Origin of the sequence: Streptomyces sp. 2P-4 (assembly GCF_030167965.1) — a bacterium.
In the GTDB taxonomy this organism is placed as follows: Bacteria; Actinomycetota; Actinomycetes; order Streptomycetales; family Streptomycetaceae; genus Streptomyces; species Streptomyces globosus_A.
Genome location: NZ_CP095011.1, coordinates 6,806,550 through 6,921,892, shown reverse-complemented (window position 1 = coordinate 6,921,892; position 115,343 = coordinate 6,806,550). Strand labels below are relative to the sequence as shown.

Here is a 115,343-nt window from a genome sequence, read left to right as displayed (position 1 = left end):
TCCACGCGGTCACCAGGGCAGACATCAGCCGGCTCGCGCTGATCCGCGGCATCGACATCAACGAAACGGCGACCGCCGTCAAAGTCCACGACAGCACAACCCACCGCCGATGCCGGCTCCACGCCCTCCCCACCTGGGCGCGCCGCCTCGTACGCGCCGCCGGCATCCACGGACAGCTCAAGGGCCGTGCACCGGACAGTCCGCTCTTCCCCCTCATCACGGCCCAGGACGGCCAACAACTCCGCCTCACCGCAACGGGAATCCGCTACAGCCTGAAACCCACACCGTAGAAGGCGACACTGGCGGCCCCATCCCCACCGCCGGCACCCAGCCACAGCCACAGCTACCCTGACCACCCGATGCTGTACCGACCGGCAACCGATTGACCCGCATCATCAGCAACAACGTCAGCACCGGATCGGCATTTATGTCATCGCTCGAACCACTCACCGCGACGAGCTGAACAGCAAGGACAGCGCGCCAACGGACTGACATCACGATGCCGAACCACCACCGACAAAAACCCGCAGATCATCAGGTGGACGGCCGGCTGATTGATGAGCTGGTGTCCCGTGCCCAGGCCGAGGGCGTGCAGCTGACCGGTGAGGGCGGGCTGCTGCAGCAGTTGACGAAGCGGCTGCTGGAGTCTGCCCTGGAGGGTGGGATCACCGACCATCTTGGCTATGACAAGCACGACCCGGCAGGGAAGAACGGCGGCAACTCCCGCAACGGCACCCGCGCGAAGACCGTCCTGACCGAGGTCGGGCCGGTGGAGATATCCGTGCCCCGCGATCGCGACGGCTCGTTCGAGCCGAAGATCGTCAAGAAGCGGCAGAAGCGCCTGTCCGGCGTGGACGAGATGGTCATCTCCCTGTCCGCGAAGGGCCTGACGACCGGTGAGGTCCAGGCCCACCTGGCCGAGGTCTATGGCGCCGAGGTCTCTCGCCAGACGATCTCGACGATCACCGACAAGGTCCTCGAGGGCATGGCCGAATGGCAGAGCCGGCCCTTGGACGGCGTCTATCCGGTGGTGTTCATCGATGCGGTCCACGTGAAGATCCGTGACGGAGCCGTCGCCAACCGGCCTGTCTGCGTCGCCCTGGCCGTCACCGTCGAAGGCCGCCGCGACATCCTGGGCTGTGGGCCGGCGACGGCGGCGCGGGCGCCGAGCACTGGATGCACATCCTCACCGAGATCAAGAACCGCGGCGTGAACGATGTCCTCATGCTCGTCTGCGACGGCCTGAAGGGCCTGCCCGACGCGGTCGAGACCGTCTGGCCGAGGACGATCGTGCAGACCTGCGTGGTCCACCTGCTGCGGAACTCCTTCCGCTATGCGGCCCGCCAGGACTGGGACAAGATCGCCAAGCTCCTCAAGCCGGTCTGCACCGCCGCGACCGAAGAGGCCGCACTCGAGCGGTTTGCGGAGTTCGCCGACGCCTGGGGCAGGAAGTATCCGGCGATCGTCCGGCTCTGGGAGAACGCCTGGGAGGAGTTCACCCCGTTCCTGCGGTTCGAAACCGAGATCCGCCGCATCGTCTGCACCACGAACGCGATCGAGTCCGTGAACGCCAGGATCCGGCGAGCGGTCAAGGCCCGCGGACACTTCCCGAACGAGCAGGCCGCCCTGAAATGCGTCTACATGGCGATCACGTCCCTCGACCCCACCGGGAAGGGCCAGGCCCGCTGGACCATGCGTTGGAAGACCGCTCTGAACGCCTTCGACATCACCTTCGACGGCTGGCTTTCCGCAGTCCGTCACTAACCCCACCCACCGCCGTTACACCGTTCGATTGACAGACCCGGGCCGGCGGCCCCTCACGGTCTGAGCACGACGAGGCCCCGCACCGTACGCGACGGTGCGGGGCCTCGGCCAGCTCTTCGGCAGGGCCTGACCTACGCGGTGCTCACCACGTGCCGGGCAGGGTCTGCCAGCTCAGGAAGCCGTTCTCGAACCCGCCGTCGGGCCGGCTCTTGAACGTGAACGCGCCGGTGGCGCCGCTGTGGTAGTTGTACATGCTCATCACGTCGTCGCGGCCGTCACCGTCCGCGTCGCCCGAGACCGGCATGCCGGCGCTGGAGGCGTACCAGTACTTCTCCGGCGTGTCCCAGCTGCGCACGGCGGTGCCCACCGTGCCGTCCGGCTGGGCGAGCAGCGTGGACAGCGAGGCGTGGCCGTCGCCGTGGTCGTACATCAGGGCGGCGTCGTCGCGGCCGTCCCCGTTGTAGTCGCCGACCGTGAACTTCGTCCGCGCGTAGTCCCACTGCTCCTTGGTCTGGGTCCAGGACTTGACCGGTGCCGCGAAACCGCCGTTCGCCTGGGCCGGGAAGGTGAACATCGCCACGCCGCCGGCCGTGTAGCCGTACAGCGCGAGGATGTCGTCGCGGCCGTCGCCGTTGGTGTCACCGGCGCGGAACGTGGCGTGGAAGATCCACCAGTTGCCGGCGGCGACCTTCCAGCTGGCGACGGCGGAGTTGAAGGTGCCGTCACCCTTCGAGGTCCACGTGTGCAGCCCGGCCGCGCCGCCGCCGTAGTCGTAGACCATGGCGATGTCGGCCTTCTTGTCGCCGTTGAAGTCACCGGCGAGGTAGATGCCCTTGGACCAGTCGAAGTTGCCCTTCGCGGCCGTCAGGCCCTTGACCGGGGTGAAGGTGCCCGTCGCGTTCGACACGAACGTCCACAGCGCGTTGGAGCCGTCGGCGTAGCCGTACACCGCCGCGATGTCCGTGCGCCCGTCGCCGTTGAAGTCACCGGTCACCCACTTGGCGCGGGCGTACGAGAAGCTGCCCTTGCCGCTGGTCCAGCGGACGGTCGGCTCCTCGAAGCCGCCGTCGGCGCGGGCGTCGAGCACCCACAGGGCCGTGGTGTTGTCACCGTAGTCGTAGACGGTGGCCATGTCCGTGCGGCCGTCGCCGTTGAAGTCGCCCGACAGGTCGGTGCGCAGGTGCGCCGTGCGGTCGCCGGGCTGGTGCTCGACGGCCGCGCCCGTCGTCCGGTTCCAGCGGATGTACCCCTTCTGGAAGTCCTCGCGCAGGCCGCCCGCGACATCGTACTCGTCGGAGGTCGGGTACCCGAGGGCGCCCCGCTCGGCGTCCAGCGCGAGCCACTTGCTGCGGATCCCGCCGTGCACCGACCAGGCGCCGGTGGCCCTGGTCCAGAAGATGGAACCGGTCTCGCCCGTCTCGGAACGCTGACGGAAGTGGTTGTAGCGGCCCACCTTGTCCGCCGCGACCCGCTCGTCGGTGACCGGGTAGCCGAGGTAGCCGGCCGGGCCGCCGAGGGACATGTACTTGGCGAAGACGGCCCCGTGGACCTCGAAGGAACCGGTGTCCTTCGAGTAGAAGATGCCGCCCTTGCCCCCGGTGGGAGAGGAGAAGGTGTTGAACCGGCCGCCGTCAAAGGTCGGCGACTCGTCCGAGGTCGGGTAGCCGAGGATGCCCTTCTCCGCGCCGAGGGCGAGCCACTTGGCGCGGATCGAACCCCATACCACCCAGGCCCCGGTACTCGGGTGCCAGTAGATGGAGCCGTTGTCCGCCGTCTGGCCGATGCCGCGAATGTTGATGTAGCGGCCGACCCCGTCGGGGGCGACGAGCACGTCGGTCGAGGGGAAGCCGAGCTTGGCGGTGCCGCCCTTGGCCAGGAACTTGGCCAGGATCGGACCGCACAGGCTGTGCTTGCCGGTGCCGGTGGAGCTGAACTCCCGGCACTCGGACCACGAGGTGCCGCCGAGGACCAGCTGGCGGCCGGCGCCGAAGGCGGAGCCGCCGGCGGGGGCGCGGCCCGGGAACTCGGTGATCCGGCCGTCGCCGTCGCGTGACCACAGGTCCGCGAAGCCGTCGCGCTCGAAGTCGCCGTTGCTCGTCAGGTGCGCGTACGCCGCGCCGGTGAAGCCGCTGCCGAGGGAGGTGGCGCGCACCGCCGGGTCGGCGTAGAGCGTCAGGTCCACGGCCGTCGGCGAGGCCGGGTCGGTGGCCGGACGGCTGGTGTACTGGTGGATTCTGCCGGACACGGTGTCCCGGGCCCAGATCTCGGGGAGCCCGTCGCCGTTGAGGTCGCCCGGCGCCATCAGCGTCATGTTCTTCCAGTCGGCGTTGCCGAGCAGGATGGGCTCGCTGATCGCGTCGAGGAAGCCGACCGGGGAGCCGAGGTACAGCCACAGCTGGTCCCCGGACTTCACCAGCAGGTCGGGCTGGTCCGCCTTCTTCGGGTCGCCGGCCTTCTCGACCTCGACGACCTGGCCGTCACTGTTGTCGTCGTTGACGCTGCCGATCGCCAGGACCTGCTCGGCATTGGCCCAGTGGTCGTCGGCGTCGGGGTTGCCGACCTGGAGCTCCATGCGCTCCGCGTCGGCCTCCTCGATGTCGCCGTTGCCGCGGCCGGGGTAGACATAGAGGTTCTTGCGCGAGTTGTCCGGGCTCGGCTGCAGGGTGACGAGGTCCTCGTAGTAGTCCTCGTTCCAGCTGCCGCGGTGGGTCAGCGAGGTGACGTCCGCGAAGGAGCCGCGGTCGAGCTGCCGGGACAAGCCGAACGTGCCGTCGCCCTTGCCGGGGTGCATCCACAGCTCGCCGGAGCCCGGGTCCACGCTCCACATGTCGACGTTGCCGTCGCCGTTGAGGTCGCCCGGCTTGTCACGCGTCGGGAAGCGCTTGGCGTAGAACAGGTACTCCTTGAGGTCCGACGGGTTGCCCGAGCCGTCGACGCTGCGCACGAACAGGCGCTGCGGGCCGGCTGTGGTCGGCTCGTAGGGGATCTCGACGGAGCCGCCCGCGGCGGCCGCCCGCTTCTCCTCGACCTTGGGGTTGGAGTCGGTCCAGTAGCGGTAGGCGACGACGTCCTTGACGCCGTTGGCGCCCAGCGTGAAGGTGCCCTTGGTCCGGACGAACGGGACCTTCTCCGGGTCGTCGGTGTTCTCGGGGAACTGCGCCGACGTCACGCTCGGCCGCTTGTCGGGCCGGGTGCGGTCGAAGGTGAAGGTGCACTGGCCGGCCCACGGGCCGGTGGTGACGCCGTCCAGGGTGCGCACGTCCCAGCGGTAGGTGCCGTCGAGCTTGGCGGCCGGGATGGGCAGCTGGGCGATGTTGCCGTTGGTGACCTTGACCTTGGTCTTGACCGGGCCGTCCCCCACCTTCCAGTAGTGGAACTCGGCGTAGAGGGAGTTGTCCTCCTTGTCCGTGATCCGGGCGCGCAGGACCACCTGGTCGGTGATGCCGATCACGCCGCCGGTGCACGGCACGGACGGGTCCGTGGAGCGCTCCTTGGGGGCCGGGGGCGGGGTGTTGAACTTGGTCGAGATCCGGGCGCTGTTCGGGTCGAGCTTGCGCCAGGAGACGTCGACGGTGTCCTTGGCGGCCTTCAGGCCGAAGGTCCAGCTGCCCCAGTGCTTCTTCGCGGCCTCCGCCACGGCGGACTTGACGTTCAGCTCGATCAGGTCGCCGTCGCCGGGGCAGTTGCGCCCGCCGTAGGACTGACCGGTGGCGTCCACGAGCCGCTGCCAGTCGGGCTGGTTGTTCCAGGTCGTGGACTTGGAGATGGTGCCGGTGTCCCAGACCTGGATGTCACCGGACTTGCAGCTCCAGGAGCCGGCCGACTTCTGCTTGATGCGCAGTGTGGACTCCAGGATCTGCTTGTCCCAGTAGTCCTTCATGCCGACCTGGAAGAAGGTCTTGGCGCAGATGACGGCGTTGCCGTTCCGGGCGTCCTTGGCGCAGCCGACGCGGGCGTCCTTGCTGAGCGTGCCGCCGTTCCAGTAGTTGGTGCCGGCCGAGGACGGGAAGGCGTTGTGCTTGTACGCGATCGTCCACGCCGTCTTCCACGCGTCCCAGGTCGGGTCGATGACCACCGGGTACGTCGTGCCGGCCGCGTCCAGCAGTTGCCTGTCGGGCGTCAGCGTGAGCTTCTCGCCCTTGAGCTCGACCCCCAGGTCGGCCTGCTTGGTGCCGTTCGTGATGCCCTGGGGCGCGGCGGCGGCCGGGCCGAAGGCTCCGGGGGCCGAGCGCAGGAACTTCGTCCCCGGCGCGGCCGGTACGGCGCCCGCCTGCGGGTTCTCGCCGCCGGCGTCCCACATCTGCGGCTTGGCCGAGCCGAAGACGGTCTGGCCGGCCGGGTCCACCGCGTGCAGCTGGCCGTCGGCCTCGGCCCGTATGCTCAGGCCCTCGCCCTTGAGGGTGAAGTCGAGCCGCGACAGGGCCGGGTTGGCGGCGGCCTCGCGGGACTTGACGATCAGGGCGTGCGCGAAGCTGTCCACGTGCGCCGTGACGCGCAGGTCCACGCCCGGGAGCACCTCGGGGTAGAGGGCGGTGTTGCCCTCGACCGTGGGAGCGGGGAGCGGCTTCGGCCAGGAAAGAGAAACGTTCCTTCCGTTTTTCGACATCACGGCGAGGGGCGCGTCACCGCCGCCGGAAAAGGCCAGCCCGATGTCCGCCGCCTTCGGCGTCAGCGTGCCGTTCTTTCCCCGTTCGAGGGTGGCGTCCGCCGGAATCAGCTTTCCCGCCTTGCGGACCCGTACGGGTACGAGGGCGCGTTCGGCCGTGAAGGTCCCGTCCGGATTCGCCCAGACCTCGTCCGTCTCGGTGCGCTGCCCGACGATCTCGACCGGCTTGCCGGTCCGCTTGGCCTCGACCGCCGCCTTGTTTCCCTCGCCCGCGGCCGCCGCGCCTTCCGTCCCGGTGGTCTTTCCGGTCTCCCCGGCCGCGGCGGCCACGGGGGCGACCCCGATCAGGCCCACGGTCAGCGCAAGCGTCGTGACCAGCGCCGACACCTTCCAGCGGGGTGGCGGATCGGTGGCGCGCAGGCGCGCCAGAGGTGGTCTCACGAATGTTCCTCAATGTCGATCCGTGCGTCCGGGAGAACGGCTCGGGCGCACGTGTGTTTTTGCGGTCGCCCGAGCTTCTCATGGGATGCGCGTGGGGATTAGTATTCGGAATTCCACCCTCCGTTTCACCCTACACGTATGCCCGTTTTGGCCACTTCTGCGGGCCGGAATAAATGATTCCGGCTGGTGGTGGTCCGGGGCCCCGACAGCTGCTGTTACGTTCTCGGGAGTTGTTCGAAAGCGTGTATATTCTGATTCACGCGCGACCTGTCACGGGATATAATTTGCGTAATCCCTATCGGTACGCTAGCGATGCGCGGCGCAGACGCGCATGGCGCTGGCCCATTCCACTTCTCGGTATCTCACTCCTCGTCACGGGCCTGAGCGCTCCGGCGGCAACCGCCGCCGACGCGCCGAAGCGGCCCGGCCTCCAGCGCCTCACCAAGGTCTCGGGCGCGCCGGTCACCGGCAAGCCCGCACCCGCCCCCGGTGAGTCCCAGCGCAACAAGTGGACCGCGCCGCCCAAGGTGGCCTGGCCCGCGGCCGGGACGGCCGAGGTCGCCGTGCCCGCGACCACGCCAGCCGCCCCGGTGGGCCGGATGTTCGCCGCGCCGTCCGCGGACGGTCCGCTCGCCCCGGCCGTCACCCAGACGCGCGCCGGATCGCTGCCGGTGCGGGTCTCGGCGGGCAACGCCGTGGCCCAGCGCGAGCAGGCCAGGGCCCAGGGCCGGTCCGCGCTGAGCGCGGCCCCCTCCGCCGAGCCGCAGCCGGCCTCCGACGTCAAGGTCAAGGTCGACCTCCACGACCGCGCCGCGGCGAGCAAGGCCGGTGTGCCCGGCGGCCTGCTGCTGTCGGTCAAGCGGACCGACACCGGCAAGGCCGGCGCCCCGGTCTCGGTCGAACTCGACTACAACGCCTTCAAGAACGCCTACGGCGGCAGCTGGGGTTCCCGGCTGCGCTTCACCGCGCTGCCCGCCTGCGCGCTGACCACGCCCGAGCGGGCGGAGTGCCGTACCGGCACTCCGGTGACCGCCACGAACGACCCGTACACGGGCACCCTGACGGCCACCTTCGACGCGCCCGCCGCCGCGCCCTCGCCCAGCGCCAAGTCCGGCGCGGCCGCGATGGCCGCCGCGCCCGCCGCCGCCCCGGCGACGGTGCTGGCCGCCGCTCCGAGCGCGGACGGCGCCAACGGCACGTTCAAGGCCACCTCGCTGAGCCCGACAGGCTCCTGGCAGGCCGGCGGCTCGGCCGGCGACTTCTCCTGGTCCTACCCGCTGGAGATCCCGGCCTCGCTCGGCGGCCCGAGCCCCTCGCTGGCGCTCGGCTACTCCAGCGCCGCGATCGACGGCCGCACCTCCGCCTCCTCGCAGCAGACCTCCTGGGTCGGCGACGGCTGGGACCTGGGGTCGAACTACATCGAGCGATCCTTCACCCCCTGCAGCCAGGACAAGAAGGAAGGCTCGGGGTTCAACAACCCCAAGGACGACACCGGTGACCTCTGCCACGGCGTGAACATGGTCACCATGTCCCTCAACGGGGGCTCCACGGTCCTCGTGCGGGATGACAAGAGCGGCCAGTGGCGCCCGGCAACCGACGACGGCTCCCGCGTGGAGCTGCTGACCGGCGCCGACAACGGTGACAAGAAGGGCGAGCACTGGCGGGTCACCACCGCCCAGGGCATCCAGTTCCACTTCGGCCTGAACAAGGTGCCGGGCTGGACCGCGGGCAAGCCTGTCACCAACTCCGCCCTCCTGGTCCCCGTCTACGGCAACCACCGCGGCGAGGACTGCTTCAAGCAGGGCGACTTCGCCGGCTCCGTGTGCGACCAGGTCTACCGCTGGAACCTCGACTACGTCGTGGACCCGCGCGGCAACGCCATGACCTACTGGTACAAAAAGGAGGTCAACCACTACGGGTCGAACTACAAGATCGCTGGTGGTTCCACCAACCGCGCCTACGACCGTGCCGGCTGGCTCGACCACATCTCGTACGGCCTGCGCAAGGACAACCTCTTCGCCCCGGCCCCGGCCCAGGTCGATTTCACCGTCGCCGAACGCTGCCTGAAGACCAAGGCCTTCGACTGCGCCGAGGCGAAGCTGAAGCCGGAGGTCGACTGGAACATCGCCAAGATGTGGCCGGACACCCCCGGTGACCAGCTGTGCGCCGCCAAGGAGGAGTGCAAGGGCCGGTTCACCCCGACCTTCTTCTCCCGCAAGCGCCTGACGGAGATCACCACCAAGGTCTGGGACGGCACCGCCCACAAGGCCGTCGACACCTGGAAACTGACCCAGGACTTCCCGCAGACCGGTGACGGCACCGACTACCCGCTGTGGCTCGCCGCCATCCAGCACATCGGCAAGAACGACAAGAGCGGCAAGGAGATCGCGCTCCCGCCGGTCACCTTCCGCGGCAAGCAGCTGCCCAACCGCGTCGACGGCATGGGCGACGGCAAGCCGCCGTACTACCGCTACCGCATCGAGGCGATCGACACCGAGACCGGTTCGACCGTCAACGTGCAGTTCAAGGAGCCGGAGTGCCGGGCCGCGAACCCGCGGGTCGTCCCGGACGCTCCCGAGTCCAACACGCTGCGCTGCTTCCCGGTCATCACCGAGATACCGGACCCGAACGACCCCAAGCGCGAGAAGAAGCTCTACGTCACCGACTGGTTCCACAAGCACGTCGTCGGCCGCGTCCAGGAGGAGGACCGCAACGGCAACTCGCCGACGCGCGTCACCGAATACCAGTACCTGGGCAAGCCCGCGTGGGCGTACGACGACGAGACCGAGATGATGCGGCCGGGCACCCGCACGTGGTCGCAGTGGCGCGGCTACGAGCGCGTACGCACCCTCATCGGCGCGGCACCCGACAAGCGCTCCCAGACCGAGACCCTCTTCTTCCGCGGCCTCGACGGCGACCGCGCGACGCCCGCGGGCGGCAAGCGCTCCGTCAAGGTCAAGGACTCCGAGGGCAAGGAGATGACCGACCACCGGCTCTTCTCGGGCCAGACCCGCGAGGTCCTCGCCTACAACGGCGAAGGCGGACAGCTGGAGGCGGCCACCACCTACACCCCGTGGATCCACGGCCCGACCGCGACGCGCGTGCGTCCGGGGATCGAGCCGCTGGAGGCGTACGTCCGGGGCACCACCGACGTGGGCTCGCGCATCCTGCTGTCGGACAACCGCGGCTGGCGCCGTACGGCCCAGCACACGGAGTTCGACGACCGCGGCCTGCCCAAGTGGGTCTCGGACCTCGGCGACGTCGCCGACACCAAGGACGACAGCTGCACCCGCTTCGAGTACGACTCGGACGAGGCGCAGTGGATCATCGGCCGGGAGAAGCGGGTCGAGACGGTCGGCAAGGCGTGTGACGCGAAGGACGTCAAACGCCCGGACGACCTCGTCTCCGACGCCCGGATGTTCTACGACGCCGCGGGCAACCTGTCGCGCACGGAGTCGCTGTCCGGTTACGCGAACGGCCGGCCGCAGTACACCACCGACGGCTCGGTCACCTTCGACGCGTATGGCCGTCCGAAGACCATGACCGACGTCTTCGGCAAGGTCACGAAGATCGACTACTCGCCGGCCGCCGACCAGCTCGTCACCAAGACGGTCACCACCAACCCCCTCGGTCACACCGAGACGGTGGAGACCGACCGCGGCCGCGGCTCGGTCCTGGTCAAGAAAAACACCAACAACCGGCGCGAGGTCCTGCAGTACGACCCGCTGGGCCGCCTGGTCAAGGCGTGGTCCCCGAACCGCGACCCCGACACCAAGTCGCCGGACGCCGAGTTCTCCTACGACGTCCGCCCCGACAAGCCGGTGGTCATCTCCACCAAGAGCCTCCTGGACGACGGCACCTACCGCAGCAGCTACGAGATTTTCGACAGCAGCCTGCGCATCCGCCAGACCCAGATGGAGGCCCTCGGCGGCGGCCGGGTCATCAGCGACACCTTCTACAACAGCCTCGGCCAGGTCTGGAAGTCCAACGGCGCCTACTACACCGCTGGCACCGCCTCCGGTGAGCAGTTCGCCCCGAAGGACAAAGAGGTCCCTGCCTCGACCCTGACCCAGTACGACGGATCCGGCCGTCCGACGGCGCAGATCTCCCGCAAGTTCGGCGAGGAGACGTCCCGCACGACCACCGTGTACGGCGGCGACAACATCACCGTCGACCCCCCGACCGGCGAGACGCCCACCCGGGCCTTCCTCGACGGCCAGGGCCGCAAGACCGAGCTGCGCCACTACCGCTCGGACTCGCCGACGGGCGCGTACGACACGACGCGGTACTCGTACGACATCCGCGGCGAGCTGGAGTCGGTCGTCAACGAGGCCGGCGACACCTGGTCCTGGGAGTACGACCTCCGCGGGCGCCAGGTCACGATGAAGGACCCCGACAAGGGCACGTCGAGGATGGCCTACGGCAAGGGTGACCGGCTGGAGTCGATCACCGACGCCCGAGGCAAGACGGTGGCCTTCGCCTATGACGTGCTGGGCCGGACCACGGCCACACACAACGGCTCGCTGGCCGGTCCCAAGCTCACCGAGACCGTGTACGACACGCTGCCCGGCGCCGTCGGGCTGCCCGTGTCCTCGACGCGCTACGTCAACGGCAACGCGTACACCCAGTCGATCAACGGCTACGACGAGGAATACCGGCCCACCGGTACCTCGGTGACGATCCCGCAGTCCGAGGGTGCGCTGGCCGGCACGTACACGTTCAACGTCGGCTACCGGCCCAACACCGGTCTGACGGCATGGACGCAACAGCCCGCGATCGGCGGACTGCCCGCCGAGCGCATGACCATGACCTACAACCACTTCGAACTCCCCACGGTCATGGGTGTCGCGGGGAAGACGTTCGTGGGCAAGGTCGACTACTCGCCGATGGGCGACGTCCTGCGGACGGAGGCGGGGCCCGCCGGGTCCCAGGTGTACTCGACCAGCTTCTACGACGAGCAGACCCGCCGGCTGACCCGGCAGGTCTACGACCGTGAGAAGGCCCCGGGCCGGATCAGCGACACGTCGTACGAGTACGACACCATCGGCAACATCCTCAAGATCACTGACAAGGAGGGGCCGGAAGCCTCCGGCACCACCGACACGCAGTGCTTCGCCTACGACTACATGCGCCGCATGAGCGACGCGTGGACGGCAACCGACGACTGCGCGGCCAAGCCGGGCGCCGCCGGACCGGGTTCGAAGCCCAAGGTGGGCGGCCCCAACCCGTACTGGTCGTCCTACAGCTTCGACGCGGCCGGCAACCGCATCAAGGAGGTGCAGCACTCGCCCACCGGCGGGACCGCCAAGGACGTCACGCGCGACTACAAGTACGGCACGCCCGGCAAGGCGGCGGCCAACCGCCTGCAGCAGCTCGGCACCACCGGGCCGCAGGGCGTCCGGTCCGACTCGTTCACCTACGACGAGGCCGGCAACACCGACAAGCGCACCATCCAGGGCAACACCCAGGACTTCGACTGGGACACCGAGGGCCGCCTGGCCAAGGTCACCGAAGGCTCCAAGACCACGGAGTACGTCTACGACGTCGGTGGCAACCGGCTGATCAAGCGCGACCCGTCCGGCACCACGCTGTACCTGCCGGGCACCGAGGTGAAGCTCACCCCCGGCGGCAAGGTCGAGGGCACGCGGTACTACGCCCACCCGGCCGGCCCCGTCATGGTGCGCACCGCCAAGGACGGCGCGGTCTCCACCTCGTACCTGCTCCAGGACCACAACGGCACGGCGAACACGAGCGTCGACCAGGCGACCCAGGAGGTCTCCAGGCGCAAGTTCACTCCGTTCGGCGAGGTCCGGGGCACCGCCCCCTCCATCTGGCCCGACAAGAAGGGCTTCATCGGCGGGGAGGTGGACGACTCCACGGGGCTGGTCCACCTGGGGGCGCGTGAATTCGACCCGATGACAGGGCGGTTCATCTCCGTCGACCCGGTGATCGACTTCAACGAGCCCAAGCAGCAGAACCCCTACGCCTACGCGAACAACTCGCCGGTCACCTTCAGTGACCCCAGCGGCCTGTCGATCGCGCCGCCGGTGATGCCGGTCAAGGACTTCACCGACGCCGAGCTGGCGTGGGCGAACTGGGCGAAGGGCCGCAGCGCCCTCGACGTCGCGCTCGACGTCGCCGTCGGCATCCTCAAGGACGCCTCCGGCTACAACGACATCAAGGCGTGCCTGGGCGGTGACTGGGGTGCCTGCGGCATGCTCGCGTTCGAGGCGGCACTTCCCTTCGCGGGCAAGGCCAAGCGCATCCTGCAGGCCCTCGACCGGGCCTGGGACGCCTACAACAGCTGGATGGGCAAGCTGCAGCTCGCCCGGGACATCATCGCGCGCGCCCAGCGCTACCAGCAGGCGATGGCGAAGTACGCCGAGGACCTCGCGGAGTGGAAGCGCCAAGTCCAGGAGGCCGCCGAACGGGCCAAGAAACTGGAGGAGGAAGCGGCCGCGGCCAGGCGGGCCGCACAGGAACAGGCGGCAGCGGCGGCCAAGAAGGCCGCGGAAGCGAAGGCGACAGCAGCCCGGCAGGCGAAGGAAGCCGCGGCCAAGGCCAAGAAGGCGGACAAGGACGGCAAGGCCACCAAGTCCAAGGAGACCAGGAAGGCCGCCAAGAAGGACGCCGATGACGAGCCGGGCGAGTGCAACAGCTTCGTGCCCGGCACGAAGGTGCTGCTCGCCGACGGTTCCACCAAGGCGATCGAGGACGTCCGGATCGGTGACGAGGTCGCCGCGACCGACGCCGAAACCGGCAGCACGTCGGCAGAGCAGGTCGTCTCGCTGATCGTCGGTGAAGGCCGGAAAAAGCTGGTCGAGGTAACCGTCGACACCGACGGCGACCGGGGAGAGGCGACCGAGACCGTCACCGCGACGGACGGCCACCCCTTCTGGCTGCCGACGCTGCGCGAGTGGGTCAAGGCCGCCGAGCTGCGACCCGGCCAGTGGCTCCAGACGGACACGGGGACCTGGATCCAGGTCACCGCGGTCAAGGCGTGGACCGAGCAGAAGCGGGTCCACAACCTCACCGTCGCCAAGCACCACACGTACTACGTGGTGGCCGGAGTCACTCCGCTCCTCGTCCACAACTGCAACAAGACGGTCACGGCCTACCACTACACGACCAAGGAGAACTACCAGAAGATCATGAGTGGTGGCAGCAAGCAGGGAATCACCATCAAGGCGTCGGCGCCCTCCAAGGGGAATCCGAAGGGCGCGTACGTCACGGGAATGAGCCCGGCGGACCTTGCCAAGAAGCCTGGCGGATTCAAGTCGTTCCTCGGACTGACGCGAGAGAAGTCCGAGTACGTCATCCAATTCGAAGTGTGTGCCTGCAAGGTCGCCGGACGCCTCCGAGGAGGACGCGAACACGTCTGGTTCAGTCCGGAGGATCTGGACATCTCCAAGGCCAAGATCCTTTATCATGGCGCGACCAAGGGGCTGAGATGACCAGGAACGATGACCAGAACGGTGACGGATAGCCGTGGACTTCTCCGGATACGCGACGGATCTCGTCCTGGGCGGTTCGCCCGGTGACCTGTTCCGCCGCTTCTCGTCGAAGCTCGCCGAGAGGTGGCCGGCGTACCTGCAGAACGGGGCCGACCACCGTTCCTTCGACTTCGGCGCGATCGTCCTCGACCCCGAAGGCGATCGCGGTGAGTCGGAGGTCGCGACCTTCAGTCGCGACCTCGCCATGGAGGACTTCTGGGAGGAACAGGGGTACGCCCTGGGGGCGGACGGAGAAGGCCCGTTCGCGGTCTTCTACAAGCCGTTCCGCCAGTTCTCGGTCAAGGTCGACCGGGGAGTGGAAGTCGGCACCGGAGCGGACTGGCACGACTCGTTCATCCTGGTTCCGGAAGGGTTCCACGTATCCCTCGTGACGCCTGAGGACCCGTCCTCGGACCCGTTCTCCGGCTGGGTGCGCGACGTGCTCATCCAGTCGGTCTGGTAGGAGCAGCACAGCTCGAAGCCCTGCCGAGGCGACATGCCTCGGCAGGGCTTCGCCATATCCGGAAGCTGTGGGTCAGAAGCGGTCGGTCGGGACCGGGAACGGCGGGGCCGGCTTCGGGCCCGTCAGGCGCTCGCCCTCACGCGGGGGTGTGGTGCAGGTGATGTCCTCGTCGGTGTTGCCGCACACCACGGCCCAGAAGACCGCCGTGCCGTTGTCCGAGGCGGGCTCGGCGGCGCGGCGGAACCGGCCCGGAGGCGGTTTCGGGGACGTCCGGCCCTCCGCGGCCGCCTTGAGGGCCTGCACGAACTGCGCCGCCTCCTTCGGGTAGAAGAACACCGGCCGGGCCGAGCGTATGTCGTCACCGGTGGTCTTCTGGCCGTCGATGACGATCGGGCCCTTGTCGGCGCGCGCCACCGACGGTCGCATCAGCTCGGTCGGCGAGCCGCAGACGGGCGGGTAACGGTAGGCACGCCGACGGACCCTCCCTCGGCTCTGCCGAGCCGCCCGCGAAGCAGCACCGCCACTGATCGCAGGCGCCGTACGCATGGCAGCGCCGCCCGGAGCCGTGATTCCGCGTGGTATATGGGCACGTGATGAGACATGCGTTGATCGATTGAGACGGTGCCGTCTCATCCGAAGGGACTACTCGGATATCGGTCTTCGCGGCGATTCGCTGCCCAGGGCTTCGGGCGAACGATGAGAAGGACCTGAAGAAGGGTGGTGGCACCATGCCGCACCGAGAACTCGATCTTCTGTTGGAGGACCTGACGCGCTTGGCGGCGCTCCCGCTGGAGCGTGGCGAGACGCTTCCGGCACGGGCCTACACCAGCGAGGACTTCTACCGCCTGGAGAGGGACCGCGTCTTCCGCGCTGACTGGCTGTGCGCCGGCCACGTGAACCAGGTCGCCGAACCGGGCGACTACCTGCGCACCGACGTCCTGGGCGAACCCGTGGTCATCACGCGCGACGAGGACGGCTCTCTCCACGCGTTGTCCCGGGTGTGCCGGCACCGCTTCATGGACGTGCTTCCGCCGGAAACCACGCCCGAGCAGGGGTCCCTGAAGCGGCTGACGTGCCCGTACCACACGTGGACCTACCGGCTGAACGGCGAGTACGCCGGGCAGCTGGCCGGGGCGCCCCTGATGAACAAGGTCGATTTCGACCGTGCGGCATGCCGGCTGCCCGGCTACCGCCTGGAGGTCTGGAACGGGCTGATCATGATCTGCGCCGATGCCGACGCTCCGGCGCTCGGCCCGCAGCTCGATGAGCTGACGGCCAAGCTCGCCTGCTACCGGCTGCCGGACCTCGTCGTGGCGTACAGCGCCGTATGGCAGGGGGTGGCGGCGAACTGGAAGGTGGCGCTGGAGAACGGCTCGGAGAACTACCACCACATGGGGAGCCACGCGGCGACCCTCGATCCGGTGCTGCCGGGCAGGGACACCGTCGTCGACGACTGCGACGGACGCTGGTTCACCATGTACACCCCCTTCGCAGCTGACGGCCTGCAGACGGCGGACGGCGCAGCAGGGACGGCCAGTGCCCTGATCCCCGGGCTCGGGGAGCGGGAACTGTCGGGGATGACGATCGCGGGTGTCTTCCCCCATCTGGTGCTGGCCCTCCTGCCGGACAGCGTGACGTTCGCGCGGTGGATTCCCACCGGCCCCGAAACCCACGACGCCCACTTCACGGTGCTCGTGCCGCCCGAAGCCCGGACGAAGCCGGGATTCGACGCCTACGTCGACGCCTCGCGTCAGCAGCTGGAGACCATCCAGAGTGAGGACACCGTGGCCATCCGCGGGGTGCAGCGGGGGCTCGCCACCAATCCTGGGCCGTCTGGCGGGCGCTTCTCACACCTGGAGCGCCCCCTGTGGCAGTTCCAGCGCTACCTCGCCGACTGCCTCGCCCACCGCAGCCGCCTGCCCTGACGCTTCACCGCCCGCAACGGACGATCCGCACGCCGCGCGCCTGCGGGTACACGGAACGCTGCTCGTGGAACGCATCCGGCCCTCGCGGCCTGGGCGGGCCGCCTGCTGCCGGCGCCGCGAGCTGCACCCGTGGGAGTGGTCGTGGAGCGCGAGCGGGGCAGCGACAGCCGAGATGCGGGGCGTCGGGGAACCGAGGCCCGGACGAAGCGGTTCCGCGGGCAGTCTGCGCGGCTTGTCCATCGACTTCCGAGAACGGATCAGCAGCGGGCCGGACGCCTTCGGAAGTGGACGCTCGACGAGCGTCCTGGCTGCCGGGCCCCCACACGCCCTCGGACACCCGCAGCGCAACCAGTGACGGCCGAGGGGCCGACTACCGCGCTCAGACCATTACTCCTCTCAGCGCGGTGCATGGGTAGGCCCCGGAGCCCTACGTCCTCACCGGGCTGGGGGCCAAAAAGGTGAAAGTGAACCTTCCTGCCGGCAGAAATGCAACCGGGCCGTCCCGACCGAGGGAAAGGACGCCTGCAGCACGTTCTTCCCTACAGTGAGGATCAACCCATGCGCTTGCGCAGCACCCTGGCCGCTGCCCTCGGCGGTCTCCTGCTCTCCGTGGCCCTGCCGGCGTCGCCCGCTGCAGCCGCCAACGGCGACTTCACGTACTCGTACGTCGGCCTCAACGGCCTGAACCTGCGCGGTGTGCTCGCCGACCCGGACAGCAGCGTGTGCATCAACATTCCCGAAACGGTCGGCTCCGCCCTGCCCGCCCTCGCCCCGAGCAACTTCACGGACTCCACCGCCACCGTGTTCCTCGACTCGGACTGCGACGGCGACACCTTCTACGTGATGGCCCCGGGCAAGAGGCTCGGTGAACGCCTGCGGCTGCGCTCGGTCGTCTTCAGCTGACACCACACCCCGCACCGCGCGAGACGCCCGGCCCCATTCGCAAACGGGCCCGGCCCTGCGAGGTACACACGCCCGTGGGGCGAGGCGGCGGCCGTCTGGGCACTGGTCCAGGTTTCGCCCCGGCCGAGCCCGGCGGGCGGCGGGCTGCTCGAAACCACGGCGCGGGTCGCGTGAGGCAGGGCGGGAAGTGGTTGGCGGGCGCAGGGCCCCGGCCAGCCGTGTCGAGCCCGGGGGCCAGGAGCAGCACGTGGTGTCCCGCGGCTCCGTCGTGGTCGGCGGGCCGGCCACGTCGCCCTCCTGTGCCTGCTGCGGATCGTCCGTTGGCTTGTCGCCGCTCACTGGCTTCCGCTCGCGATTCACTCCGACCTCAAGAGCCGCGAGAAGACCTACCCCGTCCTCACGGCCCTGGCCCAGACCGGCGAACAGCAGGAACGTCTCGCCGACCGGCTCTCGGCCGCCCGCCTCGCCGGCGAGGAGATCGAACCACGCGACCCCATCGAGACCGAAGCAGCCCGCCGCCTCGCCGACGGCCTCAAGAACCAGTGATCATCCGATCACCAGCACTTTCTCAGGGGGGAGCGTCACGGCGGACGTCTCCTGTCAGGTGCGCTTGGCCGCGGAACGCTGGGACTTGGCGGTGTTGGCCGGCCTGGCGGACTTCGCGGCCGTCGTGGACTTCCGGGCGCGCGCCGGCCTCGTCGACGTCCTGGCCGGGGCGGCGGGCGTATCCGGGGCCGCCTGGGCGGCGGCCGACTCCGCATCCCGCTCCGCGGCGGCCTTCGGGGCGGAGCCGGAGGCCGTACGGGACCGGCCGGTGTTCCACTTCAGCTCGATCTCCAGCTCGATCTCGTCACCGGCCACCTCGATCTCCACCTCACTGCGGAGCTCGTCGGGCACGCGCAGGCTCAGCACCCCCGCACCAAGCTCGACCTCGGCCTCACCGCCCTCCCGGAGGGCTTCGGCGAGCGCGGCGAGCAGGTCCGCGGCCTCGGTACGGGACAGCGAGCGCTTCTGCTCGAACTTGAGGTCCTTCACGGACGCCTCCAGGGCAAGGGGCCGGGCGCGACGCGGCCGGACGGACGCGACATCGACATGCTCCATCACGCACCGGCGTCCCGCACGACCCGGACGGCCCACAGGGTGACACGCTGCCCGAGTGGCGGCCCCGCCACCGGCGGCGTCTACGGGCCGCGGCCCGGTGAGCACCGTGCGACGGTGCAGCTCCGGGAGGCACGACGGACGACGAGGGGCCGATGATCGTAAGGACGACTTGTTCGAGGACCGGCGCCCCGAGCAGGTCTACCGCCTCGCCATCGTGTCCGTGGTCTTCCTGCCGCTGTCGTTCATCACCGGCTTCTTCGGGATGAACTTCACCTTCCTGACGGACAGTCTGCAAAGCAGGGACGAGTTCTGGCTGCTCGCGGTGGGCCTGCAGGTCCTCGTCCTGTCCATCTCCCTGTACGTGCTGCACCGCACCCGGATCTGGCGCCGGCTGCGCGAGGACGACTGGTGAGGCCCGGCAGGCCCAGGTGACTGGGCCTACGGGCGTTCGAAGTACGGGAGCACGCCGCCCGTGAAGCGCCCAAGAACCCAACGGCCGCCCACGCAGGACGCTCGGCTGGGATACTCCAGCCGAGCGTCCATCCGCCTGGACGAACCGCTGCCCACCGAATGGCGCGGCGGCGGGCCGGCCGTCTGGAGTCCGGAGACCGACGGGGCCTGAGCACAGCCGTGCGGGCCGCCACCTGCCGCTACGGCACTGTGACCGTTGCGGCCATATGCATGTGGCTTCGTGCATGAGCCGTCAGACGGAACCCAGCCGGTCCCTGGTATGTCTCGCCGGGTGCCCGGGGGCATACCCGGCGCTACGCGTCGATGATGACCTCGAACGCCTCGCCCTGCATGATGCGGTCGGAGGTCACCGCCCTCGCGAACTCGCGGCCCGCAGCGGAGTTGTCCGCCTCGTCGACATGGGCCCGGATACAGGGCGCGTTGGGCGGGGTGCCCCGGTCGACAGTCACGTTCGCCACGTCCCATACCCCGCCGACCTCGCGCGGGGTGATGTCGATACACAGGGCACCGTCGTTCCCTCCCTGCATCGACTTGGCGAACGGGTACTCGTCACAGGAGTCGTTGGGGATGCCCGTGGCGCCCCGGGGGAACTTGTACGGCCCACGGTCGCAGGTCAGGGCACGCCTGCCCTTGGCCTCCGGGTCAAGCGGGTCGACATACCACCGGTTCAGCAGGTGCCCAGGGGTGCCGAACTTGCCCGTGAGGTTCTTCTGCGCCCACTCATAGGCGACGGCCGCCCCCTTGTAGAGCGACCGGTGGAGTGTCACGTTGGCCGTGTGCCCGTCGACTATGCATCCGGGCGGCGATCCGTCCTTCGGTGAGATCTTGTCGTCACAGCGCACCTTGGGGCCGGGCCAGTCCAGGCGGGTGTTCACGGGCCGCCCACCGCCCGTGACGGTCTTGATGGTCCCGATCACGTGGTAGGAGGGCTGGACGATCGTGTCGAAGCCCTTGCCGACGGACGAGCTGTAGGAGAGGGCGCCGTCCTCCCGGCTCTGGCCGTTCTTCAGGAGCACGGGTGCGCCGCCCCAGGCGGGTGCCCCCGCCGTGCACTGGCCGCTGCACGTGGCGCCCAGAGCCATCGTCACAGCGGCGATATTGGACGTCATGTCGGTGACCTGGATCACGATGTCCTCCTTCCACTGTGCAGCGGGCAGGGAGTTCATGGCCGCTGCGGCGAAGACCAGGACATGGGCTTTTCCGTTCACCTTGCTGTCCTCGCCAAGGGTCACGTACTCGGCCAGGTACCGCGTGCAGTACGCCTTGCGGGTTGAGGGGATGGGGTCGAACGGCTTGTCCGGGTCGTCCTTGAGGCAGAGGTCCGCCCCCGGGTTGGCGCGGGCCGCCCGGGGGGCTGCGGCGGGCAGAGCGGCGAGGGCGGAGGCGGTGGCCTGTCCCGTCTTGATGCAGGTCCAGGCCATCCCCTCGCGCCGGAGGTCGGGCCCGGTTTCCGTACAGTCGCCGTGGCCCTGGGGGACTGTACGGCTCGTGGACGGTTGGGCGGCGGCCGGTTGGGTGCCCGCGGCGCACAGGGCTGCAGTGAGGGCGAGCGAGGCTACCGCTGCCAGACCGCGTCTGATGTGTTTCAAAGGTGGTCCCTTCCTCCGGCGGCCCCGTGGCGGGCACACCGACGTTATGGAACCGGGTAACTCTTGTTCATATCACTCGGGAACGCGACAGTTTTTGACCCCATTTGGCCAGTTGTGGCATAGACCTGCTGTTTCTGGCGGCGCTAGTTTCACTCACACTCACCTCACAGACCACGCTCAGCAGAGGAAAGGCAACGATGCGCCGCACGACAACCCGCCTGGGCAGAGGGCTCGGAGCGCTCCTGGCCACCGCGGCGGCCTCCGTGGGCCTGGCCGCCACACCGGCCGCCGCCACCCCGGCCGCTTCCGGGCAGGCAGTCCAGCCCGGCCAAGCCTGCACCGCGGCCGATCTCGGTACCCGCCACCCGGTCATCAAGACGACCGAAGTCACCCCGACCATCACCCACTTCAAGGGCTGGTACGTCACCCAGGGCTCCACCGGCAGCCATACCGTCACCACCAGCACCCAGACCACCATCTCGGTGTCTGTCGGCCTCAACGGCTCCGTTCAGGGAAGCTTCGCCGTCCAGGCCCTGGGCAGCGTCGGCGCGAGCCTGGGCTTGAACGTGCAGGTCAACTACGCCTCCACCAGCAGCGAGTCGAACTCCGTCTCCTGGAACTTCTTCGAGCCCGGCTACTACGGCCTCTACAAGGGCACCAAGAAGGTCACCGGCACCTACGGCAGCCTCAACTGCAACCGCATCCAACAGGGCGACGGCAGTTGGGCCCTGAAGTGGACCGAGGGCCCCGACAGCGGCAGCTACACCACCTACACCGCCCTCGAAGAAGGCGCGGTGCGCTGCGAGGACAAGGTGCCGGCCAACAGCATCATGGCCAAGGCCCAGGACTTGCTGGACTGCGGCTCCCCCGCCGCCACCGCGAAGCACCCGGCGGGTCCCGTCCCCTCGGCCAAGGCCGACCAGGCCAAGCGCGACGCCGACAACGCCGCAACAGCGGCCGAGGCCGCCCGGAGCATGAAAGCCCTCCAGGCCGCCAAGCCCGCGCCCCGCGCCGCCCTGGACTGCCAACCCGGCGTCTACAAGATCGACGTCCCCGGCAAGCCCCTGAACTGGAGCGCACCCCTCCTGGCCAACGACGGCATCCGCCTGCGCGTATCCACATTCTTCAGCGCCCACCTGGACAACTGGCGCCTGTGCAACGTGACGGAGAACAACGGAGTCCTCGAGGCGTCCCTGTGGAACTGGGGCAACGGCGGATGCGCGACCATCCCGACGGACATCGCCAACCAGGAGCGTGCCCACCTGACGACGGCTGCCTGCGGGGAGGACGACCTCCAGCGGTTCTACATCTACCGCGACGTACCCGGCAGCACGAAGATCGGCCTGCAGAACAAGTACACCGGCTCCATGATGGGATACGACCGCTACGCTGACGGGGAGCTGATCCGCCAGTACTCCAGCGGCAGGCAGGACGGCACGGGTACGTACACCCTGACCGCGGTCTGACGACCCCAAACGGTCTCCGGCTGGCTGGGAAGCGATCTTCAACCGCCCCTGTCCCGCCTGGCCAGGCGCACGGGTGAACACCCTGATACAGACGCCTTGAGAAAGGACATGGACGCACCCCGGCAAGCGGTTGGCTGGTGTCCTGGTGTGCTGCTCGACTGAGTGTCGGACCGATCCGTCAGGGAACGACGGCGGGCCATCGGCCGGTCAGAGCCTCCTCCACGCTGGCGCACAGCTCCAAGAGTTCGGCCCGCTCGCCGGGGTGGAGGTCTTGGGCGGCGACGGTCGAGCGAACGCGAGCGAGGTTCGCGACGATGGGGTGGTGCTGCCCGGGTGCGGTGTGCCAGGCCAGTTCCCGTAGCAGCATCAGGATCCGGGCCAGGACCGAGGGGTCCGCGGCTCCGTACCGCAGTGGCTGGGCCACCACGAGGTGCAGGAGTTCCGCGAGCGTCGGGCGGCGAAGCACGACGCGGACGTCGCCGTGGCCGTCATGCAGGAGCCGGGGGGACAGGTCACGCTTCGCCAACCCACACAGCAGGGCGGAGCAGTGGGAGAGCGCGTGAACGGCGGTGGTGGGGTCGTTGACACCGGGAGAGAGCGCCTTGGTGGCGACGTCTGTGAGCTGGCGGAGTCCGAACCCGACATCCTGCTCATGGGTGCGTTCAGCCCCGGTGGTGAGGGCGTCGGCGCTCCGCCCCACCAGGATGCGGAGTGTGTCCGGCGTGAAGGGGCGGCCGGTGCGGGTCCAGGCCGCTCCGGCAGGGGTGCCGGCGACGAGTGAGCTCCCGGGGTTGCGGTCGATGAGGATGACGGCATCCGCTTCTACCGCAGCCGCGAGGAGAGCCTCCTCGTCGGCGGCGGTCAGGAATCCCGAGGTTCCGGCGGGAAGGGGCACCGCGTGGACCGGTGGCTCGGGTGGCGTGACGTAATCCGCGGGAGCGGGTCCGGATTCGGGGAGGACCCGGCGGATGGTGTCCTCGGTGTCGGTGTGGACGTCCCGCAGCATCGTTTCCACCCGGATCTTGCCGGCCAAGTGGGAGAGGAAGGCGACGAGGGCGAGCACGCTGGCCAGGGCGAGGAGGAAGGCCACGGTTACTGACAGCTGCGGCACGAACAGCGGCTGCCCGGTGCCCTCCGTCCGCACCGTGCGCAGCACGGTCAGCGTGTACGTGAACGTCGCCAGGAAGAGGGCCAGTGTGCGTTGGACGTACCGGTCCCGGTTGAACGTCCGCAGCAGACGCGGGGAGAACTGGCTGCTCGCGAGCTGCAGTGTCACGACGGTGAGCGAGAATGTCAACGCCGTGACGGTGATCATGGAGCCGGCGATCGATTCCAGCACGGTTCGGGCTGCTCCGGGCCCGCCGCCGAACAGGTAGGTGCTCAGGTAGGGCGGTAGGTGCTGCTGGATCCGCGCGTCCAGCCGGGGCAGTCCCACGCCTGCGGCGGCGGCGAGTACGACGCCGAGGGCCGGCAGCGGCCACAGCTGGGCACGGAGGGCGTCACGTGACACCGGAAACGAGACCACGTGGCGTCTCCTCAGGTCGTGCGGTGTGGATCAGCGTTGCCGCAAGCCTTGCCGGGAAGCGGCGCAGACACGGCCGGCTGGGCTGTGGCAACCGGAAGATCCCCCGAACGGCGCCCGTGCCCGGTCTCCTCGCGGGGGAACCCGGACTGGGCTGCTGCTCGGTCACGCCGACCCTTCCCACGGCCCGTGGCACCACGCCCAGGGCACCCGCTCCGACGTCACGGAACGCCGCTGGCGAGAGAGGGGAGTAAGGAGCGGCTCACGCCGTTGTGAGCAGCAAGGAGACCCGGCCGGCGAAGGCGGCGCGCTTCCGCACGCTTGTGCTCGCCACGCTGCTGGGAGCCACCGCGGTCGCCGTCACGACTCGCGGCCGCGGTCCTGCCGTTGGTCTTTCTGCCGGTCTGGTCATCGCCGGCGACCGGCAATACTCCGGCGGGCGGGTCAACGGCCGCCTGGGCAACAGCTGAGGCGGACATCCGGTCAGGGGCGGTAGCGGAGCAGCAGCATCGCCGCGTCGTCCCCGAGCGGCCCACCGACGTGCGCAGCGATGTCGCTGTGGAGCGCTTCCAGGGCGAGTTCCGGGCTGTCGGCCCTCAGCAGGTGCAGCCGGGAGGCGAGCGGATAGAACTCGCCCCGCCCGTCACGGGCTTCGCTGACCCCGTCCGTGTACAGCAGGAGCTGGTCCCCCGGGTGGAACGCTGCGAGAAGCGTCTCGGGGCGCTCCGTCCCGGGGAACCCCAGGCCGAGTGGAGGTGCAGGCTGCCGCGGGGTGAGAAAGCGCGGTGTGCCGGCGGCAGCGAGAAACAGGGGGGATGGGTGGCCGTAGTTGAGGAGGGCTACGGTCCGGTCCTTCCGGATCTCGGCGATGACCGCTGTGACGAAGCGCTCGCCGCTCAGGGTCCGGTTCATCGTCCTCTCCAGCCGGCTGCTCACCCCCGCGAGATCGAGCTCGTCGTGGGCCGCTTCCCGGAAGGCCCCGAGCACGTCCGCGGCCGTCTCCACGGCATCCAGTCCCTTGCCCTGCACATCGCCGACGATCACCCGGATGCCGCCGGGGGACGTCACCACCTCGTACAGGTCCCCTCCGATGTGGGCCTCCGCGACGGCGGCCGTGTACGAGACGGCGACACTCAGCTCGCCCGCGGTCCGGGGGACCGGGCGGAGCAGAACCCGTTGGGCGACCTCGGCGATCGAGCGGACACTGGCCAGTTCCGCCTCACGCCGCCGACGCATGGTCGCGGCGAGCAGGCCGGCGGCGGTGACGGCGGCCACCGAGACCAGCGCTGTGGTACCGCGCCGCCCCGGAAACAGCCTGTCGTACCAGCCGAGAGCCAGGCAGAGGCTCAACGCCAGCACACCGATCACAGCGGTGCGGCGTGGCCCGCCGGCGAGTCCCGCGAACGCAGGCCCCGTCGCCATCAGGGGCAGCAGCCCGACCGTGGGACCGACGGCAACGTCTGCGACGGTGACGACCGCCATGACGACATAGGGCAGGGACAGCAAGACGCGGTTCACAGCGAGTTGCTGGTCGGACAAGGTGCTCCTCCGGGCTCCGCTGTAGCTCGCCTGGACACTCAGCCTGTGCAACGGACTGCGCTGGAGTGGGTCTGCCCCTCCACGCGGTTGCCGAACCGCCGGCGTGCACTCCGGGCAGCTCCATGCCGTCGGCGGCCGAGTGCACGCTTCGCTTGTGGTGCGGCCACCACCGACCCCACAGCAGTGTCGCAGGCCAAACACCAGCCGATCGCGTCACCACCATCGAGACCGGGCCGAATGCGGGCGCCTCTGCAGTCTCCGGCCCCTTCCGTGTCCGGTGACTGGTTCGATTGCGGTGGGCGCTCGGGGGTCCGCGTGGCCGGCGGTCTGTCCCGGACCGGGTGCAGCATTGCTCTGACTGCCCCGGCGATCGCTGTGTGCATTCCTGGGCATGGGTTCGGGGCTCGCGCGTTCTCCTGCGCGATGCCTCGCTGAGCAGCAACGGAAGACTCGGAGGGAGCAGGCGGCTGGGCTTGCCTTGCCCTTGGCCCCGGCGTGGCTCCGGCAGGAAGACGGAGTGAGGGTGAAGAAATGGTTCACGTAGCTGCCCGGTGCCCTGTCGGCTGGAGATCGCGATGCGTGTGATGCTGGTTCACCCGAGCGCCTTGATGTACTCGGAGATCTTCCTGCGACTCGAGCCCCTGGGGCTGGAACGGGTGGCCGCGGCGGCGCGGGATGCCGGGCATGAGGTGCGCGTCGTCGACCTGCAGGTGCTCAAGCGCGGCTTGCTCGACCGGGAGCTCGCGTCGTTCGCACCGGAGGCCCTCGGCATCTCACTGAACTACCTGGCCAACATCCCCGAGGCGATCGAGATCGCCCACCACGCCAAGGCTGCCTCGCCGGGGTGCTTCGTCTTCCTGGGGGGCCACAGCATCTCGTTCATCGCCGAGCACGTCCTGGAGCAGGCAGAGGGGGCGGTCGACGCGATCGTACGCGGCGAAGGAGAGCCGGCCGTCGAGCCGCTGCTGACGGCGGTGCGCGACGGAGGTCTCAAGGACGTCCCCGGCATCGTGTGCGCGGAGGGCCGGGGGCCGACCCCGAAGCTCCTGGACAGTTTGGACCGCCCCCGGCCCGCCCGCGACCTGATGCGCAGGCGCAACCGGTACTTCATCGGGGAGCTGGATCCGTGCGCGTCGATCGAGTTCACCCGGGGCTGTCCATGGGACTGCTCCTTCTGCTCCGCCTGGACCTTCTACGGACGCAGTTACCGCAAGACGTCCCCGGAGGCGGCCGCGGACGAGATGGCGTCCATCCGGGAGCCGAACGTCTTCATCGTCGACGATGTGGCCTTCATCCGCCCCGAGCAGGGCGACGGCATCGCCGCCGAGCTGGAACGCCGTCGCATCCGCAAGCAGTACTACCTGGAGACCCGCAGCGACGTCCTGCTGCGCAACGAGGAGGTCTTCGCGCGTTGGACGCGACTCGGCCTGCGCTACATGTTTCTCGGCATGGAGGCGCTGGACGCCGAGGGGCTGGACCTCTACCGCAAGCGGGTGAGCCCGGACGACAATTTCAAGGCCCTGGAGACGGCCCGGCGGCTGGGGATCATGGTGGCCATCAACCTCATCGTCGACCCGGCATGGGACGCGGAACGCTTCCGTCTCGTGCGCGAGTTCGCCCTGTCCGTTCCGGAGATCGTGCACCTGACCGTGATGACGCCGTACCCGGGCACCGAGATCTGGCACACCGAGGCCCGTCAGCTGACCACCCGCGACTACCGCCTCTTCGACATCCAGCACGCCGTCGTGCCGACCGCACTCCCGCTGGAGGAGTTCTACCGCGAGCTGGTACGCACCCAGGCCGTCCTCAACCGCAAGCACCTGGGGCTGCGCAACGCCGTCGGCGCCATGAGCGTGCTGGGCCGCAACCTCGTGCGCGGCCAGACGAACTTTGCGCGCATGCTGTGGAAGTTCGGCAGCGTCTACAACGTGGAGCGGCAGATGGCCGAGCACCGCAGGCACGTACGGTACGAGCTGCCGCTACCCAGGCGCAGCGCCACTCCCCCCGGCCGCCAGGACCTGTACATCCACACCCGGGCCGCATCCCACGCCCGCCCGCAGCCCGGCCCTGAGCCGGACGGAGTATGAGGTGCCCGCCTTCCGTCGCCGCTGTGCGCCTCGGATCGCGCGCGGTGTGTGCGGATCGTCGACCAGCAGGCCGCGCCACGGGCGGCCCGGACGGCTGCCGCCTACATACTCATCCGGGGAACCGGCGGGGATCGTCACCGTACGTGTACTCCGTGCGAATGCGTCCGTCGCGGCCGTGAACGACAACCTGGGCCGGCTTGTGGTCCTCCGCCTGCCGGCGGGCCGCATCGATCGCCTCCTTCTGGGTGCGGTGCGGCTCGCTGACCTCACGGCGGCCTTCCCTGCGCTCCACCTGCCACGGCATGTCGGCGTCTCCCCCTGCCGGCGTGATGTGGTAGACCGTGCGCTTCGCTGCCCTGCCTGCCATGGCTCCTCCTGCGGGGCGGGGTGGTCGCACGCCGCTCCCGAACGGCGGGGTCGACGGCGAGTGCGCTGCCCTCGACGACGGCAGCATCCTTCGGGCACCCTCCACGCCCCCGGCACGCCGAGCCACATGGAGGCAGTGCGGCGATGGAACACCAGTATCCGTCCAGGCTCGACCGGCTGCACACGAGAGGACCCTGCGAGGCGCCGCTGCCACCCTCCTGTACGGCCGCCGATCACGGATACCACATGCGGCAGACGACAGTCAGGAATCCCAGGCCGGTCATGAGAACGGCCAGGACGAAGGCGGCGAAGCCATGCCGGGATCGGTCGCGCACCAGGACGCAGACGAACAGGCGTACGAACGGGGAGTCGAGGGCGGTCGCGGCCTGACCCGGGGCGCTCGGGCAGCGATCGCTGCCCTTCCTCCTGTCCGCCGAGGCATTCCTCCGGCCTGTGCGAAGCGGTGTTGTGGAGTGGAACCCCTGACCCACGGAACGGCGTCCCCTGCGAGCCCCTCTCGCCCCGACCGATGCCCTCGACATCCAGCGCACCGCCGGGAACACGGCGCTGGTCCAGCTCCTGCGCCAGGCGGGTCACCCGTGGGCCCAGGAGCAGCACCGGCACGCGGCCGGCTGCGGCCACCGGCAGAACGCGCCGGCCGGACCAGCCCGCCGTGCAGCGCTCGGCCGTCCACGACGTGCTGCGCACCTCTGGACGTCCCCTCAAGGACGTACTCGCGGAGGAGCCGGAGCAGGAGGCCTGACGGCTGAGGGTCGAACGTTACGTGGCAGGACGCCGACTCGGAGTCGGTCAGGGCACACCGCACTTGGCTGCCCTTGGACCGCCGGCTGTGCACGGCCGGGAGGCCGCTCCAGCCGCCCAAGGCCGAGGCGGACGGTGTGGAATGGCCCGCGCGAGGACGGTGGTGCACCGTGCCCGCCGACCGGATCGAGGCGGTGTGGGGCGCGCCTCTCGCCGGGGTCGGAGCAGGCACCGTGCAGCAGGACAGCGTCCGCGCCGGAAACCGGCGGGTGGCGGGGCAGCAGGGCCTCGATCCGGAGCAAGCAGCCGCTCTGGCCCGTCCGAAGGCCGCAGGCCAGAAGCGGTGGCACCACACAGGGCGCCTACCGGTCGGCTGACCACGCCTCCACGGGTGGATGCGGTAAGTGGGCGCCGTGGCCGCCGACGGCAAGGGGCACCGCCAGTAGGCGGGCGGGGCAGGCCCCGCGGTGCGCGGGACGGCGAGGCTGTGCCGGGCCGGCGTCCCGGCAGTGCCGAGAGTGGTGAACGTGTCCCGGGGGTACTGCATTTCGCGCCTCCTGACAGGGTGTCGGTGCGTACGAGACAGCGCGGGCGGGGTGTGGTCCCGTGGCTTTGCCAGGGCTTTACCGAGGTCGTGTCAGGGCAGGTCCGGGGCGGTGGGGCCGGTTGCCTACAGGCCCTGGGAGCGTGCACACTTGCGCGAATTCCGGCCGGGCGCAGCGTCGCACCCCACCCCCTGCCCGTCTGCCCGGCATCAGCCGTGCCGGCCATCAGCAAGCAACAGGAGCAAGGTTGAGCACTTCGGGAACTGCCCGTCGGCAGGACCTCAACGCCCTGAGCGATGCGCAGCTCTGCGCGCTGCTGCGGGAGCGCGATCCGGAGTCGGACGCCGGTCTCGGCGACGTGATGGGCGAGGTGTTCGCCCGTCACCACGACGCCGTACTCGCCTACGCCCGCACCTGCTGCCGGGACCTGGCCACCGCCAGTGACCTCGCGGCCGAGGCGTTCGCCCGCACCTACCGGGCGGTCGCCTGGGGGGCCGGCCCCGAGTACGCGTGGCGGCCGTACCTGCTGACCTGCGTGCGCCGGGTGGCGACCGACTGGGCACGCAGCGGGGCCCGCACTCAGCTGTCGGACGACTTCGACGCGTGGGCGGGAGGCCTGCCGGGCGATCAGGACGTCGAGGGCGCCGCGCTGTCGGCGGAGGAGGGATCGCTGGTCCTGCGGGCGTACCGGTCGCTGCCTGAGCGCTGGCAAGCAGTGCTGTGGCACGTGGTCGTCGAAGGTGAGCCCTCGGCCGAGACCGCCCGGCGCCTCGGGATTTCGGCAGGGGGCGTCGGTTCCCTGGCGGCACGCGCCCGGGAGGGCCTGCGCGAGGCGTATCTGCGCGCTCACCTGGACCAGAGCGCAAGCGACGAGTGTCGGCACTACGGCGGCCTGCTCGCCGCCGCCCTCCGCAGACCCGGCAAGCGCGTCACCCGTGACCTGGGGCGGCACCTGCGGGCGTGCGACGCCTGTCGCCGGGCCGAGCGTGACCTACGAGCCGTCAACAGCCGGCTGGGCGCGCTGCTGCCGGCCGGCATCCTGCTGTGGCACCCCGCTTCCTGGGCGCTGTCCGGCGGCGCGCACGGCGGGCACGGCCTGGCGGCGGGCAAGATGCTCGGGTTCGAGCCTGCGGCGCGGTTCGGAGCTGCGAAGTGGACGGCGGCGGCCGTCGCGGGCACGGCGCTGGCCGCGTTCGTCCTGCTGCCGGCCGACGGCCGGCCCGAGGGAGCCGCATCGCCGCCCGCGGAAGGGATCCAGCACCGGGGCGAGGAGCCGGACCCCCACCCGCTTCCGCCCCGGGCTGACGCGGAGTCGTCGATCCTGTCCATCGGCGTCCCCCTGTCGGCCGTGGCCCCGTCGGCCTCCGCCAGCCCGAGGCCGTCCTCCGCGCCGCCCTCGCCGAGCCCCGCCCCCGGCCTGCCCCTGGTCCATGCCGGCTCGGGGCTGTGCGTCGGCTTGGCAGGCACCGGCCACGAGGGACCGCTGCAGCTCCAGCCGTGCACCGGTGACGCCTCCCAGCGGTGGCAGCGCCTCCCGGCCGGCCGGGACACGTACCGGTTCCGGAACACCGGCGCCGGCACCTGCCTCGACGGAACCACCGCCGGCGGGAACGTCGTCGATGTCACCCTGCGCCCCTGCTGCTCCGGCACCGGCGGTGCAACGCAGCTCTGGAAGCCCGAGCCTGCCGGAGGTTCCGGCGCCTTCCGGCTCTGGCTGGTGCCGCCGGTACCGCAGAGCGACTACGCGGCCCACCTGCTGGGCCCGCAGAACTGGCCGAAGGGAGATCCTCCGCGCCGTGGCTCGGCACTGGTACAGCTCCCCAACTACTACAACTCGGCGAACTTCCTCTTCACCCTGGGCTGAGCCGGAGCGGCGCTCGCAGCGAGATGTCCCAGGACTCGGACGTGGATCGGACGAGTCCCCAGCCCGCTGCGGGCTCGCGCTGCCGGCGGCGCGTCGCCGCGCCCGTCTCGTGCGCGGCGACCCCATGCCGCCGCGGGGGCGGGCGTCAGGGCTTCGGGACGGTGTTCACGTAGGTGGTGCCCGTGTTGTAGAAGCCGTCCACCGTCTTCTGGACGTCCGCGTGCGGGACGGCCTCGTCGGCCTTGTAGTAGACCCAGTTGACCTTCATGTCCCAGGTGCGCGGGGCCCCGGTGAAAGGCAGGTCGATGAACCAGCTGCTGAAGTGGATGTCCATCTTCTCGCGCGGGACGTACTTGCCGGAGCTGGTGAACAGCTCCTTGCCGTCCATGGAGTAGGTGACCTTCCCGTTCATTGCGGTGACCATCAGGGTGTGCCAGCCCTCGATGCGCTGCTTGAGGGTGTGGCTGACCCGGTCCGGCGGGTCGGCCTTGTGCCAGCTGACGTTGTCGAGTCGGGGGCCGGCCGAACCCCAGCCGCCGTTCGGCAGGTACTCGAAGTCGAGTTCGCTGTAGTTGTCCGAGGCGTCCGAGGGGGAGATCGGGAAGAAGGTCTGGACGACGTGGTCACCGTTGCGGCCGCTCGTCGGCTTGTCACTGAAGTGGACCCGGGCGGCGAAGGTTCCCGTGAAGAGGTTCTTGCCCGTGCCCTGGATCTCGACCTGGCGGGTGCCCTGCTCGGTGCCGTCGGTGGAGGACTGCAGCCGCAGTGCCCTGCCTCCCTGGGCGGTCGCGTCGGAGGGGAAGGCGACGCCGGCGGTGGACCAGGTGCCCTTGATGCCGGGGCCGCCGCCGCCGGTACGGACCTCCCAGCCGTGGGCTGCGAGAGCGGGGTCGTCGGGGCCGCTGTAGTGGAAGGTGTCGAACAGGGTCCCCGGCGGTCCGGACGGGGTCGGCGAGGCGCTCGCGGCGGGTGCGGCGGCGTCGTCGCCGGGGCCGCCGGAACACGCGGCGAGCATGCACAGGAGAGCGGGCAGCACGAGCGCCCTCCGCACACGGCGGCGATGGGTGCGGCGGGACTGGCTCACACGGGCTCCTCGGGGCGTGGGAAGAGGCGGTACCTGGACACGCCCTCTGCGTAGGGATCAGCTGTCGATCCTCCGAGGCGTCATCCTACGGCGCGCAGCCACGCTAACCGGTACGACGAATTCCGTTTCGATACGGTCACGGCCCGTGGATGGATCAGGGTAAATGCGGACATGCGGGTGAAGGCGGCTCGGGAGGGTGGACTAGCGTTCGCCCTGCGATCCCGCGGTCTACGTACCCTGCAATGAAAGGCCTCGCAAGGTGCGCCCAGCCATCATGCCCGTGCAATCGGCACACCTGGCGGAGCCCGGAATGCCCGAGTCGGCCTCCGGGGAGCCCGTTCCGGCACCCGTGTTCGTCGACCAGTCCGGGCTGCGCGGCCGCGTGCTGCGGGGCTTCGGCTGGCCGGTGTCCATCGTCGGCGCCGTTCTGGCCGTGGCCATGGGCAGCAGCCTGATCGGTGTGCAGGCGGACGCCCCGGCGATGGTCGTACCAGTGCAGCCCTCCCGCCCGGCCGCGCCTGCGCCCGCGCCCTCCGTGACGCAGGCCCGGGCGCCCGCGCCGTCCTCGGCGGCGTCGCCACGGGCGGCCATGCGGTCCGCGACGCCGCGGGCGAGTGCCTCCGGCGCCCCGCCGAAGACCGCCGCCGCTTCGAGAACGGCCGACGCCCCGCCGAGACCGGCGAACGCCACGCCGCGCGGGGCGAAGCCTCCGGGCCGGCCGACGCAACAACCCTGATCACCCGCACCACCGTCTCCTGGAGCGCCCTTGTCCCGCCACCAGCGCCGCCGGCAGTCCCTGCTCAGGCCGCGCCGACTGGCCGCGCCGCCACTGCGCTTCGTCATGCCGCTGTCCCTGCTCGCCTGCCTCCTCGCCCTTCTCGTCCTGCGCGGCCTCGCCACGAACGAGGCGTTCCACGACTCCCGGATCGCGGTCTCGGTCGACAAGACGACCGTGCCGGACCACCTGCTCAAGGGCGGTCCGGTCATCGATGCGCGCGGCGACAGGAACGAGCACCCCGTCAGCTACCGCATTCCCGACCGCACGGCGGTCCTGAGCTTCGACGACGGCCCGTCCCCGGAGTGGACTCCGAAGATCCTCGAGGTACTCGCGGCCCGCGACGTCCGTGCGGACTTCTTCGTGACCGGTGCGATGGCCACGCGCCACCCGGAGCTGATCCGGCAGATCGTCGCGGACGGCCACGAACTCGGGGTGCACACCTTCACCCACCCCGACCTGGTGTACCAGTCCCACGCGCGGATCAGCTGGGAGCTGGCGCAGACGCAGCTGGCGCTGGCCGGCGTCGCGGGCGTCCACAGCGCGTTGTTCCGCCCGCCGTACTCCTCCGACGCCACCGCGATGGACGACTGGAACTACCCGGTGATCAAGTACGTGGGCGCGCGCGGCTACCTCACCGCGTTCATCGACCGCGACACCGACGACTGGAAGCGCCCCGGAGTCGACTCGATCGTCAAGGCGGCGATGCCGGCCAAGCCCGGTGCGGGCGCGCTGATCCTGCTGCACGACGCGGGCGGCGACCGCTCCCAGACCCTCGCCGCGCTCGTGCAGATCATCGACAGGCTCCAGGCACAGGGCTACCGCTTCACGACCGTCTCCGAGGCGCTCGGCGCCTCCAGCGCCACCGTGCCGGTGCACGGATTCCAGCTGTGGGCGGGCAAGGGATTCGTCTGGGCCACCGGGGTCGCCGTGCTCACCCTGCCGGTGCTCGTCGGGCTGCTGGCCGTCGTCGGCTTCCTCAACTTCGGGCGGTTCGCGCTGATGCTCGTCCTCGCTCCGCTCCACGCCCGCCGCTCCAGACGCGGCAACGCGTGGGGGCCGCCGGTCACCGAGCCGGTCACCGTGCTCGTCCCCGCCTACAACGAGCGCGAGTGCATAGCCAACACGCTCCGGTCCCTGGCCGCCAGTGACCATCCGATCGAGGTGATCGTCATCGACGACGGCTCCACGGACGGCACCGCGGACATCGTCGAGGAGATGGCCCTGCCGTTCGTCCGGCTGGTCCGCCAGGCCAACGGCGGCAAGTCGAGCGCGCTCAACACCGGTATCGCCGCCGCCTCGTACGATCTCGTCGTGATGATGGACGGGGACACCGTCTTCGAGCCGTCCACGGTGAGGGAGCTGGTCCAGCCCTTCGGTGACCCTGCGATCGGCGCGGTCGCGGGCAACGCCAAGGTCGGCAACCGCGACAGCCTGATCGGCGCCTGGCAGCACATCGAGTACGTCCTCGGCCACAACCTGGACCGCCGCATGTACGACATGCTGGGCGTCATCCCGACCATCCCGGGCGCGGTCGGAGCCTTCCGCAAGGAGGCGCTGCGGCGCGTCGGCGGGATGAGCGACGACACCCTCGCCGAGGACACCGACATCACCATCGCGGTGCTCTGCGACGGCTGGCGGATCGTCTACGCCGAGCGCGCCCGGGCCTGGACCGAGGCTCCGGCCAGCCTCCAGCAGCTCTGGTCCCAGCGGTACCGCTGGAGCTACGGCAGCATGCAGGCGATGTGGAAGCACCGCGGCGCGGTGACCTCCCGCGGGCCGGCGGGCCGTTTCGGCCGGCTCGGGCTGCCGCTCGTCGTGATGTTCGGTGTGGTCGCCCCGCTGCTGGCGCCGCTCGTCGACCTGTTCCTGCTGTACGGCGTGCTGTTCGGGGACGCCCCGATCACCCTCACCAGCTGGGGCGGCTTCATCCTCCTGCAGGCCGCACTGTCCTGGTACGCCTTCCGGCTCGACGGCGAGAAGCCCTGGCATCTGATCAGCCTGCCGATCCAGCAGCTGGTCTACCGGCAGCTGATGTACATCGTCCTGCTGCAGTCCGCGATCACGGCGGTGACCGGTGGCCGGCTGCGCTGGCAGAAGCTCCGGCGCACCGGCGAGGTCGCCGCACCGGTGGAGGCCTGACCGTGACCGCATCCGCCGAACTCGGCCGGACCGCAGACACCCTGCGGCTGAGGATCCCGGCCGGCCTGCGGGCCGAGCCGGAACCGCAGCCGGAGCCGGAGCCGGAGCCCCGGGTCTCGGAGGCGTCCGCGCGCACGGGTGGCCGGGACCGCTACTTCGACCTGCTGCGCGCGCTCGCGCTGGGCCGCGTCGTGCTCTACCACAACTTCGGCTGGTTCTGGCTGCCCCTCGTCTTCCCGTCGATGGGGGTCATGTTCGCCCTGGCCGGCTCGCTGATGGCCCGCTCCCTCAGCCGTCCCGCCCTCGGCGTGATCCGCGGCCGGCTGCGGCGGCTGCTGCCGCCGATGTGGCTGTTCGGCGCCGTCCTGATCGCCCTCCAGATCCACGCCGGCTGGAACCCGCAGTCCGACGGGCACCCCGCCTGGTGGTGGTCCAAGCTGGCCTTCTGGCTCCTGCCGCTGAGCACCCCGCCGTACGCGGACGAGCTGTCGGGTTTCCCGTTCGTGGAACCCACCTGGGCCGCGCAGGTCATCGTCCCGCTCTGGTACCTGCGGGCCTACCTCTGGTACGTGCTGCTCTCGCCGCTGCTGCTGCGGGCGCTGCGGCGCTTTCCGGTGGCGACGCTGTGCTCCCCCCTGGCGATGGTGACCGTCATGAACGCCTTCCTCCTCGACCAGGAGTTCCTCTACGGCCGGGTCTGGGAGAACGCCAACGACTTCGCCACCTTCGGCGCCTGCTGGATCCTCGGCATGGCCCACCGGGAGGGGCTGCTCAGGAAGATCCCGCAGTACGTGCTGCCGTCCCTCGCGCCACTGGTCATGGTGGCCGGCCTGTGGTATTTGCAGACCCGCCCGGTCGACCCGACCGTGGCCACCGACATCGAGTCCTGGCCGATCGCCCAGGCCCTGTGGTCCTTCGGCTTCGTCGCGATCCTGCTCCACGTCAGCCCCTCGTGGGAGCGGTGGCCCAGGCCGCTGGAGCGCTGGAACGGCCTCATCGGCCTGCTCAACGCACGCGCCGTCAGCTTCTACCTCTGGCACCAGGTCGCCCTGGTGGCCGCCATCCCGCTGATCGACCCGCTCTGGAGCGTGCCCTTCGTCTACGCGCACTTCCAGTGGCTGCTGTCCAGCCAGTGGTTCACGCTGCTGGTGGCGCTCCCGCTCGCCGGTCTGCTCGTGCTGGCCTTCGGCTGGGTGGAGGACCTGGCCGCCAAACGCCGGCCGCGGCTCCTGCCGTACGCGCGCCGCCCGCGGGGCAGGCGCCGGGCCGCGGGCTGACACGGGCGTGGAGCCCGCCGGGGAGTCCGGCGGGCTCTACGGCTCCCGCCGTGCCGTGACCAGGCCCGTCTCGTATGCGGCGATGACCGCCTGGGCGCGGTCGCGGACCCGGAGCTTGGCGAAGAGGGCGGTGATGTGGTTCTTCACGGTGGAGGTGCTCAGCCCGAGCCGGTCGGCTATCTCCGCGTTGTCCGAGCCGCCGGCGATCAGCCGCCACACGTCCCGTTCACGCGGCGTCAGCCCTTCGGCGGCTGACGGCACGGCGGGCGACGCCTCCCGGCGGTCGGGGGCCGTGACGTGCGTGGAGATGAGCCGGGTCAGGAGCCTCGGGGCGAGGATCGCCTCGCCGTCGCGGACCACGCGCAGGGCGGCGACGAGGTCCTCGGGCGAGATGTCCTTCGGCAGGAAGCCGCACGCGCCGGCCCGCAGTGCGCCCACGACGTGTTCGTCCATGTCGAAGGTGCTCAGGGCCAGGACCCGGCAGTCCGGCAGTTCGGCGGCGAGCCGCCCGGTGGCCGCGATGCCGTCCAGGACCGGCATGCGGATGTCCATGACGACCACGTCGGGCCGGTGCTCGTGGGCGAGGCGGACCGCCTCGGCGCCGTCCGCGGCCTCGGCGACGACCTGGAAGCCGGGCTCGGGGGCGAGCATCAGGGCGAGGCCGCGGCGGACGAGCGGCTGGTCGTCGGCGATGAGGACCTTCACGGTCGCGCTCACGCGTACGCCTCCTGACGGTCGGCGGGCAGGGGCAGACGGGCGCGGACGGCGAACCCCCCGTCCTCCGGTCCGGCCCGCAGGGTGCCGCCGTGGAGGGCGACGCGTTCGCGCATGCCCATGAGCCCGTAGCCGGATCCGCGTGCGGCGGGCCGGCCGGGGCGCGGGCCGTCGTCGGTGACGGTGACCTGCACCTCGTGGACGGCGAAGGTGAGCCGCACGTCGACGTGCGCGCCGTCGCCCGCATGCTTGCGGGCGTTGGTGAGCGCTTCCTGGACGATGCGGAAGACGGCGAGGGAGACACCCGGCGGGAGCGACCGCGGGTCGCCGTCGGTGGTGAGGGTGGTGGGCAGGCCGGCGCAGCGGCTGTCCGCGACGATGCGGTCGAGGTCGCCGATGCCGGGCTGCGGCGCGGTCGTCTCGCCGTCGTCGCTCTCGTCGCCGGCCCGCAGGACGTCGAGCAGGTGGCGCATCTCGCGCAGGGCGGTGCGGCCGGAGCCCTCCAGGGTGACGAGTGCCTCGCGGGCCGTCTCCGGGGACCGGTCGAGGTTGGCGCGGGCGCCTCCGGCGAGGAGCTGCATCGTGGTCAGGTGGTGGGCGACGATGTCGTGCAGTTCCCGGGCGATGCGGCGCCGTTCGTCGGCGACGGCCCGCTCGGCGAGCATCCGCCGCTGGGCCTGGGCGTTGCGCTGCCAGCGGCCGACCGCGGCTGCGGCACCGGCCACGAACAGCGCGGAGGCGGCGTTGGGGACGAAGTCCGCGAGGGAGGGCGCGGGCACGCCCGGGCGGGCGAAGTGGAGCACCGCGACGCAGCCGGCGGCGGCCGCGGCGCCGACCGCGGCACGGTGGTGGCGCAGGGCGGTGTAGAGGGCGACGACGGTGGCGGCCCCGTAGTGCTGGCCCACGGAACTGGACCAGGTCAGCGCCGTGTTCGCCGCGAGGACGCACGCGAGGACGGCCAGGGGCGCGCGGCGGCGCCCCAGCAGGAACAACGAGGCGGCGACCGTGATCAGGCATCCGGACAGCGGTACGTGTCCCCGGTCCATCTGGATGGTCGCGGTGAAGCCCACCAGGTCGACGGCCGCGGCGCCGACGGCGACGAGTCCGTCCTGCCGGCTCCACAGTGCCGTCCTTCCGCATCGGCTCCTCCCCGTCCCGGCCCTGCCGGGGGGCTTCCCGGCCGTGTTGTCCGGGAGCCCGGGGCCGGACGCGCCGGTGCCCGGCCGGTCCGGTGCCCGGCCGGGGCGCGTTCCGTCCGCGCGCCGTCCCATCTCCGCCTCCCCCTGTGCGTCCGCGCTTCCGCCCGGGTCGCCGTCTGCGCCCCGATGACCTGCGGTTCGTCCGCCCAGTCTCCCATGGTGCCGGTGCGGCGGGGCCGTGGCATCGGGCCCCGGAGGGAGCCGCCGCTGGGAGCAGGCTCCCAGTGGCCGGACGGTGCGGGCCCGTGCTCCCGGCGGGCTTCTCGTCCCTGGCTCCGAGGTGCGGGCCGGACACGGCTGGTGTGCTGGACACGTGCCGGAACGACCCGGCACGGGGGCCGCCCCGGACGCCAAGGGTTCCGCGGCCCCTTCGCCCCTGCCCTTCCTGGAGGACTCCCCCGTGATCCGTTCCCTGACCGGTTTCTCGACCCGCAGACCGTGGCGGGTGATCGTCGTGTGGGCGGTGCTCGGCATCTTCGCGGCGCTCGTGGGCCAGGCGCTCGTCTTCCGCGTGACGCACACCGACAGCGCGGGTTTCCTTCCCGCGGAGTACGACGCGGCCGCCGCGCTGCGGGTCGCGCGGGAGGAGTTCGGCGCGGAGCCCGACGCCGACGCGGTGACGGTGCTGGTGGCACGGCGCGACGGCAAGCCGCTGGAGGACGCGGACCGGAAGCGCGTGGGGGGCGTGGCGCGTGAACTGAACGCCACGCGCCTGGAGATGCCGTGGACGGAGAAGCAGATACGCGGGATCTCCGAGGACTACTCCCAGGTCCCCCGCGTGGCACTGATGACGACCGCTCCCGACGGGTCGTTCGCGCTGCTCGGCGCACGGCTGCGCGGCAACTCCACCGATCCCGGGATGCAGTCCGTGTACCGGGTCTTCCACGACCGCGCGGAGCAGGAGTTCGGCGCGGCGGGGCTGCGTACGGGTTTCACCGGGGGCCTGGCGGACGTGGTGGACCGCGCCGACGCCGAGGAGACCACGCAGACCGTGGTCGGTCTGCTGGTGGTCGGGCTGATCGTCCTGGTCAACGCGTGGGTGTTCCGCAGCGTCATGGCCGCGTTCATCCCGTTGTTCGCCGTGTCCGTGGTGGGGGGTGCCGCCGTCGGCACGGTCGTGGGGGCGGCCCTCCTGACCGGTTTCGAGCTCGACCCGGGCACCCCGGGCATGATCAGTACCGTGCTGATCGGGATCGGCGTCGACTACTTCCTCTTCCTGCTGTTCCGCTTCCGCGAGGAGCTGCGGCTGCGCCCGGAGGAGGACCACCGTGTGGTCGCTGCGGACGTCTCCGGGCGGGTGGGCACGGCGGTGACCTCGGCGGCGCTGACGATCGTGGCGGCGTTCGCGACGCTCGGTGTGGCGGCGTTCGGGCAGTTCCGGGTGCTCGGGCCGTCGGTGGCGGTGTCGGTGCTGGTGATGCTGGCGGCGAGTCTGACCCTGATGCCGGCGCTGCTGGCGGTGACGGGCCGGAAGATGTTCTGGCCGTCGCAGACCCTGGCGGCGGCCGGGCGGCCGGGCTCGGCGGGCCGTACCGGCGAGTTGGTGGCACGCCGCCCGGTGCTGGTGCTCGCGGCGTCGGTGGCCCTCCTCGGCGCGCTGGCCGCCGGGGTGGCGGGCGTCCGCATGGACTTCGGGACCGGCGGCACCCCCCGCGAGACGGCGGCCGCCGCGACGGCCCGGGAGATCGCCGGCGCCCTGCCGGCGGGTGTGTCCGACCCGACGACGGTGTACGTCACCGCCGACGGCGGCCGGGTCCTGGATGCCGCGGAGGTGGGAGTGGTGCAGCGGGCGCTGTCGGAGGTGGCCGGAGTGGGCGAGGTGGCCGCCCCCGTGTTCGACGGCGACCGCACCGCCGCCCGGCTGGACGCCTACCTGACGGTGGACGCCCGGTCGGAGCGCGCCCGGGACCTCGTGGCGGGCCCGGTGCGCCAAGCCGTGCGGGAGGCGACACCCGCCGGGCTCACCGCTCATGTGGGCGGTACGGCCGCCGTCTTCGCCGATGTGGCGACGGCGGTCGACCGGGACCTGCGGACCGTGTTCCCGGTGGCGGCGGCGCTGATCGCGCTGATCCTGGTGGTGCTGCTGCGCAGCCTGGCGGCGCCGGTGGTGCTGATGCTCGCGGTCGGGCTGTGCTTCGCGGCGACGTTCGGCGCGTCCGCGCTGGTGTTCCAGCACCTCGGCGGCGAGCCGGGCGTGACCTTCGTCCTGCCGCTGGTGCTGTTCCTGTTCGTGGTGGCGCTGGCCACCGACTACAACATCCTGATCAGCGACCGTCTGCGTGAGGAGATGGCCCGCGGGGGGTCGGCCCGCGCCGCCGTGGCCCGCGCCGTACGGCACACGGCGCCGGCCATCGCCACGGCCGGCGTGGTCCTCGCGGCCTCCTTCGGCAGCCTTGCGGTGAACGCGGACCCCGGCACCCGCCAGCTGGGCTTCGCGATGGCTCTGGGAATCCTGCTGTCCGCCTTCGTCGTGTCGCTCCTGCTGGTCCCGGCGGCCGCGGTCCTGATGGGCCGGGGGATGTGGTGGCCGCTGCGCACGGCACGGGGCCGGCGGGACGGCATCGGCCGCACCGCCGCGGGGCCGCAGGGACGCCGGACGCATGACCTGGAGGTGTCCGGACGGCCCTGACGGCGTCCACCGCGGGCATGCGGTGCCCCGTACGTCCGCGCCGCGCTGCTGTCGAGGCGTCTCGCCATGGCGTGAATCACACCCCCGCCGTACATCCATTGCCTGATCATCACGGTCGTGAGTAGGCAACATCAGGGGTGACGGCGGGGAAAACCGCACACCGTCACCAGGACAGCACGGAGTGACAGGGTGACGAACCGCAAGATTCTGGCCACAGCCGCCATGTGCGCCGCCGCAGCGATCGGTGTGACCGGCTGCTCGGGCGGCAAGGCCGTGCCGTCCGCCGAGCAGGCCACGGCCTCCGCCACTGCGTCGCCGGCCCCGGAGCCGTTCGCAGGTATGACCCCGGACCAGATCGCGGACAAGGCCCTGGACACCACCAAGGCGGCCGATTCGCTCAAGGCCAGGGGATCGTCGATCGAGAAGGGCGAGAAGACCCCGACCGACTTCGACGTCGCCATCGCCGCGAACGGCGACTGCGACGGCACGGCCACCATGAAGGGCGCCAACGCCAACGTACGGCAGGTGGGCACCACCGCCTACATGAAGGGCGACGCCAAGCTGTGGGAGACCGTCCTCGGCGAGGAGGGCGTGCCCAAGGCCCAGCGCGCGGCGGCGGTCGAGATCCTCAAGGGCCGCTGGGTGAAGGTGCCCGCCGAGGAGTCGGCCGAGGACGACTTCTGCGACGCCGACGACCTGACCAAGCCCGCCGAGAAGCAGAAGACGGGCCTGGCCAAGGGCGCGAACGCCGAGGTCGGCGGCAAGAAGACCGTCGTGCTGACCAAGACCACCCCGGCCGGTGAGACCATCACCTTCCATGTGGCTGCCGAGGGCGAGCCGTTCCTCCTGAAGTACAGCGTGGAGGGCGGCAAGGACCCGCGGTGGGTGGAGTTCCGCGACTTCAGCGCCCCCATCACGGTGACCGCGCCGAGCGCCGAGGAGACCACCGACCTGGACAAGCTCGGCGGCTGACGCCTCGGCCCCCGGTGGGTGCTCGTCCCGTGGGAGGAGCACCCACCGGGGGCCGGACTGCGCATCGCCTCAGCGCCTCCGGTGATGCGTTGCGTTCTTTGGGTGGCGCCGGGCTGGCGGCTCACCCTCACGCGGACCCGCTCCACTGCACCGAGCCGCACCGTCTGCCCCGTCACCACCGGCCCCCCAACGTCGACGACGTATCGAGGGTACGGAAGCGCGAGCTGTTCTGCCGCTGAGTGTCCTGTCCGTGCAGGTCGCCGGCCGACGCCGGGTGGCGTCGGGGGTCAGAGCCGGTACAGCTCGGGAACGGAGACCTTGATCGGCTCCTGAGTGGTCCGGGCGATCACGACGACCGCGGGCTCGTGGGGGTCCGGGTTCTCCTCGCGGTGCGGGACGAACGGGGGGACAAGGAAGAAGTCGCCGGGGCTGCCCGCGAGCCGTACCTCCCGCGTGCCGTCGTGGAAGACGAACACCGGGCGACCGCTCACCACGTAGATCCCGGCCTCCGACTCTCCGTGGTGGTGGTTGTCCGTCGCGCTCAGCGGCGGGTTCTCCACCAGGCCCATCCAGAGCTTCCTCGAGCCGACCGTGCCGCCGCTGATGGCGGCGGGGCCGTCCGACTCGCCGGACCGTATGTGGTGGACGCGGCTGTGCAGCGTGTGGTGACCGGAGTCCCGTGCGGTCCCGCTGTCCTCGTGGGTGGTCATCGTGCAGCCTCCGTGTTCGGTGGTCTCTGCCGGACCCCCAGGCTGCGGCCTTCACCCAAAGGGCGACAACTGTCGTTGCCGTTTTGGCAAAACGCGGTCAGCCGGCCTTTCTGCGGTCGTACAGCATGGTCGAGACAGGCACGACCAGGCCCGCCCAGAACAGGGCCTCGGGCATGCTGCGGTCGGTCCACGGGACCTGGGATATCAGCAGGGCGCAGAGCATCGTCCACGCCGCCTGTGCCACGGCGATGCGGGACCAGCGGCCGCGGCGGACGAGGGAGCGGATGTTGAGCTGCACCCCCCTGCGCATCCGGCTGTAGCGGAACAGCGCGCCGAAGCCCCAGACCGCGGCCATGACCATCAGCACCCAGACACGGTTGCCGAGCGGTACGGGCAGCTCCCGCAGGGTCGGGTCCTTGGACGTGGCGAAGAGGTCGATCATCACTCCTGCAGCTGCCAGGCAGGCGAGCGCGAGCCAGCGTGTCCCCCGCAGCAGGCGGTACGTGGCTTCGTCGAGTCCGCTGCGCAGCATCGCGGACTGGGGGGCGCCCGCGAGGCCCGCGGAGTACATCTCCGCGGCCTGGGCGGCCGTGACGTCCGGGCCGCTGGCCATCGCGTCGGTGTACATGGCCTGTGCCGTCTCGTTGGACGGGTCGAGGCGCAGCCATTCGACCAGGGCCTGCTTCGCGACGTCCTGGCGCTGCGTGCGTACGGCCGCGAAGCACAGGGCCTTGTGGGCGTCGGGCTCGTGCGGGGCGAGGCGCACGGCTTCGCGGGCCGCGTCGTACGCCTGCTCGTGATCGGCGGGCGGGGCCGTCGCATGGGCGATGAGCACGCCGGACAGCGCGTAGTGGGAGGACCACTTGTCGGGCGCCCTGCGGACGGCTTCCTCGGCGGCGGCCCGCGCCTCGGGCTGCCTGCCCAGGCAGAGCAGCACCCGCGACAGCAGGATGAGCGCGCCGACGTGCCCGGGGGAGATCCGGAGCATCTCGGTGGCCGCCCGCGCCGCGGGCTCGTACTCGCCCAGTCTCTCGTGGGCGACGGCGAGCAGTTGCCAGGCCCAGTCGTCGTCCGGCTCCCCGGCGAGGTGGGGGGCCAGCACGGCCTTGGACTCCTCGAACCGGTCCGCCGCCTGGAGCGCGCCGGCGCGCGCCAGTACCGGGTTCACGCTCACAGCTTCCGCCTCTTCTTCAGGTACGCGACCAGGTCGTCGTACATGCCGCCCTCGTTGGCGAACATCGCCACGTTCCGCGCCGCCGCGAACCACGGTTCGGTGGACGGGGCCACCGACTTCGCCGCGTCGAGGAGGTCCTTCGTTCCGATCATGCGGATCACGCCGGTGCGTGCCGAGTCGAGCAGGGCGCTCTCGGCCGCCGACTCGCACACGTGGGCCAGGTCGGCGCCCGAGAGGCCGTCCGTGGCCTTGACGAGACGTCCCAGGTCGACTGCCTCGATGGGTCGGTCGCGCAGGTGGTACCGGAGGATCGCCTCGCGGGCGGCGGCGTCGGGCGGCAGGACGAGCAGGGTGCGGTCCAGGCGTCCCGGGCGCCGGAGCGCGATGTCCACGTCCCAGGGGACGTTGGTGGCGGCGAGGACGAACACGCCCTCGTTGGCGGCGGAGTCGATGCCGTCGAGCTCGGTGAGGAGCTGGTTGACGGTGTTGCGCATGCCGCTGTGCTGCGTGCGGCTGCGCTTGGCGCCGAGCGCGTCCAGTTCGTCGAGGAAGACGACACAGGGCGCCTGGCGGCGGGCGGTCTCGAAGACCTCGTGCATGTTGCGTTCGGAGTTGCCGATCCACATGTCGAGGACGTCGTTGAGGGACACGGACAGGAAGCTCGCGCCGAGTTCGCCGGCGACGGCTCGGGCGATGAAGGTCTTGCCGCAGCCGGGCGGGCCGTAGAGGAGGAGCCCGCCGCGCAGGCTCTTGCCGTACAGCCTGCGCAGTTCGGGGTTGCGCATCGGTGCGAGGAACGCGGCTTCGAGGCGGTCCTTGACCTCCTGCATGCCGCCGACGTCCGCGAGCCGTACGGTGCCGGGAGCGGCCGCGTCCCAGGCGTCGGCGTCCCCGGGGTCGCCGCTGCCGTCGGCGGTGAGCGGTTCGACGAAGCGGGGTTCGACGATGCCGCCGACCTCCTGCTCGGCGGCCCGCCAGTCGAATCCGGTGCGGGGGGACGGGGCCTCGGGAGTGGAGGACGTGGCGGGCGCGGCCGGGGCCGGGGTGTCTGCCGGCGCCGGGGTGGTCCCCGGCGGCGGCCCTGCGGGCGCGGGCGCTTCGGCGGACGAGGCCGGTTCCGCGGGTGGGGGCGTGGCCGCGGCGGCGGGCGTAACTGCGGGCACGGGCGCAGGGGTTGCGGGCACCCCCATCGCCCGCACCATGAGCTCCCGCGCCGCTGCGTCCCCCGGCGCATGCTGCAACGCGGCCGCTGCCTCCGCCACTGCCGCGTCGTGCCGACCCGCGGCGAGCAGCATGTCGGCGAGGTGCAACCGCAGGGGCACGTCCTCGGGAGCCGCGGCCACGGCGGTGCGCAGGCTTCGTATCAGCGGGGATTCGGGAGCGGGGGACTCTGACGGCATGATCAATGATTACGTACGGCCGTCGCCGGGAGTCCAGGCAGGGGGGTGTGTGGTGGGTCACCAGGACCGGGCCGCCCCGGGCGGGGCCGGAACGGTCGGGTTCGGCTGCAAGGTGGTCAGGAGCGGGCACACTGGCGGCGGTTGCGGTGGGATGTGGCCGGCTGTTGCGCGGGATCGCCGTCCGCGAGGGCGTTGCGTGCAAGGATGGCGCCCGTGACCAGTTCGCCGTCCTCACCCGTCACCGAGGGCACAGGCACTCCGCCCCGCGGCGGCCTCGGCCCCGGCGCGGCGTTCGTGCTCGTGTTCGGGTCCTCGGCTGCCGTCCTGGTGGTCGAGATCGTCGCATTGCGGCTGCTGGCCCCGTACCTCGGCCTCACCCTGGAGACCAGCACCCTGGTGATCGGCATCGCCCTCACGGCGATCGCCGCCGGCTCCTGGCTGGGCGGGCGCCTCGCCGACCGCGTCGACCCCCGGCGGCTCGTCGGGCCGGCGCTCGGGGTGTCGGGGGCGGTCGTGGCGCTCACCCCCGCCCTGCTGCGCACCACCGCGGAACGGGCGCCTGCCGCGCTGCTGTTGACCGCCTCGCTGACCATCCTCGTGCCCGGCGCACTGCTGTCGGCCGTGACGCCGATCGTGACCAAGCTGCGTCTGACGAGCCTGGCCGAGACGGGCACGGTCGTCGGCCGACTGTCGGGCGTGGGCACGTTCGGCGCGATCGTCGGCACCGTCCTCACCGGCTTCGTCCTCGTGTCGCGCCTGCCGGTCAGCGGCATCCTGATCGGCCTCGGCACGCTGCTGGTGGCCGGCTCCGCGCTGGTGGAGTGGCGCAGGCGCGGGTGGAGCAGCACGCCTGTGCTCGCACTCGCGGTGATCGCCGGCGGCCTCGGCGTCACGGTGGCGCCCGGCGACTGCGACCAGGAGACGCGCTACCACTGCGCGCGCATCGTCGCGGACCCGGCCCGGGCCACCGGCCGCACGCTCGTCCTGGACGGCTTGCGGCACTCCTACGTCGACGTCGGCGACCCGGCCGCCCTGGAGTTCACCTACGTGCGCGCCATCGCGTCGGTGGTCGACGCCGCGTTCCCCGAGGGGCGGCCGCTCGCCGCCCACCACCTGGGCGGCGGAGGACTCACCCTCCCCCGCTACCTCGCCGCCACGCGCCCCGGAACGCGCAGCGTCGTGTCCGAGATCGACGGCGGGGTCGTCCGCATCAACCGCGACCACCTCGGACTGGGGCCGGACACCGGTATCGACGTGCGCGTCGAGGACGGCCGACTCGGCCTGCGGCGCCTGGACGCCGACAGCCGCGACCTCGTCGTCGGCGATGCCTTCGGGGGTGTCAGCGTGCCCTGGCACCTCACGACGGCGGAGGCGATGGCAGACGTACGCCGCGTGCTCAACGGGGGCGGCATGTACGTCGCCAATCTCATCGACCACGGAGACATGGCTTTCGCGCGTGCCGAAGTCGCCACGCTGAGCAGGACTTTCGCGCATGTGGCCGTCGTCGGCGAGCCCGAGGACATCGGCCTCGACCGCGCCGCCGCCCCCTCGGGCGGCAATCTCGTCGCCCTCGCCTCCGACCGGCCGCTCGACGTCCCCGCGACCCAGCGGGCGCTGGACGCCCGCGGGACCGGCTGGAGGATCGCCACCGGGGACGGCCTCACCTCATGGATCGGCGACGCCCGGCCGCTGACCGACGACTTCGCACCCGTCGACCAGCTCCTCCAGCCCTACAGCCCCCCGCGCAGCCGCTGACGCGGGCGGCGCTCTCCCGGCACGCCTGTCCGCGGCACCGGCCGCGCGGCGGGGTCGTGTCAGGCGGGGCGGGGTCGTGTCAGGCGGGGCGGGGTCGTGTCAGGCGGGGCGGGCGGCCCAGACCGTGCGCTGCGTGCGTACGGCCAAATCCTTGCGGTGCAGCAGGCTGTTCGGGCCACTGGTGTCCAGGAGTCCGTCGAGGGCCGTGACGTCCTCGGGGGTGAGCGCGGCCGCAGCGACGCTGCGGATGCGCTGGAGGCTGCCGAGGGCGTAGCGGCCGACCGCTTCGCTGCGCCCGCCGGGGATCTCGACGGTGATGGTGCGCTCGGCGTCGACGGTGAAGCCGGCGGCTGTCAGCATCGGCCCCCAGTCGGCGCCGCGGTGCGGAACGCGCTCGGCGTGCAGGCGGTCGGCCGCGGCGTGGGCGCGCTCTTCGAGACCGGGCCGGCTCTCCGGGGCGCGGGCGGGGAGGAAGCGGGGGAAGCCGGCGAGCTCGACGACGGCGAACAGGCCGTCGGGGGCGAGGAGTTCGCGGACGTGGCGCAGGGCCCGGCCGGGGTCGGCCATGTGGTGCATCGAGGCCGAGGCCCACACCAGGTCCGGCGTGCCGAGGTCGGGCCAGGGGGCGGTGTCGAGGTCGGCCTGGACGGTCCGTACGCGGCTGCCGACACCGCGGGCGCGCGCCTTCTCGCGCAGGAGGCGGAGGTGTCCGGCCGAGGTGTCGACGGCGGTGACGTGCGCGTCGGGGAAGCGGTCGAGAAGGGCGAAGGTGCCCGCGCCGGTGCCGCTGCCCAGGTCCACGATCTGGCGCGGTGCGCCGTTCAGCGGCAGCCAGGCGGTGAGGGAGGCGGTGTGCTCGGCGAGCACTTCGGCGTCCAGGTCGAGGATCTCGGCCTGGACCGCGTCGTCGGCGTGGCCGTGGCGGGAGGGGTGGTGGTGTGTTTCGGTCATGCGGCCACCGTACGGACTGATGCGCGATCGGCAAGGATGCTTGCTCCATGCGCAAGAAAGTGGGGTCCGGTGCTGCTCGCCGCGCAACGAGAAGGCTGCGGTACGGGCGTCAGCCGGCCCCGGTGTCGGTGTCCTTCCGGTGGCCGCGGCGGGCGTCGCGGTCGAAGATGCCGAGGATCTCGCAAGGGCCGCCCTCGGCGCCGAGGGCGTGCGGCATCATCGTGGGGAACTCGGCTGCCTGGTTGGTCTCGACGCGGAAGCGCCGGTGGCCGAGCACGAGGACGGCCGTGCCGGAGAGCACCACCAGCCATTCGCGGCCGGGGTGGGCGCGCATTCCTGCGGGGTTGTCGGGCGGCGGACCGGTCATGCGCCGGCGCACCACGGTCATCCCGGGTTCGCCCTTGACGGGCCAGCGCATCAGGCCGCGGGCGCCGTCGACCATCGGGCTGATGACGACGTCGTCGGCGGCGTTCTCCACGAGCTGGTCCAGGGTGGTGTCCAGCGCGCGGGCGAGGGTGACGAGCTGGTCCAGGGCGAGGCGGCGCCGGCCGTTCTCGATGCGGCTGAGGGAGGACTGGCTGAGGTTGGCGCGGGCGGCCAGCTCCTCCAGGGACCAGCCCTGTGCGACGCGCAGGGCGCGGATCCGTTTGCGTACGAGGCTGTCGAGCTCTCCGTCTTCTTGCGTCACAGGCAGCAGCGTATGCCCGCGATGCAGCGGGTGCGCCGCGCCCCCCGTCGCGGTCAGGGTGTCAAGTCCCGAGATCGAGGGGCGTGACCCGGGTGGCGTCCGCGGGGCCCAATGGAGGCACGGCCCCGGCAAGGGGCGAAACGGATCGGCCGGGCGATGGACCCGGCCGTGTCACACCTTCAGGAGACTCTTATGACCCGCACCAACCTCACCCAGCGTCTCGCCCTCCTCGGTGCCTGCGGAGCTCTCGCCGCCGGCGGAGCGCTGCTCCCCTCCACCGCCTCGGCCGCGCCCGCCGCGCCGCAGACTCCGGCCGTCCAGACGATCCAGGAGCACGTGGCGCACGAGGGCCGCACCCAAACGATCGTGAAGACCAAGATCACGGTCACGAAGCGCACCCTGAGTGACGGGCGGGTCAAGGTCACCACCGTCAAGACGGTCACCAAGATCACCAAGAACCATCACGGCAAGGTCGTCAAGAAGACCGTCACGACCACCACGACCGTGAAGATCCGTCCCGCCCCCGACCACGAGCGGGACTGAGAGCCGGCTTCCCACCGCGCGGCCGTCGGTCACCCGTCAGTCCTGTGCACCAGGGAGCCTCCCGGCCTCGTTCGCGGCCGGGGGGCTCCCCGCCGGGTCGGGGCGGGCGTGCCGGCCGGGGTGGTCCCGGTCCTGGATGCGGGCCGCCTCGGCCTGCAGGGCGGCGAGGACCGTGCGGACGGCCTTCCGGGCGGTGCGCTCGGGGCGGTGGAGGACGTCGATGTCGCGCCGGGTGTGGATGGCGCTCAGCGGTCTGAGGACGACACCGGGGTGCGGGCGGGCCGTCCAGCGCGGCATCAGCGCGAGGCCGCCGCCCGCGGCGACGACCTCGGCGACCACGGCGAATTCGTTGATCCGGTGGACGATGTCCAGGCGGCGGTTGGCGACGCAGGCGATGGCCTTGATGGTCTGCATCAGCGGGAAGCCGTCGTGGACGGTGATCCACGGCTGGTCCGCCACCTCGTGCGGCGTGAGCGTGGCGCGCGAGGCCAGGGCATGGCCCGCCGGGAGCGCGACGTCCAGGGGTTCGCGCAGGAGCGTCGTGGAGGTCACGGTGCGCGGCCACGGCGGGCCGTGGTCGAGGCGGTGGGCGAGGACGAGGTCGTAGCGCCGGGTGAGGGCGGGGAAGTCGTCCTGGGCGACGTCCTCGTCCGCGAGGGCCAGGCGGGGGCTGCCGGAGCCGGCGAGGCTGCGAAGCAGGGGCGGGAAGAAGGACGAGGCCGCGCTGTGGAAGGCGGCCACCGATACGCCGCCGTCGGCCTGCTCGGCGAAGTCGGTGACCGCGTGCCGCGCCTGGGCCAGGGCGGTCTCGACGTGGATGGCCGCCGCGGCCAGGGCCTGGCCGGCGTCGGTCAGGACCAGGCGGCGGCCGGCGCGTTCGGTGAGCGGGACGGGGAGGGAGCGCTGCAGCAGCCGCAGCTGCTGGGAGATCGCGGACGGCGTGACGTGAAGCGCCTCGGCGACCGCGCTGACGCTGCCGAGGTCCCCGAGTTCGCGCAGGATGCGCAGCTGGCGTTCGTCCACGGAGACAGTGTAGCGCTGCTACATGGTTGGTTTAGATCTTGGTCGTGGTCTTCAACGTGCTGGTGGGGCACGGTGGACGCATGCATGTCGCCCGCCGCACGGATGCGGTTCTCCTGCTGGTCGCGCTCGTCTGGGGCTCCAGCTACCTCGCCGCCAAGACGGCCACCCTCGCCCTGCCGGTCCTGGCGGTGCTCTTCGCCCGGTACGCCCTCTCCGCGGCGGCCTGCGGGGCACTGGTGGCGCTCCGGCGCCGCAAGCGGCGCTGGACGCGCGCGGAGGTGCGCGCCGGGTCGCTGCTCGGTGTGACGCAGGCCGCCGTGCTGGTGCTGGAGACGTACGGGGTGGCGCACACCAGCGCCGCGAACGCCGGGCTGATCATCAGCCTGACCATCGTGCTGACACCGCTGCTGGACCGCACCGGCGGCCGGCTTCCGGCGCGTTTCCTCCTCGCCGCCGCATGCTGCGTCGCGGCCGTCGGGCTGCTCACCGCCGGCAACGGCTTCCAGGCCCCACGGCTCGGGGACGGGCTGATGCTCGCCGCCGCGGTCGTCCGGGCCGGGCACGTCGCGCTCGTCGGACGGCTCACCGCCGGCCGGCCCGTGGATCCGCTGCATCTGACGGCCGTCCAGACCGTCGTCGGCTCGGCGCTCTTCCTGCCGCTTGCCCTGGGCCATCTGCCCGAGCTGTTCCGCAGCAGTGGCGCGACGTGGATGCAGCTCGTCTACCTGGCGCTGTTCTGCAGTGTCTTCGCGTTCCTCGCCCAGACATGGGCGGTGCAGGGCACGTCCGCGAGCCGGGCGAGCCTGCTCCTGGGCACCGAGCCGATCTGGGCCGTCGCCGTGGGGATCGGCGTCGGCGGTGAACGGCTCACCGTGTGGGCCGGCCTCGGCGCCGTACTCATGGTCGCCGGAACCTACTGGGGCCAGGCCGTCGAACGCGCACACCGCACCGGCACCGCCGCCGCGGCACGGGGCGTGTCCGGCGAGGACGACCGCCGAGGGCCGGCCAGGATGGCGGAGCCCGCACGCCCTGCCGGGTGACCGGCCTGCAGGCCGGGCGGCTCCGCGGCCCCGGGCGCGCGGGCTCGGGCGTCAGGACGGCGTGGCGGCCCGGTCGGATGCGCTGCGGAGGACGCAGAACTCGTTCCCCTCGGGGTCGGCGAGGACCGCCCAGCCGGTGCCGTCGGAACTGCGGCGGTCGGCGACGAGGGCCGCGCCGAGGCCCAGGAGGCGCTCCACCTCCTGTTCGCGCGTGGTGTCCGGGCGCAGGCACAGGTGGATCCGGTTCTTGACCGCCTTGGGCTCGGGCACCTGGTTGAAGTGCAGCAGCGGCCCCTCCTCCAGCAGCACCTGGACCTCCGGGTCGCCCGGCCTGCCCTCCGGATCGACCGGACGGCCCGTCACCCTGCTCCAGAAGCAGGCGAGTTCGTAGGCGTCCGAGCAGTCGATCGCCACGTTCTGCACAACCGAGACCATGTCGGTGGGCCTTCCTGGTGTCCGTGCCGGACGCCGCCTGTCGGGCGTCCGGCGCCTGCCGGCGGACCACCACCTCTACGGTACGGAGATCACTTGAGGCAAGCCCCTCCCCCGCCCCGGGGCCGCCGCTGCGGCCTCCCGCCACGGGGAGCCGCGTACGGACGCGCTGCGCGCCCCGTCGGCGTGCCGACGCGGTGACCGGGGGCCGCCCGCTCCGGGTGCACCCCCCAGCGCCCCGCGATAGCGTCGAAGGACGCGCGTTCCGCCCCACACGCAGCGGCCGGGCCGCGCCGGCGGCAGCCGCCGAAGTCGGCGAAGGAACGGGATCGCATGTCCAGGCACACCCTCCGTGCGGGGACGGCCACGGCCGCTCTTGCCTGCCTTGCGGCCTTCGGCCCCGCACCGGGCAGCGCCGCCTCACCGGCCGCCACGCCGAGCCCCTCGGGCCCCGCGGGCCCCCGGTTCGTACCGAGCGCCTGCCCCGAGCCGGCCGAGCCCGTCGAAGCGCCGGCGGGCGCCGAGTGCGGCTTCCTGGAGGTGCCCGAGAACCGGTCCCGGCCCGACGGCCGGACCATCAGGCTGGCGGTGGCGAGGATCCCCGCCGCCGCGGAGAAGCCCGCGGCAGACCCTGTGGTGTTCATGGCGGGTGGCCCCGGCGCCGACGCCTTCGACGACATCCCGTTCCTCGTCGACTCCGGGCTGAACAAGGACCGCGAACTCATCGTCATGGGTCAGCGCGGCAACCTGTACGACCAGCCGAACCTGGCCTGCCCCGAGGTCGACCGGTTCAACGAGAAGGCCGTCGGCCTCGGCTATGACTCCCCGCAGGCCAAGCAGCTCATGCTGGAGGCCGTGACGGACTGCCGGGCCCGGCTCGTCGCCGACGGCGTCGACCTCGACGCCTACAACACCACGGAGAACGCCGCCGACTTCGCCGATCTGCGCACGGCGCTGGGCATCCCGCGGTGGAACGTGTACGGGTACTCGTACGGCACCAACCTGGCCCTCACGTACCTGCGCCTGCACCCCGAGGGGATCCGCTCGGTGGCGATCGACTCGGTCGCCCCCTCCCAGGAGGTCACCCTCCCGTGGACCTGGAGCAGCACCGCGGAGGGCATCCGCAACATCTTCGCGGCGTGCGCGGCGCAGCCCGCCTGCAAGGAGCGCTACCCCGACCTGCCCGGCATGCTGACCGAGCAGATCCGCAAGCTGGAGGCGCAGCCGCTGACCCTCGACGTCACGCCGGAGGGCGGCGGGAAGCCGGTGAGGACCGTGCTCGACGGCGGCGCGCTGCTGAACCTGATCGTCGCGTTCACCCCGCGCCCGCACGACCTGCCGGCGGCGCTGGACGAGCTGAGCCGGGGGAACCCGGAGCGCTTCGCGCAGGCGCGGGCGGCCGGGTCGGTCCAGAAGGAGGGCCTGTTCGCCCACGGCCTGACGAACTCGATCGCGTGCGCCGAGTGGGCCCCCGGGTACACGGAGGCAGACGTGCTGGCGGCGGGCCGCAAGGAGTACCCGGACTGGCCGGACTCGGTGCTGGCGCAGGCGCCGCAGCTGCCCTTCCAGTACCCGGTGTGCGGGGTCTGGGATGTCGCGGACCGTGCGGAGATCCAGCGCGTGCCCACGGCCGGCGCGGTGCCGGCCCTCGTCGTCTCCGGCACGTTCGACGTGAAGACGGGCGCGAGCTGGGCGAAGGGCGTCGCCGCGAACCTGTCCCGCTCGACGTCCGTGGTGGTCCCCGGCATCGGCCACTGGGTGGTTCCGCAGTCTCCGTGCGCGCAGCAGGTGCTCGCGTCGTTCTTCGCCCGCCCGACCGCCCCCGACACGTCGTGCGTGGACGGTCTCAAGCCGGCCCCGTTCACGATCATCCCGAAATGACCGGGAGCGCAGATGACTCTCCACCGCACGCCCCGCAGGCGTACCGTACGGCGGCTGCAGGCCGCGTCCGCGGGTATGGCGGCCGGCCTGCTCGTCACCGGCAGCCTGCTCGCCGCGCCCGCGGCGCAGGCGCGGTCCGGCACCGACGCCAGTGCGACGCCCGGCGCGCCGCTCGGCACGGCCGCCCGCACCGTCGGCGATGCGAGCTACACCCCGGGCGCCTGCCCGAAGACTCCGGAGCCGATCGAGGAGCTCGAAGGGGCCCGCTGCGGAACCCTCACCGTCCCCGAGAACCGCTCCGAGCCGGACGGCAAGAAGATCAAGCTCGGTGTCGCGATCGTGCCCGCGCTGTCGGCCGCGCCGAAGCCCGACCCCATCGTGTGGCTCGCCGGCGGCCCCGGGGACGACGCGGTCGGCGAGGCGGAGATGGCGATCGGCGGCGGCCTGAACCGCGACCGGGACGTGGTCCTCATGTCCCAGCGCGGCACGTACTCGGCCGAGCCGAACGTGCTGTGCCCCAACATCGACGAGTTCAACGCGCGAGCCGTCGGCCTCGTCTCCGGCGCACCGTCCACCGAACGCCTGCACGTCGCGGCCACCAAGGCCTGCCGCGACCGGCTGGCGGCCCAGGGCACCGACCTCGCCGCCTACAACGACACCGAGAGCGCCGCCGACTACGAGGACCTGCGGGCGGCGCTCGGCCTCAAGCAGTGGAACCTGTACGGCATCTCCTACGGCACGCACCTCGCGCTGGTCTACATGCGGCTGCACCCCGGCGGGCTGCGCTCCGTCGCCCTCGACGGGATCCTGCCGCCGTCCATTGCGGGTTCCGCGGCGACCTGGAGCAGCGCCCGGCAGGGCTTCGACGGCGTGTTCAAGGCATGCGCGGACCAGCCGGCGTGCAACAAGCGCTACCCGAACCTGTCGGCCACCTTCGACAGGCTCGTCCGCGACCTCGAAGCGAATCCGGTCACGACGACCGTCACGCTGCCGGGCAGCGACAAGCCGGTGAAGGTCGTGCTGGACGGTGGAACGCTGGTCAACTGGATGACCTCCGCCACCCACATCGCACCCCAGGTCCCCCTCGCCATCGACGAGTTGGCGCACGGCAAGCCGCAGCGGATCGCCGCGCAGTACGCGGGCGGCAAGCTCAGCCCGGCGGCCGTGGGCCGGGTCGCGCACGGCCTCGTCTACGGCGTGTTCTGCAGCGAGTGGACGCCGTACGAGACGGAGGAGGAGGCCCTGGAGGGCGGCCGGAAGGCGTTCCCGACCTACCCCCGCCCGGTGCTGGAACAGGCGCCTCAGCTGGCCTTCCTCCGGTCGGACTGCGACGTGTGGGATGTGCCCCCGGCCGACCCCTCGATCCGGGACGCCACCCGCAGCGACATCCCGACGCTCGCCCTGTCCGGCAGCTTCGACGCCCAGACCGGCGCGGACAACGGGCCGTACGTCGCGCGGACGCTGCCCAACGCCACGGTCGTCACCGTCCCATACGAGCCGCACGTGGTGTTCGCCACCTCGAAGTGCGCGCAGCAGATCGCCGTCTCCTTCTTCGACACGCCGGACGCGCCGGACACGGCGTGCCTGAAGGGCTTGGAGGCGCCCCGGTTCGAGATCGGGGAGCCCGGTTCCACCGGATAGCCGGCCCCGGCGGCGTCAGCTGCCCTGCAGGGTCTGCTGCAGCCAGTCGAAGACGACCTCGCAGTGCAGCTGCGGCGCCATGGGAGAGCAGTGCAGTTGCGCGCCCTCCTGCGCCGTCAACCGGACGTAGTCCTTGGGCGAGGTGAGCGCGTTGTACATCTCGCGCGGCTGGCCGGGGTAGAACTGCTCGCCCTCGTAGTCGAGGACGAGGGTCGGGGCCTTGATGAGGGGGACGACGTCCGTGATCTTCAGGGCCTGGATGCGGGTCGCCGGGGTGTAGAAGTCGGTGAACAGCCGGCCCTGGCGGGCTTCGAGCATCGCGGGGATGGAGAACGGCTCGAAGCGCTTCTTCATCGTCGCGGCGGCCGCCGGGGGCAGCTCCGGAACGACCTCGTTGTTCCAGATGTCGTTCGTCTGCTGCTTGTCGGGGGTGAGGATCCGGCGGATCTCGGGAGGGAAGCCCAGCCAGGGGTCGACGCAGCCCGGCATCGTCACCAGGGCGGCGATCCGGCTTTCGAACGCGGCGGCGCGGGGCGCGAGGTCGCCCGCCATGCTGAGGCCCGTCAACGCGATCCGGTCCGGGTCCACGTCGGAGCGGGCCGTCAGCCAGTCGACGAGCGGGGTGACGACCTTCTCCCAGGTGGGCGTGAAGACGATCCTGTCGACGAACAGCAGCCGGCCCTGCCCCGGCCCGTCGTAGACGAGGGCGTTCCAGCCGCGTTCGAGGGCGGCGGGGACCCCGTACGTCCACATGTCGACGTTCTGGCCGTCGCTGCCGTTGGTCAGGATCACGGTGGGGCGCCGGGCGCCGGACGTGTCGGGGCGGAAGAACCACACCGGCAGCGGTGTCGTCCCGTACGGGACCTGCGCCTTGACCGGGGCGGGCTCGCACAGGTCGCAGAAGGCGTCCCAGGCCTTGCGCCCCGACCGGTACAGCTGCTCCTCGCTGCCCGGGGCGTCGGAGCCGAGGACGAAGAACAGTGCCTGCCCGTAGTACTGGGCGGCGCGCAGGGCGCGGAACCGCTTGGTCTGGTCGTCGGCGGGGGCGCCGGGCGGCGGCCGCAGGAGCCGGTCGCCGAGCTTGCGGAACGTCTCCACGTACGTCTGGGGGGACAGTCCGGCAGCGTTGACGGTGTTGACGGCGGTCAGGACCTCGCCGACCTCGGCGGCGCCGGCACCGGAGGCGCCCAGTGCCAGGAGTGCGCTGAAGTTGTACGCGGGGTCCTGGAACAGCGTCATCGCGCCCGGGGTGATCCCGCCCGCGCCGGCGGTCGGCGAGGCGGAGCCGGCAGCGGTGGGGGTGGGTGCCGGTGCGCCGGGAGCGGCCCCGCGGGCACAGCCCGCCATGAGCGCTGCGCCGACGCCGGCAGTCGCGGTGAGCAGGGCGCGGCGGGTGGGGTCGGTGGGACGCTCGCCCGGTGTGTGCTTCATGCCGTCGGAACCTAGCGGCGGTCCCGCGCCGCGGCATCCGCTCGGCCGCCCGCAGGCGGGTCCGCGGCGCCGGAGTCTGCTGCGGACGGCGTGCGTATCGCCAGGTCGCCGGCGTGCGGCACACCGGTCGGCCGCAGCCTCGGAGCCGGGGCGGTCGCACTGGGCCGACCGGCGGCAGCAGGGCGCCGCGGGCACCCGCCTGCGGGGGTTGCCCCTACGCCGGGGGGCGTGCTGCCCCCATGGTCCGGCTGATCTTGAACGGGCAGGCTGGAGCACGTCCGAACCCCGAGTGAAGGAAGTCTCTGTGCTCTCTCTGCATTCGGTGCGCCGCCGCGTGGCGCGCACCACGGTCGTCGGAACGCTCGTCGCCGCCGCATGCGCCACCTTGCTGGCCGGCAGCGCCGGGGCCATCGTCAACGGATCCGACGCCGGCGAACACTACCCGTTCATGGCGACGATTCCGGAGTCGGCTCCGAAGTACGGCCTGCACGACGGGAACTGCGGGGCGTCGCTGATCGATCCGCGGTGGGTGCTGACGGCGGCCCACTGCGTGCAGGGTGACGGGCTGGAGCTGGAGGGCACCGTCCGGATCGGCAGCAGGCACCGCAAGTCCGGCGGGACCGTACGGGCCATCGACCGGATCGTGGTCCACCCCGGCTACGCCAACGGTGAGGGCAAGGCCTTCAACAAGCACGACATCGCGCTGGTCCGCCTCGACCGCCCGGTGGCCGGGAAGCCGGTCCGCCTCGCGGAGGGGGCCGGCCGCCCCGGTACCCCGACCCGGATCCTGGGCTTCGGGACCACCGTGGACACGGAGCTGCGGTTCGCGGAGCGACTGCAGGAGTTGGACACCCGCATCGGCGCCGAGGCGGAATGCGCCCCCGGTTACGCGGACCGGACGCGGCTGTGCACCATCAGCAGGGTGCCCGAGGCGATGGCGTGCTTCGGCGACTCCGGCGGACCGCAGCTCCAGCGGGGCAGGCACGGGCGGTGGGAGCTGGTCGGCGTGACCTCGGGTCCCGGTGCCCCGGGGGTCGCCTGTTCGGACGGGCCCGGCCTCTACGCCGGCGTACCCGTCTACCGGGACTGGATCCGGAAGACCGTCCGGCGCGATGCCTGACCTTGCGCTCCGCCGGTCGGCAGCCGGGGGCCTCACCGGCGGCGGCAGACGGGGCGGACGTCGCCCGCCGGTCTTCCCTCCGGCGGGCCTCGGCGGCGTCGACGTTGCACGCGAGCGCCTTGTCGAAGTCTGCTGGACGGCCCGGCCGCGCGGGAGTCGTCCGTGCCGGCCGGGCTGCTGCGGCCGGCCGGCCGGCTCGTCCCGGTATACGGGGCTCCCGGGGGCCGGGCCCCGGCGCCGATGGCGGAGTCGGTGCGCGCGGCCCTGCACGGGGCGGCTTCCGTACCGCTGCGTCCGTCCGCCGGCGCCGCGGCACCGCGCTGCTGGCAATCAGCGCGGACGTTGCCCATTGCGGACAGGAGTTGGCCTAGATCCCGCTTAGTGTCGTCCGCAGAGGTGAGACGGCGGCCGAGGAGGGCGACGTGACGATTCTGGTGACCGGTGCGACAGGGACTCTGGGGCGCCTGGTGGTCGAGCGGTTGCGGCAGGGCGGCGAGAGGGTCCGCGCGCTCACGCGTACGCCGGCCGCGGCGGGTCTGCCCGACGGCGTCGAGGTGGTGGGCGGCGACCTCACCCGGCCGCAGACCCTGGCGGGCGCGTTCGACGGGGTGCGCGCCGTGCACCTGCTCGGCGCGACCGGACACGACCACACCCCGCTGGAGACGGGCCCGCAGGTCGTGGCCATGGCGGCCGAGGCCGGAGTGGAGCGGCTCACCGTGCTGTCCGCAGGCGAGGACGGGCCGTGGGAAGGGACCGTGCGGGCGAGCGGCCTGGAGTGGACGTTCGTCTGGCCGATCGACTTCATGGCCAACACGCTCGGCTGGGCCGGGGCCATCCGCACAGCGGCCGAGGTACGCGAGCCGTACGCGGGCCGCAGGACCGCCTCCGTGGACGAGGCGGACGTCGCCGACGTCATCGCCGCCGTGCTCACGCGCGGGGGCCACGCGGGCCGGCGGTTCACCGTTTCCGGGCCCGAAGCGCTCACCCCGGCCGACAAGGTGTCCGCCATCGCGGCGGCCACCAACCGGGCTCTCCGCTTCACCGGGCTGACCGACGAGCAGGCGCGCCGGCAGTGGAGGGCGGAGGGCTGGCCCGAGGAGGGCATCGCATTCATGCTGCACATGTGGGCCACCGTCCCCGACACGGTGGCCGAGGTGACGACGGCGGTCGAGGAGGTGCTGGGCCGCCCGCCCCGCACGTTCGCCCGGTGGGCCTCCGCGCACGCCGCCGCCTTCCGCCCCTGACCGGGGCGGCTCGTCACCCGTCCTGCGGCCGGCCGCCCTCCAGGCGGCGGAGGATCGCCTCGGCGAGCCGCCACAGGTCCGAGTCGCGCCGGAACCGGCGGTCCCGCTGCGCCCTGACGGCGTCGGCGAGGCGCCTGGCCTGCGCCTCATCGAGGTCGTCGGCCATGTGGGCGGCGAGCAGCAGCGCCTGGTGCTGCTCCAGTGGGCTGCGCGGGTCCTCGACGGCGGTGACCGCGGCGTCGACGTCGCGCAGGGCGCGGTCGGCCTGCATCGCGGCGAGCGCGGTGATGCGCTCCTCGGCGGTCCCCTCCCGGAACCGGCTCAGGACGTCGGCCGGTTCGTGCTCGCGCTCCTCCGCGGAGCGGCGGTCCCGGGAAGCGGCCTCCTCCGTGGCCCAGGTGCGGGGCACACCGCGGTGCGCGGTCCTGCGTACCGGCGTGCGGTCGGCGGCAGCGGGAGCTGCGCTGTCCAGCAGGACCTGCGCCTCGGCGCGGAGCCGCCGCGCCGAGGCGACGTCGCCCTGCCGCTCGGACTCCTCGGCCAGCGCCAGCCTGTCCGCGGCGGCCGCGCGGAGCCGGAGGCTGACTCCGCCGACCTCCAGGCCTTCGAGGCGGCTGCCGAACAGGGCGAGGAGCAGCAGGACTCCGCCGAAGACGAGCAGGACGGCCGTGCCGGTGCCGTTCTCCGTCACGAACACGGCGAGGACGCCCGTCCCGAACGCCGCCGCGCCGAGCAGCCCGGCGACCAGGCGCAGGGCGGGCGTGAAGTGGAAGGGTGCAGGGTCGGAATCGGCCGGCTCGCCCCTTCTCCCCGGCGACGTCAGGACGGCTCCTCGCCCGTGTCCTGGGGGGCTTGGGCGCGCTTGGCCACGACCGCGGCTGCCGCGGCGGCGCTCGCCGCGAAGGCCAGGGCGAGCATCCACCGCTGGTCGAAGGTGTGGCCGGTGGCGTGGTCGAGGGAGAGGCGGCCCGGGCCGGCGAGGCCGATGGCGGCCGCTGTGAAGCCGAGGAACGCCGGGTACTCGTACCCGCCGGCCTGGGCGAAGAACCCGGCCGGGGCGTGGACGGACACCGCTCCGGCCATGGCGCCCGCGGCGGCCGCGCCCGCTGCCGGGGTGGCGAGGCCGAGGACCAGCAGGGCCCCGCCGCCGGCCTCGCCGAGCCCGGCGGCGAGGGCGCTGCGCCGTCCGGGGGTGAAGCCCATGTGCTCCATGGCGGCGGCGGTCCGGTCGAGGCCGCCGCCGCCGAACCAGCCGAAGAGCTTCTGTGTGCCGTGCGCCATCAGCACGGCTCCGGTCCCGGCGCGGAGGGCCAGCAGAGCGAGGTCGCGTCGGTTGATCCATGTCATCGGAAGTCTCCCTGGGACGGCGGGGCACGGTGCCGGAGACATCCCTATCCCCGCACGCCGGCGCCGCCCCGCGCCCCGGGCCACGTCCGCCCGGACGGGTGCCGGTGGCACGGAGCCGCCGAACGGAAGCCGGCCGCCGTCCGGCGCGGCTTCTTCGACGGCCTCGGCGCCCGCCCGGCGCCGGTACCCTCCTGGCTTTCCGGCGCGCGGGCGGGCCCGGTGGCGGGCCTCAGCCGAGGGTGGCCGCGAGGTCGCTGCACGCCTCGGCGCACGAGCGGCAGGCCTCGGCGCAGAGGCGGCAGTGCTCGTGCTGGTCGGCGTGGGCGGCGCACTCGTCGGCGCAGGCCCGGCAGGCGACGGCGCAGGCCGTGACGAGGGCGCGGGCGATGTCGGGGTTGTAGCCGGTGTGCCGGGAGAGGACCGCGGCCGTGGCGGTGCAGATGTCGGCGCAGTCCATGTCGGTGCGGATGCACTTGGTGAGGTCGCCGACCATGCCTTCGGCCAGACAGGCGTCGGCGCAGGCCGTACAGGCCTGCGCGCAGGCGATGCATTCCTCGATGCAGCGGGCGAGCCTGTCCTGGTCGAGGTCGCCGAGGTCGGCGGGGTAGCTGTGCAGCATGTCCTTGACGGGCGCGTTCATGGCGAGGGCCCTCGCTTTCCCGCCGCCGGCCGGAGGGAGCCGCGCCTTCGGGGGAACCGTGCGGCGGCTTACCGCCAGGATCGCCCCGCGGCCCGGTTTCCGCCCGGCGGGCGGGGTGTCATTCGGGGCGGCTGAAGCGGTGGGCCGCCCAGAGCAGGGCCGCCGCGCCGGCCGCCAGGAGGACGCCCGCTTCGAGGAGCAGCGGCGGCTGCCGGCCGAACCAGTCGATGCCGCCGACGGCGGCTTGGTCGGGGACCCGCAGGGCGATGCAGCCGCGGAGCAGGTCGACGCCGTAGGCGAGCGGGTTGGCGTCGGCCAGGGCGCGGGCCCAGCCGGGCAGGTTCTGCAGCGGGAAGAAGCCGCCGGAGAGGAACATCAGCGGCATCATGACCAGGCCGAGCAGCATGTGGAACACCTCGGGCCGGTGCAGGCTCACCGCGAGGGCCAGGGACAGGGCCGTGATGGTGAAGGAGGCGAGGACCATGCCGCCGAGGAGCAGGGCCATGAGGACCGGATCGTAGGGCAGGCCGACGGCGCCGGCGAGACAGAGGAGGAGGGCGCCCTGGACCGTGGCGACCAGGGTGCCGCCGGCGCAGCTTCCCAGGAGCAGGGTGGACCGGCGCACCGGGGCCATCAGCAGCTCGCGCAGGTAGCCGCTCTGCCGGTCGGTGATCAGCCGCACGCCGACCATGATGGCGGGCGCCTGCACGGTCATCATCAGCATGCCGGGGAAGAGGTAGGCCTGGTATCCGGTGCCGAGCGAGGAGTCCGGGATGAGGGCGGCGAGTCCGCCTCCGAGGATGAAGAGGTAGAGCACCGGCTGGAACAGCACCAGGGCGGCGTGGGTGGGCTGGGCCGCCAGGCGCAGCAGGTCGCGGTGGACCAGGGCGTGCACGGCGCGCAGTTCGCGGCGCAGCCGGTCCGGCGGCGCGGCCCCGGGGCCGCGGGTGCCGTCGGGGGCGGCCGGTGTGCGGAGGGCGGGTGTGGTCACGGGGCGCTCCCGGGGGCGTCCGGCGTCAGGTCGGGCCGGGCGGCGTTGATGCTGCGGCCGGTGTGGTGGAAGAAGACGTCGTCGAGGGTGGGCGGGGCCGCGGACGCGGCGTGCACGGAGATGCCGCGGCCCGCCAGGGCGGCGCACAGGCGGGGGATCCAGGCGCTGCCGTCGGGCACGCGCAGCCAGACCCCCTCGGCGTCCGCGGTGACGGCGGGATCCGGCGATCCGGTCGCCTCGCACACGATCCTGCGGGCGGTCGCGTCGTCGCTGGTGCGCAGCACGACGCGGTCGTCGCCGATCGCTGCCTTGAGTGCGGCGGGCGCGCCCTGGGCGACCAGGCGGCCGCCGTCGATGATGGCGAGGCGGTCGCAGTGCTCGGACTCTTCCAGGTAGTGGGTGGTGACGAAGAGGGTGCTGCCCTGCCGGTCGCGGAGGGCGCGCAGGTGCTGCCAGACCTGTGCGCGGGCGTGGGGGTCGAGGCCGGTCGTCGGCTCGTCGAGGAACAGGACCTCGGGTGCGTGCAGCAGGCCGCGGGCGAGTTCCAGGCGGCGCCGCATGCCGCCGGACAGGGTACGCACCAGGGCCCGGCGCCGGTCTGCCAGGTCGACCGCCTCCAGTGTCTCGGCGGTCCGGCGGCGGGCGTCACGGCGGCTGAGCCCGAAGAGGCGGGCGTGGATGTGCAGGTTCTGCTCGGCCGTCAGGTCGGGGTCGAGGGCGCTGTGCTGGAAGAGCATTCCCACCCGCCGGCGTACCCGGTCGGGCTCGGTGAGGATGTCGGCGCCGGCCACGGTGGCCCGTCCCGAGGTGGGGCGGGCGAGGGCGCACAGCAGGGCGATGGTGGTGGACTTCCCGGCGCCGTTGGGGCCGAGGAAGGCGAAGGTCTCGCCCCGGTGCACGTCCAGGTCCAGGCCGCGCAGGGCCCGGGTGGCGGTGCCGTCGGGTCCGGGGTACGTCTTGACCAGGCCGCGGGTGCTGATGGCGTATGCCGTTCCGGCTGCGTCGTGCGCGCTGTCCGGGCTTGTGCGGGGGGCGGGCGCGGGGGCTGCCTGGGCGGGGGCGCCGGCACCGGCGTGTGGCTGCATGGGGTCGGGTCCTCGTCTACGGGTGGTCGTCCGCCGGGACGGGCTTCCGGGAGCGGTGGCGCCCCCGGAGGGGCACCACCGCTTCGGCCGGCGGCCGTGCTGGGACGGCCGCCGGCCGGAAGGGCCGGGTCAGGCGCAGCTGACGCCGACGCAGACGGTGTTGAGCAGGGTGAGCAGGCCGACGCACTGGCAGGTGTCGGCGAACGCCGCGCCGTCGGCGCCGAGCGGGTCGGTCTCCGGAAGGGCGTGCAGGTGGGCGAGCAGCTCGAAGTCGCGGTTCTCCATGACGTTCTCCTTCTCTGTGACTCAAGCGGCAGTGTTCTGCCGCTCAGACCGGCTGCTGGACCATCCAGTGCCGGGGTTCTGTGTGGCGGACCCGCAGGAGGAATGCCAGGATTCCCGCGGTTCCGTCGCTCCAGCTCGTCGAGGCCTCCCCGTACTCGTTGGGGAAGACGACGTGGCTGCCGCGCCGGGCCCGTTCGGCGACGAGGAGACGGGCCAGGTCGTCGGCCATCGCCCGGTAGGAGGACTCCCCCGTGGCGTCGGCCAGGTCGAGGAGGAAGTCGCCGTTGCCGGCGAGGCCGTGGCATTGCGTCAGGGGGGCGCGGGAGGCGCGCTGGACGACGGCGCGGGCCGCTCCGTGGGCGAGGTTGCGGAACCGGTCGTCCCCGGTCGCCTGCCACAGCCTGACCAGGAAGGATCCGATGCCGGCCGAGCCGTGGCACCAGTACGGTGCCGTGGGCAGGTCCGCGGTGTGGGCGGGCCAGTGGACCGCGTCGCCGACCCGCACGGCGCAGGCCGCGAGGTGTTCGCCCGCCGCCAGGGCGAGATCCCTGTGCTGTTGGCGTTCTGTGACGGCGGCGGCGGCGAGGAGGAAGCAGGCGATGCCTGCGGTGCCGTGGGCGAAGCCCAGGTAGCGTTTCCCGGCTTCGGCGGAGACGGCTTCCGCGGGGACCGGCCAGCTCACCGCGGCCGGCTCGCGCCGTGCGGCGGCGGCCAGCCGGTCGGCCGCGTCGGTGACGAGCCCGGCGAGGCGGGGGTCCCGGGTGCGGTACCACAGGTGGGCGGCGGCGAGTCCGCTGCCTGCCGTGCCGTGGGTGATGTCGTGGCTGGGCGTCGGATCCTGCGGGGCCAGGGCCAGGGCCAGGGCGTGGTCCACGAGGGCGCTGTCGTTGACGGCGCGGCCGGCCTCGTACAGGGCCCAGGCGGTGCCGCGGCCGCCGAAGTGCAGGCCGGGGCGGGTCGAGCGGGTGTCGGTCCGGGCCGCCGTCCACCGGCCCGCGGTGGATATCAGCCCGGGGAGCCGCGGGTCGCCGGTGAGTTCGAAGTAGCGGGTCAGGACGGCGAGGACTCCGGCCGCGCCCTGCTGGACGGTGCAGGGGTCGGCCTCGCCGGCCATCGTGGAGACGGGCCACAGCCGCCGGTCGTCCGCCGGGTCCATCGTGTCGACGAGGTGGTCGACCATGCCGGCGATGGCGGCGTCCACCTCGTCGGCGGCCGTGCCGCCCGGCTGGGGTGCGGCGGCGGGGCGTGCGGGTCGCATCAGGGCGGTCGCGCGGAGGGCGGTGAGCGCCCGGGCGGGGTCCCAGCGCTCGGCGGGGTCGTCCTTCATCAGCCCGAGGACGGTCTCCTGGAGGGCCGGCGGCAGGTCGAGCGGTGCGGTGCAGGCGGCGAGCCAGGCGGCGAGCCGCTGCTCGGCGGGCCGGCCGGCGGGTTCCTCGGGGAGCAGGTTCGGGACCTTCCCGGCCAGGACGAAGCAGATGGTGGCGCCGAGGCTGTAGTAGTCGGCCGTCGGGGAGACCGGGGCGTCGGCCAGGCGTTCGGGGGCGCTGAAGCCGGGGGTGCCGACTCGGGTCGGCAGGGCGCCGTCTTCGCGGAGGACGGCGAGTTCGAGGTCGATGAGGCGGAGTTCGCCGTCCGGGCGGACCATGACGTTGCCGGGGGTGAAGTCCCGGAGGACGCAGCCGCGGGCGTGGGCCGCCGCGACCAGCTCCGCGAGGCGTACGGCCTGGGCGAGCGCGTCGGCGCGGTACTGCTCGCTGCCGGCGTCGCGGAAGTGCTCCGCGACCCAGGTGCGCAGGGGTATGCCCGGCACCTCCTCCTGGGCAAGGAACAGATGCCCGCCGACCTCGAACATCGCGAGCGGCTCCGGTGCGAGGCCCGTTCCTCTGAGCTTCTCCAGCGTCCGTGCCTCGGCCCGGAGCCAGTCGCGGACGTCGGATCCGGACGCGTCGGCCTCGACGTGCGGCCGGGTCTCCTTGATCACCACGGGTGCGCCCGTGGTGACGTCCGTCCCCCGGTAGACGCCGCCCTTGTTGGTGTGCCGGATCGCCTCCCGTACGGAGAAGCGGCCGCCGAGGAGCACCGGGCTGGCGGCCGTCTGCTCGGTGCGCGGCGGGGCGGGGACGGACGGCGGGAAGGGGCTGACGGCCCAGGGGGGCGGGTCGTACTGGCCTGTGCGCTTGTCTTCGACGGGGTTGCCGTCGGGGTCCTCGATGTACCACACCAGCAGGCCCTCGTCCGACAGCCGCCGCCGGCCGACGAAGGCGCCGTACCGGTAGTGGACCAGGCTGTGCGCGGCGTAGGGCTGGTCGGACAGGATGCGCGGGCCGGCGAGTCCCGCCGTGGCCCGGTGCAGCTGCTGCGCTATTCGGGCCGCGTCGGCGTCGGAGGACGGGTAGACGGTGAGGAACTTGCCCGACGAACCGCGCGGCGTGGCGCGGGTGTTGAGCGCGCTGACCTGCTCCAGCGACCGGGCGAACTTGAACGCCGACTCCTCGCGCAGCAGCACGTCCAGGGACCGGGCGAGGACCTCCGGCGCGGAGGCGGCGGTTGCCGACACGTGGAGCTTCCAGCCCTGGGTGCGGGGGGTCGCGGAACCGGGCGTGAGGCGGCACCACATGTCGTCCGCGTCGACCGCCCAACGCGTTTCGGTGTCCGTGGCCTTGAGTGCGTCGTGGAGAAGGCTTTCGAGATCGGCTTCGGTTGCGTGGCTCGTCATGCGTGTCCCTCTCAACGGTGGAAACCGCTGGTGGAATGTGCCGTCGGTTTATGAACGTACAGTCCGCACCGCGCCGTCCGTCAGTGGCCGAAGGGAGCGCACGGAGTTGTTGCGGCGCCGAATGGCGTCTACCGGCGCGCGGGCAGGCGCGTTTGGCTCTGGAGGTCGGGGAGGCTCCTTGGTGCGCCTCGCGGGATCGCGACGGAGCGGCGCACGCACCTGAATTCAGGGGCGGAGCGGCAGCGGAATTCGTCGGTGCGATTCCCGCTGCGGTCGGTTCCGTGGGAGAACGTCTGCCGCGGAAGCAGGGCCGACGCTCCATCGGGTCCGGCTTCCGGCGTACAGCTTTGCCGCTGCCCGGCCCGCGGTAAAGACTGTGTTTGCGCCGTCGCGGCAACCTGCGGCGGAGCATGATCCGGTCCGGCGGCCGGACGGCGATCATGCGTCTGAACTGGGCGCGGCCGCCGCGTCACACGCGTCACAACCCCCCGGCACATGCAGGGGATTGACTCAAAACGACAACCGGAATGCTTTCGGTCGACTTGGAGGCGAAAACCCGACAGCGCCGGCATCCGTGCTTCGGGAATACTGCACCGCCTTTCCGAACTCCTGTTTCCCTGCGCTTTGGGTGCAGGCAACCGGGGTGCGGGGAGGGCGGTGGTGAGCGTGCATTCTCCGCACCGTGCCGACCGGTTGCCCGGCCGTACGGAAAGGCAGATTCGGGCGGTGCGCAGCCTCGCCCCGACGGGCGCGTGCACGGGCGGGGTCACGCGGGCTTCCTGCCCGGGGTGGCCGAGTCCTCCTGGCAGCACCCCGTCGTGCGGCGCCGGGTGCGCTCCCGCCGCGGCACCCGGCGGACCGCGTCCGGGCCCGGACCGCATCCGCGGGTCGGGCCCGGACGGAAGAGGAGAGTGGGGGCGACAGGACAGGAGGCGCTGTGGGACGTGAACCGGAGGCCCCGTTCTGGGCGCCTGCCCCCGACGGGGGCCGCGTGGAGCAGCCCGTCTGCTCCCACCTCGGGGAGGCGGTGCTCCGTCCCGTCCGCCACGTGGGGAAGGGGTGCGAGGACTGCGAGGCCGGGACGCCGCGGGTAGGCCTGCTGCGGTGTCTCACGTGCGGCCATGTCGGCTGCTGTGACAGCTCCCCGGGGCAGCACGCCCATGCCCACGCCGAGGCGTCCGCGCACCCCCTCGCCCAGTCCTGCGCGAGCGGTGCCCGGTGGGCCTGGTGCTATCCGGACGGCCTGTACCTCGTCCCGGCCGCCCCGGCGCCGCGCTGAGCACGGCCCTGTACGGGGGCGGCCGGCCGGTGGGCGGGGGCGTCGTCAGCCCCAGAGGCGGGCGGCGAAGAACGCCGCGACCATGGCGGCGCCGAGGACGACGAGCGCGAGGAAGACGCCGGGGTGTTCCCAGGGGCCTCCGTCCGCGCGTTCCCGGTGGGCCGATGCGGTGGATCCTTCGGCCGGGGGAGTCTCCCCCGGCGGAATCCTGAGGTTCGACATGATCCCTCCTCGGAGCGGGTGGTGGGCGGTGGGGCGGTTCAGGGGGCCGGGCGGGCGGGCTCCGGACGCCAGGGTGGTGCCGTGAGCGGTGTCGCGGGAGCCGCCGGGGCGAGCAGTCGGTCGAGCAGGGCCGACACCGCGGCGTCCGGGTCTGCGGGCCGGGGCAGCGGCGGTGGGCTCCCCTCGACGGCGCGGGCGGCGAACCCCGTGTCCAGGTGGGGGAATCTGGCGTCGACGACGGCGACACGCCGCTTGCGCACCTCGCGGGCGAGGACGCCGAGCCAGCCGGCGAGCGCGGCTTTGGAGGCCGCGTAGTCGGCCGTACCGGCCAGGGGGGTGTCGACGACGGCGCCGGTCACCGCGGCGAGGAAGCCGCCGTCGCCGACCACGGGGGCGGCGCCCCGCAGGACAGCCATGGGACAGAGGGCGTTCACGGTGAGCAGGTGTTCGGCGGCGGCGTCCGACACGCGCGCTGCCGGCCCGAAGGCGGCGACGCCGACGGTCACCAGGACGCCGTCCAGGCCGCCGAGGGCCTCGGCCGCCCACGGAGCCAGACCGGAGCAGCCGCGCAGGTCGTAGGCGTCGATACGGCGGGCCGGGCTGCCGGTTCCGGCGGCCAGGGCCGCCAGGCGGCGGCGGTCGCGGCCGGCCAGCGCGGTCCGGCAGTGCCTCCCGGCCAGCCCGCGGACGGCGAGGGTGCCGATCTCGCCGGTGGCGCCGACCACCAGCACCCTCGCGCCGCCGCCGGGCACGTTCACCTCCTCGGCAGCTCGGCGGGCCGGCCGGCCGCCGGGCCGAGCCGCGGGCGGCCCGCCGTCTCGCGGGCGGCCTGGTCGGGGTGGCGGCGCCGCCAGTACGGGTTGTCGTGCGGCAGGCCGCCGCTGACCCGGCCGTACATGCCGAACGTCATGATCAGCAGGCCCATCAGGAAGCTGAAGAAGACGTTGGAGAGGCCGAAGTCCAAAATGTTGCCGGGTCGCCCGATGAGGAACAGGTGCACGAACCCGCTCAGGAGGAACAGCACGCCGACCGCGATGTTGACGGACGAGGCGACGTTGCCGCCGATCAGGGCGGCGACGACCAGGAGCAGTCCGAACACGACCGAGACGGTGCTCAGCAGTCCGTTCGTGGACAGGCCGGCGATCTGCTGCCCGTCGGTGTCGAAGGCGGAGAGGCTGTCGGCGTACCCGAGGCAGCCGAAGAGGAGGAGCAGCAGGCCGCACAGGGCGGCTCCGATCCGGTAGACCTTGTTCAGGGGGTGGTCGACCGGAAGTTCGTCACGCAGGCTCATGGGTCCTCCCGTGGATGGCTGCATACAGGCCCCGAGGTCTCCAGGCTGGGGCGCGGCTGCCGGTACGGAAAGTCGCAGTGATTCTGCACCGTTTTGCCTGACTCCTCCGCACATGCCGGGGATGTGCGGTACCGCTCAGGCGGCGGGCGGACGGGCAGCGGCGTGCACGGCCCGGTGGACGGCGCGGGCCAGGCGCGCGCCCCACAGGGAGCGGGGGCCGGCAAAGGGGTGGGCGTCCTCGCCCCCGCGGGGGACGCGGGCGGCGACGCACACGGCGTCCGTCGGGGTGCCCGAGCAGTCGTATCCGGCGTCCAGCAGCGCCTGCACCTTGGCTTCGGTGGCGGTTGCCACCGCGTTGACCAGCGCGGCATCGGTCAGGGCCACGGGAAGCGCCACCACGATGTTGACCGTGCCCGGCTGCGGCGCCGCGGCGGCGCCCTGCCCGGGAGCGGCCGCCCAGCCCCGCACTCCGAGCCCCGCGGTGGCCACCGCCTCCGCTCCCGCGTCGTGCGCGTGGCCGTACGCGCGGACGTCGGCGGCTGTCATCAGGCCGACGCCAGGCCCGCGCACGCCCGCGTCCCGGGCGAGCTCCGCGAGGTGGCGTTCCGGATCGGTGCGCCGGTAGCCGTGCGACACCTGGGCGTTGAGGACCCAGGCCCGTTCCCCGATGCCGCCGCCGAGGACGGCGCTGCTGATCATCCGCCAGTCCGCACCGGCCCGCCACAGAAGGCCGTGCAGCCGCTCGCCGCCCTCCAGGCGGTCGAGCGGCTGCACGGGCAGCAGGCCGGTTGCGGGGCGGGGCGGCGGAATGACTGCGGACACCGGGCGGGAACTCCTTGCGGGGCGGGGACCGGCTGATCGTACGCCGCGGCAGCCGCCCGCGCGGAGGGGAGGGGAGGCCGGGGCGGTGCAGGGCCTGCCCCCGTCCCGTGGCGGGGGCAGGTACCGCCGGCCGCTACTTCGGCATCAGGACGGTGTCGATGATGTAGACGTTGGCGTTCGCCGTCTTGACGTTGCCGCACACCACCGCCGCCGTGTCGTTGACCTTGTAGGACTCGCCCGAGCCCTTGGTCGTGACCGTGCCCTTCTGGAGGGTCTCGAAGGAGCCGTTCTCGAGCTGCTGCGGCGTCAGCCTCTGCCCGACGACGTGGTAGGTGAGGATGTTCGTCAGGGCCGCCTTGTCGGCGAGGACCTTGTCGAGGTCGGCCTTCGGGATCTTGGCGAAGGCTTCGTTGGTGGGCGCGAAGACGGTGATGTCCTTCGCGTTGTTCAGGGTGTCGACGAGGCCGGCCTGCTTCACCGCGGCGACGAGGGTGGAGAGGGCCGGGTTGTTGGAGGCCGCGGTGGCGACCGGGTCCTGGGCCATGCCCTCGAAGGAGCCGGCGCCTTCCTCGGGCACGCTCGCGCAGCCCGGGCCGAACGGCTTGCCGCCCGTTGCCGCGTCGTCCATCGGGGCGCTCCCGGCGGTCTGCGCTGCCCCCTCGGCTCCCGCGGTGGGGGCGGCCTTGGTCTCGCTGCCGGAGTCGGAGCACGCGGCGAGGGAGAAGGGCAGGACGGCTGCGGCCGCAACGGCGACTGCGGTACGGCGGATGCGGATGGTGTTCATGGTGGGTCTACTCCTTCAATGAGGGTTGTACGGCTGTTCGGTTGTCCGGTGGCCGGGGTGGTGCTCCGGCCGGCCCGCGAGCAGGCCGGCCGGTGGTCTGGGGGACGGTGACGAAGACGCTGTGCCGGCCGCTCGCCCCGTCGGGGACGGTGCGGGTGCGCTCTTCGGTCTGCACCCGTCCGGTGCCGTCCGTGGCGCGGACGGTGAGGGTGTGTCCGCCGGGAGCGGCCTCCCAGCGGTAGGTCCACTGCCGCCAGGTGTCCGCGCCCGTCGGAGCCGCGAGGTCGGCGTCCTGCCAGGGCCCGTCGTCGATGCGGACCTCGACCCGGATGATGCCTCTGCGCTGGGCCCAGGCGACGCCCGCGACGGTGACCGGCCCGGCGGCGGGCCGCGCGAAGGGCTTGGGGGTGTCGATGCGGGACTGGGTCTTGACCGGCGCCCGCCGGGCCCAGCCGCGCCGGACCCAGTAGGGGTCGTAGGCGTCGAAGGAGGTCAGCTCCATGTCGGTGATCCACTTGCAGGCGGAGACGTAGCCGTAGAGGCCGGGCACGAGCATCCGGGCAGGGAAGCCGTGGTCGAAGGGGAGCGGTTCGCCGTTCATGCCGACGGCGAGCATGGCGTCCCGCCCGTCCATCAGCTCCTCGACCGGGGAACCGAGGGTCATGCCGTCCGCGGAGCGCGCCACCAGCTGGTCGGACCTGCCGCCCTGGGACGGCGGCCGCACGCCGGCCTCCCGCAGGAGGTCGGCGAGGGGGACGCCGAGCCAGCGGGCGGTGCCGGTGTACGGGCCGCCGACCTCGTTGGAGACGCAGGTGAGGGTGATGTCGCGCTCAACGAGGGGGCGGGCCAGGAGCTCGCCGAGGGTGAGGGTGCGGGGGCGTGTGACGCCCTCGCCGTGGATCCGCAGGCGCCAGGTTCCGGCGTCGATCCTCGGCACGGCGAGCGCGGTGTCGACGCGGTAGAAGTCGCGGGTGGGTGTGGTGAACGGGCTGATGCCGGGCACCTTCAGTTGTGCGCCGGCCGGGAGGGCCGGGGCCGGGGAGGCCGGCGGCGGCAGGACCAGGGCGTTCCGGGAGGCGGCGGCATCCTGCCCGTGCCGGTCGGCGAGGGTGCGGCCCAGGGCTCCGGCGGAGGCGGCGGCGCCGGCGGTGGCAGCCGCCGCGGTGAGGAAGCCCCGCCTGTTCCAGTCGCCCCGGCCGCTCCCGGCCGGCCCGTCCGGCGGGGCGCCTGCCCTCCGCGCGACCAGGAAGCAGAGGGTGGCCGCCCCTGCCGCCGCGCCGGCGAGCGAGGGAAGCGCGTCGCCGAGGCCGGCGGCGTCGGGACGGCTCAGCGCGGCGGCGGCGCCGACGGCTCCGAAGAGCAGGACGCCGGCCGCCCCGGCACGCAGGTGACGCAGGCTCAGTACGCCGAGGCCGGCGGCGCTGAGCGCCAGCAGGAAGAGGATGCCGAGCCGGAGGGCGTCCTTGTCGTCCTCCCCGAAGGTGCGGACCGCGAAGTCCTTCACCGCGGCCGGGGCCAGGTCAACCACCGCGCCGCCCACGACCGTCACCGGGCCCGCGGCCGGGCGGGCCAGGCCGGCTGCCAGCTCGGCCGCGGCGAGCGCCGCGAACGCGGCCAGGAGTCCGGCCAGGGCGCCGGGGCCGACGCGGGCGAGGGTGTTGCGGAAGCTGCTCACGTACGGGATTCGGCAGCACGCGCCCGGCGGATTGGCCGGACACCCGAACGAGTGAAATATCGCGCCTGTGGCGCCCGGCACTTGACATCAACCCGGCGGCCCGTCCAACTCGTCGGCCGGAGCGGCTCCCCTCTTCCCTGCTCCCTTCACCCGACCGGGCTGTCCGAACGCGGCGAAGGCGGCGGAGTGCCCTCCCATCCGCAGCGCCGTCCGCTACGAAGAACACCCGACACACCACACGTTCCGGCGCCGGGCTCCGCCCCGCCACCCGGCAGGGGCGGCCCCGCACCACGACGAGGACAAGGACCGGCATGCGATGGACACCCCTCCCCCGGGCAACCCGCCCCGGCGGCCCCTCCCCCTCCTCACCCCGGCCGGAGCCCGGCCGGTGAACCAACCGCTCCCCTCCGGCGCAGGCCACGCCCCGGGCGGGGCCGACCTCGCCGAGCTCATGCAGCAGGTCGCCCGAGGCGACAAGCAGTCCTTCTCCGCGCTCTACGACGCCCTCGCACCCCTGGTCCACGGGATCGTCGTCAGAGTCGTACGCGACCGCGCGCAGTCGGAGGAGGTCGCCCAGGAGGTCATGATCGACCTGTGGCGGCAGGCCGCCCGCTACCGGCCCGACACCGGAAGCGTCACCACCTGGGCGGCGACCATCGCACACCGCCGCGCGGTCGACCGCGTCCGCTCCGCCCAGGCGGCTGCGGACCGCGAGCACACCCAGGCCGCCCGGGAGCACCAGACCGCCTTCGACGAGGTCGCCGAGCAGGTGGAGACCCGGCTGGAGAGCGAGCAGGTACGCCGCTGCCTGCGCGGGCTGACCGAGCTCCAGCGCCAGGCCGTGGACCTGGCCTACTACCGGGGACTGACCTACCGTGAAGTCGCCGAAGCCCTGCGCACACCGCTTCCCACCATCAAGACACGCATGCGCGACGGGCTCATCCGGCTCCGCGACTGCATGGGGGTGACCACATGAAACACGACGTATCCGATCCCCACGCCCTTGCCGCCGCCTACGCGCTGAACGCCCTCGACCCCGGCGAACAGGCGGTGTTCGAGAGCCACCTGCACGAGTGCGCGTCGTGCCGGCAGGAGGTCGCGGAGTTCCTGGCCACCGCGGCGCGCCTGGCCGCGGCCGTCTCCCAGCCGCCGCCTGCGGCGGGCAAGCAGGCGGTCCTGGACGCGATCGACGGTGTGCGGCAGCTGCCGCCGCGGGTGCCCCCGGCCTCGTCCGCGACCGCCCGCGGCGGCACCCTGCGCCGCAGGGCCCTCCCGCTCGCCCTGGCCGCCAGCCTGGCCGCCGCCGCGTCACTCGCCGGCCTGGCCGTGTGGCAGGTCCGGCAGGGCGAGGAGCTGCGGCAGCGGGCCGTACAGGCCGAGCAGCGCCTGGACGACGTCAGCTCCGTCCTCGCGGCGCCCGACGCCCGGGCCGTGCACGGCCGGGCCGCCAACGGCGCCCTGACCACGGTGGTGGCCTCCGACATGCAGAACCGGGCCGTCTTCACCGCCGGCAGCCTTCCGGCGCCCGCCGCCGGCAAGACGTACCAGCTGTGGCTCGACCACGACGGCACCATGCGCCCCGCCGGTTTCATCTCCGGGGACGGGACCGTGCAGCTCAGCGGCGATCCGGCCGACGCGACCGCGGTCGGCCTCAGCCTCGAACCCGTCGGCGGATCGCCCCACCCGACCACCGCGCCCCTGCTGCTGATGGCCCTGCCTTCCTGACCCCGGCGGGCGCCGGCCGCAGTGCGCGCCGGGAGCCTTCAGCGGCGCCGGGCCGCGGCCAGGACCAGGCCGGCGAGCAGCAGCGCCAGGCCGATGGCGAGGACGGGAAGGCCGGTGGCGGGGAGGGTGTACAGGGCCGCCGCGGCCGCGGCGAGCGGTGTGCCGACCGCGGCGGCGACCGCGCCGATCCGGCGCGGTGTCACGGCCGGACCGCCGCCCGCGGACGCCTCGGGGGCGGAGGTCCGCAGGTCGCGGCCGGTGAGGTGGGCGGTGAGGGCGCCGGCCAGCACGGCCCAGGCGACGGCAGTCCAGCCGCCCCGGCCGGCGCCGGTGAGCAGGACGGCCGCGGTGACGGTCGCCCCGGCCGCCATGGCCCGGGGGCTGCCGGCGAAGGCCAAGGTGCGGCGGGCGGTTCCCGGCTGCCGCATTTCCAGCACCGCGGTACGGATCACCAGGGCGGCGGCGGCGAGCACCGGGACGAGGAGGGAGGCGTCGGGATCGGGCATCGCGGGGACCGCTCTCCTCGTGCGGGCCCGGATGCTGCGGACCCGGGCCTGCCGGTGGGCGTCGACCGCCCACGCCTCGGCGTCGGCGGTGGTGGGGGCCACCGGGCGGCGGCCCCTACGTGTGCACCAGTGTCGCCGGAATCGGGCGTCCCGGCAGGCCCCGTACGGATACCCGGCGGCGCCGGGCCCGTCAGCCGGCGAGGTCCGCCAGGACGGCCAGGGCCCGGGGTGCCTCGCCGTGCGGCACGAACAGGTGGTCGTGGTGGTAGCCGGCCACGACGTTGCAGCTCAGGCCCGCCGAGGCCAAGGCCGTCGCGAAGGCGGCGGTCAGACCCACCGCGTCCAGGGCGGAGTGCACGCGCAGGGTGATCCACGCGGCGACGTAGTCGTACGCGAGCCCCAGCCGGTCGGCGTCCGCGCGGGGCAGCACCAGGGTCAGCCCCTCCTCTTCGCGGACCGTGGCCACCGGGCGGGTCCCCGCCGGCACCTCGCCTTGCGGGGCGAGCGCGAACACGTACTCCCCCTCGTTGAGCTGCGGGCTCATCGAGGCAAGCAGGGTGCGGAGGTCTTTCTCTCCTGTCATGTCGCCTCCTCGGGCGTTGCCGTGGCGGGGTGGTCCGGCTCGGGCCGGCAGGTGGGCGTGGTGCGGGACCGGCCGCTCGCGGTCGTGCCGCGCCACGGCTGAGCGGTGCCCGGCTGCGGCAGGCTCCTCGTATCCTGCGGGCATGACCTCACAGCGCCACCTCGTGGAACTGTTCTCGCTGGACGGCCTGGTCGCCGTGGTGACCGGCGGGAGCTCCGGCATCGGACGGGCCGTGGCCGGCGCCCTCGCACGCGCCGGGGCCGGCGTCGTCATCGTGGCGCGCAGGGAGGCCGAACTGGCCTCCGCCGTAGACGAGTTCGCGGCAGACGGCTGCCGGGCGGCCTGGGTGAGCGCCGATCTCGGCACGCGTGAGGGGGTGCGCGCCGCGGCGGAGCAGGCGGCCGGGGTGTTCGGCGAGCCGGACATCCTCGTGAACAGCGCAGGGATCAACCTGCGGCCGCCGATGGGCGAGCTGGACGACGCCGTGTGGGACGCCACGATGGCGGTGAACCTGGAGGCGCCCTACCTGCTGGGGCAGCGCTTCGGGCCCGGCATGGCGGAGCGGGGCTTCGGGCGGATCATCCACATCAGCTCGCAGCAGGCGCACCGGGCGTTCGTGCAGAGCGGCGCCTACGGGGTGTCGAAGGGGGCGCTCGAGTCGCTGGCCCGTTCGCAGGCCGAGGCCTGGTCGCCGCACGGGGTCACGTGCAACGCGCTGGTGCCCGGCTTCGTTGTGACCCCGCTCAACGCGCGGCTGTCGTCCGACGAGGAGACGGTGGCGGCGCTGGCCCGGCGGACGCTGGTCGGACGGAACGGCCTGGCCGAGGACTTGGCCGGTGCGGCCGTGTTCCTCGCCGGCCGGTCGTCCGGCTACATCACGGGCCAGGCGATCTTCGTGGACGGCGGGTTCTCGGCCCACTGAGCCTCCCCGCGCCGCTCTCCCGCCGGTGCCGGCCGCGCCTGCGCAGGGGGGAGGCCCCCGCATGCGGTGGTGGGCTGGTGCCGCCACCGCACCGGAGGTCGTCATCGGGGCCGGGAACCGCGGCGGTCGAGCAGCCGGCGGGCTCGCGGGACCGTGCTGCTAGTTGCCGATGCCGGAGCTGCCGACGCCCGTGTTGCCGAGGCCGGAGCTGCCCACTCCGGAGTTGCCGAGGCCGGAGTTGCCGACGCCTTCGTTGGCCAGGCCGGAGTTGCCCACTCCCAGGTTGGCGAGACCGGAGTTGCCCACTCCCAGGTTGGCGATGCCCGAGTTGCCGACACCGGAGTTCCCGATGCCCGAGTTGCCGACGCCGTCGGCGGCGGCCGCCGCGGCTCCGCCGAGGCCGAGGGCCGCGGCGGCACCCAGCACGACGGTGAAACGGAGAAGACCTGCACGCATTGCATACCTCCTGAGTGCGGTGCGTTTGCGGTACATCAGTAGCATTTGCCCCCTGCGCGGTTGTGGAATATACGACTGTCGTGGTCGTGTCGGCACCGGCTGGCGTACACCCGGCCCGTCCGCCGCGCCGGATAATGGCCGGGTTCCGGTGCGGGTGCACCGGGAGGGGCGGGCAGCCCCGAGGACGGAGGGGTACGGGGAGCGGTGGAACTCGAAGAGGGCGTGCGGGTCAGGCTGGCAGCGGACCTCGGGCTGGCCGGTTCCGTCACCGCGGCCGGGGGCTCCGCGGTCGAGGCGGGTGCCGCCGCCGGGTTCCTGGTGCTGGCCGCGGGCTGCGAGGGGACCGTCGAGCGCGTGGACGAGCACGTACGGGAACCGGGCCCGCAGGTGCGGGAGTACGAGCGGCTCACGTCGCTCCTCGACAGCTTCGGCACCCAGATGCCGCCGGCGAGCCGCCGCAGGGTCGAGGAGCAGGCCGGGGCCCTGGAACCGGAGTGGGCCGCCTGGCAGCAGGACCGGCGCCGGGTGACGGTGCGGGTCCGCTTCGACAACGGGTTCGTCCTCGGCGACGCGCCGGCGGGCCTCTTCACCCCCGCGCCCTGACATCCGGCCCGCCGGGCCGCTGCGGCGGAGCGGACATCCGCGGAACCGCCCGGACCGCCCGAGCGCGTCCCCGGCGTACGACCTCACGGCCAGACGGCCCGGAACCCGGCGCGGCCGGGCGCCGTCGGCAAGGGCCGGGCCGACGGGCGGCAGGCCCCTCCCCCACCAGGCGGAGCGGCCGGGTGCGGCTCGGCACCGCGCTCCTGTGCGCCCGAGCGTCAGCCCTCCGCGGGTTCCGGGCCCGCCACGGCGAACACGCCCGCGCGGGCGGCGGCCGCGGCGGCGCGGGCGGCGCGCTCGGCCGCGGCGGCGTCCGGGGGCGTGCCGGTCGTCAGCAGCCGGTAGTAGAGGGGCGCGGAGACGCTCCGGACGACCTCCTCCGCATCCGTGTCCGGCGGGAGTTCGCCGCGGGCGACGGCCTGGCGGACGCAGGGCGCCCACTCGGCGACACGGACGGCGTAGAAGCGGTGCAGGGCCTCGGCCGCCCGGGGGTCCGTACCGGCGGCCGCGATCACGGCCCGGAACAGCGGGCCCTGGCGCGGGTCGGCGAGGGTCCGGCGGACCAGGTCGGCGTTGGCGAGGAGGTCGCCGTCCAGGGAGCCCGTCTCGGTGCGGGGCGCGGACTGCTCCGCCATGTCGCCGAGGAGGTCCGCGACGAGCCCGGAGGGCGTGCCCCACCTGCGGTAGACGGTGGTCTTGCCGACTTCGGCGCGCCGGGCCACCTCGGCCAGGTCCAGCCGGTCGAAGCCGGCTTCGGCGAGCAGGTCGCCCGCCGCGTCCAGCACAGCCGCCCGCACGCGGGCAGTCCGGCCGCCGGGCCGCAGGGTGCCCGGCTCCGTGCTCTCACCATCCGACGCCATAACGGGTCTCCAGTTCCATTAATACGCTTCCGCTGTTACGGTGGAACCAGCTTAAGGGGTCCACAGTTCCTTTAATGCGTATCCGCTCATCCTTTTCACGAGGGGGCTCGTCATGGAGTACAGGCAGCTCGGCACCTCCGGTCTCAGCGTCCCGGTCCTGAGCTTCGGCGCCGGGACGTTCGGCGGCGAAGGGCCGCTCTTCGGGGCGTGGGGCGACACCGGCGTCCGCGGGGCGCGCCGCATGGTCGACATCTGCATCGACGCCGGGATCACGCTCTTCGACACCGCCGACGTGTACTCGGCCGGAGCCTCGGAGTCCGTCCTGGGCGCGGCGGTGAAGGGCCGGCGCGACCGGGTTCTGCTCTCCACCAAGGCGGGCCTGCCGATGGGCGACGGGCCCGGCGACGCCGGTACCTCCGGGGCACGCCTGATCCGGTCCGCCGAGGACGCCCTGCGCCGGCTCGGCACCGACCGGATCGACCTGTTCCAGCTGCACGCCTTCGATGCAGCCACCCCGGTCGAGGAGGTGCTGTCGGCGCTCGACACGCTGGTGCGCGCGGGGAAGATCCGCCACGTCGGCGTCTCCAACTTCGCGGGCTGGCAGCTGATGAAGTCCCTGGCCGCGGCCGACCGCCACGGCTTCCCCCGGTACGCCGCCCACCAGGTGTACTACTCGCTCGTCGGCCGCGACTACGAGTGGGAGCTGATGCCGCTGGGCCGTGACCAGGGCGTCGGCGCCCTCGTGTGGAGCCCGCTCGGCTGGGGCCGCCTCACCGGCAGGGTACGGCGCGGCCGGCCGCTGCCGGAGGGCAGCCGGCTGCACGCGACCGCGGACTACGGCCCGCCCGTCGACGACGAACTGCTCTACGACGTCGTCGACGTGCTCGACGCGATCGCACGGGAGACCGGCCGGTCGATCCCGCAGGTCGCGCTCAACTGGCTGCTGGGCCGCCCCACCGTGTCGTCCGTGATCATCGGCGCCCGCACCGAGGAGCAGCTGCGGCAGAACATCGGCGCCGTCGGTTGGAGCCTGACGCCGGAGCAGAGCGCGCGGCTGGACGCCGTGAGCCACCGCCCGGCGCCCTATCCGTACTTCCCGTACGAGCGCCAGGAGGGCTTCGCCCGCCTCAACCCCCCGCTGGCGGCCCCGGCTCCGGGCCGGGCCGCGTAGGGCCGGGAGCGCGGGCGGAAGCACGGGCGGCACGCGGTCGGCACGGGCGGAGGCGGCGCGGGAGCGGTCGCGGGCGGGCGGACAGGCGGAGGATGCGGCCGAACTGCCCGGGTATCCGGCTGCCGTTCGCCTGGCGTATCCCCCGCCGTCACCCCGGGCTCCCCCTCCGGCCCCCGGCGCCCGCTGTCCTGGGGGCCGTTCCCCGCCCCCTACCCGCAGAGGTCGTCCGCCATGGCAGAACTCAACCGCCGCCGCTTCCTTCAGCTCACCGGCGGCACCGCCGCCCTGGGCGTGCTGGGCGAGAGCATCGCGCGCGCCGCCGCCATCCCGGCTCAGGGCTCCACCGGCACCATCGCCGATGTCGAGCACATCGTCGTCCTCATGCAGGAGAACCGTTCCTTCGACCACTACTTCGGCAGGCTGCGCGGCGTGCGCGGCTTCGGCGACCCGCGCCCGGTGACCCTCCCGAGCGGCAAGCCCGTCTGGCACCAGGCCGACAGGACGGGCAAGGTGACGCTGCCCTTCCGGCCGCCGTCGGACGACCTCGGCATGGAGTTCCTGCAGGGCCTCAACCACGACTGGGCAGGCGGCCAGAGCGCCTTCAACAAGGGCAGGTACGACAACTGGGTGCCGGCCAAGACGCCCACCACGATGGCGTACCTGGGCCGCGAGGACATCCCGTTCCACTACGCCCTCGCCGACGCGTTCACGGTTTGCGACGCCTACCACTGCTCGTTCATCGGCTCCACCGACCCCAACCGCTACTACCTGTGGTCCGGCCACACCGGCAACGACGGCAAGGGGGGCGGCCCCGTCCTCAACAACGCCGAACTCGGCTACGGGTGGACGACCTACCCGGAGCGGCTGGAGGCGGCGGGCGTCTCCTGGAAGGTCTACCAGGACATCGGCGACGGTCTCGACGCGGCCGGCCACTGGGGCTGGATCAACGACGCCTACCGGGGCAACTACGGCGACAACTCGCTCCTGTACTTCAACGCCTACCGCAACGCACAGCCCGGCAGCCCCCTGCACGAGAAGGCCCGCACGGGCACCGACGCCAAGGCCGGCGAGGGCTACTTCGACCGGCTCCGGGCGGACGTGAAGTCCGGCAGGCTGCCGCAGGTCTCCTGGATCGCGGCCCCCGAGGCCTTCAGCGAGCACTCCAACTGGCCGTCCAACTACGGCGCCTGGTACATCGCGCAGGTCCTCGACGCGCTCACCTCGAACCCGGACGTGTGGGCCCGTACCGCCCTGTTCATCACCTATGACGAGAACGACGGGTTCTTCGACCACGTCGTCCCGCCGTACGCCCCGGCCAACGCCGGCCAGGGCCTGTCCACGGTGCCGACCGCCCTCGACGTCTTCCCGGGCAAACCCGGTTACACGGCCGGGCCGTACGGGCTGGGCCCGCGCGTGCCGATGCTCGTCGTCTCACCGTGGAGCACCGGCGGCTACTCCTGCTCCGAGACCTTCGACCACACCTCCGTCATCCGCTTCATGGAGAAGCGCTTCGGCGTCCACGAGCCGAACATCTCGCCGTGGCGCCGCGCCGTCTGCGGCGACCTGACCTCCGCGTTCGACTTCGGCCGCAGCGACACCGGCGCCGTTCCGCTGCCCGACACGGGTGCCTGGGAGCCGCGGGACCGCGAGCGGCACCCCGACTTCACGGCCCCCGCGCCCGCCGTGGGCAGCATGCCCCGCCAGGAGAGGGGCGCACGGCCCACCCGCCCGCTGGGGTACGCCCCGTACGTGGACGGCACGGCGCTCACCGCGGAGGGGAGGTTCCGGCTGACGTTCAGCGGCGGGCCGGCGCTGGGCGCGCAGTTCCTCGTCACCTCCGGAAACCGCACCGACGCCCCCTGGACGTACACGACGGCGGCCGGCGCGTCGATCGCGGACACCTGGAACACCCGCTACTCGGGCGGGGTCACCGACCTGACGGTGCACGGCCCGAACGGCTTCGTGCGCCGCTTCCGCAACCCCGGGACGGTCCCCGGGCCCGAGGTCACCGCCCGCCACAACGCCGCGACCGGCAACCTGGACCTCACCTGCACCAACAGGGGGGATGCGACGGCGGTCCTCACCGTCACCAGCGCCTACGGCGGGAGCCCGCAGCGCCTCACCGTCGCGCGGGGCGCCTCGGTCGCGCACACCGTGTCCCTGCTGGGCAGCCGCCACTGGTACGACGTGACGGTCACCGCGTCCGGTACCGCGGACTTCCTGCGGCGTTTCGCGGGCAAGGTCGAGACCGGGGCGCCCGGCCTGTCGGATCCGGCGATCCTGACCGACCCTTCGTCCTGACGCGGACAAACGACGGCGCGGTCCGCCCCGGTGGGGCGGACCGCGCCGCGCGGCATCACGCTCGGGTCAGGCCGCGGTGATGTTCTCCGCCTGCGGGCCCTTCTGGCCGGCGGTGACGTCGAAGTTCACGCGCTGGCCTTCCTGCAGCTCGCGGAAGCCGTTGGCGACGATGTTCGAGTAGTGGGCGAAGACGTCCGGGCCGCCGCCGTCCTGCTCGATGAAGCCGAAGCCCTTTTCAGCGTTGAACCACTTCACGGTACCGGTAGCCATGAGTTCTCCTTCTGGGAGTTTTTGGGTCGCACACCGTGCGCGGCCCCGTCGCTGAAATGAGCCCATCCGGAGGTGCCGGAAAACAAAAAGTGCGCCCATCGCATAGCGTCGGGCGCACACAAATCCATGGGGTGCCAAAACTGCAACGTGACCAGGCTAGCACGGATCGTCGCCGGAGCCACTGCCTCCGGGGGCGGGCATCGGGGGTCGGTGGTGCGGGGTCGCACGGGTGCGGCGCAGAGCCCAGACTGGTACCAGCCGTCGCGGCTCCGGCGGAGGTCCCGGAGCCCGGTGAGCGGGAGGCAGAACGTGGTCATCACCCACCACCTCGCGGAAGGCGTCCTGTACGTGCAGGTGCCGCGGGAGCTGGACGTCGGCAACCGGGCGGCGGCCGCCCTGGAGATCGAGGCGCTGGTGCACGCCCACCGCCCCGGACGGGTGGAGGTCCGGCTGCCGTCGCGCCACCCCTCCCCCATGACCTTCAGCGCGCTGGCCCGCGTCCACCGCATGTGCCAGAGCCTCGGCGTCCCCCTCGCCACGACCGGCCCCGACGGGGAGGCGCCGCCGGAGCCCCTCGCCGGCGCCCTCCCGGACCGGCCCCACCAGCTGGAACACGGCGCGCGGCACGACCACTGACCCGGCGCGGCGGGCGCCCCGGCGCCGTGGGTGGCGCTCCGAGGCGGCGGTCACATCCCGACGTGCTGCGGTGTGGCCCGGGCGTCCGGGGTCTCCCCTTCGGCGATCATGGACGCCGGCATACGGAGGAGTGGGGCTGTGGGGAACCTGGAGATGAGCACCGGCGACATGCGGGACGTGATCCGCCTGCTGACGGCGGTGGAGCGGACACCCGAGCAGGACAGGGTCCTCGCAGCGGCGCGGGAGCAGTGCACGCGGGCGGATGCGCGGTTCGAGAACGAGGGCGTCCGGCTGGACGTACCGGTCGCACAGGCCCTGGAGGAGCTGCTGGAGGGCGCGCCCAGCGCGGACGAGGGGCTCGGCTACATGTACGCCTTCCAGGCGCTGGTCGCGGTGCAGTTCTCCGACACCTGCGATCTCGGCCACTGGAACCGGCCGTCATGGTTCCACACCGTCGACGACGAGATGACCCGCCTCGGGGTCCCCGGAGACCTGGCGCCGGCCTCGCTGCTGTTCGGCGGGCCGCCGCTGCGCCTGCCGCATCCCGGTGACGCCGTGCCCCGCATGGGCACCTTCCCGGCCTCCCGGGCCGCGGAGGTCGTCGAGGCCTACGAGGCGGTCCTCGACCGGCTCGACCCCGACGTCCGCGAGACGGCGGAGGTGCTGCTGGGGCCGATGCGGGACGAGGCCCGCGAGTGGGAGGCCGCGAAGGCGGCGGGCCGGACGGAGGACACCCTCTTCTTCTGGCTCCACTGAGCTCCCCGGCCGCCGTGTGCGCCGGGACCGCGCGCGCCGTGCCGGGCGCGGGCCCGGCGCCCCGTATATGTTCTGTGCTGCCGTCGGAAGCGGCCGACGGCTCCGCAGCGAGGTGGGGCGATGGACCAGAGGACACCGGCGGGCCCCGACGAGCCGGGGCAGCTCTCCGACGAGGAGATGATGAGGCTGGTCGACGAGATGCTGGAGAGCATCCCGCCCGAGGAGGCCGAGGCCTACCTCGCGGCCGTCGCCGACGGCGGGGAGGCCCCTCGGCCCGCGCCCGTCGACCTGACTCCCGCGCAGGCGCACGACCTCCTGATCTTCCTCCACCGCGGCGGCGGCTGAGCAGCGGGCGCGGCGAGCGGCTAGACGTAGGGGTCGAAGGGGATGCCTGCGGGCTTCGCCTCGGCCAGGTGCGACTGGAAGGAGCCGTCCTTCAGGCCGAAGTGCGCGCTGCCGAAGTCGGCCTGGCTGAGCTTGTCACGCAGGGCAGCCGGGTAGCCGGACCAGCCGACGAGCGCGGGGAACTGCCAGGTCCGCTTGTGGTTCTCCGGCGGTTCGTCGTTGGTGTTGGCGGCCCGGAAGCAGTGGGTGCCCCAGCCGTCCTTGTGGTACACGACCTTGGGGTGGCTGCCGTCCCAGCGGATCCGGTCGCGGGAGTGGATCACGAAGTCGCCGTGGGCGGACGTGGCGACGTACTGGGCCTCGTTGTCCCGGATCCACACCACGACGTGTTCCCAGTCGTGGCGGTGGCCGCCGAGGCTGATGCCGGGTATGGCCTGGTCCTTCTCGAAGTAGAGCGCGTAGACCACGGCGCACCATCCGTTGTTGCAGGTGGCTCGGGAGTAGCTGTTGGTGTTGTCGAGGTCGGTGGCGTCCCGGCAGTTGCCGTCGAGGGCTCCGGTGGGCTTGAGGCCGCTGTTGAGGACGCCGTTCGACCCTATGGCGGGGGTCGGGTAGCAGCCGTCGGTGTCGTAGTCGAAGGCGGGCTGGAAGGCCAGCTCCATCGGCTCGGCGTTGGCGGGGAGCGCCGGCGGGGGCGCGGCGAACGCGGTCTGTGGCACGCCGATGACCAGGGCGAGGGCGGCGCCCAGGGTGACGGCTGTTCTGCGGAGGTGACGGTTCGCGCGCACGGCGGGCCTCCCGGCCTATGGGGGGGGTGGTGGCGTGGCAAATGCAGGGCGCCGGTCACCGCCCCGGCGGAACACGCCCGGAGCATCATTGGCGAACGGGATCGGCAGGGCAAGGGCCGTGCGCAACAAATACCGGGAATGCAGAGCGAGTTGGGAGCTTCGTACGCTGATGCGGAGAGTGCACCGGCAGGCGGATGAGGCGGGCCGGCAGGGGCGGGTTGACCTTGCCCCTGGGGAAGACGGGAGCGTTGCCGGCATGGAGGAAGACGCACTGCTCGGGATCGGAGTGTTCGCCCGCCGGGCCCGTCTGTCGCAGAAGGCCCTGCGGCTGTACGGCCGCCAGGGTCTGCTGCCGCCGGACCACGTCGATCCGGTCACCGGCTACCGGTACTACCGGGAGAGCCGGCTGGGCGACGCCCGGCTGATCGTGCGGCTGCGCGGGCTGGACATGCCGCTGGCGCAGGTCGCCGCCGTTCTGGCGGCCGCGCCGGCGGAGGCCGCCCGGCTGGTGGCCGCGTACTGGGACGAGGTCGAGCGCCGCGTCGCGGCCCAGCGGGAGCTGGCCGCACACCTCCGTATCCACCTGCTCGGAGACGAAGGGATGACGGACGACATGTACGAGATCGGGACGCGCGAGGTGGCGCAGCAGCTGGTGCTCGTCGAACAGCGGCACATCACACCGGAGGAGCTCCCCCGCTGGATTCCGGCGGCCCTGGGCCGGCTGGCCCCGGTGGCCGAGGCGCACGGAGGCGTCTTCGGCCCCCCGTTCGTCGTCTACCACGGGGAGGTGAACGAGGACGGCGACGGCCCGGTGGAGCTGTGCGTGCCCGTGGATCCGGCCCGTGAGGGCGGGCTGCCCGCGGCCCACCGGATCGAGCCGGCGCGGGTGGAGGCGTACACGCGCATCACGAAGGCGCAGACGGCCTACCCGCAGATCCTGTCCGCGTACGACGCGGTGTACGCGTGGGCGGCCGCCCGCGGCCGGGCCCCGGCGGGCTCGCCTCGTGAGGTCTACTTCGCGGACTGGGCGGCGATCGGCGCGGCCGATCCCGCCTGCGACATCGCCCTTCCCCTCGCGGAGTGAGCGGCCGCCGGCCCGCGGCGCCGACCCGGTCCGCTGCCGCTTCCTGCCCGCCCTGCGGGCTGCGCCCGCCCACCCGGCGGACCTCGCCCTGAGGCGATCGGCGTCCCCCGTACCCGACTGCCGGACCACCTGGCCTGCCTGCGCGACCGCGGCCCGGCCGCCGTGGCACCGGACGGCCGGTGGACCGGGTGGTCAGCCGGGGAAGGAGAAGTAGAGGACGTCGCTGTAGAAGGAGTCGAAGTGCTCCTCCCAGTCCGTGCGGATCGAGGCCAGCCATGCGTCGTCGCGGCCGGCGATCGCCTCCTCCGCCCGGGCCACGGCGGCGGGGATGTCGTCGGCGACAAGGCGTCGGACTCCCGCCTCGGGGTCGTCGTCCGTGAGGGAGACCATCTCGCCGGTCTCCAGGACGAAATACCGCGCCCGCTGCTTCTCCAGGTGGGCCGTGGTCTGCTCGACGCACCGGGCGAAGCCGGCGTCGTCCTCCAGGCCGCGGCCGACCGCGCGCAGGAGGTCGCCGAGCAGGGCGGCGCCACCGGCGTAGTCCGCCGCGATGCCTATGCGGGGGTTCCAGATCATGGACGGGACGATGGCCGTCCCGCGCCCGACCAGGAGCTGGTGGGCGAGCGGAATCGACCAGTTGTGTTGCGAGACGCAGCGGATCGCCTGGGCGTTCTCCTGCTCGGTGGGCAGGGTGTCGGCGGCGTAGAGGTATGAGCGGTTGGCCATGTGGGCGACCGTAACAGCGGGGTCCGACAGTGCCGGCCGGAGAAGGGGGCGCCCTGGGCGGAGCTGCGGGCTGACGTACTGCCGGCCCGCCGCCCCGCTCGCTGTGTGGGCGGCGGTCGTGGCCGCCCTGGCGATCCGGCCCCGCAGCGAGGACGGTACGGCCTGATCGGCCGGGACGGGGGCAGGGGCGGGCGCGGCCGGCTCAGCCGGTGGTGAGCAGGGCCGCGACCTCGGCCGGGGTGAGCGCGGCGCCCTCCGCCGCCTCCTTCCCGTAGCGGTCCGGGCCGAGCAGGGCGCGGGCCTCGTCCGGGATCGCCGCGACGGCGGCCTGCTCCAGCACGGAGCGCGGGTGCCCCGCGCGCCACGCCGTGGCCGCGCCGAGGACCCGCACGGCCTCCCCGGTGCGTCCCGCCCGCGACAGCAGCGCTGCCGCGGTGTCGGCGAGCGAGGCCAGGACGCGCTCCGCGCAGTGCGCGGCGACGGCGCCGGCCAGCGCCGGCCCGATGGCGGCGAGGCCCGCCTCCGGGCCGGCTTCACGCCCCCGCAGCACGGCGTCGATGTTGTCGAGGCCGGCGATGAGCTGGGCAGGAGCCGCAAACCGGGCGGCATCCGCGCGGGCCCGCCCGTGCACGGCTCGGGCCGCCGCGAGGTCTCCGCGGATGAGGGCGACGAGGCTCGACAGCAGTCCGGCGTAGGCGCGGACGTCGTACACGCCGCCGTACCGGTCGACCTCGCGGGCCGACTCGGCCAGGAGCCGCTCCGCGCCGGCGAAATCCCCTGCGCAGAGTGCGGCTTCGGCGATGCGGGCCGTGATGAACGGCGTCTCCGTGTGGGCCCCCACCTCGCGGGCGAGGCGCAGGCATTCGTCGAACTCGCCGCGCGCCGCACCGTACCGGCCCCGGGATAGCGCCGCCTCGCCGGCGGCGGCCGCCGCCTGGGCGCGGGTCCACCGGTCGCCCACCCGTTCGGCGAGGTCGTGGAGTTCGGCGAGGTCCGCGTCGACGGCGGGCAGGCCGCCGGTGACGTCGAGGGCGAGGTGGGTGCGCAGCAGGAGCGTGACGCCCAGCTCCCAGGCCCCGCCGTGGCGGCGGCAGTTCTCGACCGCCGTGTCGAGGGCTCCGCGGACGTCGAGGACGTCTCCGGCGAGGAGGAGGGTCATGGGCCAGAGCATCCCGGGGAAGCGGGCCGTCTCGGGCCCGGGCCTCGCGAACACCTTCCGCATGCGCTCGGCGAGCGCGGCGTTGGCGGGAGTGCGGAACTCCTCGGGCGTCTCGCCCTGGGCGCGCAGGAAGACGTCGAGCATGCGGACGCGCATCAGGCGCCAGTAGGCGGGGGTGCCCTCGGGCGGCTCGGCGGACCGGTTCCGCAGGATGCGGCCCACCCAGTCGGCGCCCTCGGCGCGGTAGTTGCGCAGCCACCAGAACCAGCCGAGTGCGACGGCGAAACGCTCCCCGGCTTCGGCCGATCCGGCCCCGGTGGTGTGCCGCAGGGCCGCCCGGAGGTTGTCCAGCTCGGTCTCGACGCGCCGGATCCACGGCAGCTGGGCGGAGCCGCGCAGCAGCGGCTCGGCCTCCTCGGCGAGGGCCAGGAAGTACGCGGCGTGCCGGTCGGCGGCCGCGAGGCGGTCGGCGTCGTCCGCGGCGGCGCGTTCGGCGGCGTACTCGTGGATCGTCTCCAGCATCCGGTAGCGCATGCCGCGGCTGTCGGGGTCGGGGGTGGCCACGACGAGGGACTTGTCGACGAGCGAGCCGAGGAGGCCGGCGGTGTCCGGGCCGCTGCCTTCACCGCAGACGGCCTCGGCAGCCGCCAGGTCGCAGCCGCCGGCGAAGACGGAGAGCCTGCGCAGGACGGTCCGCTCCGCCTCGTCGAGGAGGTCCCACGACCAGTCGACGACGGCGCGCAGGGTCTGCTGGCGCGGCAGGACCGTACGGGCTCCGCCGGTCAGGAGCCGGAAGCGGTCGTCGAGGCGGTCGGCGATCTGGCGCGGGGTGAGCAGCCTCAGCCGGGCGGCGGCCAGTTCGATGGCCAGCGGAAGGCCGTCGAGGCGGGTGCACGTCTCGGCGACGGCATCAGGGTCGTCGTCCGGGGTGAAGCCGGGCAGGGCCGCGGCGGCGCGGTCGGCGAAGAGGCGGTGCGCGGGCCCCGGCGGGAGCGGCCCGACGGGGCGGAGTGTCTCGCCGGGCACGCCGAGGGGTTCGCGGCTCGTCGCGAGGATCCGGACGCCGGGGCAGTGGGTGAGGAGGAGTTCGGCAAGTTCGGCGGCGGCGCCGACGACGTGCTCGCAGTTGTCGAGGATGATCAGCAGGCGGCGGTCGGCGCACAGTTCGACGAGCCGCGCGGCGGGGTCGGCCGCGGGTGCCTCGCGGGCCACGAGGGTGTCCTCGCGCAGGCCGAGGGCGCTGAGGACGGCGCCGGGAACGGCGCCGGGCTGGTCGAGGCGGGCGAGTTCGACCAGCCACACCGGGTCCGGGTGGGCGGCGGCGCCTTCCTCGGCGAGCCGGGTCTTGCCGGAGCCGCCCGGCCCCGTGAGGGTGACGAGGCGCAGGCCGGCGAGGTCGTCCCGGAGGGCGGCCAGTTCCTGTTCGCGTCCGACGAAGGAGTTCAGGCGCGGCCGCAGGTTGCCGCCCGCGGGCCCGGGGCGCTCGCCCGCGGGCGCGGCGGCGGGGTTCAGCAGTTCGGCGTGCAGGGCGACGAGTTCGGGACCCGGGTCGGCGCCGAGGGCGTCTGCGAGGGTGCGGCGGGTGCGCTCGTACGCGGCGAGGGCCTCGGCGGGCCGGCCGGCCGCCCGCAGGGCCCGCAGCTGCTGGGCGCGCAGCGTCTCGTCGTACGGGTTCTCCCGGATCAGCGCCTCGATCTGGGCCGGCAGCCCCGCCGGGTCCGCGGCGCCGGAGCGCAGGTCGGCCTCGATGCGGTCGCGCAGGGCGGTGGTGCGCCGTGCTTCGAGGGGGGCGGCGTGCCGGCTGCGGGCGGGTTCGGGGAGGTCGGCGAGGGCCGGGCCGCGCCACAGGTCGAGGGCGGAGCGCAGGTGGGCGGCGGCGCCGGCGGGATCGGCGGGGGCCGCGGTCAGCCGGGCGCGGCCTTCGCGGGCGAGGCGGGTGAAGCGGTGCAGGTCGACGTCGTCGCGGTCGGCGACGGCGAGGCGGTAGCCGCCGGCAGGGTCGGCGAGGACGGTGTCCCGTCCGCCGAGCGCCCGGCGCAGGCGGGCGACGAGCGCCTGGAGGGCGGCCGGGGCGTCCCGGGGAGGCCGGTCGCCCCAGACGTCGTCGACGAGGTCGGTGACGGAGGCGGCGGCCGGGCCGCCGGCGCGCAGGGCGAGGGCGGCCAGGAGCGCGCGCAGGCGCGCCCCGCCTATCGGAAGGGGGGAGCCGGCCGCGCTGCGCGCTTCGGTGACGCCGAGGATGAGGTAACGCACCGGGCCCATTGTGCCGGACCCCCGGCGGGCCGCCGCGGCGCCCCGGCCCGGGTGCGCGGCCCCCCGCCATCGGGCCGTGCACGGGGTGTCGGCCAGGCCCGCGGAGTCCGGCGCCGTGCCGCGCACGGGCGTACGCCGGCGGGTCCGGCAGCGGCGGGTCGCGACACCGGGGGCGCCGGCCCGAGTCCCCGTCAGAAGCCGCAGACGGCGCGGGCGTCCGGGAAGAGGGCGGGGTGGCGGCGCCGGTACTCGACCAGGCACTGGGCGACCGCGGCGCCCTCCCCCACGGCGGCGCCGACCCGCTTGACCGATCCGGCGCGCACGTCGCCGACGGCGAACACGCCGGGGACGCTGGTCTCCATCGGCAGCGCGTCCCCGCCGGCCGCTCCGCTTCCGGTGAGGACGTAGCCGCGGTCGTCGAGGGCGAGCGCCCCGCCGAGCCAGTCGGTCGAGGGGTGGCCGCCGATCAGGACGTACAGGCAGTGTGCGGTGACGGTCTGCTCCCTGCCGTCGCGCTCGCGCAGGCGGAGGCCGGTGAGGGTGGTCTCGCCGAGGCATTCCGCGACCTCGGTGCCGAGGAGGACGCGCAGGCCGGGCGTGCGCCCGATGCGCCGGACCAGGTAGTCGGACATGGAGGCGCCGAGGTCGGTGCCCCGTACGAGGAGGGTGACGGTGCGGGCGTAGCGGGCGAAGTAGAGGGCGGCCTGGCCGGCGGAGTTGCCGGCGCCGACCATGTAGACGTCCTCGCCGGCGGCCGAGGGCGCGTCGGAGAGGCACGAGCCGTAGTAGACGCCGGAGTTGAGCAGGCGGTCGACGCCGGGGGCCGTCAGGCGGTTCCAGTCCACGCCGGTGGCGACGACCACCGCGGCGGCGGTCACGGAGGCCGTCTCGTCGGTGCCCGCCTTGACGAAGTCGATCCGGTGGCGGCCGTCCTCCGCGGGCGAGACCCGGCTGGCGACGCGCGTGGGCTGCCATTCGACGCGGGCGCGGCGGGCCTGCTGCAGGGCGCGCTGGGCGAGGTCGCCGCCGGTGAGGCCGGTCGGGAAGCCGAGGTAGTTCTCGATCCGCGAGGTCGTCCCCGCCTGCCCGCCGGGCGCATCGTCCTCGATGACGACGACGCTCATGCCCTCGGCGGCCGCGTACACCGCCGCGGACAGGCCTCCGGGACCGCCGCCGATCACGGCGACGTCGTAGTGGTCCTGCCCGGCGGGGCGGATCAGGCCGAGCCGTTCGGCGAGTTCGCTGATCGACGGGTCCGCCATCTCGGTGCCGTCGCCGAGGCGGACGGTCACCGGCGCGTCCCGCGCCTCCTGCTCGGGCAGCCAGCGGAAGATGACGCCGCTGCGGCCGAGGAAGTCGCGCACCGCGTAGGCGGCGGGCGAGAAGCGGCTTCCGCGCACCTCGGCGGTGGGCAGTTCGCCGCGGGCGTCGGCGTTCCAGGTGCACAGGGAGTCGTCGAGCGCGCCGCGCAGGTCCTCGGTGCGGCTCCCGGGGGCCGGGGTGATGTCCGCGGCGGCGGGGGCGGCGTCGCGGTGGCGGGCCAGCGGCAGCCAGCGGACTCCGGGATGCCGGGCGTCACCGGGGGCCGGGGCCTCGTCGGCGAGGACGGCCGCGACGGGTACCCGGCGGTCCGCCAGCGAATCCAGCGCCCGGACCACCTCTGCCGGCCCGCCGACCTGGAGCACCCGGAAGGAGGTCCGGTACCAGCTCTGCACCAGCTCGGCCGTCTCGTGGCGGCGGAGCGGGTCGGGGTCGGAGAGGACAATCACCGGCAGTGCGGCATCGGCCATCAAGGGATCCTCCAAGGGGAGCGGGCTGGGATGATCGGCTTCCGCTGGGGGTCAACGAGCGGGCGGGCGATACGAAGCGGCCTCGGTCCGGCCGGAGCGCGGCGGGGCGGGGCGGGGCGGGTGCGGGGCCGTCGGGCCCACGCCCCGCCCCCGCCCCGGACCGGTCGGGATCAGAGGCGGCCGAAGAAGTGGTTGCCGCGGGCGGTGTGGTCCTCGCTGGTGTAGTACTCCTTCATCGCGCGGCTGATCTCGTCACGGCTCAACTGGCCGTCGCCGTCGGAGTCGAGCCCGTTGAACGCCTCCTCGAAGGTCTCGCGGGGCAGGCGGAACATGCCGTGGAGGAGGTCGGTGTACTCCTCGCGGCTGAGCATGCCGTCGCCGTCGCGGTCGCCGAGCTCGGTCCAGGCGTTGCTCATGCTCCTGATGCGGTCCCAGATCCGGTTCTGGTCGGTGACGATGCGCGCCCGGAACGCCGCCCGGAACTCCAGGCGGCCGACGCCGCCGTCGCCGTCGCGGTCCATCTTCTGGAAGACGGCGTCCCAGAGGTCCTCCAGCGAGCCGCGGAGTCCGGCGACGGCGTCGGGGGCGACGCCGAGCGACTCGGCGAGCTTGTCCGAGAGGCCGGTCACGTCCGACTTGCGGAGCCGTCCGTCGCGGTCCGCGTCGAAGACGTCGAAGGACCGGTCGAGCTTCATGTCCAGCACGCTCACAGCAGGCATCCCCTTCACTCGGTTCGGTCCGCCGAATCTAGTCCGGTGAAGGGGGAAGCCATGACCGTGATCACCCGTTTGGAGCGCAGCACACCCGTACGGGCGACGTTCTCCCGTTCAAACCCGTACGTCCGCGACGGGCACGCGCTCGGGCCGTCAGTGCTCGCAGAGGGAGAATTCCCGTTCGTAGACCTGCTCGTTGTGCTCGGCGACGAAGAACTTGCGTTCCTGCATGAGTTCCTCGCGGTACTGCTTCGCCTGCTCCAGCGTCATGGTCGCGGTGCCGGCCCACGGCTGCTGCGGGGGCACGTCGGAGGTCGAGACGATCGTCTCCGACGGGTCGACGAGGAAGAACGCAAGGATCTTGCGGTGCCCGGGGCGGGCGGGGTCCGCGAGCCGGAACGCGTCGACGCGGTGCTGCAGGACGTTCGGGAACGCCAGGCAGCGGCCCGCCGGGGTCGGCACCGATCCCAGCACCTGGTTCAGCGCGTCCTCGTCCTCCAGGCCGTAGACCTCGCGCACCCCGTTGCCGTCGTTCTGCTCGTAGTACGGGTCGTCGAGTGCCGCGCGGAAGCCCAGGCGGCTTTCGGTGATGTTCTCGCTGTCCCAGTAGTAGATGCCGGTCGAGACGATCCGCTCGTTCAGCATCCCCTCGACGTGCCAGGAGCCGCCCGGGTACTCGGGCTGCTCCGGGGTGAGGTGGACCGTGGCGAGCTTGACGATGACCTGGAGCCGGCGGCCGCGCAGGTCGACCCGGGAGGAGGCGCCGGGCAGCTCGGGCGGGGTGAACTCCGGGGCGTCCGGGACGACCGGCCTGCGGTTCTGCCACCAGTCGTCCTGGGCCTTCCCCCACGCGTGGAGTGCCGCCTGGTAGGCCTGGTCGTCGTCGAACGCAGCCCTGTCCGGGCGTTCCGGTTCCGAGTCGTACCAGTCGTAGGGGTCCGCCTCGATCCGCAGGGGCCGCGGGTGCCGCAGATCGGTGAGGACGTTCTCCAGCAGCGGGAGCATACGGGCGAACAGGTCGGGCAGGACGGCGGCGAGTTCCCGGTGCTCCTCGGGGTGCACGTTGTTGACGTACGAGCGGAACACGACCTGGCCGTCGTCGCTGACGTCGACGTCGCTCGGCAGCCACTGGAACTTCTCGGAGAACTCGTGCTTCGAGTAGGAGGCCGTCGGGTTCCGCCAGGCCCGCTCGGGCCCGCCGCTGACCTCCCGCACCAGGCAGAACAGGGAGGGGTGCACCAGGTCGAGCACCTGGCCGCCGGATCCGGGATGCCAGTCCTTCTGCTCCTCGGGGACCTCCTCCAGCACCCGCACCGCCTCGCGCAGCCGGGAGCGGAGCCCGTCGTCGACCAGGGTGTCGGACTGCCACACCCCGTCGACGGCGGACACCTCGATGCCGGTGCCGGCGTCCCGAAGCCGGGCGTAGTGCGCGAGTTCGGCGAGGACGTACGCCACCTGCGCCTCGGTGAGTCCCTGGGCGACGGCTTCCCGCGTCCACCGGGCGACGACCTCCGGGTCGTCCTTCTTGTCGAACCACCCCTGCTTGGCCCGGATATGGGCGCTGCACTGCATCATCTCAACCTCCCGCAGGGTGCGGGGGGTCGCGAACAGTGCGGAGCGCACGGACTCAAAGGGCAGGGGGAAAGCAGACTTGCCGGTCAATTGCCTCGGCCTTTCGGACGGATGTGCGACGACGGGCACCATAGCCGAGCCGACCGACACCCCGCCCGCGCGCCCGCCGGCTCCGCGACTTGCCCGTGTGCGGAGCCGGCGTACGGACCCGGGTGTCAGCGGGCGGTGCCCCGGGGGTGGACTTCCATCGGCACGTGATCCGGGTGGGCCATCGCGGACGCCGCTTCCCGCGGGCTGTGCCCGGGGCACGGGCGGAGCTGCCACCGGGACAGGACCGTCGCCAGGACGATCGTCGCCTCCGTCCAGGCGAACGCGTCCCCGATGCAACGGCGGTTGCCCGACCCGAACGGCACGAACGCCTCGCGGGGTATGTCCCCCCGGCGCTCGGGCAGCCACCGGTCCGGGTCGAAGCGGTCCGGGTCCGCGTACAGTGCCGGGTCGCGGTGCAGGGCGTAGAGGCTGAAGGCGACCTCCGTGCCCGCGGGGAGGCGGAACCCGCCCAGTTCCACCTCCTCGGTGGTGCGGCGCATGAGCAGCGTCACGCCGTGGAGGCGGATCACCTCGTCCAGCACACGCCGGATCCCGACCAGCCGGGGCACGTCCGCGATCGTCGCCGGACGGCCTTCCAGGACCTCGTCGACCTCCGCCACGAGCTGCTTCTCGACCTCCGGGTGGCGGGCGATCTCGTGGAACGCCCAGGACAGGGTGGAGGCCGTGGTCTCGGTGCCCGCGAAGAGGATCGTGACGAGCTCGTCGCGGACCTCCTCGTCGGTGAGCGCCTCCCCCGTGTCGGCGTCCCGCGCGTCGAGCAGGACCGACAGCAGGTCGCCTCCGCCCTGGTGCCCCTCGCCCGACCGGCGGGTGCCGGCGATCACGTCGTCGATCACCTGGCGCATGCTGCGGGCCGCGGCGTCGAAGGCGCGGTTCGGCGGGATCGGGAGGTGGTCGAGCGCCTTGGGCGAGGCCGCCCGGAGCAGCATGTTCTTCAGGATCACGGGCAGGTCCCGGCGCACCGCCTCGACCGCGGGCCGCCCGATGTCCGTGGAGAACATCGTCGCGGCCAGGATCTCCACGGCCAGCTCGCCCATGACCTGTTCGACCGCGATCGTCTGCCCGGGCGTCCAGGAGTCGGCGAGGGCGCGGGCCCGGCTGCTCATCGTCTCGGCGTAGCCGGCGATGCACGTCTGGTGGAACATCGGTTGGATGAGCCTGCGGTGCCGGCGGTGGACGTCGCCTCCCGCCGTGGCCAGGCCGTTGCCGACCAGCGGGCGCACGCGGTCGTACAGGCGGCCCTTCTCGAAGGCCCGCGCCTGGCCGACGGTGACGTCGCGGACGAGGGCCGCGCTGGTGACGACGTACATGGGCATGCTGCCCAGGTCCACGCGGACCAGGTCGCCGACGTCCCGGAGCGACCGCAGGAACGCGAGGGGGTCGCGTCCCAGCTTCAGGGCGTGGCCGAGCAGGGGCACCCGCCCGGGCGCGGGCGGGATCGATTCCAGCCCTTGGGGCACGGTGAATCCTTTCATCAGGGGGTGGGCGCGAGCAGGGCGGGCATCGGCATCCGGGCGCTCGGCACGCGCCGCTGCGGATCCGGGAGGAGGTTCCACCACCAGGAGACGGCGGGGATCTCCAACGGCTCGCCGTCGTCGACGACGGGTGTCTGGCGGAAGCTGGTGGGGAGGCTGGCCGGGTCTTCGGGGGTGGTGTAGCGGTGCGACGACACGCCCCAGTCCTGCGAACCCCGGATGAAGCTGCCGAGCCCCTGGAAATACGTGCGCAGCTGCGGGCTCGCCTGGTCGGCGAGGCTCTCCTGCAGGCGCATGAAGAGGCACATCACGCGGTCGCGCTGCTCGATGGCCGTGGCCAGCGCCTGATCGGGCGTCAGGCCGCGTTCCTCCTGGAGCACTCGGATGGCGTTGAGGTAGTAGCCGTCGCCCCGGCTCTCCTTGTGGTGGGAGAAGAGGTCGTTGTCCCAGGTGATGACGAAGGAGGCCATTTCGGTGGCCGCCCGGACGTACGGCTGGTCGCGCTCGTGCATCGGCAGCTCGTACCCGTGCCCCATCTCCAGGAGCGGGTACACCACGGTCGTCGCGCCGTCGTAGAGGCGCATCAGCGTGTAGTCGGCCAGGGACGGCACCGTCCCCTCGCGGCGGTGGGATGCCTCCCACACCACGGAGAAGAAGTACTCGCGCAGGGCGTTGCACCAGGCCGCGGCCTGGCCGGCCGTGCCGTGGCGGGAGACCCGGCGTGTCAGGTCGCGCAGCCCGTCGGCGAGGGAGTCGTCGAGGAGCATGGGCGCTTCCGGGTTCTGCGCCACGCGCAGCAGGCGGTGCAGCACACCCGCCAGGTCTCCCGGTCTTCGCCCGAGCGCGCCCTCCTCGCAGAAGCCGTCGTCGACGGCGAAGAGCCACAGGACGAAGTCGGAGAGGAGGGCCACCACCGGCTCCTGCCCTGCGGGCAGGATGCGGGCGGCGAACGTGCCGATGCTGTGGCGCAGGAGGCGCGTGCGCAGCTCGTCGGACCCCACCTGGAAGGCCTCCGCCCACGCCGCGGTGTGTGCTTCGACAGCCTGGTACCGCGGGTGGATGGCCGGCGGGATGGGCGTGTAGATGGGCGGGACTATGAGTCCCGGCTCATTCTTCACTCGTAATCGCCTTTCAGCCGTCGTGCGACGCAACTACCGGCCTGCGCGCAGCTGGCGTCGGTGAGGCTCCCAGCTAAGCCTGGCGCCATGCACGAGTGATCATCATCCCGGCGCATCGTACCCATCGGAACTGGCGCGTCCAATAGTGCCCGCACATGGCACGTGCAGGTGGGGCGGCCAAACCACCAGGCATGGGGCGAGCGGCACCACACCGGCTCCTGCCTCCGGGGCGGCGCCGGGAGCCCGTGCCGGGCAACTGCGGCAGGAATCAGCGCAGTTTCAGCAGGGACTTCCACCAGGGCCGGCGGGCCGTCGCGGTGTGGTGCTGCCCGTGCTGCCGCGCGCCGGCGGTGAAGGCCGAAACCGGCGGGTGCGCCGCGGCGTCCGGCTGCGCCGTGGGGGCCGGGGTGACGCGGCGGGGCGGGAACCGCACCGGCAGCGAGTTGACACGTGTGGACACCCAGGACGTGGTCAGGCTGAGCTCGTCGGCCGCGGCGCGGAGTTCCAGGCCGGGCAGCTCCGAGAGGAGCGTGTCGATGCCGGCCTCCGCGATGGCCCTGCCGATGTCCCGGCCGGGGCACTCGTGCGGGCCGCTGCTGAACGCCAGATGGGACCGGTTCCCGTGCACGGGGAGGGACAGGTCGGAGCGGATGTCCGGGTCGACGTTGCCGGCCGCCAGCCCGAGGAGCAGCATGTCTCCCTGCCGGATCGGCTGGTCTCCGAGGACGGTGTCGCCCGTCGCCCAGCGTCCGGGGACGACCGACAGGGGCGGCGCGTCCCAGAGGACCTGCTCCAGGGCGTCCGGGAGGGTCATGTGGCCGCCCGCGAGGCTGGCCCGGAACCGCGGGTCCGTCAGCACCATGCGGAGGGTGTTCGCGATCAGGTTGACCGTGGTCTCGTTGGCCGCGACGAGGACGAGCCGCAGGTGCTCCAGGACCTCGTCGTCGGTGAGGTTGGAGGCGTGGCCGATCAGCCAGCTGGCGAAGTCGCGGCCGGGTGCGCCCTTCTTCTGCTGCACGAGTTCGCGGAGGGTGTCGACCAGGAAGTCGTTGCTCGCGAGCGCGGTCTGACTGCCCTTCATCAGGTCCAGGCAGGCGCTCACCAGATGGGGCCCGTACCGGTCGGGCATGCCCAGGAGCTGGCACATGACGAGCATCGGCAGCTTCTCCGCGTACTGCGCGACCAGGTCGGCCTGGCCTGACAGGGCGAACGCGTCCACCAGCTGCTTGGTGTGCCGTACGACGTACCGGCGGATTCCGCGCCGGTCGACCTGGGCCAGGCTGTCGGTGACGGCGCCGCGCAGCCGCTCGTGCTCCGCGCCGTCCGCGAACACGCAGATGGGCTGCCAGCCGACCGTCGGCCCCAGGGGCGAGTCGGGTGAGACCCTGCCCTCCTGGAAGGCGGTCCAGCGGCGCGAGTCGCGGGAGAACAGGGTCGGCTTGCGCATCACTTCGAGGTTCTCGCGATGCCCCAGCACCAGCCAGGCCGGGAGGTCGCCGTGCAGGAGTACGGGCGCGACGGCGCCGTGCCGGGCGCGCAGGGCCTCGTAGAAGGCGGACGGGTCCGCCAGCGCCTCGGGGCCGTACAGCCGGGCTATCCCGGAGCCGCCCTGAACGTGCGCAGGGCAGCCCGGCGGCGGCACCGCGCCATGGCCGTGTCCCGGGTGTTCTGGACGCAAGGTACTCACAGGGCCTCCGTAGCCGCGGCTGAATGGGATGAGGACACGCGCTGCGCGGAACCGCCGCGCGTTCTCGTGTCACCGGCACCGGTCCGACAACCGCACCACGGCAGTTGTACAAGATCCAAGCACCTCGCAGCATAACGGCGGCGAATTCCGGCCACCCATCGCGCAGGATCCCGCCAGACGCTCCCAGGGGGCCGTGTGCTCCGCGCCCCGCCTGATCAGGTACGGGCTGCGGCCGTCAGGGCCGCCGTGTCGACCACCCGGGCGAAGCCGCCGCCGTGGAGGGAGGCGGCCGTCGCGCGGGCCAGGTCGTCGGCCGTCACGGGCCGTCCGTCCGGGCCGGTCAGGTCGAAGGTGTGGGTGGCGTCGAGGGCGAACAGGACGTCGTAGCCGAGGTTGCCGGCCATGCGGGCGGTGGTCTCCACGCACATGTTGGTCTGGATGCCGGCCAGCACGATCCGGGTGATGCCGGCCTCCCGCAGCCATGCGTCGAGGTCGGGGGTGCCGTAGAACGCCGAGTTCACCGACTTCGTGACGAGCAGTTCGAGGCCGGCGCCGCTGCCGCGCCGGGCCTCCACGTAGTCCTTGAAGGCGTTCCCCGCGGACCCGGCCCGCAAGGGCGAGCCGGGGCTGACCGAGTCGTGCCGGACGAAGACGACGGGCCGGCCCGTGTCCTTCCAGGCCGTGATCAGGGAGGCGATGTTGCCGTCGGCCGCAGGGTTGTTGCGGGGGCCCCAGTAGGCCGCGTCGTCGAAGCCCTTCTGGACGTCCACGACGACCAGCGCGGTGTTCTCTGTGATCTCCATGCCGCCATCCTGCCCCTCGCCCCGCCCTGCTTCCAGGAGGCAGGAAGACAGCGATCGATGGTTTACTGCCGCCATGAACCGACCGGCGCCGGCCCACCGCATCGCCCTGCTCGCCTTCCCCGGCATCCGGGCCTTCGACGTCTCGGTCGTCACGGAGGTGTGGGGCGTGGACCGCACCGACCGGGGGGTGCCCGCCTTCGAGCTGCGCCGGGTGGCCGCCGGGCCCGATCCGGTGCCGATGCGGGGCGGGCTCGCCCTCACGCCGGACCGCACCCTCGCCTGGCTGCCCCGGGCCCGGCTCGTCCTCGTTCCCGGCCTGGACGAGCACGCCGAGCCGGCGCCCGAGCCCGTCCTCGCGGCGCTGCGCCGCGCCCACGCGCGCGGCACCGCCATCGCCGCCCTGTGCGGCGGCGCGTTCACCCTGGCCCAGGCGGGGCTGCTCGACGGCCGCCGGGCGCTGACCCACTGGGCCCTGGCCGACCTGCTGCGCGCCCGGCACCCGCGCGTGCGGGTCGGGCCCGACGCCCTGTTCGTCGAGGACGGCAACGTGTGGACCTCCGCCGGCACCGCGGCCGGCATCGACCTGTGCCTGCACCTGGTGCGCACCGCCCACGGGGCGGAGGCCGCCGCGGCCATCGCCCGGTCGATGGTCACCGCCCCGTTCCGGACGGGCGGCCAGGCCCAGTTCATCGAGCGCCCGACGCCCCGCACGGACCGCGGCGCGGACGCGCTGGCCGGCGTACGGGCGTACGCGCTGGCGCACCTCGACGAGCCCCTCGGCGTCGCCGCGCTGGCCGCCCGCGCGGGCATGTCGCCGCGCTCGTTCGCCCGGAACTTCGCCGCCGCCACCGGGACCACGCCGCTGCGGTGGCTCCTGGAGCACCGCATCGCCGCCGCGCAGAAGCTGCTGGAGCGTACCGACCTGCCCGTGCCCGAGGTCGCCCGGCGGGCCGGGTTCGGCAGCGAGGTGACCATGAGGCAGCACTTCGCGTCCCGCCTGGGGACGAGTCCGCGCGCCTACCGCGCCTCGTTCGCAGGGGAAGGGTCGAACCAAGAGCCGAATTCCGGATTCGCGGGCTCCTCGTGATCACACCCGCTCCGCCGCCGTTGGTGGTGCGGGCAGTGTTCGAGAAAGAGGGTTCCCGTGTCCGAGAGCATCATCGGCGTCGTCGACATCGCGAAGAGCGAGCTCCGCTTCCTCCGGCACATGCTCGGCGATGCCGGCGAGAACGCCTGGGAGCGGCTGCTCGAATGGTTCATCGACGACTGGTTCCGGCTGGACGTGCTCGGGCTGGAGAACGTGCCCGCCGAGGGGCCCGCCGTGCTCGTCGCCAACCACTCCGGCGCCTGGGGGCTGGACGCGTTCGTCATGCAGAAGGCCCTGGTGCGTTCGCTGCGGCGGCCTCTGCAGGTGCTGGCCGCGCCCTTCGTCTTCCACCTTCCGGTGCTGGGGCCGTACGCGGCGCGCAAGGGCGCCGTGCCGATCGACCTGCGGGCCGGCATGCAGCACCTGGCCGGGGGCGGGCTGATCACGGTGTTCCCCGAGGGGGTTTCAGGGCTGGAGAAGCCGTTCCGCGAGCGCTACCGACTCCAGCCGTTCAACCCGGGCTTCGCCGTGGCCGCCCTGCACACGGGGGCGCCGATCGTGCCGGTCGCCGTCATCGGGGCCGAGGAGTCCTCCCCCCGGATGGGTGAGCTGCCCGCGCTGGCGAAGTTCCTCGGCCTTCCGTCCTTTCCGCTGACGTCCTTCTTCCCGCTGCCGGCGAAGTGGCTGATCACCATCGGCGAGCCGGTCGCCCCGCCCGAGCGGCCGCGGGGCGCCGGGGCCCGCTCGGCGGCCGCCCGGCGGCTGGCCGGGGAGGTCCAGGCGGTCGTGCAGGACATGGTCGTACGGGAGCGGGGGCGGCGGGACGCGCTCGTACGGTAGCGGCGGCGACCGGGCGGGCGGGCCCGGACGCCGCCCGGCCCGCCCGGCCTGCCTGCCCGTCCGCGGTCAGTCCGCGAGGCGGCGGGCGGCCTCGCGGATGTCGGAGGCGGCGCGGGTGCACCGGTCGGCGTGCTCGAGCAGCCGCATCCGGAAGCGCTCGCCGGTCTCGCTCCCGTCCCAGCCGGCGTCGGCGGCGCAGGCGGCCAGACTGCGGGCGTGCCGGTCGAGGCGGCCGGCGGCGGCTCGGGCCGGCGCCGCGTACGAGGCCGGGGTGCCGGCGCGCGCGGGCGGCGCGGCGGCGGGTGCGCCGGCGGCGGGGAACGCGAGCAGCAGCGTGCGCGGGTCCAGGGTGAGCGGCATCCGGTCGGGGGACAGCGCGGGCGCGAGGAGGGCGGGCCGGGCTCCCTCGGCGTCCTCGGTGAAGAACCGGACGACCGCTTCGGCGACCCGGACGGCGACCGCGGCGGCCGCACAGCCGGTGGGCGATCCGCACAGCGGGGACGGCCCGCCTCCCGGCAGCGGGCCCGGCTCCGCCCCGGCGCCGCCGGCGTGGTCGGTGGCGCTGCGGAGCCAGCCGGGGGCGGCCAGGATCTCCGTGCCCGCGTCGACGGCGAGCCCCTCCCAGGAGAACCGGGACCGGACCGGGTGCACGGCGGCGCCGACGGGCGGGAAGCGGTCGAGGGCGAGGGCCACGGCGGCGGCCGGTCCGCCTGCCGCCGCGGGCACGCCCGCGGCGGTGAGGGCCAGCGCCTGGAGGGCCGTGGTGGCGGCTGCTTCGGAGACCACGGCGAGGGCGTGGGCCAGGGCCTCCTCGGGCCGGCCCGCACCGGCCGGGAGGCCGTGCTCCGCGCGGGCGGCGGGCACGGCGGGGCCTGCTGCGGGGCGGGCAAGGACGGCGGCCAGGGAGTCGGGGTCCGGGTCGGCCAGGTAGGGGGCGAGGCGCCGGTGCACGGCGGCGGCCCGGGACTCGTAGGCGTGGCTGCCCGCGGCCTCGGCTGCCCGGCGGAGCATCTCGCCGAGCAGCGTGTCCTCGGCCGCGGCCGCGCCCGCCACCACCCTGCGGGCGGCGCGCAGCAGGCCCGGCCGCCATGCCTCCCAGGTCAGGGCCTGGTCGTCGCGGCGGGCGGAGGCCAGCCGGCGGAGTTCCCCGGCGAGCGGGCCGGCGAGCGCGGCTTCAGGCAGGACGTCCTCGGGCGGGGCGGGGAACGGCAGGGGGTGGTGGGGGTGCAGGCCGTGCCGGCGCCCGGCTTCGTCGAGCCGGACGGCGGGGGCGAGCGCGTCGGCGGCGGCGCCGGCCGCGAGGAGCCCCGCGGTGTCGGCCGGCTTGAGCGGGACGAGGAAGGAGCCGAGCGGGGTCCGCAGCCTGACGGGGCGCCCGGAGCGGCTGCGGCGCAGGTGGGCGAGGACGCCGCGGGCGGCGCCCTCGCAGGTGAGGGAGTCCAGGCCGAGGGCGCGGGCGGGCGCGTCCGACCAGGGCAGGCGGCGGGCGAGCAGGGCCGCGCTGAACACGGCGTTCTCCAGCGGCAGGGCGGCGGCGGGGGTGGTCATCGGGGGTGGTTCTCCCTCGGGTCGTACGGGGGGACGGGCGCGGGGGCGCGGCAGCAGCGGGCGGAGGCGCGTTCGCGGGCGGATCCGGGGGCGCGAGCGGGCGCACACTCCGGCGCGGGCCAGGGCGCTGGACGGGGGGCAGGACGGGGGCGGAACCAGGCTCGGGGCCGGTCACCTGTCGCGCAGCATGTACGGCTGGTTGCCGATGATCTCGCCGTCGTAGCTGCCGATCAGCGCGTTCACCCGGTCCCGGTGGTGGGCCAGTTCACCGCGCAGGCTGTCCGAGTACGCCTGGGGGGCGTGGGAGAGCGGGTAGTCGTAGGACTCGTCGAGCCAGGAGAGCTCCACCCAGCTGTCGGGGACGTCGTGGGGCGAGGCGGGCCCGCGGCCGTCCAGCGTGGGGATGACGTCGTGCTTGTTGACCAGGCTGACGACCCGGGTGGTGTGGTCGGCGGGCCGCTTGTTGTCGATCGGCGAGCCGAGGGTGACGACGTGGGTGATCCGGTACTCGGAGGCGGTGTCGAGGTCGGCGGCGAGGTTCATCGCGGTCAGGCCGCCGAGGCTGTGGCCGACCATCATCAGCTCCGACCCGGCGGGCACCCCGGCCCGCTTCAGGAGCTTCCTCGCCGCCCGGGTGTAGGTGGTGTCGGTGCGCAGGCAGCCGTCGAACGCGCCGACCAGGTCCTGCGGGGTGCTGTTGCTGAGCAGGGCGAAGCTGGTGCCGGGGAGCAGCAGGACGTGGCGTACGGCTCCGTCGGTGCAGGCGATGCGGCGCAGGAGGACCAGGCCGTGGTTGCCGAGGGCGCCGATGTCGTTGATGTAGCTGACGATGTCGTTGCGGGAGGTGCCGAGGACCTTGGCGAGGATCGGGTCGGGGTCGGCGCGCTCGGCGCGGCCCGGGCCGGGGTTGAGGTGCTTGATCAGGGAGCAGGGCAGGCCGAAGAGCGGGTCGGTGGTGGGGACGCCGCCCGCGAGGGTCACCCAGGAGAAGCTGTCGTTGACGGGGTTCTCGTCCAACAGGCCCAGCAGGGCCAGGAGTTCCATGATGACGGGGCTGATGGTGGTGAGGGCGCGGGTGACGCCGAGCCGCTCGACGAGGGCGTGGAGGGCGCGCGCCGCCTCCAGCCGGTCTCCTGCGACGAGCGCGTCGGTGAGGCGCCGGGCGTGGGGGGAGTCCAGATTGGGGTGGGCGGCGGTGGCGGCCTCGATGCGCAGGGCGAAGGCGTCGACGGCCATGGCGACGGAGGCGGGCCGGCGGCGGGTCAGGTTGCCCGCGATGCGGGCGAGTTCGCCGACGGTGCCGCCGTTGGCGGCGAAGCCGAGGCCGGCCCGGCTGGTCAGGGCGCGGAGGCAGGACAGGGTCGCACCGGCGGCCCAGGCGGGGCGGCGCAGGGCCTGGAGGGCGAAGCTGCCGCCGGTGAGGGCTGCGGTGAGGTGCGCGCCGGCCTGGCGGGCGGCGAGGGCGGCGTCGGCGAGGAGGACGGAGGCCGCGATGAGGAGGTCGCCGTCCGCCGGGGTGGCCGCGGCGGTGGCCTCCGGGCTGCCGGCGGGGCCCGCGTCGGGGAGGGCCGGGGTGTCGCAGGGCCCGGGGAGCGGGCCGGCGTCGGGGATGTCCTTGCGCCGCCCGTCTGTGAGGTGCCGGGGGGATGCGCCGGTCGCCTGGGGTGTCACGCTGCAACCTCTCGTCGTCTGAAGCCGCTGTCCGCGACGCATGGTGGCACCGAACGGGGGCGCCTCCGGCGCGGCCGGGCGCACGCTCCCGCGCGCGCGGCGCCTGCCATACCCCGCGCGCCCCGCAGCCGCGGGGGTGCGGGCCCCCGCACAGCCGTTCACGGGCCCGGCTCGTCGGGGGGTGACGGGAGCGGGGCGCGGTTGACGCCCGGGCGCGGAAAGCGCTGGCGGCGGGCGCGGGCGGATTGCGAGCATGCGGGGGTGAGCACAGCGGGGAACGAACTGATCGACGTGGTGCCGCTCGGCACCGTCCGGGCGCGGGGCACCGTCGAGGCGGTCGCCGGAGGGCGGCTCCTCGTCCGTGCAGGCGGGCTGCTGGAGGTGCACGACCGGGAGGAGTTCCTCGCCGGCACGGCCGCCGGCCCGGTCGCCTCCCTCCGGGTGGAGGAGCAGGAGCGGGCGGCCGCCGCCTCCGACGGCGGGTTCCTGGTGGCGGGCGCGGCCTCCGTACGGGCCGTGGGCCCGGACGGCGGGACGCGGTGGGAGTTCGCCCACGACCCGTGGCACGGCACCCCCCGCGCCCGGTCCGCGCCGGCGCCCAGCCCGGACGGCCGCCTGGTCGGCGTCGTCGTGCCGACGCAGGAGCCCGACCCGGCGCGGGCGGCCCTGGTGTACGACGCCGAGCCGGGGCGGAGCTACGTCTGGGACCGGCTGCTGTTCCTGGACGCGGCGAGCGGCGAGGTCGTCGGCCGGCAGCAGCTCCGCTCGCTGGCGTCGGGCGTGGTGCTGGGCTGGCGTCCGGACGGCGGCGCCCTGGCGGTGTCCTGCTGGACCGCCTGGCACAGCTGGTCGACGTGGTGGGCCGAGCCCACCGGGTCCGCGGATGCCGACGACGGGATCCGCATCGCCGGCGGTACGTGGATGCACGCGCTGGCGGGCTTCCTGCCCGGCTCCCGCACCCTGACCCAGCGGTATGCCGAGCACGTCTGGCCCGACGACGACCGCGACGAGCTGGCCGTGTACGACACCGGTTCCGGCGGGCAGGTGGCCGTGCTCGACCTGGCGGCGCTGGCCCCCGACCCGGCGGAGGACGAGTTCCGCTCCGCCGGGGTCCTCGACGGGCGCCACGTCCTGGTGCCGGGCCGCGTGTTCCGGGCGGGCGGGCCGCCGCAGGCGCGGCACTGGCTGATCGATGCGGCGTCGCTGCGCCCGCTCGGCCGGCTGGCGTACCCGGCCGCCGTCGGCAGGGACGTGACCGTCCTGGGCGACGGCACCTGGCTGACGGAGGACGACGGCGGCCGCCTGCACCGCTGGGCCCTGGGGCGTACGGAGCGCGCCGCCTCCGTCTGATCCCGGGCGGCCGCGGCCCGCTCCCGGTCAGCGCAGGCCGTCGAAGAAGGCGCGCAGGTCGAGCGCAGCTGCCTGCTGCACCTGGGCGCCGGCTCCGCCCGCGACCTGGCCTGGATGATCACTTCGGTCGACACCGGCTTCAGCCTTGCCGAGGCCCCGCCCGAGCCGGCCGAAGCCCTGGCCGCCCAGGCGGCCCGCTGCCTCGGCGCCGTACGCGCGGCGCCGGCGGCGCGGGAGGAGGCCGCCCTCAGGGCCGGGAGGTGAGGTCGGGGCGGCGGAGGCGGAAGGTGCGCCGGTAGGTGTCCGGGGGGACGCGGACGGTGCGCCGGAAGTGGCGGCGCAGGGTGGTGGCGGTGCCCATGCCGGTGGCGGTGGCGATCACGTCGTCCGTCGTCTCCGGCAGGGCCCGGTCGCGCCGGATGCGCTGGGCTCGGCGGCCGCACCCGGACGGCGGGTGCCGCCTCCGCAGGCCGGCTCTTCGACGCGGCGGACTTCCCGGGCGCCCTGCAGGGCAGCCTCCGGGTCGACCTGCCCGCATGAGAGGGGGCGGCCGCGGTTCGCGGAGCCGGCCGGGAGTCCCGTACGCCTGCGAGGGCTGCGGCGGGGGTCCCGGCCGGAGCGGCGCGCAGCCGGGCTCAGCCGCCGGCCTGCGTGGGCGTTCCGTACGCGGCCCGGACGGCCGGCGGGAGCGTGAAGGGGACCGCGCCGCCCGCCCGTACGGCGTCCACAGCACCCTGGTGGACGGTGCGGCCGACCTCGGGCGTGGGACAGGGCACGGGGCTTCCGGCCAGGGGGTACCACTCGGTGTCCCCGACGTACTGCACGCAGACGTGCGCCTGCTGCGGCTCCCACACGGTGCGCACCGCGAGCTCTCCGGCGAGCGTCCCGGCCTCCGCCGTGCGTACGCCTCCGGGGCCCGTGAACACCCCCGTGGTGGTCCATGTCGTGGATGCCATGTCAGTCACCTCGGGCAGCAGTGGTGGTGTGACTGCCATGCTGCCCTGCCCGCGCGGCTCCCGCCAGGGCCGTTCGGACCCGGGGAGGGCCCGCAGGTCCCATGCGGGGCGGCGGCGCAGGGCCGAGACTGGAGGGACCCGAACCAGGGAGGCCGTCCATGAGCACCCCCTCTCCCACCCGGATCGCCGCGGCGCTGCCCGCCGACCACCGCGCCCGCCTGATGGAGGCGGCCCGCGAGGTGAACTTCGCCGAAGGGAGCCGCATCTTCCGCGAGGGCGGCCGGGCCGACCGGTTCTGGATCGTCCGCTCCGGCACCGTGACCCTGGACGTCCACGTTCCCGGGCGGCGCGCCGCCGTGGTGGAGAGCCTCGGCGCCGGGGAGCTGGTCGGCTGCTCGTGGCTGTTCAAGCCGTGCACCTGGCGGCTGGGCGCCGAGGCCATGACCCCCGTGCGGGCCTACGAGTTCGACGCGGACCAGGTGCGGGCGCTGATGGACGCCGACCCGGCCTTCGGGTACGCCGTCGGCCACTGGGTCGGCCAGGTCCTCGCCCACCGGCTGCACGCCACGCGGATCCGGCTGCTCGACCTGTACGCCCCCTACGGCAGCGGCAGCGCCGTCTGACCCCGCGGCGCCCGGCGGCGCCGGACGGGTTCAGGTGAGGAGCGTCGGCGGGGACAGGGGGACCTCCCACACCAGGCGGGTGCCGCGGGAGGCTCCGACGGGGCCGGGGTCCCGGGCCGCGACGTCCATGCGGCCGCCCAGCCGTTCGGCGCGTACGCCGAGGTTGCGCAGGCCGCTGCGGCGGCCCCCGGCGGGGAGTCCGACGCCGTCGTCCGTCACGGTGACGGTCAGCAGGCCGTCGGCGGCGACGACGGAGACGTCCGCGTGCGCGGCCCGGGCGTGCCGGGCGACGTTCGCGAGGGCCTCGCGGAGGACGGCGAGGACCTCGTCGGCCACGGCGGGCGGGACGTCGGTGTCGAGCAGTCCCTCCATGCTGAGGGCCGGTGCGAAGCCGAGGGCGGCGGAGGCCTCTTCGACGGCCTCGACGGCGCGGGCGCGCAGCCGGGACCCGGTGCCGGCCTCGTGCTCGCGGAGGCCGAAGATGGTCGACCGGATGATCTTGATGGTGGCGTCCAGGTCGTCGACGGCGCGGGCGAGCCGCTCGGACGCCTCGGGGTGGTCGACGAAGCGCTGCGCGCTCTGGAGGGTCATGCCGGTGGCGAAGAGCCGCTGGATGGCCAGGTCGTGCAGGTCCCGGGCGATGCGGTCGCGGTCCTCCAGCAGGCTCACCTGTTCGGCGTCCCGGCGCCGGTCGGCGAGTTCCAGGGCGAGGGCGGCCTGCCCCGCGAAGCCGGGGAGCGCGGCGGTCTCGGAAGCGGCGAAGGCAGGGCGGCCGCGGCGGCGGGCCAGCATCAGGACGCCGCTGAGCCCCTCCTTGGTGCCGACGGTGACGGCGACCGCCGGCCCGAAGCCCTTCCACTGGTCCGGCTGCACGGCGGCGTCCGGGTCGGCCTCCAGGTCCCGCACGGTGACCGGGCCGTCGCGGGTGAGGGCGGCCTCGACGAGGGTGCCGCGGGTGTCGGCCGGGGTGATGCGGCGGTGGGCCTCGGCCCCTTCCCCCACGGCGAGGGAGCCGCGCAGCCCGCCGGAGGGGCCCAGGCGGTGGAAGACGCCGAGGTCTGCGCCGGTGATGTCCTTGGCCCGGGCCAGCATGCCCTCCAGGACCTCGTCCTCGGGCGCTCCGGACAGCAGGGCGCTGGTGATGTCGGAGCTGGCCGTCAGCCAGCGTTCCCGCAGGCGGACCTCCTCGAAGAGGCGGGCGTTCTCGATGGCGATGCCGGCGGCGACCGCAAGGGTCGACAGGACCGCCTCGTCCTCCTCGTCGAAGCAGGCGCCGCCGCGCTTCTCGGTGAGGTAGAGGTTGCCGAAGACGGCCTCGCGGACCCGGATGGGCACGCCGAGGAAGGAGTGCATCGGCGGATGGTGCGGGGGGAACCCGTACGAGGCGGGGTGCTCCGACAGTTCGGACAGGCGGAGGGGCTCGGGGTGGCGGATCAGCTCGCCGAGGATGCCGTGGCCGGAGGGCAGGTCCCCGATCTGCGCGCGCACCTCGTCGCTGATGCCGACGGGCAGGAACTCGTCGAGCTTCTGCCTGTCGCCGATCACGCCGAGGGCTCCGTACTCGGCGTCGACGAGGACGACGGCCGCTTCGACGATGCGGCGCAGCACCTGCGGCAGGTCCAGCTCCCGGCCGACGGACATGACCGCTTCGAGGAGGCCGTTGAGCCGGTCGCGGGCGCCTCTGGCCTCGTCGATGCGGACCTGGAGCTCGTCGAGGAGCTCGTCCAGCCGCAGCCGTGGCACACCGACCGCGGCGGGCTGCCCGCCGGCGCTCATGTCCCGCCTCCGGACGACGGTGAGAGGACCACGCATCCACGGTAGCGCCGGTCCGGGCCGCAGGCCCGTGGGTCGGGCGGCGGCTGCCGCCGTCCGGTCCGGGCCCCGCCGGCCCGTACGGCACCGGGAGGGGCCCGTTCGGCCCTCGCCCCGCGCCGGTTCTCCGGCGGATCATGGGTGGCACGTCCCGCAGGGGGCGTCGGCCCGGACGCCGCGGAGGTGCCGGACGGCGACGTCGAGGTGCACGCCGTGGACGGCGTCGCCACCCTGGACGGGACGGCGGCCCGCCGGCTCCGCCTGCTGCCCGACCTCGTCGGACGGCTCGGCGGGGTCGTCGCCGCGGACCCGCATGTACGCGCCCTCTCCGGCGACACCGCCGGCGCCCCCGCCGGGCGGACGCGGCAGGCCCTGCCGTGGCGGCGCCCGACTCCCCGAGGAAGGAACCCCTCCCCATGGACGACCACGTGACGGCCGGCGTCGACGGCTCCCCCGAGAGCCGGGCGGCGGCGCGCTGGGCGGCCGGTGAGGCCGTACTGCGGCAGGTTCCGCTGCGGCTCGTCCACGCCGTCGACTGGCCGCTCGACCCGGTGTTCCCCGGGGTGGGCGGGCAGGACGCGGACCGGTGGGCCGACCAGGTGCTGTCCGAGACGGCGGAGGAGCTGCGGCGGCGCCATCCGCAGCTGGCGATCACGACCCGCTGCCCCACGGCCCGCCCGGCGGCCGCCCTGGCGGCGGAGGCCACGGACGCCGCGCTGCTGGTGCTGGGCTCGCGCGGCATCGGCGGCCTGGTCGGCTTCCTGGTCGGCTCGGTCGCGCTGTCGACCGTGGCGGCGACCGACACGCCTGTCGTCCTCGTGCGCAGCGACGACGAGGCCCCTGACGGCTCGGACACGGATGCCGGTGCCGGTGCCGGTGCCGGTGCCGGTGCCGGTGCCGGTGCCGGTGCCGGTGCCGGTGCCGGTGCCGGTGCCGGTGCCGGTGCCGGTGCCGGTGCCGGTGCCGCAATCGTCGTCGGCGTCGACATCCACGAGGCCGGCGACCGGGTGCTCGACTTCGCGTTCGAGGAGGCGGCCCGGCGGGGCTGCCCGCTGCGGGCGGTGCACGGCTGGAAGCTGCCCCCGGCCTACACGTACGTGCCGTTCTTCGACCCGGACAACGAGCGCGACATCGGCCGGAGCGTCACCCGCATGGCCGAGGACATGCTGCTGCCCTGGCGGCAGAAGTACCCCGAGGTGGCGGTCACGAGCAGCGTCTTCCGGGGGTCCCCCGGCGAGCGGCTCGTCCAGGAGAGCCGCGGTGCGGGCCTGGTCGTGGTCGGGCGGCGCCGGCGCCGCTCCCCTCTGGGCCCGCACCTGGGCGCGGTCGCCCACGCGGTGCTGCACCACGCCGCGGCCCCCGTCGCGGTGGTCGCGCATGACTGACGGCGCCGGCCGGGAGCAGGGCGGGCGGCCCGGCCCGCCCTCGGGGAGGGCCGGCATCCGGCACCGCAGCGTCGCGGACCTGATGACGCCCCACCCTGTGGGCGTCCGGGCGGCGACGGCGTTCAAGGAGGTGGCCCGGCTGCTCCACGAGTACGACATCACGGCCGTGCCCGTGGTGGACGCCGACGGGCGCCCCGTCGGCGTGGTGTCGGAGGCCGACCTGCTGAGGCGGCGGGCCGGGGGCACGTCCACGGCGGGCGATCTGATGTCGAGCCCCGCGGTGACGGCCCGCCCGGAGTGGAGCGTGGTCCGCGCGGCCCGGGTGATGCAGCGGCACGAGGTCAAGCGGCTGCCGGTCGTCGGCGCGGACGGCCGGCTGATCGGCGTGCTCAGCCGCAGCGACCTGGTGCGGCTGTTCCTCCGCCGCGACCAGGCCATCCGCGAGGAGATCGTCGAGGACGTGATCGTCCGCACGCTCGGCATCGCCCCGTCGTCGGTCACCGTGGACGTGGAGGACGGCGTGGTGGTCCTCAGCGGGACGGTGCCCGGGGCGGAACTGCTGCCCGTGGTCGAGCGGCTCTGCCAGAGCGTCGACGGCGTCGTGGACGTCGACAACAGGCTGGCCGGTCCGACCGCCGGCCCCGCGTGACGGGCCGCCGTCAGCCGTCGCCGGGCCCGGGCCGCAGGCGGCCGCTCCACCGGGGCTCGACGTCCTCCCACTCGGCATCCCAGGCACGGGCGCTGCGCGCGTCGACGGCGCGGAGGCCGACGCGGACGAGGGCCCCCGACACGAGGAGGACCCCGGTGACCGCCGCCGCGCCGAGGAGGAACGCCTCCAGGCCCACTTCGGCGGCACCGGGCGGTGCGGACGCGGCGCGGCCCCGGTCGTCGACCCACACGCGGACGGCGTCGCCCTTCCGCGTGCCGGGCGGGACGGGCACGGTCTCCGTGTGCACGCGGCCGGGCGGGTACTGCCAGGTGGCAGAGGCTGCGGTGGAGGTCCGGTCGCTCGGCCAGTCCCCGGACCGGTAGCCGGTCGTGCCGACCGTGGTGGCCGTCACGGCGTGCCGCTCCCGGGCGACCGCCTCGGCGGCACGGGTTCCGTCGGTCCAGGAGGCGTACCCGGCGGCGGCCCCGCAGGCGGCGGCGATCAGGCAGGCCGCGACGAAGGCGCGGCGCAGCCACGTGCGGGCGCGGTCGGCGCTGCGCAGGAGCGGCTTGCCCCCCGCTCCTGTCGTCCGGTCGTCCATGGCGCACCTCCGCCCTGCGTACGTACCGGGAGCAGGCCCGCCGCTCGGGCGGTGGGCCGGGCGCTCACTCCGCGGGCGCCTCCGGGCGGACGATGGTCACGGGGCAGGGGGCGTGCAGCGCGACCTGCTGGCTGACCGAGCCGAGCAGGGCCCGCCGGAAGCCGCCGCGGCCGCGGCTGCCCACGACCAGCATGTCGGCGCCCCTGGCCGCGTCGACCAGGACCTCGACCGGATGGCCGTGGACCAGGCGCTCGTGGACCAGGGAGGCGCCGTCCTCGCCGAGCACCGTGCGGACCTCCTCGACCAGGCGCCGCTCGGCGTCCTCCTCGTCGAAGGTGACGTCCACGGCGGGGGCGGACCACGACGCCTCGCCGGGGACCTCCCATGCGGTGACGGCCTCCACACGGCCGCCGACCAGGCCGGCGTACCGCACCGCCCAGCGGAGGGCGGCCTGGGAGGAGGACGATCCTTCCAAGCCCACCACGATCCGCGGAGCCTCTTGCTGCGTGCTCATACCCACTCCTTCCGACTCCCTACGTCCAGCGTGGGCGAGGCGGGTGCGGCCCGCCAGGCGAGCGGGTGGGCGCCGGGGCACTCGGCGGGGTCAGCGGGCGGGCAGGCGGAACCAGCGCTCCCGTCCCGCGGCGACCAGGACGCGGCGGCCGCCGGGGAGGACCAGCGGCAGCGGCCCGAGGAGCGAGGGCGGGACGGACACGCCGATCCGGCCCGGCAGGAAGCGGATGCCGATGCCGCGGTGTCCGAGGCAGCAGACGGAGAAGGCCGAGCGGGGGATCTCGGTGAGCGGGGCGGGGTCGACGTGCAGGCCGTCCGCGGCGGGGTGCAGCCCGACGACCGCCCGCTCGACGAGGTCCAGGGTGCCGGCCATGGCGCCGAGGTGGATCCCCTCGCCGGTGGTGCCGCCCTGGACGTCGGTGACGTCGCCGAGCAGGGCCTCCCGGCAGAACCGCCAGGCGTCGGCGCCCCGCTGCAGCGCGAGGATCCGGCCGTGGACGACGCTGCTGAGGGTGGAGCCGTGGCAGGTGCGGGGGAGGTAGTAGGCCACCGTCCGCTCCCACACCGCGTCGTCGACGGTGTACCCGAGACGGGCGAAGAGCCCGGCCAGTTCGGCGGGGCGGAAGAGGTGGCCCAGCATGAGGGTGTCGGCCTGCTTGGAGGCCCGGTAGCGGTTGGGGGTGTCGCCCTCGGCCTCCAGGATCCGGTCGAGGCGGCGGATGTCGCCGTAGCGGGCGCGGTAGCCGTCCCAGTCGAGTTCGGCGAGGTCGCCGTAGCCGTGGAACTGGCTGATCACACCGGCGTGGAAGGGCACGTGGAGACGGTGCGAGACGTCCCGCCAGACCCCGGTGTCGCCCGCGCGGAGGCCGAGCTGCGCGCGGAGGTCGGCGCGGCGGGCCGCGGGCAGCTCGTCGTGGAGGTCGAGGGCGCGGGCGAGGACCCAGGCTGCGGTGACGTTGGTGTAGGTGTTGTCGTCGATGCCGGGGGCGGCGGCGTCCGGGTAGCCGTCGTGGTACTCGTCGGGGCCGATGACACCGCGGATGCGGTAGCGGCCGAGGCCGGCGTCCCAGGTTGCGGCGGAGCCCCAGAACTGGGCCGTGCTCAGAAGGAGTTCGGCTCCGGGTCCGTGCATGAAGCCGGTGTCGCGGGTCGCGAGGCCGTACTGCCAGGCGTTCCAGGCGACGGCCGAGCCGACGTGCCGCTGGAGCCGGGAGTGGTCGGGCAGCCAGCGGCCGGAGCGCGGGTTCAGGTGGAGCCGCTGCGTCTCCTCCTCGCCCGAACCGGCGCTCTGCCACGGGAACATGGCGCCCCGGGCGCCGCTCCGGCGGGCCGCCTCGCGGGCGGCCGGCAGCCGCCGGTGGCGGTACATGAGCAGGCCGCGGGCGGTTTCGGGGAAGTGCAGCGTGAGGTACGGCAGGACGAACAGCTCGTCCCAGAAGACGTGCCCGCGGTACGCCTCCCCGTGCAGGCCGCGGGCGGGCACGCCGACGTCGAGATCCGCTGTGTGCGGGGAGAGGGTCTGCAGGACGTGGAAGGCGTGCAGGCGCAGGATCCTGCCGGTCTCCCCCGGGGTCTTCAGCTCTCCCGTGGCCCAGCTGCGCTGCCAGGCGGCGCGGTGCGACTCCAGGAGGGTCGGGAAGTCGGGGGCGCGGCCCGCGTGTGCGACGGCACTGTGCACGGGGTCGGCGGTGGGGCGGTCGAGGGAGCTGAACAGGGCGGCGGTCTTCACGACCACCGCGTCCCGCCCGCGCCGGACCGGCAGGAGGGACGTCTGCGCCGCGCGGTCCGCCGAGCAGGTGCGGCCGGCTGCGGCGAGGGGCCGGCACGAGGTCCGGACCGCCAGCCCGATCCGCACCCGCGAGGCCGTCGTGGTGCAGGCGAGCCAGTCGGTGCCGTCCGCTCCGGCCCCCGCCCGGTGCTCGGCGAGGTGGCGGCCGGCCAGGGCGCGGTAGCGGTCCACGCCGGTGTTGGCGGTGTTCCCGTCGAGGACGGACACGACCTCGATGCGGCCGCTCCAGCCGTACGCCCGGAAAGCGGTGCGCTGCGCGGCCAGGTGCGGATCGCCCATGTGGACGAGGCGCGTGTGGGTGACGCCGAGGCGGCGGCCGTCGGCGTCCTGGAACAGCATGCGGCGGGTGAGGGTTCCGGCGGCCAGGTCCAGGCGTACGTGGCACTTGCGCAGGGCGGGGTGGTCGGGGGTGAGCCAGTCGCCGGGCGGTGCGCCGTCGGGGAGGCAGCGGTAGCGCAGCGCGGTCCAGTCGGGCAGGCGGACCAGGTCCTCGTTGTGGAGGGTGCGGCCGGCCACCTCCGAGGCGAGGCGGTTGTAGCAGCCGGCCAGGTAGGTGGCGGGGTAGTGGACGGCGTCCGCGGTGGTCTCGGGGGCCGCGCCGCGGGTGGCGAAGCGGCCGTTGCCGAGGGTGCACAGGGACTCGACAAGGCGCTCGGTGGCGGGGTCGTAGGCCCGGTACTCCCAGCGCCAGGAGGTGTTCACGGCCGCCGGCGGACGGTCGCGGACGCCTGGCCCGTCATCCGTGCACCACGCGGCGGCCGGTGAGCCGGGCGGGGGTCAGCTTCATCCAGTGGACGCGGATCCCGCCCGCCCACGGGTGGGCGCGGGCGGTGACGACGAGGTGCTGGCGCTCGTCCGGGTCGGTGACGGCTTCGAGCAGGCCGACGGCCTGCACGCTCCAGCCCTCGGCGGTGACGTCGTCGATGTGGTCGACCTCGAAGGCGGCCTCGGTGCCGGCCGCCCGGACGGCCGCCGTGTCGGCGGCGGTGCGGAAGGCGATGGCCGGGCCGGCCGTCATGTAGTTGACGGGGAGGACGGAGGGGCCCTCCGAGGTGAACACCGCGATCCGCCCCACCCCGTGGGTGCCCAGCAGCCGCCGGCACTCGGCCTCGTCGAGGGCGACGAGTGCCGAGTCGCGCCGGGACTCGGCCCGGCCCGGGGGCCGGTCGGAGCTGGCGCCGGTCAGGTCGTCGACGGTGATGCCGAGGGCGTCGGCGACGCGGATGAGCGTGCCGATGGACGGGGAGGCGGCGTGCTCCTCCAGGTAGGCGATGTAGTTGGCGTCCGCTCCGCACCGCCGGCCCAGCTCCTCGCGGCTCAGGCCGAGGGAGGAGCGGCGGGCGGCCAGGCGGCGGCCGAGGTCGGTGCGGCCGGCCGGGGCGCCGGAGGCCGGGCGGGGGGTGCGCGGGCTGCTCTTCACGGTGATCACTGCTCCCGGGGCGGTAGGGCGACGGTGTCGTGCTGCGGTCCGCCGAGGACGACCTTGAGGGCGCCGGTGTCGCCGGCGCGGGAGAAGACGTCGTACGCCTCCTCCATCCGGTCGAGCTCGAAGCGGTGGGTGACCAGCGCGGCCCCGGGCAGGCGGCCGGCCGCCGCCATTCTCAGGAGCATCGGGGTCGAATAGGTGTCGACGAGGCCGGTGGTGAGGGTGACGTCCTTGATCCACAGGTCTTCGAGGTGGAGGACGGCCGGCTTGCCGTGGACGCCGATGTTCGCAACCCGTCCGCCGGGGCGGACCATCCTGGTGCACAGCTCGAACGCCTCCGGCAGGCCGACGGCCTCCATGACGACGTCCGCGCCGAGCCCGTCGGTCAGGTCCGCGACCAGCCGCTCGGGCTCCTCCCGTGCGGTCGCGGTGGCGTCGGCGCCGAGCCGGCGGGCCGCTTCGAGGCGGGAGGCCGCGAGGTCGACCGCGATGATGCGGAAGGGGCTGTAGAGGCGTGCGGTGGCGATGGCGGCCAGGCCGATGGGGCCGGCGCCGACCACCGCGACCGTGTCGCCGGGGCGGACGCCGCCGCTGAGGACGCCGACCTCGTACGCGGTGGGGAAGATGTCCGCGAACAGGACGGCCTCGTGGTCGGCGAGGGTGCCGGGCAGCGGATGGACGGAGAGGTCGGCGAAGGGGACCCGCACGTACTCCGCCTGGGTGCCGTCGACGAGGTGGCCGAGGACCCACCCGCCGCCCCCGCGGCACTGGCCGTAGCGGGCCTCGCGGCAGAAGCGGCACCGGCCGCAGG

96 protein-coding genes and 2 pseudogenes (2 of these 98 cut by a window edge) are annotated in these 115,343 nt (G+C 73.3%); 42 read left to right on the top strand and 56 right to left on the bottom strand.

Features of this window, described 5'->3' with window-relative positions:
- Together MUK52_RS30955 and MUK52_RS30950 are read left to right on the top strand one after the other, a co-directional pair.
- Positions 1-290 carry the 3' portion of a hypothetical protein gene (locus tag MUK52_RS30955; protein ID WP_284581615.1) on the top strand. It extends 751 nt beyond the left edge of the window, so 290 of the gene's 1,041 nt are visible here — the last part of the coding sequence; its start codon lies off the left edge, out of view; its stop codon occupies positions 288-290.
- A 209-nt stretch (positions 291-499) separates the two neighbouring features.
- Positions 500-1,764 (top strand): annotated as a pseudogene (locus MUK52_RS30950) (IS256 family transposase).
- Between the two features lie 142 nt (positions 1,765-1,906).
- On the opposite strand, the gene MUK52_RS30945 reads toward MUK52_RS30950, so the two are convergent.
- Positions 1,907-6,811 carry an FG-GAP-like repeat-containing protein gene (locus MUK52_RS30945; protein ID WP_284581614.1) on the bottom strand — a complete coding sequence of 1,635 codons (4,905 nt, stop codon included), beginning with the start codon at positions 6,809-6,811 and terminating at the stop codon, positions 1,907-1,909.
- A 284-nt stretch (positions 6,812-7,095) separates the two neighbouring features.
- On the opposite strand from MUK52_RS30945, the gene MUK52_RS30940 reads away from it, so the two are divergent.
- Positions 7,096-14,265 (top strand): RHS repeat-associated core domain-containing protein, encoded by a 7,170-nt coding sequence (locus MUK52_RS30940; protein ID WP_284581613.1) that lies wholly within the window; start codon positions 7,096-7,098, stop codon positions 14,263-14,265.
- Positions 14,266-14,299: 34 nt separating this feature from the next.
- Positions 14,300-14,767, top strand: a complete 468-nt coding sequence (locus tag MUK52_RS30935; RefSeq protein WP_114055890.1) for a hypothetical protein — start codon at positions 14,300-14,302, stop codon at positions 14,765-14,767.
- Positions 14,768-14,839: 72 nt separating this feature from the next.
- Here MUK52_RS30935 and MUK52_RS30930 read toward each other — a convergent pair whose 3' ends face one another.
- The gene (locus MUK52_RS30930) at positions 14,840-15,193 is read right to left on the bottom strand and encodes a hypothetical protein (RefSeq protein ID WP_284581612.1); all 354 of its coding nucleotides are present in this window, start codon (positions 15,191-15,193) and stop codon (positions 14,840-14,842) included.
- A 302-nt stretch (positions 15,194-15,495) separates the two neighbouring features.
- Here MUK52_RS30930 and MUK52_RS30925 point away from each other — a divergent pair, with 302 nt between their 5' ends.
- Both MUK52_RS30925 and MUK52_RS30920 read left to right on the top strand, forming a co-directional pair.
- Positions 15,496-16,692: an aromatic ring-hydroxylating oxygenase subunit alpha gene (locus MUK52_RS30925; protein ID WP_284581611.1), complete on the top strand. Its 1,197-nt coding sequence runs from the start codon at positions 15,496-15,498 to the stop codon at positions 16,690-16,692.
- A gap of 558 nt (positions 16,693-17,250) precedes the next feature.
- On the top strand, positions 17,251-17,595 hold the full coding sequence (locus MUK52_RS30920; RefSeq protein ID WP_114055892.1) for a hypothetical protein: 345 nt from the start codon (positions 17,251-17,253) through the stop codon (positions 17,593-17,595).
- A gap of 600 nt (positions 17,596-18,195) precedes the next feature.
- Here MUK52_RS30920 and MUK52_RS30910 read toward each other — a convergent pair.
- Entirely contained in the window at positions 18,196-18,630 is a 435-nt protein-coding gene (locus MUK52_RS30910) for an amphi-Trp domain-containing protein (protein WP_114055893.1), read from the bottom strand.
- 235 nt (positions 18,631-18,865) lie between these two features.
- Here MUK52_RS30910 and MUK52_RS30905 point away from each other — a divergent pair, with 235 nt between their 5' ends.
- Complete coding sequence (locus MUK52_RS30905) at positions 18,866-19,108, top strand: CorA family divalent cation transporter (protein ID WP_284581610.1); 243 nt, start codon at positions 18,866-18,868, stop codon at positions 19,106-19,108.
- A 352-nt stretch (positions 19,109-19,460) separates the two neighbouring features.
- On the opposite strand, the gene MUK52_RS30900 is transcribed toward MUK52_RS30905, so the two are convergent.
- The gene (locus MUK52_RS30900; protein ID WP_284581609.1) at positions 19,461-20,588 is read right to left on the bottom strand and encodes a NucA/NucB deoxyribonuclease domain-containing protein; all 1,128 of its coding nucleotides are present in this window, start codon (positions 20,586-20,588) and stop codon (positions 19,461-19,463) included.
- Positions 20,589-20,953: 365 nt separating this feature from the next.
- On the opposite strand from MUK52_RS30900, the gene MUK52_RS30895 reads away from it, so the two are divergent.
- Entirely contained in the window at positions 20,954-22,222 is a 1,269-nt protein-coding gene (locus MUK52_RS30895) for a hypothetical protein (RefSeq protein ID WP_284581608.1), read from the top strand.
- Between the two features lie 178 nt (positions 22,223-22,400).
- On the opposite strand, the gene MUK52_RS30890 is transcribed toward MUK52_RS30895, so the two are convergent.
- Positions 22,401-23,747, bottom strand: coding sequence for a DUF2254 domain-containing protein (locus MUK52_RS30890; protein ID WP_284581607.1), 1,347 nt, complete (start codon positions 23,745-23,747; stop codon positions 22,401-22,403).
- Between the two features lie 269 nt (positions 23,748-24,016).
- Here MUK52_RS30890 and MUK52_RS30885 point away from each other — a divergent pair, with 269 nt between their 5' ends.
- The gene (locus MUK52_RS30885) at positions 24,017-24,214 is read left to right on the top strand and encodes a hypothetical protein (RefSeq protein WP_114055897.1); all 198 of its coding nucleotides are present in this window, start codon (positions 24,017-24,019) and stop codon (positions 24,212-24,214) included.
- Between the two features lie 13 nt (positions 24,215-24,227).
- Here the strand turns inward: MUK52_RS30885 and MUK52_RS30880 are convergent, their stop codons facing one another.
- Positions 24,228-25,226 (bottom strand): PP2C family protein-serine/threonine phosphatase, encoded by a 999-nt coding sequence (locus MUK52_RS30880; protein WP_284581806.1) that lies wholly within the window; start codon positions 25,224-25,226, stop codon positions 24,228-24,230.
- Positions 25,227-25,858: 632 nt separating this feature from the next.
- Here MUK52_RS30880 and hpnR point away from each other — a divergent pair.
- Positions 25,859-27,370 (top strand): hopanoid C-3 methylase HpnR, encoded by a 1,512-nt coding sequence (hpnR, locus tag MUK52_RS30875; RefSeq protein ID WP_284581606.1) that lies wholly within the window; start codon positions 25,859-25,861, stop codon positions 27,368-27,370.
- 109 nt (positions 27,371-27,479) lie between these two features.
- On the opposite strand, the gene MUK52_RS30870 is transcribed toward hpnR, so the two are convergent.
- The gene (locus MUK52_RS30870; protein WP_284581605.1) at positions 27,480-27,737 is read right to left on the bottom strand and encodes a DUF2188 domain-containing protein; all 258 of its coding nucleotides are present in this window, start codon (positions 27,735-27,737) and stop codon (positions 27,480-27,482) included.
- Positions 27,738-29,290: 1,553 nt separating this feature from the next.
- Here MUK52_RS30870 and MUK52_RS30865 point away from each other — a divergent pair.
- The gene (locus MUK52_RS30865) at positions 29,291-30,907 is read left to right on the top strand and encodes a sigma-70 family RNA polymerase sigma factor (RefSeq protein WP_284581604.1); all 1,617 of its coding nucleotides are present in this window, start codon (positions 29,291-29,293) and stop codon (positions 30,905-30,907) included.
- 145 nt (positions 30,908-31,052) lie between these two features.
- On the opposite strand, the gene MUK52_RS30860 is transcribed toward MUK52_RS30865, so the two are convergent.
- Positions 31,053-31,991, bottom strand: a complete 939-nt coding sequence (locus tag MUK52_RS30860) for a glycoside hydrolase family 16 protein (RefSeq protein WP_284581603.1) — start codon at positions 31,989-31,991, stop codon at positions 31,053-31,055.
- 274 nt (positions 31,992-32,265) lie between these two features.
- On the opposite strand from MUK52_RS30860, the gene MUK52_RS30855 reads away from it, so the two are divergent.
- From MUK52_RS30855 to MUK52_RS30845, 3 genes are all read left to right on the top strand, one after another.
- On the top strand, positions 32,266-32,727 hold the full coding sequence (locus MUK52_RS30855; protein WP_284581602.1) for a hypothetical protein: 462 nt from the start codon (positions 32,266-32,268) through the stop codon (positions 32,725-32,727).
- Between the two features lie 93 nt (positions 32,728-32,820).
- Positions 32,821-34,908: a bifunctional polysaccharide deacetylase/glycosyltransferase family 2 protein gene (locus MUK52_RS30850; protein WP_502963639.1), complete on the top strand. Its 2,088-nt coding sequence runs from the start codon at positions 32,821-32,823 to the stop codon at positions 34,906-34,908.
- Positions 34,909-34,910: 2 nt separating this feature from the next.
- Positions 34,911-36,185, top strand: coding sequence for an acyltransferase family protein (locus MUK52_RS30845; RefSeq protein ID WP_284581601.1), 1,275 nt, complete (start codon positions 34,911-34,913; stop codon positions 36,183-36,185).
- Positions 36,186-36,221: 36 nt separating this feature from the next.
- On the opposite strand, the gene MUK52_RS30840 is transcribed toward MUK52_RS30845, so the two are convergent.
- Both MUK52_RS30840 and MUK52_RS30835 read right to left on the bottom strand, forming a co-directional pair.
- Positions 36,222-36,902, bottom strand: a complete 681-nt coding sequence (locus tag MUK52_RS30840; RefSeq protein WP_284581600.1) for a response regulator — start codon at positions 36,900-36,902, stop codon at positions 36,222-36,224.
- Positions 36,899-38,170, bottom strand: a complete 1,272-nt coding sequence (locus MUK52_RS30835) for a sensor histidine kinase (RefSeq protein ID WP_284581599.1) — start codon at positions 38,168-38,170, stop codon at positions 36,899-36,901. The genes MUK52_RS30840 and MUK52_RS30835 overlap by 4 nt, the downstream gene beginning before the upstream one ends.
- A gap of 328 nt (positions 38,171-38,498) precedes the next feature.
- Between MUK52_RS30835 and MUK52_RS30830 the strand changes: the two genes are divergently transcribed.
- The gene (locus MUK52_RS30830; RefSeq protein WP_284581598.1) at positions 38,499-40,727 is read left to right on the top strand and encodes an MMPL family transporter; all 2,229 of its coding nucleotides are present in this window, start codon (positions 38,499-38,501) and stop codon (positions 40,725-40,727) included.
- A 189-nt stretch (positions 40,728-40,916) separates the two neighbouring features.
- Positions 40,917-41,699, top strand: coding sequence for a hypothetical protein (locus MUK52_RS30825; RefSeq protein WP_284581597.1), 783 nt, complete (start codon positions 40,917-40,919; stop codon positions 41,697-41,699).
- A 287-nt stretch (positions 41,700-41,986) separates the two neighbouring features.
- Here the strand turns inward: MUK52_RS30825 and MUK52_RS30820 are convergent, their stop codons facing one another.
- From MUK52_RS30820 to MUK52_RS30810, 3 genes are all read right to left on the bottom strand, one after another.
- Positions 41,987-42,409, bottom strand: a complete 423-nt coding sequence (locus tag MUK52_RS30820) for a cupin domain-containing protein (RefSeq protein ID WP_284581596.1) — start codon at positions 42,407-42,409, stop codon at positions 41,987-41,989.
- Positions 42,410-42,506: 97 nt separating this feature from the next.
- Positions 42,507-43,583: a tetratricopeptide repeat protein gene (locus tag MUK52_RS30815; RefSeq protein WP_284581595.1), complete on the bottom strand. Its 1,077-nt coding sequence runs from the start codon at positions 43,581-43,583 to the stop codon at positions 42,507-42,509.
- Complete coding sequence (locus tag MUK52_RS30810; protein ID WP_284581593.1) at positions 43,580-44,983, bottom strand: tetratricopeptide repeat protein; 1,404 nt, start codon at positions 44,981-44,983, stop codon at positions 43,580-43,582. Before MUK52_RS30810 ends, MUK52_RS30815 begins: the two co-directional genes overlap by 4 nt.
- Before the next feature lie 213 nt (positions 44,984-45,196).
- Here MUK52_RS30810 and MUK52_RS30805 point away from each other — a divergent pair, with 213 nt between their 5' ends.
- On the top strand, positions 45,197-46,738 hold the full coding sequence (locus tag MUK52_RS30805) for a fused MFS/spermidine synthase (RefSeq protein WP_284581592.1): 1,542 nt from the start codon (positions 45,197-45,199) through the stop codon (positions 46,736-46,738).
- A gap of 99 nt (positions 46,739-46,837) precedes the next feature.
- Here MUK52_RS30805 and MUK52_RS30800 read toward each other — a convergent pair whose 3' ends face one another.
- Positions 46,838-47,689 carry a class I SAM-dependent methyltransferase gene (locus MUK52_RS30800; RefSeq protein WP_114055908.1) on the bottom strand — a complete coding sequence of 284 codons (852 nt, stop codon included), beginning with the start codon at positions 47,687-47,689 and terminating at the stop codon, positions 46,838-46,840.
- Positions 47,690-47,798: 109 nt separating this feature from the next.
- Positions 47,799-48,377 (bottom strand): helix-turn-helix domain-containing protein, encoded by a 579-nt coding sequence (locus MUK52_RS30795; RefSeq protein ID WP_284581591.1) that lies wholly within the window; start codon positions 48,375-48,377, stop codon positions 47,799-47,801.
- A gap of 192 nt (positions 48,378-48,569) precedes the next feature.
- Here MUK52_RS30795 and MUK52_RS30790 point away from each other — a divergent pair, with 192 nt between their 5' ends.
- Complete coding sequence (locus MUK52_RS30790) at positions 48,570-48,920, top strand: hypothetical protein (RefSeq protein WP_114055910.1); 351 nt, start codon at positions 48,570-48,572, stop codon at positions 48,918-48,920.
- Between the two features lie 36 nt (positions 48,921-48,956).
- On the opposite strand, the gene MUK52_RS30785 is transcribed toward MUK52_RS30790, so the two are convergent.
- Complete coding sequence (locus tag MUK52_RS30785; protein ID WP_114055911.1) at positions 48,957-49,943, bottom strand: LysR family transcriptional regulator; 987 nt, start codon at positions 49,941-49,943, stop codon at positions 48,957-48,959.
- Positions 49,944-50,023: 80 nt separating this feature from the next.
- Here MUK52_RS30785 and MUK52_RS30780 point away from each other — a divergent pair, with 80 nt between their 5' ends.
- Positions 50,024-50,983 (top strand): DMT family transporter, encoded by a 960-nt coding sequence (locus tag MUK52_RS30780; protein ID WP_114058696.1) that lies wholly within the window; start codon positions 50,024-50,026, stop codon positions 50,981-50,983.
- Between the two features lie 51 nt (positions 50,984-51,034).
- Here MUK52_RS30780 and MUK52_RS30775 read toward each other — a convergent pair whose 3' ends face one another.
- Positions 51,035-51,418, bottom strand: a complete 384-nt coding sequence (locus MUK52_RS30775) for a VOC family protein (protein ID WP_284581590.1) — start codon at positions 51,416-51,418, stop codon at positions 51,035-51,037.
- A gap of 330 nt (positions 51,419-51,748) precedes the next feature.
- Between MUK52_RS30775 and MUK52_RS30770 the strand changes: the two genes are divergently transcribed.
- Both MUK52_RS30770 and MUK52_RS30765 read left to right on the top strand, forming a co-directional pair.
- Positions 51,749-53,296, top strand: a complete 1,548-nt coding sequence (locus tag MUK52_RS30770) for an alpha/beta fold hydrolase (protein WP_284581589.1) — start codon at positions 51,749-51,751, stop codon at positions 53,294-53,296.
- Positions 53,297-53,308: 12 nt separating this feature from the next.
- Positions 53,309-54,937 (top strand): alpha/beta fold hydrolase, encoded by a 1,629-nt coding sequence (locus MUK52_RS30765; RefSeq protein WP_502963611.1) that lies wholly within the window; start codon positions 53,309-53,311, stop codon positions 54,935-54,937.
- Positions 54,938-54,952: 15 nt separating this feature from the next.
- On the opposite strand, the gene MUK52_RS30760 is transcribed toward MUK52_RS30765, so the two are convergent.
- Complete coding sequence (locus MUK52_RS30760) at positions 54,953-56,368, bottom strand: alpha/beta hydrolase family protein (RefSeq protein ID WP_284581588.1); 1,416 nt, start codon at positions 56,366-56,368, stop codon at positions 54,953-54,955.
- Between the two features lie 304 nt (positions 56,369-56,672).
- Between MUK52_RS30760 and MUK52_RS30755 the strand changes: the two genes are divergently transcribed.
- A complete protein-coding gene (locus tag MUK52_RS30755) occupies positions 56,673-57,488 on the top strand; it encodes a S1 family peptidase (RefSeq protein ID WP_216827088.1) in 816 nt (271 codons plus the stop codon).
- A gap of 422 nt (positions 57,489-57,910) precedes the next feature.
- The gene (locus MUK52_RS30750) at positions 57,911-58,732 is read left to right on the top strand and encodes an NAD(P)H-binding protein (RefSeq protein ID WP_284581587.1); all 822 of its coding nucleotides are present in this window, start codon (positions 57,911-57,913) and stop codon (positions 58,730-58,732) included.
- Positions 58,733-58,745: 13 nt separating this feature from the next.
- Here MUK52_RS30750 and MUK52_RS30745 read toward each other — a convergent pair whose 3' ends face one another.
- The 7 genes from MUK52_RS30745 to lanL all read right to left on the bottom strand — a co-directional run bounded on the left by MUK52_RS30745 (position 58,746) and on the right by lanL (position 65,796).
- Positions 58,746-59,429: a hypothetical protein gene (locus MUK52_RS30745; protein ID WP_284581586.1), complete on the bottom strand. Its 684-nt coding sequence runs from the start codon at positions 59,427-59,429 to the stop codon at positions 58,746-58,748.
- A 122-nt stretch (positions 59,430-59,551) separates the two neighbouring features.
- Positions 59,552-60,079 carry a DoxX family protein gene (locus MUK52_RS30740; RefSeq protein WP_114055919.1) on the bottom strand — a complete coding sequence of 176 codons (528 nt, stop codon included), beginning with the start codon at positions 60,077-60,079 and terminating at the stop codon, positions 59,552-59,554.
- A gap of 229 nt (positions 60,080-60,308) precedes the next feature.
- Complete coding sequence (locus MUK52_RS30735) at positions 60,309-60,719, bottom strand: four-helix bundle copper-binding protein (protein ID WP_114055920.1); 411 nt, start codon at positions 60,717-60,719, stop codon at positions 60,309-60,311.
- A 118-nt stretch (positions 60,720-60,837) separates the two neighbouring features.
- A complete protein-coding gene (locus MUK52_RS30730; RefSeq protein WP_428985430.1) occupies positions 60,838-61,710 on the bottom strand; it encodes an ABC transporter permease in 873 nt (290 codons plus the stop codon).
- Positions 61,707-62,795, bottom strand: a complete 1,089-nt coding sequence (locus MUK52_RS30725) for an ATP-binding cassette domain-containing protein (protein ID WP_114055921.1) — start codon at positions 62,793-62,795, stop codon at positions 61,707-61,709. The genes MUK52_RS30730 and MUK52_RS30725 overlap by 4 nt, the downstream gene beginning before the upstream one ends.
- Positions 62,796-62,924: 129 nt before the next feature.
- Positions 62,925-63,080 carry a VenA family class IV lanthipeptide gene (locus MUK52_RS30720; RefSeq protein ID WP_174250405.1) on the bottom strand — a complete coding sequence of 52 codons (156 nt, stop codon included), beginning with the start codon at positions 63,078-63,080 and terminating at the stop codon, positions 62,925-62,927.
- A 43-nt stretch (positions 63,081-63,123) separates the two neighbouring features.
- The gene (lanL, locus tag MUK52_RS30715) at positions 63,124-65,796 is read right to left on the bottom strand and encodes a class IV lanthionine synthetase LanL (protein ID WP_284581585.1); all 2,673 of its coding nucleotides are present in this window, start codon (positions 65,794-65,796) and stop codon (positions 63,124-63,126) included.
- 937 nt (positions 65,797-66,733) lie between these two features.
- Between lanL and MUK52_RS30710 the strand changes: the two genes are divergently transcribed.
- Complete coding sequence (locus tag MUK52_RS30710) at positions 66,734-67,075, top strand: UBP-type zinc finger domain-containing protein (RefSeq protein ID WP_428985431.1); 342 nt, start codon at positions 66,734-66,736, stop codon at positions 67,073-67,075.
- 45 nt (positions 67,076-67,120) lie between these two features.
- Here MUK52_RS30710 and MUK52_RS30705 read toward each other — a convergent pair whose 3' ends face one another.
- The 6 genes from MUK52_RS30705 to MUK52_RS30680 all read right to left on the bottom strand — a co-directional run bounded on the left by MUK52_RS30705 (position 67,121) and on the right by MUK52_RS30680 (position 71,878).
- Entirely contained in the window at positions 67,121-67,297 is a 177-nt protein-coding gene (locus MUK52_RS30705) for a DUF6480 family protein (RefSeq protein WP_174250406.1), read from the bottom strand.
- 38 nt (positions 67,298-67,335) lie between these two features.
- The gene (locus tag MUK52_RS30700) at positions 67,336-68,049 is read right to left on the bottom strand and encodes an SDR family NAD(P)-dependent oxidoreductase (RefSeq protein ID WP_284581584.1); all 714 of its coding nucleotides are present in this window, start codon (positions 68,047-68,049) and stop codon (positions 67,336-67,338) included.
- A 2-nt stretch (positions 68,050-68,051) separates the two neighbouring features.
- Positions 68,052-68,588 (bottom strand): DUF4383 domain-containing protein, encoded by a 537-nt coding sequence (locus tag MUK52_RS30695; protein WP_284581582.1) that lies wholly within the window; start codon positions 68,586-68,588, stop codon positions 68,052-68,054.
- A 135-nt stretch (positions 68,589-68,723) separates the two neighbouring features.
- Positions 68,724-69,410 (bottom strand): adenosylcobinamide amidohydrolase, encoded by a 687-nt coding sequence (locus MUK52_RS30690; protein ID WP_114055924.1) that lies wholly within the window; start codon positions 69,408-69,410, stop codon positions 68,724-68,726.
- Positions 69,411-69,543: 133 nt separating this feature from the next.
- On the bottom strand, positions 69,544-70,194 hold the full coding sequence (locus tag MUK52_RS30685) for a fasciclin domain-containing protein (protein WP_114055925.1): 651 nt from the start codon (positions 70,192-70,194) through the stop codon (positions 69,544-69,546).
- 7 nt (positions 70,195-70,201) lie between these two features.
- A complete protein-coding gene (locus MUK52_RS30680; protein WP_114058699.1) occupies positions 70,202-71,878 on the bottom strand; it encodes a molybdopterin-dependent oxidoreductase in 1,677 nt (558 codons plus the stop codon).
- A gap of 379 nt (positions 71,879-72,257) precedes the next feature.
- Between MUK52_RS30680 and sigK the strand changes: the two genes are divergently transcribed.
- Both sigK and MUK52_RS30670 read left to right on the top strand, forming a co-directional pair.
- Complete coding sequence (sigK, locus tag MUK52_RS30675) at positions 72,258-72,845, top strand: ECF RNA polymerase sigma factor SigK (protein ID WP_246042564.1); 588 nt, start codon at positions 72,258-72,260, stop codon at positions 72,843-72,845.
- Positions 72,842-73,594, top strand: a complete 753-nt coding sequence (locus tag MUK52_RS30670; protein WP_114055927.1) for an anti-sigma factor — start codon at positions 72,842-72,844, stop codon at positions 73,592-73,594. The genes sigK and MUK52_RS30670 overlap by 4 nt, the downstream gene beginning before the upstream one ends.
- Before the next feature lie 38 nt (positions 73,595-73,632).
- On the opposite strand, the gene MUK52_RS30665 is transcribed toward MUK52_RS30670, so the two are convergent.
- Both MUK52_RS30665 and MUK52_RS30660 read right to left on the bottom strand, forming a co-directional pair.
- Positions 73,633-74,202 carry a hypothetical protein gene (locus MUK52_RS30665; RefSeq protein WP_284581581.1) on the bottom strand — a complete coding sequence of 190 codons (570 nt, stop codon included), beginning with the start codon at positions 74,200-74,202 and terminating at the stop codon, positions 73,633-73,635.
- An 88-nt stretch (positions 74,203-74,290) separates the two neighbouring features.
- Positions 74,291-74,683 (bottom strand): ACT domain-containing protein, encoded by a 393-nt coding sequence (locus MUK52_RS30660; RefSeq protein ID WP_114055928.1) that lies wholly within the window; start codon positions 74,681-74,683, stop codon positions 74,291-74,293.
- 142 nt (positions 74,684-74,825) lie between these two features.
- Between MUK52_RS30660 and MUK52_RS30655 the strand changes: the two genes are divergently transcribed.
- Positions 74,826-75,605 (top strand): SDR family NAD(P)-dependent oxidoreductase, encoded by a 780-nt coding sequence (locus MUK52_RS30655; protein WP_284581579.1) that lies wholly within the window; start codon positions 74,826-74,828, stop codon positions 75,603-75,605.
- A gap of 159 nt (positions 75,606-75,764) precedes the next feature.
- Here the strand turns inward: MUK52_RS30655 and MUK52_RS30650 are convergent, their stop codons facing one another.
- Positions 75,765-76,061: a pentapeptide repeat-containing protein gene (locus MUK52_RS30650; RefSeq protein WP_114055930.1), complete on the bottom strand. Its 297-nt coding sequence runs from the start codon at positions 76,059-76,061 to the stop codon at positions 75,765-75,767.
- A gap of 204 nt (positions 76,062-76,265) precedes the next feature.
- Between MUK52_RS30650 and MUK52_RS30645 the strand changes: the two genes are divergently transcribed.
- Entirely contained in the window at positions 76,266-76,664 is a 399-nt protein-coding gene (locus tag MUK52_RS30645; protein ID WP_114055931.1) for a hypothetical protein, read from the top strand.
- A gap of 218 nt (positions 76,665-76,882) precedes the next feature.
- Here the strand turns inward: MUK52_RS30645 and MUK52_RS30640 are convergent, their stop codons facing one another.
- Positions 76,883-77,524: a TetR/AcrR family transcriptional regulator gene (locus tag MUK52_RS30640; RefSeq protein WP_284581578.1), complete on the bottom strand. Its 642-nt coding sequence runs from the start codon at positions 77,522-77,524 to the stop codon at positions 76,883-76,885.
- A 112-nt stretch (positions 77,525-77,636) separates the two neighbouring features.
- Between MUK52_RS30640 and MUK52_RS30635 the strand changes: the two genes are divergently transcribed.
- Together MUK52_RS30635 and MUK52_RS30630 are read left to right on the top strand one after the other, a co-directional pair.
- A complete protein-coding gene (locus tag MUK52_RS30635) occupies positions 77,637-78,695 on the top strand; it encodes an aldo/keto reductase (protein ID WP_284581577.1) in 1,059 nt (352 codons plus the stop codon).
- Between the two features lie 231 nt (positions 78,696-78,926).
- Entirely contained in the window at positions 78,927-80,996 is a 2,070-nt protein-coding gene (locus tag MUK52_RS30630) for a phosphocholine-specific phospholipase C (RefSeq protein ID WP_114055934.1), read from the top strand.
- A gap of 66 nt (positions 80,997-81,062) precedes the next feature.
- On the opposite strand, the gene MUK52_RS30625 is transcribed toward MUK52_RS30630, so the two are convergent.
- The gene (locus MUK52_RS30625; protein ID WP_114055935.1) at positions 81,063-81,266 is read right to left on the bottom strand and encodes a cold-shock protein; all 204 of its coding nucleotides are present in this window, start codon (positions 81,264-81,266) and stop codon (positions 81,063-81,065) included.
- A 291-nt stretch (positions 81,267-81,557) separates the two neighbouring features.
- Here MUK52_RS30625 and MUK52_RS30620 point away from each other — a divergent pair, with 291 nt between their 5' ends.
- The 3 genes from MUK52_RS30620 to MUK52_RS30610 all read left to right on the top strand — a co-directional run bounded on the left by MUK52_RS30620 (position 81,558) and on the right by MUK52_RS30610 (position 83,003).
- The gene (locus MUK52_RS30620) at positions 81,558-81,902 is read left to right on the top strand and encodes a hypothetical protein (RefSeq protein ID WP_216827089.1); all 345 of its coding nucleotides are present in this window, start codon (positions 81,558-81,560) and stop codon (positions 81,900-81,902) included.
- Positions 81,903-82,040: 138 nt separating this feature from the next.
- Positions 82,041-82,658: a DUF7691 family protein gene (locus MUK52_RS30615; protein ID WP_284581575.1), complete on the top strand. Its 618-nt coding sequence runs from the start codon at positions 82,041-82,043 to the stop codon at positions 82,656-82,658.
- A gap of 120 nt (positions 82,659-82,778) precedes the next feature.
- A complete protein-coding gene (locus MUK52_RS30610; protein ID WP_284581574.1) occupies positions 82,779-83,003 on the top strand; it encodes a hypothetical protein in 225 nt (74 codons plus the stop codon).
- Between the two features lie 20 nt (positions 83,004-83,023).
- Here the strand turns inward: MUK52_RS30610 and MUK52_RS30605 are convergent, their stop codons facing one another.
- A complete protein-coding gene (locus tag MUK52_RS30605; protein ID WP_114055937.1) occupies positions 83,024-83,791 on the bottom strand; it encodes an NPP1 family protein in 768 nt (255 codons plus the stop codon).
- A gap of 256 nt (positions 83,792-84,047) precedes the next feature.
- On the opposite strand from MUK52_RS30605, the gene MUK52_RS30600 reads away from it, so the two are divergent.
- Positions 84,048-84,875 (top strand): MerR family transcriptional regulator, encoded by an 828-nt coding sequence (locus MUK52_RS30600; RefSeq protein WP_114055938.1) that lies wholly within the window; start codon positions 84,048-84,050, stop codon positions 84,873-84,875.
- 192 nt (positions 84,876-85,067) lie between these two features.
- Here MUK52_RS30600 and MUK52_RS30590 read toward each other — a convergent pair whose 3' ends face one another.
- The 9 genes from MUK52_RS30590 to MUK52_RS30550 form a co-directional block, all read right to left on the bottom strand.
- Positions 85,068-85,601, bottom strand: a complete 534-nt coding sequence (locus MUK52_RS30590) for a DUF7822 domain-containing protein (protein ID WP_114055939.1) — start codon at positions 85,599-85,601, stop codon at positions 85,068-85,070.
- 202 nt (positions 85,602-85,803) lie between these two features.
- The gene (locus tag MUK52_RS30585; RefSeq protein WP_284581573.1) at positions 85,804-89,013 is read right to left on the bottom strand and encodes a BTAD domain-containing putative transcriptional regulator; all 3,210 of its coding nucleotides are present in this window, start codon (positions 89,011-89,013) and stop codon (positions 85,804-85,806) included.
- Between the two features lie 191 nt (positions 89,014-89,204).
- Entirely contained in the window at positions 89,205-90,803 is a 1,599-nt protein-coding gene (locus MUK52_RS30580) for an NAD(P)/FAD-dependent oxidoreductase (protein ID WP_284581572.1), read from the bottom strand.
- 170 nt (positions 90,804-90,973) lie between these two features.
- The gene (locus MUK52_RS30575) at positions 90,974-91,513 is read right to left on the bottom strand and encodes an EF-hand domain-containing protein (RefSeq protein WP_284581571.1); all 540 of its coding nucleotides are present in this window, start codon (positions 91,511-91,513) and stop codon (positions 90,974-90,976) included.
- 156 nt (positions 91,514-91,669) lie between these two features.
- Positions 91,670-93,220: a DUF4246 domain-containing protein gene (locus MUK52_RS30570; RefSeq protein ID WP_342777109.1), complete on the bottom strand. Its 1,551-nt coding sequence runs from the start codon at positions 93,218-93,220 to the stop codon at positions 91,670-91,672.
- A gap of 83 nt (positions 93,221-93,303) precedes the next feature.
- Positions 93,304-94,659, bottom strand: a complete 1,356-nt coding sequence (locus tag MUK52_RS30565; RefSeq protein WP_246042568.1) for a cytochrome P450 — start codon at positions 94,657-94,659, stop codon at positions 93,304-93,306.
- Between the two features lie 14 nt (positions 94,660-94,673).
- Positions 94,674-95,792 (bottom strand): selina-4(15),7(11)-diene synthase, encoded by a 1,119-nt coding sequence (locus MUK52_RS30560; RefSeq protein WP_114055944.1) that lies wholly within the window; start codon positions 95,790-95,792, stop codon positions 94,674-94,676.
- Between the two features lie 268 nt (positions 95,793-96,060).
- The gene (locus MUK52_RS30555; RefSeq protein ID WP_246042569.1) at positions 96,061-97,479 is read right to left on the bottom strand and encodes a cytochrome P450; all 1,419 of its coding nucleotides are present in this window, start codon (positions 97,477-97,479) and stop codon (positions 96,061-96,063) included.
- 215 nt (positions 97,480-97,694) lie between these two features.
- Complete coding sequence (locus MUK52_RS30550) at positions 97,695-98,282, bottom strand: cysteine hydrolase family protein (RefSeq protein WP_114055945.1); 588 nt, start codon at positions 98,280-98,282, stop codon at positions 97,695-97,697.
- Between the two features lie 73 nt (positions 98,283-98,355).
- On the opposite strand from MUK52_RS30550, the gene MUK52_RS30545 reads away from it, so the two are divergent.
- Positions 98,356-99,369, top strand: coding sequence for a GlxA family transcriptional regulator (locus MUK52_RS30545; protein WP_114055946.1), 1,014 nt, complete (start codon positions 98,356-98,358; stop codon positions 99,367-99,369).
- A gap of 57 nt (positions 99,370-99,426) precedes the next feature.
- On the top strand, positions 99,427-100,209 hold the full coding sequence (locus MUK52_RS30540; protein WP_284581570.1) for a 1-acyl-sn-glycerol-3-phosphate acyltransferase: 783 nt from the start codon (positions 99,427-99,429) through the stop codon (positions 100,207-100,209).
- Positions 100,210-100,275: 66 nt separating this feature from the next.
- Here MUK52_RS30540 and MUK52_RS30535 read toward each other — a convergent pair whose 3' ends face one another.
- Together MUK52_RS30535 and MUK52_RS30530 are read right to left on the bottom strand one after the other, a co-directional pair.
- The gene (locus MUK52_RS30535; RefSeq protein WP_284581569.1) at positions 100,276-101,757 is read right to left on the bottom strand and encodes a hypothetical protein; all 1,482 of its coding nucleotides are present in this window, start codon (positions 101,755-101,757) and stop codon (positions 100,276-100,278) included.
- Positions 101,758-101,928: 171 nt separating this feature from the next.
- Positions 101,929-103,428 (bottom strand): lipase family protein, encoded by a 1,500-nt coding sequence (locus MUK52_RS30530; protein ID WP_284581568.1) that lies wholly within the window; start codon positions 103,426-103,428, stop codon positions 101,929-101,931.
- Positions 103,429-103,689: 261 nt separating this feature from the next.
- On the opposite strand from MUK52_RS30530, the gene MUK52_RS30525 reads away from it, so the two are divergent.
- Positions 103,690-104,778, top strand: a complete 1,089-nt coding sequence (locus MUK52_RS30525) for a hypothetical protein (RefSeq protein ID WP_284581567.1) — start codon at positions 103,690-103,692, stop codon at positions 104,776-104,778.
- A 114-nt stretch (positions 104,779-104,892) separates the two neighbouring features.
- Positions 104,893-105,042: a hypothetical protein gene (locus MUK52_RS30520; RefSeq protein WP_162793232.1), complete on the top strand. Its 150-nt coding sequence runs from the start codon at positions 104,893-104,895 to the stop codon at positions 105,040-105,042.
- Here MUK52_RS30520 and MUK52_RS30515 read toward each other — a convergent pair.
- Positions 105,026-105,205 (bottom strand): annotated as a pseudogene (locus MUK52_RS30515) (AraC family transcriptional regulator); the annotation flags it as partial. The gene MUK52_RS30520 and the pseudogene MUK52_RS30515 overlap by 17 nt on opposite strands.
- A 208-nt stretch (positions 105,206-105,413) precedes the next feature.
- Positions 105,414-105,734 carry a hypothetical protein gene (locus MUK52_RS30510; RefSeq protein ID WP_114055950.1) on the bottom strand — a complete coding sequence of 107 codons (321 nt, stop codon included), beginning with the start codon at positions 105,732-105,734 and terminating at the stop codon, positions 105,414-105,416.
- Positions 105,735-105,892: 158 nt separating this feature from the next.
- On the opposite strand from MUK52_RS30510, the gene MUK52_RS30505 reads away from it, so the two are divergent.
- Positions 105,893-106,357 carry a Crp/Fnr family transcriptional regulator gene (locus MUK52_RS30505; protein ID WP_114055951.1) on the top strand — a complete coding sequence of 155 codons (465 nt, stop codon included), beginning with the start codon at positions 105,893-105,895 and terminating at the stop codon, positions 106,355-106,357.
- A gap of 30 nt (positions 106,358-106,387) precedes the next feature.
- Here the strand turns inward: MUK52_RS30505 and MUK52_RS30500 are convergent, their stop codons facing one another.
- Positions 106,388-108,133 carry a sensor histidine kinase gene (locus MUK52_RS30500; RefSeq protein ID WP_284581566.1) on the bottom strand — a complete coding sequence of 582 codons (1,746 nt, stop codon included), beginning with the start codon at positions 108,131-108,133 and terminating at the stop codon, positions 106,388-106,390.
- A gap of 177 nt (positions 108,134-108,310) precedes the next feature.
- On the opposite strand from MUK52_RS30500, the gene MUK52_RS30495 reads away from it, so the two are divergent.
- Genes MUK52_RS30495 through MUK52_RS30485 form a run of 3 tightly spaced genes read left to right on the top strand, consistent with a single transcriptional unit; the run spans position 108,311 to position 110,203 of the window.
- Positions 108,311-108,601 carry a hypothetical protein gene (locus tag MUK52_RS30495; protein ID WP_114055953.1) on the top strand — a complete coding sequence of 97 codons (291 nt, stop codon included), beginning with the start codon at positions 108,311-108,313 and terminating at the stop codon, positions 108,599-108,601.
- Complete coding sequence (locus tag MUK52_RS30490; RefSeq protein ID WP_284581565.1) at positions 108,586-109,554, top strand: universal stress protein; 969 nt, start codon at positions 108,586-108,588, stop codon at positions 109,552-109,554. Before MUK52_RS30495 ends, MUK52_RS30490 begins: the two co-directional genes overlap by 16 nt.
- A gap of 55 nt (positions 109,555-109,609) precedes the next feature.
- Entirely contained in the window at positions 109,610-110,203 is a 594-nt protein-coding gene (locus tag MUK52_RS30485; protein WP_114058703.1) for a CBS domain-containing protein, read from the top strand.
- A 10-nt stretch (positions 110,204-110,213) separates the two neighbouring features.
- On the opposite strand, the gene MUK52_RS30480 is transcribed toward MUK52_RS30485, so the two are convergent.
- From MUK52_RS30480 to MUK52_RS30460, 5 genes are all read right to left on the bottom strand, one after another.
- Positions 110,214-110,804, bottom strand: a complete 591-nt coding sequence (locus MUK52_RS30480) for an Rv1733c family protein (protein WP_284581564.1) — start codon at positions 110,802-110,804, stop codon at positions 110,214-110,216.
- A 64-nt stretch (positions 110,805-110,868) separates the two neighbouring features.
- Entirely contained in the window at positions 110,869-111,318 is a 450-nt protein-coding gene (locus MUK52_RS30475) for a universal stress protein (protein ID WP_284581563.1), read from the bottom strand.
- Positions 111,319-111,408: 90 nt separating this feature from the next.
- On the bottom strand, positions 111,409-113,808 hold the full coding sequence (locus MUK52_RS30470; protein ID WP_114055955.1) for a glycoside hydrolase family 65 protein: 2,400 nt from the start codon (positions 113,806-113,808) through the stop codon (positions 111,409-111,411).
- A gap of 34 nt (positions 113,809-113,842) precedes the next feature.
- On the bottom strand, positions 113,843-114,526 hold the full coding sequence (locus MUK52_RS30465) for a helix-turn-helix domain-containing protein (RefSeq protein ID WP_174250408.1): 684 nt from the start codon (positions 114,524-114,526) through the stop codon (positions 113,843-113,845).
- 5 nt (positions 114,527-114,531) lie between these two features.
- On the bottom strand, positions 114,532-115,343 hold the 3' portion of the coding sequence (locus MUK52_RS30460) for a zinc-dependent alcohol dehydrogenase family protein (RefSeq protein WP_114055957.1). It continues 265 nt past the right edge of the window; only the last 812 of its 1,077 coding nucleotides appear in the window; its start codon lies off the right edge, out of view; it ends in the stop codon at positions 114,532-114,534.

Excerpts from the sequence above, each read along its gene's own strand:
- MUK52_RS30930 (WP_284581612.1), bottom strand. The coding sequence starts at position 15,193 with ATGCGACCGTCGGTGGCGCGCGCCGACAAGGGCCCGATCGTCATCGAC.
- MUK52_RS30925 (WP_284581611.1), top strand. The coding sequence starts at position 15,496 with ATGCCGCACCGAGAACTCGATCTTCTGTTGGAGGACCTGACGCGCTTG.
- MUK52_RS30920 (WP_114055892.1), top strand. The coding sequence starts at position 17,251 with ATGCGCTTGCGCAGCACCCTGGCCGCTGCCCTCGGCGGTCTCCTGCTC.
- MUK52_RS30900 (WP_284581609.1), bottom strand. The coding sequence starts at position 20,588 with ATGGCCTGGACCTGCATCAAGACGGGACAGGCCACCGCCTCCGCCCTC.
- MUK52_RS30895 (WP_284581608.1), top strand. The coding sequence starts at position 20,954 with ATGCGCCGCACGACAACCCGCCTGGGCAGAGGGCTCGGAGCGCTCCTG.
- MUK52_RS30880 (WP_284581806.1), bottom strand. The coding sequence starts at position 25,226 with ATGGCGGTCGTCACCGTCGCAGACGTTGCCGTCGGTCCCACGGTCGGG.
- hpnR (WP_284581606.1), top strand. The coding sequence starts at position 25,859 with ATGCGTGTGATGCTGGTTCACCCGAGCGCCTTGATGTACTCGGAGATC.
- MUK52_RS30870 (WP_284581605.1), bottom strand. The coding sequence starts at position 27,737 with ATGGCAGGCAGGGCAGCGAAGCGCACGGTCTACCACATCACGCCGGCA.
- MUK52_RS30855 (WP_284581602.1), top strand. The coding sequence starts at position 32,266 with ATGCCCGTGCAATCGGCACACCTGGCGGAGCCCGGAATGCCCGAGTCG.
- MUK52_RS30835 (WP_284581599.1), bottom strand. The coding sequence starts at position 38,170 with ATGGGACGGCGCGCGGACGGAACGCGCCCCGGCCGGGCACCGGACCGG.
- MUK52_RS30820 (WP_284581596.1), bottom strand. The coding sequence starts at position 42,409 with ATGACCACCCACGAGGACAGCGGGACCGCACGGGACTCCGGTCACCAC.
- MUK52_RS30810 (WP_284581593.1), bottom strand. The coding sequence starts at position 44,983 with ATGCCGTCAGAGTCCCCCGCTCCCGAATCCCCGCTGATACGAAGCCTG.
- MUK52_RS30800 (WP_114055908.1), bottom strand. The coding sequence starts at position 47,689 with ATGACCGAAACACACCACCACCCCTCCCGCCACGGCCACGCCGACGAC.
- MUK52_RS30790 (WP_114055910.1), top strand. The coding sequence starts at position 48,570 with ATGACCCGCACCAACCTCACCCAGCGTCTCGCCCTCCTCGGTGCCTGC.
- MUK52_RS30780 (WP_114058696.1), top strand. The coding sequence starts at position 50,024 with ATGCATGTCGCCCGCCGCACGGATGCGGTTCTCCTGCTGGTCGCGCTC.
- MUK52_RS30775 (WP_284581590.1), bottom strand. The coding sequence starts at position 51,418 with ATGGTCTCGGTTGTGCAGAACGTGGCGATCGACTGCTCGGACGCCTAC.
- MUK52_RS30770 (WP_284581589.1), top strand. The coding sequence starts at position 51,749 with ATGTCCAGGCACACCCTCCGTGCGGGGACGGCCACGGCCGCTCTTGCC.
- MUK52_RS30765 (WP_502963611.1), top strand. The coding sequence starts at position 53,309 with ATGACTCTCCACCGCACGCCCCGCAGGCGTACCGTACGGCGGCTGCAG.
- MUK52_RS30760 (WP_284581588.1), bottom strand. The coding sequence starts at position 56,368 with ATGAAGCACACACCGGGCGAGCGTCCCACCGACCCCACCCGCCGCGCC.
- MUK52_RS30740 (WP_114055919.1), bottom strand. The coding sequence starts at position 60,079 with ATGACATGGATCAACCGACGCGACCTCGCTCTGCTGGCCCTCCGCGCC.
- MUK52_RS30735 (WP_114055920.1), bottom strand. The coding sequence starts at position 60,719 with ATGAACGCGCCCGTCAAGGACATGCTGCACAGCTACCCCGCCGACCTC.
- MUK52_RS30725 (WP_114055921.1), bottom strand. The coding sequence starts at position 62,795 with ATGCAGCCACACGCCGGTGCCGGCGCCCCCGCCCAGGCAGCCCCCGCG.
- MUK52_RS30720 (WP_174250405.1), bottom strand. The coding sequence starts at position 63,080 with ATGGAGAACCGCGACTTCGAGCTGCTCGCCCACCTGCACGCCCTTCCG.
- lanL (WP_284581585.1), bottom strand. The coding sequence starts at position 65,796 with ATGACGAGCCACGCAACCGAAGCCGATCTCGAAAGCCTTCTCCACGAC.
- MUK52_RS30705 (WP_174250406.1), bottom strand. The coding sequence starts at position 67,297 with ATGTCGAACCTCAGGATTCCGCCGGGGGAGACTCCCCCGGCCGAAGGA.
- MUK52_RS30695 (WP_284581582.1), bottom strand. The coding sequence starts at position 68,588 with ATGAGCCTGCGTGACGAACTTCCGGTCGACCACCCCCTGAACAAGGTC.
- MUK52_RS30685 (WP_114055925.1), bottom strand. The coding sequence starts at position 70,194 with ATGAACACCATCCGCATCCGCCGTACCGCAGTCGCCGTTGCGGCCGCA.
- MUK52_RS30670 (WP_114055927.1), top strand. The coding sequence starts at position 72,842 with ATGAAACACGACGTATCCGATCCCCACGCCCTTGCCGCCGCCTACGCG.
- MUK52_RS30660 (WP_114055928.1), bottom strand. The coding sequence starts at position 74,683 with ATGACAGGAGAGAAAGACCTCCGCACCCTGCTTGCCTCGATGAGCCCG.
- MUK52_RS30655 (WP_284581579.1), top strand. The coding sequence starts at position 74,826 with ATGACCTCACAGCGCCACCTCGTGGAACTGTTCTCGCTGGACGGCCTG.
- MUK52_RS30650 (WP_114055930.1), bottom strand. The coding sequence starts at position 76,061 with ATGCGTGCAGGTCTTCTCCGTTTCACCGTCGTGCTGGGTGCCGCCGCG.
- MUK52_RS30640 (WP_284581578.1), bottom strand. The coding sequence starts at position 77,524 with ATGGCGTCGGATGGTGAGAGCACGGAGCCGGGCACCCTGCGGCCCGGC.
- MUK52_RS30635 (WP_284581577.1), top strand. The coding sequence starts at position 77,637 with ATGGAGTACAGGCAGCTCGGCACCTCCGGTCTCAGCGTCCCGGTCCTG.
- MUK52_RS30630 (WP_114055934.1), top strand. The coding sequence starts at position 78,927 with ATGGCAGAACTCAACCGCCGCCGCTTCCTTCAGCTCACCGGCGGCACC.
- MUK52_RS30625 (WP_114055935.1), bottom strand. The coding sequence starts at position 81,266 with ATGGCTACCGGTACCGTGAAGTGGTTCAACGCTGAAAAGGGCTTCGGC.
- MUK52_RS30610 (WP_284581574.1), top strand. The coding sequence starts at position 82,779 with ATGGACCAGAGGACACCGGCGGGCCCCGACGAGCCGGGGCAGCTCTCC.
- MUK52_RS30600 (WP_114055938.1), top strand. The coding sequence starts at position 84,048 with ATGGAGGAAGACGCACTGCTCGGGATCGGAGTGTTCGCCCGCCGGGCC.
- MUK52_RS30590 (WP_114055939.1), bottom strand. The coding sequence starts at position 85,601 with ATGGCCAACCGCTCATACCTCTACGCCGCCGACACCCTGCCCACCGAG.
- MUK52_RS30580 (WP_284581572.1), bottom strand. The coding sequence starts at position 90,803 with ATGGCCGATGCCGCACTGCCGGTGATTGTCCTCTCCGACCCCGACCCG.
- MUK52_RS30570 (WP_342777109.1), bottom strand. The coding sequence starts at position 93,220 with ATGGTGCCCGTCGTCGCACATCCGTCCGAAAGGCCGAGGCAATTGACC.
- MUK52_RS30550 (WP_114055945.1), bottom strand. The coding sequence starts at position 98,282 with ATGGAGATCACAGAGAACACCGCGCTGGTCGTCGTGGACGTCCAGAAG.
- MUK52_RS30545 (WP_114055946.1), top strand. The coding sequence starts at position 98,356 with ATGAACCGACCGGCGCCGGCCCACCGCATCGCCCTGCTCGCCTTCCCC.
- MUK52_RS30535 (WP_284581569.1), bottom strand. The coding sequence starts at position 101,757 with ATGACCACCCCCGCCGCCGCCCTGCCGCTGGAGAACGCCGTGTTCAGC.
- MUK52_RS30520 (WP_162793232.1), top strand. The coding sequence starts at position 104,893 with ATGATCACTTCGGTCGACACCGGCTTCAGCCTTGCCGAGGCCCCGCCC.
- MUK52_RS30510 (WP_114055950.1), bottom strand. The coding sequence starts at position 105,734 with ATGGCATCCACGACATGGACCACCACGGGGGTGTTCACGGGCCCCGGA.
- MUK52_RS30505 (WP_114055951.1), top strand. The coding sequence starts at position 105,893 with ATGAGCACCCCCTCTCCCACCCGGATCGCCGCGGCGCTGCCCGCCGAC.
- MUK52_RS30500 (WP_284581566.1), bottom strand. The coding sequence starts at position 108,133 with ATGAGCGCCGGCGGGCAGCCCGCCGCGGTCGGTGTGCCACGGCTGCGG.
- MUK52_RS30490 (WP_284581565.1), top strand. The coding sequence starts at position 108,586 with ATGGACGACCACGTGACGGCCGGCGTCGACGGCTCCCCCGAGAGCCGG.
- MUK52_RS30480 (WP_284581564.1), bottom strand. The coding sequence starts at position 110,804 with ATGGACGACCGGACGACAGGAGCGGGGGGCAAGCCGCTCCTGCGCAGC.
- MUK52_RS30475 (WP_284581563.1), bottom strand. The coding sequence starts at position 111,318 with ATGAGCACGCAGCAAGAGGCTCCGCGGATCGTGGTGGGCTTGGAAGGA.